At 72.9% G+C, this 110,773-nt stretch carries 109 protein-coding genes (3 of these 109 only partly in view); 59 read left to right on the plus strand and 50 right to left on the minus strand.

Annotated features, from left to right (window positions below; all coding sequences use genetic code 11):
* On the plus strand, positions 1-428 hold the end of the coding sequence (locus ACFYYB_RS35825; RefSeq protein WP_389441416.1) for an ATP-binding cassette domain-containing protein. It extends 553 nt beyond the left edge of the window; the window shows 428 of its 981 coding nt (coding positions 554-981); its start codon lies beyond the left edge, outside the window; it ends in the stop codon at positions 426-428.
* Positions 425-1,210 (plus strand): ABC transporter permease, encoded by a 786-nt coding sequence (locus ACFYYB_RS35830; RefSeq protein WP_389441420.1) that lies wholly within the window; start codon positions 425-427, stop codon positions 1,208-1,210. Before ACFYYB_RS35825 ends, ACFYYB_RS35830 begins: the two co-directional genes overlap by 4 nt.
* Before the next feature lie 118 nt (positions 1,211-1,328).
* Here the strand turns inward: ACFYYB_RS35830 and ACFYYB_RS35835 are convergent, their stop codons facing one another.
* Positions 1,329-2,162: an NAD(P)H-binding protein gene (locus tag ACFYYB_RS35835; protein ID WP_389441423.1), complete on the minus strand. Its 834-nt coding sequence runs from the start codon at positions 2,160-2,162 to the stop codon at positions 1,329-1,331.
* A 256-nt stretch (positions 2,163-2,418) separates the two neighbouring features.
* On the opposite strand from ACFYYB_RS35835, the gene ACFYYB_RS35840 reads away from it, so the two are divergent.
* From ACFYYB_RS35840 to ACFYYB_RS35860, 5 genes are all read left to right on the plus strand, one after another.
* Entirely contained in the window at positions 2,419-2,829 is a 411-nt protein-coding gene (locus tag ACFYYB_RS35840) for a VOC family protein (RefSeq protein WP_389441426.1), read from the plus strand.
* 25 nt (positions 2,830-2,854) lie between these two features.
* Entirely contained in the window at positions 2,855-3,340 is a 486-nt protein-coding gene (locus ACFYYB_RS35845; protein WP_389441430.1) for a helix-turn-helix transcriptional regulator, read from the plus strand.
* Between the two features lie 79 nt (positions 3,341-3,419).
* Positions 3,420-3,833 carry a VOC family protein gene (locus ACFYYB_RS35850; protein ID WP_327309969.1) on the plus strand — a complete coding sequence of 138 codons (414 nt, stop codon included), beginning with the start codon at positions 3,420-3,422 and terminating at the stop codon, positions 3,831-3,833.
* A 125-nt stretch (positions 3,834-3,958) separates the two neighbouring features.
* The gene (locus ACFYYB_RS35855) at positions 3,959-4,393 is read left to right on the plus strand and encodes a YdeI/OmpD-associated family protein (protein ID WP_389441434.1); all 435 of its coding nucleotides are present in this window, start codon (positions 3,959-3,961) and stop codon (positions 4,391-4,393) included.
* A gap of 31 nt (positions 4,394-4,424) precedes the next feature.
* Positions 4,425-5,066, plus strand: coding sequence for a DUF4097 family beta strand repeat-containing protein (locus ACFYYB_RS35860; RefSeq protein ID WP_389441828.1), 642 nt, complete (start codon positions 4,425-4,427; stop codon positions 5,064-5,066).
* Between the two features lie 84 nt (positions 5,067-5,150).
* Here the strand turns inward: ACFYYB_RS35860 and hisC are convergent, their stop codons facing one another.
* The 3 genes from hisC to gap all read right to left on the minus strand — a co-directional run bounded on the left by hisC (position 5,151) and on the right by gap (position 8,410).
* Complete coding sequence (gene hisC / locus ACFYYB_RS35865) at positions 5,151-6,242, minus strand: histidinol-phosphate transaminase (protein ID WP_389441436.1); 1,092 nt, start codon at positions 6,240-6,242, stop codon at positions 5,151-5,153.
* 165 nt (positions 6,243-6,407) lie between these two features.
* On the minus strand, positions 6,408-7,322 hold the full coding sequence (locus tag ACFYYB_RS35870; RefSeq protein ID WP_389441438.1) for a pyridoxamine 5'-phosphate oxidase family protein: 915 nt from the start codon (positions 7,320-7,322) through the stop codon (positions 6,408-6,410).
* Positions 7,323-7,402: 80 nt separating this feature from the next.
* Positions 7,403-8,410 (minus strand): type I glyceraldehyde-3-phosphate dehydrogenase, encoded by a 1,008-nt coding sequence (gene gap, locus ACFYYB_RS35875; protein ID WP_389441440.1) that lies wholly within the window; start codon positions 8,408-8,410, stop codon positions 7,403-7,405.
* 266 nt (positions 8,411-8,676) lie between these two features.
* Between gap and ACFYYB_RS35880 the strand changes: the two genes are divergently transcribed.
* From ACFYYB_RS35880 to ACFYYB_RS35930, 11 genes are all read left to right on the plus strand, one after another.
* Positions 8,677-9,645, plus strand: a complete 969-nt coding sequence (locus ACFYYB_RS35880) for a helix-turn-helix domain-containing protein (RefSeq protein ID WP_389441442.1) — start codon at positions 8,677-8,679, stop codon at positions 9,643-9,645.
* A 136-nt stretch (positions 9,646-9,781) separates the two neighbouring features.
* Complete coding sequence (locus ACFYYB_RS35885; protein ID WP_389441445.1) at positions 9,782-10,606, plus strand: class I SAM-dependent methyltransferase; 825 nt, start codon at positions 9,782-9,784, stop codon at positions 10,604-10,606.
* Positions 10,603-12,276: an AMP-binding protein gene (locus tag ACFYYB_RS35890; protein ID WP_389441447.1), complete on the plus strand. Its 1,674-nt coding sequence runs from the start codon at positions 10,603-10,605 to the stop codon at positions 12,274-12,276. Before ACFYYB_RS35885 ends, ACFYYB_RS35890 begins: the two co-directional genes overlap by 4 nt.
* 72 nt (positions 12,277-12,348) lie before the next feature.
* On the plus strand, positions 12,349-13,017 hold the full coding sequence (locus ACFYYB_RS35895) for a TetR family transcriptional regulator (RefSeq protein ID WP_389441450.1): 669 nt from the start codon (positions 12,349-12,351) through the stop codon (positions 13,015-13,017).
* 158 nt (positions 13,018-13,175) lie between these two features.
* On the plus strand, positions 13,176-13,718 hold the full coding sequence (locus ACFYYB_RS35900; protein ID WP_389441453.1) for a CGNR zinc finger domain-containing protein: 543 nt from the start codon (positions 13,176-13,178) through the stop codon (positions 13,716-13,718).
* Between the two features lie 501 nt (positions 13,719-14,219).
* On the plus strand, positions 14,220-14,732 hold the full coding sequence (locus ACFYYB_RS35905) for a toxin-antitoxin system HicB family antitoxin (RefSeq protein ID WP_389441455.1): 513 nt from the start codon (positions 14,220-14,222) through the stop codon (positions 14,730-14,732).
* Between the two features lie 70 nt (positions 14,733-14,802).
* On the plus strand, positions 14,803-15,648 hold the full coding sequence (locus ACFYYB_RS35910; RefSeq protein ID WP_389441458.1) for a DUF4097 domain-containing protein: 846 nt from the start codon (positions 14,803-14,805) through the stop codon (positions 15,646-15,648).
* A 59-nt stretch (positions 15,649-15,707) separates the two neighbouring features.
* Positions 15,708-16,685, plus strand: a complete 978-nt coding sequence (locus tag ACFYYB_RS35915) for an ATP-binding cassette domain-containing protein (protein ID WP_389441461.1) — start codon at positions 15,708-15,710, stop codon at positions 16,683-16,685.
* Positions 16,682-17,473, plus strand: a complete 792-nt coding sequence (locus ACFYYB_RS35920) for an ABC transporter permease (RefSeq protein ID WP_389441464.1) — start codon at positions 16,682-16,684, stop codon at positions 17,471-17,473. The genes ACFYYB_RS35915 and ACFYYB_RS35920 overlap by 4 nt, the downstream gene beginning before the upstream one ends.
* A gap of 81 nt (positions 17,474-17,554) precedes the next feature.
* Positions 17,555-18,391, plus strand: a complete 837-nt coding sequence (locus ACFYYB_RS35925) for an alpha/beta fold hydrolase (protein ID WP_389441467.1) — start codon at positions 17,555-17,557, stop codon at positions 18,389-18,391.
* Complete coding sequence (locus ACFYYB_RS35930; RefSeq protein WP_389441469.1) at positions 18,384-18,947, plus strand: TetR/AcrR family transcriptional regulator; 564 nt, start codon at positions 18,384-18,386, stop codon at positions 18,945-18,947. Before ACFYYB_RS35925 ends, ACFYYB_RS35930 begins: the two co-directional genes overlap by 8 nt.
* Positions 18,948-18,975: 28 nt before the next feature.
* Here ACFYYB_RS35930 and ACFYYB_RS35935 read toward each other — a convergent pair whose 3' ends face one another.
* Together ACFYYB_RS35935 and ACFYYB_RS35940 are read right to left on the minus strand one after the other, a co-directional pair.
* Positions 18,976-19,467, minus strand: a complete 492-nt coding sequence (locus ACFYYB_RS35935; protein WP_389441472.1) for a hypothetical protein — start codon at positions 19,465-19,467, stop codon at positions 18,976-18,978.
* Positions 19,468-19,492: 25 nt separating this feature from the next.
* Positions 19,493-19,960 (minus strand): MarR family winged helix-turn-helix transcriptional regulator, encoded by a 468-nt coding sequence (locus ACFYYB_RS35940; RefSeq protein WP_389441475.1) that lies wholly within the window; start codon positions 19,958-19,960, stop codon positions 19,493-19,495.
* Between the two features lie 167 nt (positions 19,961-20,127).
* Here ACFYYB_RS35940 and ACFYYB_RS35945 point away from each other — a divergent pair, with 167 nt between their 5' ends.
* The 3 genes from ACFYYB_RS35945 to ACFYYB_RS35955 all read left to right on the plus strand — a co-directional run bounded on the left by ACFYYB_RS35945 (position 20,128) and on the right by ACFYYB_RS35955 (position 22,915).
* Positions 20,128-21,621, plus strand: coding sequence for an MFS transporter (locus ACFYYB_RS35945; protein WP_389441477.1), 1,494 nt, complete (start codon positions 20,128-20,130; stop codon positions 21,619-21,621).
* A gap of 85 nt (positions 21,622-21,706) precedes the next feature.
* The gene (locus ACFYYB_RS35950; RefSeq protein WP_389441479.1) at positions 21,707-22,159 is read left to right on the plus strand and encodes a DUF6069 family protein; all 453 of its coding nucleotides are present in this window, start codon (positions 21,707-21,709) and stop codon (positions 22,157-22,159) included.
* Between the two features lie 570 nt (positions 22,160-22,729).
* Positions 22,730-22,915: a hypothetical protein gene (locus tag ACFYYB_RS35955; RefSeq protein ID WP_389441482.1), complete on the plus strand. Its 186-nt coding sequence runs from the start codon at positions 22,730-22,732 to the stop codon at positions 22,913-22,915.
* Positions 22,916-22,930: 15 nt separating this feature from the next.
* Here the strand turns inward: ACFYYB_RS35955 and ACFYYB_RS35960 are convergent, their stop codons facing one another.
* Entirely contained in the window at positions 22,931-23,971 is a 1,041-nt protein-coding gene (locus ACFYYB_RS35960; protein ID WP_389441485.1) for a helix-turn-helix transcriptional regulator, read from the minus strand.
* A 65-nt stretch (positions 23,972-24,036) separates the two neighbouring features.
* Positions 24,037-25,809 (minus strand): trypsin-like peptidase domain-containing protein, encoded by a 1,773-nt coding sequence (locus ACFYYB_RS35965; RefSeq protein ID WP_389441487.1) that lies wholly within the window; start codon positions 25,807-25,809, stop codon positions 24,037-24,039.
* 273 nt (positions 25,810-26,082) lie between these two features.
* On the opposite strand from ACFYYB_RS35965, the gene ACFYYB_RS35970 reads away from it, so the two are divergent.
* Positions 26,083-26,886 (plus strand): aminoglycoside N(3)-acetyltransferase, encoded by an 804-nt coding sequence (locus ACFYYB_RS35970; RefSeq protein WP_389441490.1) that lies wholly within the window; start codon positions 26,083-26,085, stop codon positions 26,884-26,886.
* 30 nt (positions 26,887-26,916) lie between these two features.
* Here ACFYYB_RS35970 and ACFYYB_RS35975 read toward each other — a convergent pair whose 3' ends face one another.
* Entirely contained in the window at positions 26,917-27,579 is a 663-nt protein-coding gene (locus ACFYYB_RS35975; protein ID WP_389441492.1) for a GNAT family N-acetyltransferase, read from the minus strand.
* A gap of 159 nt (positions 27,580-27,738) precedes the next feature.
* On the opposite strand from ACFYYB_RS35975, the gene ACFYYB_RS35980 reads away from it, so the two are divergent.
* From ACFYYB_RS35980 to fabI, 5 genes are all read left to right on the plus strand, one after another.
* The gene (locus tag ACFYYB_RS35980; RefSeq protein ID WP_389441496.1) at positions 27,739-28,542 is read left to right on the plus strand and encodes an alpha/beta fold hydrolase; all 804 of its coding nucleotides are present in this window, start codon (positions 27,739-27,741) and stop codon (positions 28,540-28,542) included.
* A 152-nt stretch (positions 28,543-28,694) separates the two neighbouring features.
* Positions 28,695-30,926 carry a molybdopterin-dependent oxidoreductase gene (locus ACFYYB_RS35985; RefSeq protein WP_389441830.1) on the plus strand — a complete coding sequence of 744 codons (2,232 nt, stop codon included), beginning with the start codon at positions 28,695-28,697 and terminating at the stop codon, positions 30,924-30,926.
* Between the two features lie 124 nt (positions 30,927-31,050).
* Positions 31,051-31,575, plus strand: a complete 525-nt coding sequence (locus ACFYYB_RS35990; RefSeq protein WP_389441499.1) for an SgcJ/EcaC family oxidoreductase — start codon at positions 31,051-31,053, stop codon at positions 31,573-31,575.
* A gap of 48 nt (positions 31,576-31,623) precedes the next feature.
* Entirely contained in the window at positions 31,624-32,328 is a 705-nt protein-coding gene (fabG, locus tag ACFYYB_RS35995) for a 3-oxoacyl-ACP reductase FabG (RefSeq protein ID WP_274553570.1), read from the plus strand.
* Between the two features lie 4 nt (positions 32,329-32,332).
* Complete coding sequence (fabI, locus tag ACFYYB_RS36000) at positions 32,333-33,136, plus strand: enoyl-ACP reductase FabI (protein WP_389441503.1); 804 nt, start codon at positions 32,333-32,335, stop codon at positions 33,134-33,136.
* Between the two features lie 89 nt (positions 33,137-33,225).
* On the opposite strand, the gene ACFYYB_RS36005 is transcribed toward fabI, so the two are convergent.
* The 13 genes from ACFYYB_RS36005 to ACFYYB_RS36065 all read right to left on the minus strand — a co-directional run bounded on the left by ACFYYB_RS36005 (position 33,226) and on the right by ACFYYB_RS36065 (position 43,698).
* The gene (locus tag ACFYYB_RS36005) at positions 33,226-34,014 is read right to left on the minus strand and encodes an MBL fold metallo-hydrolase (protein ID WP_389441506.1); all 789 of its coding nucleotides are present in this window, start codon (positions 34,012-34,014) and stop codon (positions 33,226-33,228) included.
* 66 nt (positions 34,015-34,080) lie between these two features.
* Complete coding sequence (locus ACFYYB_RS36010) at positions 34,081-34,731, minus strand: 4'-phosphopantetheinyl transferase family protein (RefSeq protein WP_389441508.1); 651 nt, start codon at positions 34,729-34,731, stop codon at positions 34,081-34,083.
* Between the two features lie 35 nt (positions 34,732-34,766).
* Positions 34,767-35,648, minus strand: a complete 882-nt coding sequence (locus ACFYYB_RS36015) for an aminoacyl--tRNA ligase-related protein (RefSeq protein ID WP_389441511.1) — start codon at positions 35,646-35,648, stop codon at positions 34,767-34,769.
* Positions 35,635-35,880, minus strand: coding sequence for an acyl carrier protein (locus tag ACFYYB_RS36020; protein ID WP_389441514.1), 246 nt, complete (start codon positions 35,878-35,880; stop codon positions 35,635-35,637). The genes ACFYYB_RS36015 and ACFYYB_RS36020 overlap by 14 nt, the downstream gene beginning before the upstream one ends.
* Positions 35,877-36,767, minus strand: coding sequence for a diiron oxygenase (locus ACFYYB_RS36025; protein ID WP_389441517.1), 891 nt, complete (start codon positions 36,765-36,767; stop codon positions 35,877-35,879). Before ACFYYB_RS36025 ends, ACFYYB_RS36020 begins: the two co-directional genes overlap by 4 nt.
* A complete protein-coding gene (locus ACFYYB_RS36030; RefSeq protein WP_389441520.1) occupies positions 36,764-37,876 on the minus strand; it encodes a hypothetical protein in 1,113 nt (370 codons plus the stop codon). The genes ACFYYB_RS36025 and ACFYYB_RS36030 overlap by 4 nt, the downstream gene beginning before the upstream one ends.
* Positions 37,873-39,525 (minus strand): AMP-binding protein, encoded by a 1,653-nt coding sequence (locus ACFYYB_RS36035; protein WP_389441522.1) that lies wholly within the window; start codon positions 39,523-39,525, stop codon positions 37,873-37,875. Before ACFYYB_RS36035 ends, ACFYYB_RS36030 begins: the two co-directional genes overlap by 4 nt.
* Positions 39,522-40,091 (minus strand): L-2-amino-thiazoline-4-carboxylic acid hydrolase, encoded by a 570-nt coding sequence (locus tag ACFYYB_RS36040; RefSeq protein WP_389441525.1) that lies wholly within the window; start codon positions 40,089-40,091, stop codon positions 39,522-39,524. Before ACFYYB_RS36040 ends, ACFYYB_RS36035 begins: the two co-directional genes overlap by 4 nt.
* Before the next feature lie 77 nt (positions 40,092-40,168).
* Positions 40,169-41,434 carry a beta-ketoacyl-[acyl-carrier-protein] synthase family protein gene (locus ACFYYB_RS36045; protein WP_389441528.1) on the minus strand — a complete coding sequence of 422 codons (1,266 nt, stop codon included), beginning with the start codon at positions 41,432-41,434 and terminating at the stop codon, positions 40,169-40,171.
* Positions 41,431-42,030 carry a hypothetical protein gene (locus ACFYYB_RS36050; protein ID WP_389441531.1) on the minus strand — a complete coding sequence of 200 codons (600 nt, stop codon included), beginning with the start codon at positions 42,028-42,030 and terminating at the stop codon, positions 41,431-41,433. Before ACFYYB_RS36050 ends, ACFYYB_RS36045 begins: the two co-directional genes overlap by 4 nt.
* Positions 42,027-43,175 (minus strand): beta-ketoacyl-[acyl-carrier-protein] synthase family protein, encoded by a 1,149-nt coding sequence (locus ACFYYB_RS36055; protein ID WP_389441533.1) that lies wholly within the window; start codon positions 43,173-43,175, stop codon positions 42,027-42,029. Before ACFYYB_RS36055 ends, ACFYYB_RS36050 begins: the two co-directional genes overlap by 4 nt.
* A complete protein-coding gene (locus ACFYYB_RS36060; RefSeq protein ID WP_389441535.1) occupies positions 43,172-43,429 on the minus strand; it encodes an acyl carrier protein in 258 nt (85 codons plus the stop codon). The genes ACFYYB_RS36055 and ACFYYB_RS36060 overlap by 4 nt, the downstream gene beginning before the upstream one ends.
* A complete protein-coding gene (locus ACFYYB_RS36065) occupies positions 43,426-43,698 on the minus strand; it encodes an acyl carrier protein (RefSeq protein ID WP_389441537.1) in 273 nt (90 codons plus the stop codon). Before ACFYYB_RS36065 ends, ACFYYB_RS36060 begins: the two co-directional genes overlap by 4 nt.
* 75 nt (positions 43,699-43,773) lie before the next feature.
* Here ACFYYB_RS36065 and ACFYYB_RS36070 point away from each other — a divergent pair, with 75 nt between their 5' ends.
* Entirely contained in the window at positions 43,774-44,421 is a 648-nt protein-coding gene (locus ACFYYB_RS36070) for a 4'-phosphopantetheinyl transferase family protein (RefSeq protein WP_389441539.1), read from the plus strand.
* A 29-nt stretch (positions 44,422-44,450) separates the two neighbouring features.
* On the opposite strand, the gene ACFYYB_RS36075 is transcribed toward ACFYYB_RS36070, so the two are convergent.
* Positions 44,451-45,890, minus strand: a complete 1,440-nt coding sequence (locus tag ACFYYB_RS36075; protein ID WP_389441541.1) for a class I adenylate-forming enzyme family protein — start codon at positions 45,888-45,890, stop codon at positions 44,451-44,453.
* 457 nt (positions 45,891-46,347) lie between these two features.
* Here ACFYYB_RS36075 and pabB point away from each other — a divergent pair, with 457 nt between their 5' ends.
* Complete coding sequence (gene pabB, locus ACFYYB_RS36080) at positions 46,348-48,516, plus strand: aminodeoxychorismate synthase component I (protein WP_389441544.1); 2,169 nt, start codon at positions 46,348-46,350, stop codon at positions 48,514-48,516.
* On the plus strand, positions 48,513-49,370 hold the full coding sequence (locus ACFYYB_RS36085; RefSeq protein ID WP_389441547.1) for an aminotransferase class IV: 858 nt from the start codon (positions 48,513-48,515) through the stop codon (positions 49,368-49,370). The genes pabB and ACFYYB_RS36085 overlap by 4 nt, the downstream gene beginning before the upstream one ends.
* A 46-nt stretch (positions 49,371-49,416) precedes the next feature.
* Here ACFYYB_RS36085 and ACFYYB_RS36090 read toward each other — a convergent pair whose 3' ends face one another.
* A complete protein-coding gene (locus ACFYYB_RS36090; protein ID WP_389441550.1) occupies positions 49,417-49,887 on the minus strand; it encodes a DUF2871 domain-containing protein in 471 nt (156 codons plus the stop codon).
* Between the two features lie 287 nt (positions 49,888-50,174).
* Between ACFYYB_RS36090 and ACFYYB_RS36095 the strand changes: the two genes are divergently transcribed.
* Positions 50,175-51,392 carry an NAD(P)/FAD-dependent oxidoreductase gene (locus ACFYYB_RS36095; RefSeq protein WP_389441553.1) on the plus strand — a complete coding sequence of 406 codons (1,218 nt, stop codon included), beginning with the start codon at positions 50,175-50,177 and terminating at the stop codon, positions 51,390-51,392.
* Positions 51,393-51,425: 33 nt separating this feature from the next.
* Here the strand turns inward: ACFYYB_RS36095 and ACFYYB_RS36100 are convergent, their stop codons facing one another.
* A complete protein-coding gene (locus ACFYYB_RS36100) occupies positions 51,426-51,902 on the minus strand; it encodes a phospholipase (RefSeq protein ID WP_389441555.1) in 477 nt (158 codons plus the stop codon).
* Positions 51,903-52,197: 295 nt separating this feature from the next.
* Here ACFYYB_RS36100 and ACFYYB_RS36105 point away from each other — a divergent pair, with 295 nt between their 5' ends.
* Positions 52,198-52,746: a hypothetical protein gene (locus ACFYYB_RS36105; protein ID WP_389441557.1), complete on the plus strand. Its 549-nt coding sequence runs from the start codon at positions 52,198-52,200 to the stop codon at positions 52,744-52,746.
* Positions 52,747-52,859: 113 nt separating this feature from the next.
* Here the strand turns inward: ACFYYB_RS36105 and ACFYYB_RS36110 are convergent, their stop codons facing one another.
* Positions 52,860-53,978 (minus strand): FG-GAP repeat protein, encoded by a 1,119-nt coding sequence (locus ACFYYB_RS36110; protein WP_389441559.1) that lies wholly within the window; start codon positions 53,976-53,978, stop codon positions 52,860-52,862.
* A 262-nt stretch (positions 53,979-54,240) separates the two neighbouring features.
* Here ACFYYB_RS36110 and ACFYYB_RS36115 point away from each other — a divergent pair, with 262 nt between their 5' ends.
* Complete coding sequence (locus ACFYYB_RS36115) at positions 54,241-55,116, plus strand: hypothetical protein (RefSeq protein WP_389441561.1); 876 nt, start codon at positions 54,241-54,243, stop codon at positions 55,114-55,116.
* A gap of 114 nt (positions 55,117-55,230) precedes the next feature.
* Here ACFYYB_RS36115 and ACFYYB_RS36120 read toward each other — a convergent pair whose 3' ends face one another.
* The 3 genes from ACFYYB_RS36120 to ACFYYB_RS36130 all read right to left on the minus strand — a co-directional run bounded on the left by ACFYYB_RS36120 (position 55,231) and on the right by ACFYYB_RS36130 (position 59,072).
* Positions 55,231-56,148: an FG-GAP repeat domain-containing protein gene (locus ACFYYB_RS36120; RefSeq protein WP_389441563.1), complete on the minus strand. Its 918-nt coding sequence runs from the start codon at positions 56,146-56,148 to the stop codon at positions 55,231-55,233.
* A gap of 134 nt (positions 56,149-56,282) precedes the next feature.
* On the minus strand, positions 56,283-58,475 hold the full coding sequence (locus ACFYYB_RS36125; RefSeq protein WP_389441565.1) for an FG-GAP repeat domain-containing protein: 2,193 nt from the start codon (positions 58,473-58,475) through the stop codon (positions 56,283-56,285).
* Positions 58,476-58,634: 159 nt separating this feature from the next.
* Entirely contained in the window at positions 58,635-59,072 is a 438-nt protein-coding gene (locus ACFYYB_RS36130; RefSeq protein ID WP_389441568.1) for a winged helix-turn-helix transcriptional regulator, read from the minus strand.
* A gap of 217 nt (positions 59,073-59,289) precedes the next feature.
* Here ACFYYB_RS36130 and ACFYYB_RS36135 point away from each other — a divergent pair, with 217 nt between their 5' ends.
* Positions 59,290-60,726: an MFS transporter gene (locus tag ACFYYB_RS36135; protein WP_389441833.1), complete on the plus strand. Its 1,437-nt coding sequence runs from the start codon at positions 59,290-59,292 to the stop codon at positions 60,724-60,726.
* Positions 60,727-61,319: 593 nt separating this feature from the next.
* A complete protein-coding gene (locus ACFYYB_RS36140; RefSeq protein WP_389441570.1) occupies positions 61,320-62,933 on the plus strand; it encodes an FAD-dependent monooxygenase in 1,614 nt (537 codons plus the stop codon).
* Here ACFYYB_RS36140 and ACFYYB_RS36145 read toward each other — a convergent pair.
* Positions 62,876-63,547 (minus strand): ScbR family autoregulator-binding transcription factor, encoded by a 672-nt coding sequence (locus tag ACFYYB_RS36145; protein WP_389441573.1) that lies wholly within the window; start codon positions 63,545-63,547, stop codon positions 62,876-62,878. The two genes, ACFYYB_RS36140 and ACFYYB_RS36145, sit on opposite strands and share 58 nt — an antisense overlap.
* A gap of 130 nt (positions 63,548-63,677) precedes the next feature.
* On the opposite strand from ACFYYB_RS36145, the gene ACFYYB_RS36150 reads away from it, so the two are divergent.
* Entirely contained in the window at positions 63,678-64,523 is an 846-nt protein-coding gene (locus ACFYYB_RS36150; RefSeq protein ID WP_389441576.1) for an NAD(P)H-binding protein, read from the plus strand.
* Positions 64,524-64,532: 9 nt separating this feature from the next.
* Here the strand turns inward: ACFYYB_RS36150 and ACFYYB_RS36155 are convergent, their stop codons facing one another.
* On the minus strand, positions 64,533-65,534 hold the full coding sequence (locus tag ACFYYB_RS36155) for a ScbA/BarX family gamma-butyrolactone biosynthesis protein (RefSeq protein ID WP_389441579.1): 1,002 nt from the start codon (positions 65,532-65,534) through the stop codon (positions 64,533-64,535).
* 555 nt (positions 65,535-66,089) lie between these two features.
* On the opposite strand from ACFYYB_RS36155, the gene ACFYYB_RS36160 reads away from it, so the two are divergent.
* The 10 genes from ACFYYB_RS36160 to ACFYYB_RS36205 all read left to right on the plus strand — a co-directional run bounded on the left by ACFYYB_RS36160 (position 66,090) and on the right by ACFYYB_RS36205 (position 77,305).
* A complete protein-coding gene (locus tag ACFYYB_RS36160; protein ID WP_389441582.1) occupies positions 66,090-66,716 on the plus strand; it encodes a ScbR family autoregulator-binding transcription factor in 627 nt (208 codons plus the stop codon).
* 514 nt (positions 66,717-67,230) lie between these two features.
* Complete coding sequence (locus ACFYYB_RS36165) at positions 67,231-68,343, plus strand: bifunctional DNA primase/polymerase (RefSeq protein ID WP_389441584.1); 1,113 nt, start codon at positions 67,231-67,233, stop codon at positions 68,341-68,343.
* Positions 68,340-69,872 carry a phage/plasmid primase, P4 family gene (locus tag ACFYYB_RS36170; RefSeq protein WP_389441586.1) on the plus strand — a complete coding sequence of 511 codons (1,533 nt, stop codon included), beginning with the start codon at positions 68,340-68,342 and terminating at the stop codon, positions 69,870-69,872. The genes ACFYYB_RS36165 and ACFYYB_RS36170 overlap by 4 nt, the downstream gene beginning before the upstream one ends.
* Positions 69,869-70,258 carry a DUF6009 family protein gene (locus ACFYYB_RS36175; RefSeq protein WP_389441589.1) on the plus strand — a complete coding sequence of 130 codons (390 nt, stop codon included), beginning with the start codon at positions 69,869-69,871 and terminating at the stop codon, positions 70,256-70,258. Before ACFYYB_RS36170 ends, ACFYYB_RS36175 begins: the two co-directional genes overlap by 4 nt.
* A gap of 357 nt (positions 70,259-70,615) precedes the next feature.
* The gene (locus ACFYYB_RS36180) at positions 70,616-71,458 is read left to right on the plus strand and encodes a BTAD domain-containing putative transcriptional regulator (protein WP_389441591.1); all 843 of its coding nucleotides are present in this window, start codon (positions 70,616-70,618) and stop codon (positions 71,456-71,458) included.
* Positions 71,459-71,550: 92 nt separating this feature from the next.
* On the plus strand, positions 71,551-72,255 hold the full coding sequence (locus ACFYYB_RS36185; protein ID WP_389441594.1) for a ScbR family autoregulator-binding transcription factor: 705 nt from the start codon (positions 71,551-71,553) through the stop codon (positions 72,253-72,255).
* A gap of 33 nt (positions 72,256-72,288) precedes the next feature.
* Positions 72,289-73,191: a phosphopantetheine-binding protein gene (locus tag ACFYYB_RS36190; RefSeq protein WP_389441596.1), complete on the plus strand. Its 903-nt coding sequence runs from the start codon at positions 72,289-72,291 to the stop codon at positions 73,189-73,191.
* A 33-nt stretch (positions 73,192-73,224) separates the two neighbouring features.
* On the plus strand, positions 73,225-75,222 hold the full coding sequence (locus tag ACFYYB_RS36195; protein WP_389441599.1) for a polyketide synthase: 1,998 nt from the start codon (positions 73,225-73,227) through the stop codon (positions 75,220-75,222).
* Positions 75,219-76,040 (plus strand): 4'-phosphopantetheinyl transferase family protein, encoded by an 822-nt coding sequence (locus ACFYYB_RS36200; RefSeq protein WP_389441601.1) that lies wholly within the window; start codon positions 75,219-75,221, stop codon positions 76,038-76,040. Before ACFYYB_RS36195 ends, ACFYYB_RS36200 begins: the two co-directional genes overlap by 4 nt.
* 338 nt (positions 76,041-76,378) lie before the next feature.
* Positions 76,379-77,305, plus strand: coding sequence for an MBL fold metallo-hydrolase (locus ACFYYB_RS36205; protein ID WP_389441603.1), 927 nt, complete (start codon positions 76,379-76,381; stop codon positions 77,303-77,305).
* 67 nt (positions 77,306-77,372) lie between these two features.
* On the opposite strand, the gene ACFYYB_RS36210 is transcribed toward ACFYYB_RS36205, so the two are convergent.
* The gene (locus ACFYYB_RS36210) at positions 77,373-78,395 is read right to left on the minus strand and encodes a BTAD domain-containing putative transcriptional regulator (protein ID WP_389441605.1); all 1,023 of its coding nucleotides are present in this window, start codon (positions 78,393-78,395) and stop codon (positions 77,373-77,375) included.
* A gap of 245 nt (positions 78,396-78,640) precedes the next feature.
* On the opposite strand from ACFYYB_RS36210, the gene ACFYYB_RS36215 reads away from it, so the two are divergent.
* From ACFYYB_RS36215 to ACFYYB_RS36240, 6 genes are all read left to right on the plus strand, one after another.
* On the plus strand, positions 78,641-79,462 hold the full coding sequence (locus ACFYYB_RS36215) for a BTAD domain-containing putative transcriptional regulator (protein ID WP_389441608.1): 822 nt from the start codon (positions 78,641-78,643) through the stop codon (positions 79,460-79,462).
* 162 nt (positions 79,463-79,624) lie between these two features.
* Positions 79,625-80,395 (plus strand): thioesterase II family protein, encoded by a 771-nt coding sequence (locus tag ACFYYB_RS36220; RefSeq protein ID WP_389441611.1) that lies wholly within the window; start codon positions 79,625-79,627, stop codon positions 80,393-80,395.
* On the plus strand, positions 80,392-81,657 hold the full coding sequence (locus ACFYYB_RS36225; protein WP_389441614.1) for a beta-ketoacyl-[acyl-carrier-protein] synthase family protein: 1,266 nt from the start codon (positions 80,392-80,394) through the stop codon (positions 81,655-81,657). Before ACFYYB_RS36220 ends, ACFYYB_RS36225 begins: the two co-directional genes overlap by 4 nt.
* Complete coding sequence (locus tag ACFYYB_RS36230) at positions 81,654-82,925, plus strand: ketosynthase chain-length factor (RefSeq protein WP_389441617.1); 1,272 nt, start codon at positions 81,654-81,656, stop codon at positions 82,923-82,925. Before ACFYYB_RS36225 ends, ACFYYB_RS36230 begins: the two co-directional genes overlap by 4 nt.
* A gap of 66 nt (positions 82,926-82,991) precedes the next feature.
* The gene (locus tag ACFYYB_RS36235; protein ID WP_389441620.1) at positions 82,992-83,258 is read left to right on the plus strand and encodes an acyl carrier protein; all 267 of its coding nucleotides are present in this window, start codon (positions 82,992-82,994) and stop codon (positions 83,256-83,258) included.
* Between the two features lie 4 nt (positions 83,259-83,262).
* Positions 83,263-84,519, plus strand: a complete 1,257-nt coding sequence (locus ACFYYB_RS36240; RefSeq protein ID WP_389441624.1) for an FAD-dependent monooxygenase — start codon at positions 83,263-83,265, stop codon at positions 84,517-84,519.
* A gap of 67 nt (positions 84,520-84,586) precedes the next feature.
* Here the strand turns inward: ACFYYB_RS36240 and ACFYYB_RS36245 are convergent, their stop codons facing one another.
* Positions 84,587-85,051, minus strand: a complete 465-nt coding sequence (locus ACFYYB_RS36245) for a nuclear transport factor 2 family protein (protein ID WP_389441627.1) — start codon at positions 85,049-85,051, stop codon at positions 84,587-84,589.
* Positions 85,052-85,208: 157 nt separating this feature from the next.
* Here ACFYYB_RS36245 and ACFYYB_RS36250 point away from each other — a divergent pair, with 157 nt between their 5' ends.
* From ACFYYB_RS36250 to ACFYYB_RS36275, 6 genes are all read left to right on the plus strand, one after another.
* Positions 85,209-86,804: a class I adenylate-forming enzyme family protein gene (locus ACFYYB_RS36250; protein WP_389441630.1), complete on the plus strand. Its 1,596-nt coding sequence runs from the start codon at positions 85,209-85,211 to the stop codon at positions 86,802-86,804.
* Between the two features lie 59 nt (positions 86,805-86,863).
* On the plus strand, positions 86,864-88,681 hold the full coding sequence (locus ACFYYB_RS36255; protein ID WP_389441633.1) for an FAD-dependent oxidoreductase: 1,818 nt from the start codon (positions 86,864-86,866) through the stop codon (positions 88,679-88,681).
* Positions 88,678-89,487, plus strand: a complete 810-nt coding sequence (locus ACFYYB_RS36260; protein WP_389441636.1) for an SDR family NAD(P)-dependent oxidoreductase — start codon at positions 88,678-88,680, stop codon at positions 89,485-89,487. Before ACFYYB_RS36255 ends, ACFYYB_RS36260 begins: the two co-directional genes overlap by 4 nt.
* Positions 89,487-90,446, plus strand: a complete 960-nt coding sequence (locus ACFYYB_RS36265) for an aromatase/cyclase (RefSeq protein WP_389441639.1) — start codon at positions 89,487-89,489, stop codon at positions 90,444-90,446. The genes ACFYYB_RS36260 and ACFYYB_RS36265 overlap by 1 nt, the downstream gene beginning before the upstream one ends.
* A 76-nt stretch (positions 90,447-90,522) precedes the next feature.
* Positions 90,523-91,479 (plus strand): aromatase/cyclase, encoded by a 957-nt coding sequence (locus ACFYYB_RS36270; RefSeq protein ID WP_389441641.1) that lies wholly within the window; start codon positions 90,523-90,525, stop codon positions 91,477-91,479.
* A 150-nt stretch (positions 91,480-91,629) separates the two neighbouring features.
* Positions 91,630-93,774: a condensation domain-containing protein gene (locus ACFYYB_RS36275; RefSeq protein ID WP_389441643.1), complete on the plus strand. Its 2,145-nt coding sequence runs from the start codon at positions 91,630-91,632 to the stop codon at positions 93,772-93,774.
* A 73-nt stretch (positions 93,775-93,847) separates the two neighbouring features.
* Here the strand turns inward: ACFYYB_RS36275 and ACFYYB_RS36280 are convergent, their stop codons facing one another.
* The 11 genes from ACFYYB_RS36280 to ACFYYB_RS36330 form a co-directional block, all read right to left on the minus strand.
* On the minus strand, positions 93,848-95,110 hold the full coding sequence (locus ACFYYB_RS36280) for an MFS transporter (protein ID WP_389441645.1): 1,263 nt from the start codon (positions 95,108-95,110) through the stop codon (positions 93,848-93,850).
* Positions 95,111-95,159: 49 nt separating this feature from the next.
* Positions 95,160-96,446 (minus strand): M16 family metallopeptidase, encoded by a 1,287-nt coding sequence (locus tag ACFYYB_RS36285; protein WP_389441648.1) that lies wholly within the window; start codon positions 96,444-96,446, stop codon positions 95,160-95,162.
* Positions 96,443-97,753, minus strand: coding sequence for a M16 family metallopeptidase (locus ACFYYB_RS36290; RefSeq protein WP_389441651.1), 1,311 nt, complete (start codon positions 97,751-97,753; stop codon positions 96,443-96,445). The genes ACFYYB_RS36285 and ACFYYB_RS36290 overlap by 4 nt, the downstream gene beginning before the upstream one ends.
* Positions 97,741-98,307, minus strand: a complete 567-nt coding sequence (locus ACFYYB_RS36295) for a GNAT family N-acetyltransferase (RefSeq protein WP_389441653.1) — start codon at positions 98,305-98,307, stop codon at positions 97,741-97,743. Before ACFYYB_RS36295 ends, ACFYYB_RS36290 begins: the two co-directional genes overlap by 13 nt.
* Positions 98,297-99,235 (minus strand): aminoglycoside N(3)-acetyltransferase, encoded by a 939-nt coding sequence (locus ACFYYB_RS36300; RefSeq protein ID WP_389441655.1) that lies wholly within the window; start codon positions 99,233-99,235, stop codon positions 98,297-98,299. The genes ACFYYB_RS36295 and ACFYYB_RS36300 overlap by 11 nt, the downstream gene beginning before the upstream one ends.
* Positions 99,222-101,195 (minus strand): alpha/beta hydrolase family protein, encoded by a 1,974-nt coding sequence (locus ACFYYB_RS36305; protein ID WP_389441658.1) that lies wholly within the window; start codon positions 101,193-101,195, stop codon positions 99,222-99,224. Before ACFYYB_RS36305 ends, ACFYYB_RS36300 begins: the two co-directional genes overlap by 14 nt.
* The gene (locus ACFYYB_RS36310) at positions 101,192-102,478 is read right to left on the minus strand and encodes a TfuA-like protein (RefSeq protein WP_389441661.1); all 1,287 of its coding nucleotides are present in this window, start codon (positions 102,476-102,478) and stop codon (positions 101,192-101,194) included. The genes ACFYYB_RS36305 and ACFYYB_RS36310 overlap by 4 nt, the downstream gene beginning before the upstream one ends.
* The gene (locus ACFYYB_RS36315) at positions 102,475-103,668 is read right to left on the minus strand and encodes a YcaO-like family protein (RefSeq protein ID WP_389441665.1); all 1,194 of its coding nucleotides are present in this window, start codon (positions 103,666-103,668) and stop codon (positions 102,475-102,477) included. Before ACFYYB_RS36315 ends, ACFYYB_RS36310 begins: the two co-directional genes overlap by 4 nt.
* Positions 103,665-104,594, minus strand: a complete 930-nt coding sequence (locus ACFYYB_RS36320; RefSeq protein WP_389441668.1) for a JmjC domain-containing protein — start codon at positions 104,592-104,594, stop codon at positions 103,665-103,667. The genes ACFYYB_RS36315 and ACFYYB_RS36320 overlap by 4 nt, the downstream gene beginning before the upstream one ends.
* Entirely contained in the window at positions 104,594-105,457 is an 864-nt protein-coding gene (locus ACFYYB_RS36325) for a JmjC domain-containing protein (RefSeq protein ID WP_389441671.1), read from the minus strand. Before ACFYYB_RS36325 ends, ACFYYB_RS36320 begins: the two co-directional genes overlap by 1 nt.
* Positions 105,458-105,554: 97 nt before the next feature.
* Positions 105,555-105,728, minus strand: coding sequence for a hypothetical protein (locus ACFYYB_RS36330; protein WP_389441673.1), 174 nt, complete (start codon positions 105,726-105,728; stop codon positions 105,555-105,557).
* Positions 105,729-105,856: 128 nt separating this feature from the next.
* On the opposite strand from ACFYYB_RS36330, the gene ACFYYB_RS36335 reads away from it, so the two are divergent.
* Positions 105,857-106,681, plus strand: a complete 825-nt coding sequence (locus ACFYYB_RS36335) for a metallophosphoesterase family protein (protein ID WP_389441675.1) — start codon at positions 105,857-105,859, stop codon at positions 106,679-106,681.
* Between the two features lie 84 nt (positions 106,682-106,765).
* On the opposite strand, the gene mftE is transcribed toward ACFYYB_RS36335, so the two are convergent.
* On the minus strand, positions 106,766-107,455 hold the full coding sequence (gene mftE / locus ACFYYB_RS36340) for a mycofactocin biosynthesis peptidyl-dipeptidase MftE (protein ID WP_389441677.1): 690 nt from the start codon (positions 107,453-107,455) through the stop codon (positions 106,766-106,768).
* The gene (mftF, locus tag ACFYYB_RS36345; protein ID WP_389441681.1) at positions 107,452-108,825 is read right to left on the minus strand and encodes a mycofactocin biosynthesis glycosyltransferase MftF; all 1,374 of its coding nucleotides are present in this window, start codon (positions 108,823-108,825) and stop codon (positions 107,452-107,454) included. The genes mftE and mftF overlap by 4 nt, the downstream gene beginning before the upstream one ends.
* Positions 108,822-109,586, minus strand: a complete 765-nt coding sequence (locus ACFYYB_RS36350; protein WP_389441684.1) for a mycofactocin-coupled SDR family oxidoreductase — start codon at positions 109,584-109,586, stop codon at positions 108,822-108,824. The genes mftF and ACFYYB_RS36350 overlap by 4 nt, the downstream gene beginning before the upstream one ends.
* Before the next feature lie 10 nt (positions 109,587-109,596).
* Positions 109,597-110,463, minus strand: a complete 867-nt coding sequence (locus tag ACFYYB_RS36355) for a mycofactocin-associated electron transfer flavoprotein beta subunit (RefSeq protein WP_389441686.1) — start codon at positions 110,461-110,463, stop codon at positions 109,597-109,599.
* Positions 110,460-110,773 carry the 3' portion of a ferredoxin family protein gene (locus ACFYYB_RS36360; protein ID WP_389441689.1) on the minus strand. Its footprint extends 1 nt past the window's final position, so 314 of the gene's 315 nt are visible here — the last part of the coding sequence; its start codon straddles the right edge of the window (only 2 of its three bases are visible, at positions 110,772-110,773); its stop codon occupies positions 110,460-110,462. Before ACFYYB_RS36360 ends, ACFYYB_RS36355 begins: the two co-directional genes overlap by 4 nt.
* Positions 110,771-110,773 carry the 3' end of an FAD-dependent oxidoreductase gene (locus ACFYYB_RS36365; RefSeq protein WP_389441691.1) on the minus strand. 1,308 nt of this gene lie beyond the right edge of the window, so only the last 3 of its 1,311 coding nucleotides appear in the window; its start codon lies beyond the right edge, outside the window; its stop codon occupies positions 110,771-110,773. The genes ACFYYB_RS36360 and ACFYYB_RS36365 overlap by 4 nt, the downstream gene beginning before the upstream one ends.

Consider the following 110,773-nt stretch of genomic DNA (forward strand, 5'->3'; position numbering starts at 1 on the left):
TCACGGGTGGTGTCACCGTCTTCCTCACCACCCAGTACCTGGAGGAGGCGGACGAGCTCGCGGACCGCATCGCGGTGCTGAACGACGGCCGGATCGCCGCCGAAGGCACGGCGGAAGAGCTGAAGCGGATGATCCCGGGCGGCCATGTGCGTCTGCGGTTCTCGGACCCGCACGCCTACCGGTCCGCGTCCGCCGTGCTCGGTGAGGTCGCTTTGGATGACGAGGCGCTGGCGCTGCAGATTCCCAGCGACGGCAGTCAGCGCGCGCTGCGCTCGATCCTCGACCGGCTGGACTCGGCCGGCGTGGAGGCGGACGAGCTGACCGTGCACACCCCGGATCTCGATGACGTGTTCTTCGCCCTGACCGGCACCGACCCCCGCCCCGCCCAGTCCGCCGTCCCCGCCCAGTCCAAGGAGAACGTCCGATGAGTTCCCTGTCCCTCGCCGTCCGCGACTCGTCGACGATGCTGCGCCGCAACCTCCTGCACGCCCGCCGCTACCCGTCCCTGACCCTGAACCTGCTGCTCACGCCGATCATGCTCCTGCTGCTGTTCGTCTACATCTTCGGAGATGTGATGAGCGCCGGCATCGGTGGCGGCAGCCGCGCCGACTACATCGCCTACCTCGTCCCCGGCCTGCTCCTGATGACCATCGGCTCGACCACGATCGGCACGGCGGTGTCCGTCTCCACCGACATGAGCGAGGGGATCATGGCCCGGTTCCGGACGATGGCGATCCATCGCGGGTCAGTGCTCATCGGGCACGTCATCGGCAGTGTGCTGCAGTCGATCGCGAGCGTGGTCCTGGTCGGAGCCGTGGGTGTGGCCATCGGCTTCCGTTCTACGGACGCGACGGCCCTGGAGTGGCTGGCGGCCTTCGGGCTCCTGGTCCTGTTCGCCCTGGCGCTCACCTGGATCGCCGTCGGCATGGGGCTGATCAGTCCGAACGCCGAGGCGGCCAGCAACAACGCGATGCCGATGATCCTGCTGCCGCTCCTCTCCAGCGCGTTCGTTCCGGTCGAGGGGATGCCGGGCTGGTTCCGGCCGATCGCCGAGTACCAGCCCTTCACTCCGGCCATCGAAACCCTGCGCGGCCTGCTCCTGGGCACCGAGATCGGCAACAACGGGTGGCTCGCCGTCGCCTGGTGCCTGGGCCTCGCCGTGCTCGGCTACTTCTGGTCGGCCGCGAAGTTCACCAGTGACCCGAAGTAGCGGCCGAGGCAGCACAGGCCCCCTCCCGCACCCCGCTCCGCCCCGAGGCGGCGCACCCCGACCACACGTCGGAGTGCGCCGCCTCGTTCGTACGCGCCCGGGGCGCCGTCGGCGCGGTTCAGAAGGCGGCCGCGTGGTCGAGGACCCATGTGCGGTAGCTGCGCGCCGGGCGGCCGGTGACCTTCTCGATGTCGGTGGTGGTCGGCGCGATCCGGCCGACCGCCTCCGACCAGACCTTGAGGATCCCGTCGAGGACCGGGCCCGGGACGTGGGCGCTCATCGCCTGCCGCACGGTCTCCGCGGGCAGCTCGGCGTACGCGATCGGCCGGCCGATCGCCTCGCCGATGATCCGGGCCTGGTCGGCGTGGGTCAGCGACTCGGGTCCGGTCAGCTCGTAGACGCGGCCCCCGTGCCCGTCCCCGGTCAGGGCCGCGACGGCTACGGCGGCGATGTCGGCCTCGTGCACCGGTGCGGAGGCCGCCCCGGCGTAGGCACCGCGCACCACGTCGCCGGACTTGGTCTGCCCGGCCCACATCAGGGTGTTGGCGGCGAACGCGTCCGGGCGCAGGAAGGTCCACTCCAGGCCGGAGGCGCGCAGGGCCTGCTCGACCTCCGCGTGATAGGCGGCGATCGGCCCGTCCTGGACCTCGGCGTCGTCGTCGACCGCGCCGGAGGACAGCAGCACCACCTTGCGCACCCCGGTCCGCTCGGCGGCGGTGACGAAGCCGGGCCCGCTGCCCGGCGCCGCGAACAGGAACACCGTGTCCACCCCGGACAGCGCCGCCTCCAGCGTCGCGGCGTCGGACAGGTCGCCCGCGACGACCTCGGCCTCGGCCGGCCACACCGAGCGCCGCGGATCGCGGGTCAGCGCCCGGACGCCGTGGCCGTCCTCGATCAGCAGGTCCAGCACCTGGCGGCCGACGTTCCCGGTGGCTCCGGTGACGAGGATCATGAGCGTCTCCCTTGGGTTTCGTGGTGCGGCCGCGGTGGCCCGTTCGGGGGGCCCGGTGCGGGGCCGGGTGCGGGGCCCGTTCGGGGCCTGTTCGGGGTGGCAAGACAGACTCTAGGAGCCCTTGAGGACAGCTTCTGTCCTCAACCGGCCGTGATCGTAGGGGAGTTCTCGCGCGCCTGCCCGCGAACGCCCGGGATGTCCGGACCGATCAGGAATCGAGAAGCGCGGTTCGGGGAGCCGTCCTAGCCTGCTCACCATGGACATCACCATTCACACGACGTCGCTTCCGCACGACGACCCGGACGCGTCGCTCGCCTTCTACCGCGACGTCCTCGGCTTCGAGGTCCGCAGCGATGCCGGGCAGGGCAGGATGCGCTGGATCACGGTCGGCCCGCCCGGTCAGCCGGGCACGTCGATCCTGCTGGCGCCGCCGGCCTCCGATCCCGGCATCACCGAGGACGAGCGCCGCACCATCACCGAGATGATGGCCAAGGGCACCTACGGCTGGATCCTGCTGGCCACCCCGGACCTCGACGCCACCTTCGAGAAGGCGCAGGCCGGAGACACCGAGGTCGTCCAAGAGCCGACCGAGCAGCCGTACGGAGTCCGCGACTGCGCGTTCCGCGACCCCGCGGGCAACCTGGTCCGCATCCAGGAACTGCGCTGAGCCGACGAAGGGCAGGGGGTTCTCCATGTGCAAGCCCGAATGGCGGCGTGCACGCGTCCAGGCGCAGCGCCTGGACGATCTCGCGCGGCTGCGCCGCGTCCGGGACCGGATCGACAGGGAGTACGCGCAGCCGCTGAACGTGGAAGCGCTCGCCCACGACGTGAACATGTCCGCCGGGCACCTGAGCCGGCAGTTCCGGGCCGCGTACGGGGAGTCGCCGTACGCGTACCTGATGACGCGTCGCATCGAGCGGGCGACGGCGCTGCTGCGGCGGGGGGACCTCAGCGTCACCGAGGTCTGCTTCGCGGTCGGCTGCGCCTCGCTGGGAACGTTCACCACCCGCTTCACCGAGCTGGTGGGCATGCCCCCGGGGGCCTTCCGGCGCCAGGCGGCGGCCGACGACGCGGGGCCGGCGATCACGGTGGAGGGGATGCCGGCGTGCGTGGCGAAGCAGGTCTCCAGACCGGTCAGGAATCGAGAAGCCACGGCCGCACCTCAGGCCCTAGCGTGATGGTCACAGCAACCGCAGCAGCCGCAGCAGTCGTAACCAGCGCATCCAGCGCATCCGTTCACAGTGCGAGGAGCAGGACATGAAGGCGCACGTCAGCTCGATCCTTCTTGGTGTCCGGGACATGGACCGGGCCAAGCAGTTCTACACCGAGGGACTCGGCTGGAAGATCCAGAGCGACTTCGGCATCTCGGTGTTCTTCGAGTCGGACGGCGCCTCGCCGGTCGGCTTCTACAGCCGCGAAGGCCTGGCCCAGCAGGTGGGCACGGACCAGGAGGGCAGCGGCTTCAGCGGGCTGGTCCTGACGTACGTGGTCCGCAGCGAGACGCGGGTCGACGAGATCATGGCGGAGGCCTCGAAGGCCGGCGCCACGGTCCTCAAGCCGGCCGGCGCCCTGCCGTGGGGCGGGTACGGCGGCACCTTCGCCGACCCGGACGGCTACGTCTGGAGCCTCGGCTACAGCGACCAGGGCACCGACCAGCCCTACGCGGAGTAGCCGCGACCTGTGTCCGACAGCCGTCCGGGACGGCGGGGAATCGTTCCCCCGCCGTCCCGGACGGCTGTGGCCCGGGTGCGGGAACCAGCAGGACGAAGAGACGAAGAGACGAAGAGGAGAAGGTCTTGAAGTTCCAGTCCGTCGTCGAGCCGCCCGAGCCCATGCGGGGCCTCGAAGTTCCGTCCGAGGTGGTGGCGGCGCTCGCCGGGGGCGCGCGGCCGCCGGTGACGATCACGATCAACGGGCATTCCTGGCAGAGCCGGGTCGCCCTCCTGCGCGGCCGCCACTTGATCGGCCTCAGCCATGCCAACCGGGATGCCGCGGGTGTCGAGATCGGCGAGGAGGTCGAGGTGGAGCTGGAGCTCGACACCGAGCCGCGCGTCGTCGTCGAGCCCGATGACTTCGCCCGGGCTCTGGACGAGGACCCGGCCGCCCGCGCCGCGTACGACAACCTGACGTACAGCCGCAAGCGCGAGCACGTGCGCGCCATCGAGAGCGCGAAGAAGCCCGAGACGCGCCTGGGGCGCATCGAGAAGGCCATCGCCACCCTGCGCGGCTGACACCCCGCGGAAGTTCGCCACCACCGCCCCGATCTCCGCCGTTCTGGACGTTCCCGCGGGCAGCATCCGGTTCATCGCCGCGGACCGTGCGGACACCGTGGTCGAGGTCCGGCCCGCGGATGCTTCGAAGGGCCGTGATGTGAAGGCGGCCGAGCGGACGCTGGTCGAGTTCGCCGACGGGGTCCTGCGGATCGCGGCACCGGTCGAGAGGCAGTTTCTGGGTGCGTCCGGTTCGGTTGAGGTGACCGTGCAGCTGCCTGCCGGCTCCCGCGTTGAGGCGAAGGCTGCCGGGGCCGAGCTGCGGGGTGTGGGACGTCTTGGTGAGGTGGTTTTCGAGGCGGCGCAGGGTTCGGTCAAGCTCGATGAGGCGGCGAGTGCCCGTCTGACGCTCGCGGCCGGTGATGTTTCGGTCGGCCGTCTGGGTGGCTCCGCCCGGATCAGTACGCAGAAGGGCGATCTGAGCATCGTCGAGGCCGTGGGCGGCACGGTCGAACTGCACACCGAGTACGGAGACATCTCGGTCGGCGCAGGCCGCGGGGTCAGCGCCACTCTCGATGCCGGCACTGCCCTCGGCCGGATCCACAACGCCCTTCGCAACACCGAGGGCGCTGCCGCGGCCCTCGACATCCACGCGACCACCGCCTACGGCGACATCGCCGCCCGCAGCCTCTGACCATCGCCTACCTGCGGGTGGTCCCAACGCCGCACGCCCGAAAGCCTCGGTGGCTGAGGCGACCGGGGCCTGTGCGGGGCGGGGTTAGCGGTTCCAGTGGGAGGCGGTTTTCAGGAGGCGGTCGTTTGCCGTTGGGGTGCCGATCGTGATGCGGACGCCCTCTTCGGCGAAGGGGCGGACCATGAGGCCGGCCGCCTCGCAGGCGTCCGCGAAGTAGGACGTGCGGGAGCCCAGGCGCAGCCAGACGAAGTTGGCGTGGCTTTCGGGGACCTCGTAGCCCTCCGCGCGGAGGGCGGCGCTGACGCGGTCGCGTTCCGCGACCAGGTCGGTCACGCGTTCGCGGAGTTCCTCGGTGGCGCGCAGCGAGGCCAGGGCGGCGGCCTGGGCGGGGCCGCTCACGCCGAGGGGGACGGAGCAGGCGCGCAGGGCGGCCGTGACCCGGGGGTGGGCCACCGCGTAGCCGACGCGGAGCGCGGCCAGACCGTAGGCCTTGGAGAAGGTGCGCAGGACGGCCACGTTGGGGCGGTCGCGGTAGAGGTCGATGCCGTCCGGGATGTCCTCGGCGGCGTCGACGAACTCGCGGTAGGCCTCGTCGATGACGATGAGGATGTGCGGGGGTACGCGGTCCAGGAAGCGTTCCAGTTCGGCGCGGCGCACGGCGGTGCCGGTCGGGTTGTTCGGGTTGCAGACGAAGATCAGGCGGGTGCGGTCGGTGACCGCGTCGGCCAGGGCGTCCAGGTCGTGGGTCTCGTCGCGCAGCGGGACCTGGACGGAGGTGGCCCCGGCGGCCCACGCCAGCAGCGGGTACGCCTCGAACGAGCGCCAGGCGAAGACGACCTCGTCGCCCGGGCCCGCGGCGGCGGCGACCAGGTGCTGGGTGATGCCGACCGAGCCGGTGCCCAGCACCAGGTGGTCGGCGGGTACGGCGAGGCGGTCGGAGAGTTCCGCGATGAGCTCGGCCGCGGTGGGGTCGGGGTAGCGGTTGAGGCGGCCCAGCCAGGTCTCGACCGCGGCGATCACCGAGGGGAGCGGCGGGTACGGGTTCTCGTTCGAGGAGAGCTTGTCGACGAACTCGTCGCGTGCCGCGCGGCCCGGCACGTACGCGGGGAGCGTCGAGACGTCGGCCCGGAGCCTGGGGGAGGGCGTGGGGGTCGGGTGCGGATCGGCATCGGGCATGGCGCAATCCTTCGATGGGGAGGCCGTGGACGGGGAGGTTGCCGGGCCGCGAGGGTGCCGGGCGGGAGTACAGCACCGTCCGGCCGCGCCGACGGGGGAGGGCGGCACGGCCGGACGGTGACCAGGGGAGACCGGGCGAGGGGGACGGCGCGGGGCTGAGGGGGATCAGGCCCGCGCCGCTGCCGGCGGGTTGTAGGGCGAGGGACCGCCGAACGCCCAGCGCAGCCGGGTCGCCCCGTCGATCTGCACCACGCGCTCGATGTCGAACTCGCACATCCGCAGGGCTCCGGGCACGTCCGCCCGGTCCCCCTCGGCCCAGTTGATCCGCGCCTTGCCCGTCAGTTGCAGGGTGTGGCCGGACTCCCAGTCCAGGAAGAGCAGTCCGCAGTTCTCGTTGAGCTGCAGATTGCCCAGGGTCATGTAGAAGGAATTGCCGAAGTAGTCGGGCCATACGAGCCTGCGCGGTCCCGCCACGGTGACGAAACCGGGATCGCCGCCCCGGTGCGAGGAGTCCGCGCCGTAGCCGTCGGCCTGGCTGGCGATGAAGAAGGTGTCCGCGCCGCGGATCCACTTCTCCTGTTCGGGCGTCAGCTCGTCGCCGTCCCGGGTCTCCCGGGGCGCCGAGGCCGGCCCGTCCGCGACCGGGACCCGTACCTGGAGGTACTTGGGGCAGTTGCCCAGCACCTGCTCGGTGCGGATCTGCAGGGAATCCCCCTCGCGCCGCGCCACGCCGTTGATCCGGATCCGGGTCGTGGTGTGCGGTTCGAGGGCGAGCAGCCCGATGTCGGCCGTCTCCGCGAAGGCTTCGGCGAGCGGATCGCCCGGCACGGGCAGGGAGGACAGAGTGATCGTGCGCCGGCTCGTGGGCAGGGCGAAGCCGGGGTCGCCCGTGACCAGCGAGGACCACATGGCGCCCGTGGCGTCGGCGCCGCCCAGGAAGAGCATGCGCTGGCGCATCAGGTACTGGTCGAACCCGGGCTGGATCACGTCGTCGAACATCGGCGAGCCCCAGCCGGGACCGCCTTCGCCGGCCTGCTTCTGGACGGCCTGTTCACCCTCGTGATGGGGGGTCTTGATCACGGGAATCGGGAACCTCCGGTCGGGACGGGCGCCTCGGCCGACGGGTCGCCGTCGGCGGGCGCCCGTCTACGGGGCGCCGGTCAGCGGGCGCCGATCAGCAGGGCGGTGTCCACGACACGGTTGGAGAAGCCCCACTCGTTGTCGTACCAGCCGACGATCTTGACCTGGCGGCCGTCGCCGATCACCTTGGTCAGGCCCGAGTCGAAGATGCACGACGCGGGGTCGGTGACGATGTCGCTGGAGACGATCGGCTCGTCGGTGTAGGTGAGGATGCCCGCGAGCGGGCCCTCGGCGGCCTTCGCGAAGATCTCGTTGACCTCCTCGACCGTCGTCGCGCGGCCGACGCGGACGGTGAGGTCGGTGGCCGAGCCCGTCGGGATCGGCACGCGCAGCGCGTAGCCGTCGAGCTTGCCCTTGAGCTGGGGGAGGACCAGGCCGATCGCCTTGGCGGCGCCGGTGGTGGTCGGCACGGTGTTCGTCGCCGCCGAGCGGGCGCGGCGCAGATCGCTGTGCGGACCGTCCTGGAGGTTCTGGTCCGCGGTGTAGGCGTGGACCGTGGTCATCAGGCCGTGCTCGATGCCGAGCGCGTCGTCGATGACCTTGGCCAGCGGGGCCAGGCAGTTGGTCGTGCACGAGGCGTTGGAGACGATGTCGTGCACGGCCGGGTCGTAGAGGTCGTCGTTGATGCCGAAGGCGATCGTCAGGTCCTCGTTCTTCGAGGGCGCGCTGATGATGACCTTGCGGGCACCGGCCTCCAGGTGGGCGCGGGCCTTGTGCGCGTCGGTGAAGACGCCGGTGGACTCGATGACCACGTCCACCTCCAGCTCGCCCCACGGGAGCTTGGCGGGGTCGCGCTCGGCGGTCACGCGGATGGTGCGCCCGTCGATGACGAGGTTGCCCTCGACCGCGCGGACTTCGTGGCCGAGCTTGCCGAGGGTGCTGTCGTACTTGAGCAGGTGGGCCAGCGTCTTGGCGTCGGTGAGGTCGTTGACGGCGACCACCTCCAGGCCGGTGCCCCGCTGAAGGGCGGCGCGGAAGAAACTGCGGCCGATGCGGCCGAATCCGTTGATGCCGACCTTGATCGTCACGTGATACCCCTCGTTCGGAAACTACATCCATGACCGCACGTGAAGCCGCGTTGTCCGGCCAGTCCTCATCCTTGACTGTACCGGCCGACCTGTCTTCTGGCTTGCGTAAATGCGCCTGTTCATGGCCTGTTCACGCCTGAACGTCGAAGTGTAGCTCCGCGCATTGGAACATCTGATGCTACTCGAGTACGTGCATGCAGGTATGTTTTTATGGGCCTGCCTGTCACGATGACACGACGCTTCCCGGAGCGAGGAGAACGATGGACATGCTGCCCCTTCGCGGGCCGAGCACATCCGTGCCGGACCGCAGTCCACCGCTCGCCGCGCTCACCGCACCCCCCGCGCCCGCCGCGGGTACGGCGGCGCGGGTCATCCGGGCACACGGCGAGTCCGTGTACGGGACCACGGTCCGGCGCGAGTTCGGAGACGTCACCATCTCCCTCGTCACCGGGGAGGCCCACGAGGCCGTCCGCCCCGGCCGCCACATCCGCCCGGACCCCTCCGAGTCCCTGCGGGTGTTCCGGGCGCTGGCCGGCGAGATCCACGTCCACCAGGACGGCCGCCGGGGCCAGGCGAGCGGCCCGCAGATCATCTGCTGCGACACCAGCCGGCCGTACCGCCTCCTGCTGCCCCGGCCCTTCCACCTGGTCGAGGTCCAACTGCCGCACCGGCACCTCGGCATGTCGGCCGCCGACACCGCGAAGCTCACCGCCACCGGCTGGTGCGGGCGGATGGGCGCGGGCGCCCTGCTCTCCCAGCTGCTCGCCGGCCTCCACGACCACGGCACCGAGATCCATTCCGCCGTGGACCGGGTCGGCGCCACCGTGGCGGGCCTGACCGCGGCCGTCCTCGCCGACCGGCTGCGCCACGTCGCCGCCGAGGACGAGGTGGCCCGGCACGACCTGATGCTGGGCATCCAGGGGTTCATCCGCGCACGGCTCTCCGACCCCGACCTCACCCCGCAGGCGGTCGCCGAGCACCACAACATCTCGCTGCGCTACCTCCAGCGGATCTTCCAGGAGCACGGGACCAGCCCCGCCCGGTGGATCCGGGACGAACGCCTCGCCCGCTGCCGGTCCGAGCTGCGCGACCCGCGGCTCGAGCACCTGCCCGTCGGGGTGATCGGCGAACGGTCCGGCCTCTACCAGGCCTCGCACTTCAGCCGGCTCTTCCGCGACCGGTACGGGCTCACCCCGCGCGGCTACCGGACCATGCGCGAGGCCGTGCCCACGTAGTACCGACACCGGCCGGTAGCGCGCACCGACGAGCACCGCGCACCGACCGGTGGCGCGCACCGACCGGTGGCGCGCACCGACGAGCACCGAGTCCCGCCGAGCACCGACGACCGACGAGCACTGACATCCGAGGAGGATGACGGATTTGACCGGCACGAGCTTCGAATTCCCCGGTGAGTACTACGAGATCATGCGGAAGGACTTCCGCAACCTCGACGCCGAGACGGAGTTCCTCGCGTCCCTGCTCCCCGAGGCGGGCACCGTACTCGACCTGGGCTGCGGCACCGGCTCCAACCTGCGCGCCCTGCGCGAGCGCGGCCACCGCGGGACCGGCGTCGACCAGAGCGCCGCGTTCCTGGAGTACGCCCGCGCCGCCGGCGACGAGGGCATCTCCTACGTGGAGGCCCGCGCCGAGGAGCACCGCACCGACGAGCGCTACGACCTCGTGTACAGCCTCTTCATGACGCTGAACTACCTGGAGCGGGCACAGCTCCCGGCCGTCCTGCGCTCCGTCCGCGAGCTGCTGAACCCCGGCGGGCAGGTCGTCCTGGAGTTCGGCCACCTGCTGAACTTCGTCGACTCCTTCCAGCCCAACAGCGTCGGCCACCACCGCCGCGACGGGGTCCTCATCACCCGCCTCGCCCGCCAGTTCATCAACGCGCACGCCGCGAACTGGCGCAACGAGGAGACCCTGCTGGTCCGCACCGCGGACGGCACGGTCGCCATGTACGACAACTTCTTCGACCAGGCCGTCCTGACCGGGCCCGAGGTGCGCGAACTGCTGGCCGCGGCGGGACTGACCATCACGGCCGAGTACGGCGGTTTCCGCAAGGAGCCCGCGCCCTTCCACGGCCGGGGCCCGCTCGTCATCGTGGCCACCGCGACCCCCGTCGACACCGCGTCGCACACCGGGTCCGACACCGCGTCGGACACCGCTCAGCAAGAGGAGAACCAGGCATGACCGGCACCGGCATATCCCTGCTCGACGGCGGGCCCGCCCCCGAAACCGGCGTCGCGCACCTCGGCGCCGCCCTCGTCCGCGCCGTCGGTGAGAGCGAGGCCGACGGACGCGGGGTGACCTACATCCGTGCCGACGGCACCGAGGTCCACCAGAGCTACGGCGAGCTGCTCGACGACGCCTCGCGCGTCCTGGCCGGTCTGCGTGCCGCCGGAGCCGTCGCGGGCGAGAAGATCATCCTGCAGTCGGCCGACGACGCCGACCTCCTCGCCGGCTTCTGGGGCTGTGTCCTCGGCGGCTTCCTGCCGCTGCCCGTCAGCGCCGACGCGGTCAACGGCCCCGGCCTGCTGGAGCGCGTCTGGGCCGGGTACGGCCGCCCCCGCGTCCTGACCGGAACCGGCCAGGAGATCGCGCCCGCCGTCACCGCCGACTCCGCCTGGACCACGGCCCACCTGGGCGACGTGGCGAGCCTGCGCACCGCCCACGAGCCGGACCTCGCCTGGCACGAGCCGGACGGCGCGGACCCGGCCGTGCTGCTGCTCACCTCCGGCAGCACCGGCGTGCCCAAGGCCGTCAGCCTGACCCACCGCAACATCCTCACGCGCAGCGCGGCCACCTCCCGCGTGAACAAGCTCGACGCGGACACGCGCACCTTCAACTGGATGCCGCTGGACCACATCGGCGGGCTGATCATGTTCCACGCGCGCGACGTCTTCCTCGGCGCGGCCCAGGTCCACGCCAAGATCCAGTGGGTCCTGGAGGACCCGCTGCGCTGGCTCGACGCCGTCTCCGCCCACCGGGCCGACACCACCTGGGCGCCCAACTTCGCCTTCGTGCTCGTCAACGACCAGGCCGACCGCTTCGAGGGCCGCGGCTGGGACCTGAGCCCGCTGCGCTACATCATGAACGGCGGCGAGGCCGTCCGCTCCGGCGTCGTCCGCCGCTTCCTGGACCTGCTGGCCCCCTACGGTCTGCCCGCCACCGCGATGTTCCCCGGCTGGGGCATGTCCGAGACCACCGCCGGCGTGGCCGACTGCCAGTTCACCGAGGCCGCCGCCGGCGACGACCGCTACGTGCCCGTCGGCCGCCCGCAGCCCGGTACCCGCATCCGGGTCGTCGACGAGCACGGCGCCCTCGTGCCGTGGGGCGTCACCGGCCGGCTCCAGGTCACCGGTTCGACCATCACCTCCGGGTACTACGACAACCCCGTGCAGAACCGGCAGTCCTTCACGGACGACGGCTGGTTCAAGACCGGCGACCTGGCGTACGTGGAGAACGGGATCCTCACCGTCACGGGCCGCACCGACGACGTCATCCAGCTCGGGGAGATCGCCTACCACGGTCACGAGATCGAGGCCGCCGTGGAGGAACTCGACTTCATCGAGCCCTCGTACACCGTCGCCTCGCTCGTCACCGCCGAGCCCGGCGGCGCCGAGGAGCTCGCGGTCTTCTTCAGCCCGCGCGCCGGCGCCCTCACGGGGGAGCAGGGCGAACGGATCCGCGAGCGGGTCCGCGAACGGCTGGGCGTCGACGTACCGCACCTGCTGCCCGTCGACCGGTCCGAGATCCCGAAGACCGGCATCGGCAAGCTCCGCCGTGCCCAGCTCCGCAAGAGCTTCGAGGACGGCCTGGCCTCCGTTCCGGCCTCCGTCCCGGCCGGCAGCGCGGCCTGACCGTACGGATGGTGCTGCCGGGGCGGGCAGCACCATCCGTACGTCTCCATCCCCTACGCACGAGGAGCGCCCATGGCGCAGCAGGAGCGAGCCGAGCGAACACGACGGGCTCTGATCGACGGCGCCGCCAAGGCCATTGACCTCTACGGCTACGAAGGGGCCTCGCTCGCGGTGATCTGCACCGCCGCGGGAGTGACCAAGGGCGCCTTGATGTACCACTTCCCCGCCAAGGACGACCTGGTCAGAGCGGTGCGTACCGAAGCCCGGCAAACAATCGTCGGCGCGCTGGGCGCCGTGCCGCACCGCGGGATGCGGCCCTTGCAGGCGGCCGTCGACATGACGCACGCCGTCGCGGGGCGGCTCGGGCACGACCCCGTCGTACGGGCGGGCGCGCGGCTGACCCGGGAGTTCGTGCACTACCCCGACGGCAGCGTTTCCTGGACCGATGCCGTCCGCGAGGAGCTGGCCGACGCGCTGACCGGCGCGGTCGATCCCTGGGAGACGGCCGCGCAACTCGTGCACTCCCTGGTCGGGATGGACGTGTGCCTGCGCGCGGAGGAGCGCCGCCCGGGCCGTTCCTGCGGGCCCTTGCGCGGGCACCTGACCCGGCTGTGGCAGCTGATCCTGCCGGGGATCCTCGCGGCGCCGCAGGCCGTGGAGCTGTACCGGGCGGAGGGCTCCTCGCCGTACTGCGCCTTCGCGGCCGCGCCCGAGCCCGTGTACACCGGGGCGCGGGCATGAGCGGGGACCGTGGGGCCTCGATGGGGGCCTCCGTGGGGGCCTCCGTGGGAGGCTCGGCGGGGGCCTCGGTCGGGGTGGCGAGGGCCGGGGGTGGTGGCGTGGGTGGTGGTGTGGGTGGTGCCGGGGGTGGGATGGGGGGTGGGGTCGATCCGCGTCCGTTGACCGGGGAGCCGCTCAGTCTGGACCTCCTCAACACCCACTGGCACGACCGGTACGGCCGCTACGACCTGCTGGACTCCACCTCCGGGCTCGCGTGCTGGCTGGCCGGGTCCCGAGTGGCCGCGGCGTACGCCGGAGGCGAGCTGCGTGCCGACCGGACCACCCTGAGCGCCGCCCGGGCCGCCCGCTCCGCGCTGGCCGGTGTGGCCGGGCGCGCCGATGCGGGGCCGGGGGCGCTCGACGCCTTCAACCGGCTGCTCGACGCGGGCCGGATCCGCCGGCTGCTCACGGCCGCCGGGCCCGTGGAGCGGCTGGAGGCGCCCGACTCGGGGCGTCTGCTCGGGTACCTCGTGGCGGCGGACTACCTCCGGTTGCTCAGCACCGCGGGGGACCGGATGCGGAGTTGTGCCAACCCGACGTGTGGGCTGCGGTTCCACGACGTCAGTCGTAACGGCACCCGGCGGTGGTGCACTAGCACGGGGTGCGGGAACCGTGCGAAGGCGGCTCGCCACTATGCGCGGCGGACGGCGTCGGCGTCCTGAGGGTGCGGCGGTGATTCCGGGGGCCGGCCCCGGGCCCCCGCTCCTCAAACGCCGGAGGGGCTGGGGGTGGCCCGGGTGCGGCCCGCTGCGGGTGGGGTCGGTGCCGGGGGCGGGGTGGGGTGTTGGCCTGGACTGCATGATTTAGGCGCCCTGTCCCCTGCCTTGACAGGGGGCAGCGTGCTCTCGCGCCACAAATCACGTTTTACGTCCAGGCCAACACCCCACCCCGCCCCCGTCCCCGACCGTGGCGCCCATGTCCCGACCCCGGCCGGGGGATCTTCAGCCCCGGCCGGGTTTTTCTTTTGGCTGGGGTTCGTCTCTCAGGGCGCCCGCGCCATCGGGGGCGAGTTCTGAGTCGGGGTGGTGTCGGGGTGATGTCGTTGTGGCGCTTGGTGGTGTCAGTGCTGTGAGCAGGTGTTTTGTTTGTTGTGGGGTTGAGGTGTGGGGGAGTGGTGCCACATTGGCTCGACATGGCGCCATTGCTGTGCCATGCTGTGCGACATGGACCTCACGCCCTACGTCACCACCCTCCGTCAAGAGCTCGCCGTGGCCGCCGAGGCCGGCGGCGACGAAGCCCGCAAGCTGGCCGAGCGGCTTACCGCTCCGCTGGAGTCCGCGACCCGGCTGACGCTGCTCAATGTGCTCTCCGCAGCGATGGACGAGATCACCCGTGAACTCGCCCCCGGCTCGGTCGACGTACGGCTGCGGGGGCTCGACCCCGAGTTCGTGGTGACGGTGCCCGCCGGCGAGAGTCATGCCCCCGCGCAGCCCACCAGTGAACCGCTCGCGCCGCAGGCACCCGCCGACGGCGACGAGGGCGGCACCGCACGCGTCAACCTGCGCCTGCCGGCCCACCTCAAGGCCCGCGCCGAGGAGGCCGCGAGCCGCGAGGGGCTGTCGGTCAACGCCTGGCTGGTGCGCGCCGTGTCGGCCGCGGTCGACGGTGGCGCGAGGCCCCGTACGGCCGAGAAGTCCCAGAGCGTGGGACAGAGCTTCACCGGCTGGGTCCGCTAGCCGCATCAGTTCGCCCCCACCACGTCCCACCAGCGGGGACGCCCGGAAGACCCAAGAGGACGGGACAGCCATGCCTTCTTTCGACACCTCCGAAGCGATCTCGGTCACCGCACACGTGGAGGCCGGCTCCATCCAGTTCACCGCGGGCGACCGCCTCGACACCGTCGTAGCGGTGCAGCCCCGGGACCCGAAGCGCGACAAGGACGTACGGACCGCCGAGCAGACCGAGGTCACGTTCGCGGGCGGCGTGCTGACCGTCAGGACGCCCAAGTCCAACCCGTTCGGCAAGCCCGGCATCGTCGACGTGACGGTCGAACTGCCCACCGGTTCGCACGTCGACACGACCGGCGCCTGGACCCAGGTGGTCGGCGAGGGCCGGCTCGGCGAGGTCCGGGTGAAGACCTCGTCCGGCGACGTGCGCCTCGACACGACCGGCCCGCTCAAGCTGACCGCGTCGCACGGATCGATCACCGTGGACCGCGCCGAGGGCGCGACCGAGATCACCACCAGCTCCGGCAGCCTGCGCCTCGGCTTCGTCGACGGCTCCGCCGTCCTGAAGAACTCGCACGGCACCACGACCGTCGGCGCAGCCATCGGCGAGCTGCGGGTGAGCGGTGCCAACGGTGACATCGAGATCCGGCGGGCCGAGGACTCGGTCACCGCCAAGACCGCCCACGGCACCCTGCGGGTGGGTGAAGTCGCCCGCGGCACCGTGGAGCTGGAGACCTCCTACGGGGCCATCGAGGTCGGTGTCCGCGAGGGTACGGCCGCCTGGCTCGATGTCAGTTCGGGCTCCGGCCAGGTCCGCAACACGCTCACCGCGTCCGGGAGCCCGGAGGGGAGCACGGACACGGTCAAGGTCCGCGCCCGGACGAAGTACGGCAACATCGACATTCGTCGCGCGATCGCCGGCTGACCCTTTCGTAGTCGCGCGCGCTCTCCCCCCAACACTTCAGCCTTCGAATGGAGGGCTTCATGCCTTCTTCTGTCATGCCCACATCAAAAAACGCCCCGGCCGCCGTTTCCACGGTCGGTCTGCGCAAGTCCTACGGCGACAAGACCGTCCTCGACGGCATCGATCTGAGCATCCCGGCCGGTTCTGTGTTCGCGCTGCTCGGGCCCAACGGCGCGGGCAAGACCACCGTCGTGAACATCCTGTCCACGCTCATCGCCGCCGACGGCGGACAGGCCCAGGTCGCGGGCCACGACATCGCGGCCTCCCCGGGCGGGGTGCGCGCCGCGATCGGTGTGACGGGGCAGTTCTCCGCGGTCGACGGGCTGATCACGGGTGAGGAGAACATGCTGCTCATGGCGGACCTGCACCACCTGCCGAAGGCGGAGGGGCGGCGGGTCGCCGCCGAGCTGCTGGAGCGGTTCGACCTGACGGAGGCGGCCAAGAAGCCGGCTTCGACGTACTCGGGTGGGATGAAGCGCCGCTTGGACATCGCGATGACGTTGGTGGGTGATCCGCGGATCATCTTCCTCGACGAGCCGACCACCGGGCTCGACCCGCGTTCCCGGCACACCATGTGGCAGATCATCCGCGAGCTGGTCTCCGGTGGAGTGACCGTCTTCCTCACGACGCAGTACTTGGAGGAGGCGGATCAGCTGGCGGATCGGATCGCGGTGCTGAACGGCGGCCGGATCGCCGCCGAGGGCACTGCCGAGGAATTGAAGCGGCTGATCCCCGGTGGGCACGTACGGCTGAGGTTCTCCGACCCGGCCGGGTACCGGAACGCCGCCGTCGTACTCGGCGAGGTCACCCGGGACGACGAGGCGCTGGCGCTGCAGATTCCCAGTGACGGCAGTCAGCGCGCGCTGCGCTCGATCCTCGACCGGCTGGACTCGGCCGGCCTCGAGGCGGACGAGCTGACCGTCCACACCCCCGACCTCGACGACGTGTTCTTCGCCCTGACCGCCTCCACCCACCAGACCAAGGAAGACGTCCGATGAGCTCTCTCTCCTTCGCCGTCCGCGACTCGGCCACCATGCTGCGCCGCAACCTCCTGCACGTGCGGCGCTACCCGTCCCTGACGCTGAACCTGCTGCTCACCCCGGTGATGCTGCTCCTGCTCTTCGTCTACATCTTCGGCGACGTGATGAGCGCCGGCCTCGGGGACGGCGGCGGGGGCCGGAGCGAGTACCTCGCCTATCTCGTCCCCGGCATCCTGATGCTGACCATCGGCGGCACCACGATCGGCAGCGCGGTGTCCGTGGCCATGGACATGACCGAGGGCATCGTCGCCCGCTTCCGTACGATGCCCATCCACCGCGGGTCCGTGCTCATCGGGCACGTCGTCGGCAGCGTGATCCAGTGCGTGATGAGCGTCGTCCTCGTCGGGGCCGTCGCGGTGGCCATCGGCTTCCGGTCCGTGGACGCCACCGCCGTGGAATGGCTCCTGGCGCTGGGGCTGCTGGCGCTCGTCTCCCTGGCGCTCACCTGGATCGCGGTCGGGATGGGGCTCACCAGTCCGAACGCCGAGGCGGCCAGCAACAACGCGCTGCCGCTGATGATCCTGCCGCTGCTGTCGAGCGCGTTCGTGCCGGTCGACGCGATGCCGGGCTGGTTCCAGCCGGTCGCCGAGTACCAGCCGTTCACCCCGGCGATCGAGACCCTGCGCGGCCTGCTGCTCGGCACCGAGATCGGCAACAACGGGTGGATCGCGGTTGTTTGGTGCCTGGGGCTGGCCGTGCTCGGTTACCTGTGGTCCAAGTCCCTGTTCCAGCGCGACCCGAAGTAGGGGGTGGGGGGTTGCCCTTCGCGGCTAATGGCGTTAGCTTATAGGGGACAGGGATTAGCCACGGCTTCCGGGGGACAGGTCATGACGGAGTTTCTGAGCATCGACGGCGGACGGCTCGCGTACGAGGTCACGGGCGAGGGCCCGCTGGTCGTGCTCGCCCACGGCATGGGCGACAACCGCGCGGCCTACCGCGAGACCGCGGCCCTGCTCGTCGCCGCCGGCTACCGCGTCGCCTCCACCGACCTGCGCGGGCACGGGGAATCGAGCACCGGCTGGGCCTCGTACACCCGTACCGACGTGGCGGGCGACCTGCTCGCCCTGATCCGGCACCTGGGCGGACCGGCCGTCATCGTCGGCCACTCCTTCAGCGGCGGCGCCGCCACCATCGCGGCGGCGCAGGAGCCCGGGCTGGTCGACGCCATCGTCGAGATCAGCCCGTTCACCAAGGCACAGAAGATCGACTTCGGGGCTCTGGCCTCCAACGCCCGCTACCGCAAGGGCATGCTCCTGCTGCTCGGCACCGGCATCCTGCGCAGCCGCGGCGTGTGGAAGCGCTACCTCGAGCACGCCTACCCGGGCGCCCGTCCGGCCGGCCACGCCGCCCACGTCGCCGCGGTCGACGCCGACCTGGGCCGGCCGGGCCGGATCGGCGTCGTCGCGGCGATGGGGATGTCCGCGCCCACCGACGCGGGCGCCCGCCTCGGTGACGTCCGCTGCCCCGCGCTGATCGTCGAGGGCACCCTCGACTGCGACTGGGCCGACCCGGCCGCCGAGGGCGCGGCCATCGTCGCCGGACTTCCCGCGGGGCGCGGCAGCCTCGTGATGATCGAGGGCGCGGGCCACTACGCCCACGCGCAGTTCCCCGCCGAGACCGCCGCGGCCATCGTGTCCTTCCTGAAGCAGGCCGCCCGTGCCTAGGGCCTCGCTCTCGGCCGACGCGGTGGTCGACGTGGCGCTGGGCCTCGTCGACGCGGAGGGGCCGGCGGGCCTGACCCTGTCGGCGGTGGCGGGGCGGGCGGGCGTGGCGACGCCCTCGCTGTACAAGCACGTACGCAACCTCGCCGAGCTCCGCGACCTCCTGACGGCTCGGATCATGAACGAGATGGCGGACGAGATCGGGGTGGCGGTCATCGGCCACTCCGCCGACGAGGCGATCCGCGCGTTCATGACGGCCTGGCGCGGTTACGCCCTGCGTCACCCCCACCGGTACGCGGCCCTGCCGCACCACCCCGAACCGCGGACGGCCGAAGCCGGGGAACGCCTGCTCACCGTCCTCTTCGCCACCCTGCGCGGCTACGGCCTGGAGGACTCCGCGGCCGTCCACGCGGCCCGCTGCCTGCGTGCCGCCGCCCACGGCTTCGTCTCCCTGGAAACCGGAGGCGGCTTCGCCCTCCCCGAAGCCCTGGACGAGAGCTACGCCCTCCTGACGCACATGGTCGTCACGGGCCTGAACACACCCCGCGCCCCGCACTGACCGGGGTCCCGGCCGCCGGGTGGGCGGATCACCAGAGCGTGCCGAAGAACCGTGTCCACCAGGTGGGCCGCGCCGCGAAGGGCTCCAGCGCGCTGGGGCCCTCGTAGTCGCTCTCCAGGAGTTCCTCGGGGACGCTCACGTAGCCGAGTTCGGCCAGGGCCCGTTCCACGGTGGCGAGGTCGGCGGGGTCCAGCGCTCCGTCCTCCCGGGCGTCGTCCGTGCCGAAGTAGGCCCCCGGATTGTCTGCGCAGACCTCGGCGAGGGAGCCGAACTTGCTCACGCAGACCACGATCCGGGTTCCGCGGACCGTCGCGTCCGCGGGCACGCGGACGCGCCCGTACTCGCTGGAGTCCTGGGTGTCCCGCTCGGACTCGCACGGGGCCCCGAAGTCCGCTTCGAGCCGGCGCACCAGTCCACTGAACGCGAGGCCGGTCGCGGCGCGGTCGTAGCGCAGCGGCCTTCCCAGCCGTTCGGGGTCGTCGAGTGCGCGCAGGAGGTCCAGCAGTTCCGTCTCGCTCATGGCCATCCCGTCATCCTGGAGGGGCTCAGGAGGCGGAGCGGCGGCGGGGTGGCTGTGCGGACTCCACGAATTTCGCGAGGCGGCCCTCCACCAGGAGGGTCAGGGCCTCCGTGAACGGTTTCCGCAGCTCCTCGGGGAGGGCGGAGAGGACGCTCTCGTGCGTGCTCTCGACGACCTCGTCCGACTGGGCGAGTAGGGCCCGGCCCTTGTCGGTGACCGCGATGATCCTCGCCCGCCGGTCCACCGGGGAGGGCATGCGGACCGCGAGGCCCTCCTTCTCCAGCTTGTCGGTGATCACGACCATCGTGGTCTTGTCGAGGCCTACCGCGTCCGCGATCTGACTCTGCGTGAACTCGCCCTCCAGCGCCCGGTGCAGCACGCAGTGGGCGCGCGGCGTCGCCCCTACTTCGGCGAGGTTCGCGGTCATCTCGGTCGCCAGCGAGTGGCCGGCCCAGTTGAGCAGGAAGCTGAGGTCCGCGGTGGGCGTCGTCATGGGCCGAGTGTAACCAATCTGCTTCCGCACCAGAACATTTCGGATCAGAAGTGTCCGGACTGTTCAGTTCCGAAAATTAAAATCCTGTACTCAATAATAAAGAACGGAACTATGCAGTACGGTCCTACTACGTCCTGCCCAGCGCCGTGAGTCCAGGAGGCGAACCCATGTCCGTGCCCCTCGTCGAGTCCCCCAGAGCGCGCTGGCTGGCGTTCTCGGTGCTCTGCTCCATGCAGCTGATGATCGTGATCGACATCAGCGTCGTGACCGTGGCGCTGAGCTCCATCCAGCGCGATCTGGGGTTCGACCGGGCCCGCCTGGCCTGGGTCACCAACGCCTACACCGTGGGCTTCGGCGGCCTGCTGCTCCTCTCGGGCCGGCTCGGTGACCTCATCGGCCGCAAGCGGCTGTTCATCGGCGGCGTCAGCCTCTTCACCCTCGCCTCGGCGGCCTGCGGCCTGTCCGGGACGCAGGAGATGCTGATCGCGATGCGGTTCCTCCAGGGCGCAGGCGCGGCCATGGCCTACGCCGTCGTCATGGGCATCGTCTTCACGCTCTTCCGGGACGACCCCCGCCACCTGGGCAAGGCCATGGGCGCGATGGGCTTCGCCGCCGCGGGCGGCGCCTCCCTCGGCATCCTGATCAGCGGTCTGCTCACCCATGGGGCCGGCTGGCACTGGGTCTTCTACGTCAACCTCCCGATCGGCGCGGCCGCGGTGCTGCTCGCCGCACGGCTGATCCCCGACGACAAGGGCCCCGGCCTCGGCGCGGGCGTCGACCTCCTGGGCGCGGCGCTGGTCACCACGGGCATGATGCTGGGCGTCTACGCCCTCGCCACCGGCTCCGGGAACGGCTGGGGCTCCGCCCGCACCCTCGGGTTCGGCCTCGGCGCGATCGTGCTGCTCGCCGGGTTCGTCGCACGCCAGGCCACCGCCCGGGTGCCGCTGCTGCCGCTGTCCCTCTTCCGCTCCCGCGCACTGTCGGGTGCCAATCTGATCCACCTGCTGCTGGTCGCGGCCACGATCTCCTTCAACATCCTGATCGCGCTGTACCTCCAGCAGGTCGCCGGCTACTCGGTACTGGTCACCAGCGTCGCCTTCGTACCGCTCGCCCTCGTCGGGGGCCTCTCCTCGCTCGCGCTGTCCCAGCGGCTGACCACGCGCTTCGGCGCCCGGGGCGTCCTGCTCCCGAGCCTGCTGGGAGTGGCGGCGGCCCTCCTGCTGGCCGCACGCGTCCCCGAGAACCCCGCCTACGTGCTGGACCTGCTGCCCGTGATGCTGGTCCTCGGCTTCTCCGGCGGTCTGGCCATGCCCGCGGTGATGACGTTGTCGATGTCCGTACGGGACCCGCGGGACGCGGGCGCCGCCTCCGGGCTCTCCGGCACCTCCGGCATGATCGGCGACTCCCTCGGCATCGCCGCCATGACCGCGATCGCCGCCTCCTCCACCGGCAGGGCCCTCGCCGACGGCGAGAGCGCCGCCTCCGCGGCCACCGGCGGCTTCCAGCTCGCCTTCGGCATCGCCGCCGGCCTGGTCCTCGCGGCCGCCGCGGTCGCCCGGTTCGTGCTGCCGACGACCCGGCCGGTGTCGCCGGGCGGCGGCGGCCCCGTGGAGACGCCCCGGCGCGCGCCCGAAGCCGCGGCCTCCCCCGTGGCCTCCTGATCGCTCGTACTGACCACTCGTACGTCCTTCCCGTACGTCCTTCCCGTCCGTCCTCGTCTCCCTTTCACCTGCCCAAGGAGCTCCCATGACCACGAACACCCGCCTCGCCGACACCTCCTCCGCCGACACCTCCTCCGCCCACTCCACCTGGCGTCCGCGGCTCCTGGCGGTCGTGGGGGCCGTGGCCGCCTCCGCCGTCGTCTTCCTCGCCGGCAAGGCCGGCGGTGTCGCCCTCGCCGTGGACCAGAACGACGGCAAGGGGCCGGTCGACCTCGCCCTCGGCAGCTTCCTCGGCTCCGCCGCGGGCGCCGCCCTGCTCGGCTGGGGCCTGCTGGCCCTGCTGGAGAAGTCCGCCCCGGCCGCGGCCCGGAAGATCTGGACCGCCGTCGCTTCCGTGGTGCTCCTCGCCTCGCTGGCCCTGCCGTTCGGCGTCGAGGCCACCGGTGGGACGAAGATCCTCCTGGCGCTGACGCACCTGGCCGTCGGCCTCGTGGTCGTCTCCGGCCTGCGCCGCGAGGCCGTCCCGGCCCGGGGTTGATGGGGGCGCGCCCCGCGCCGCCACCGCCACCGCCCCGACCGGTGACTTCTTTCGGCCATGTCCGTGGCCATCGAGCGGCTCGTCGGCTCCGCTGCCGGAAACGGCGTGAGGGTCCGCCGATACCGGCCGTACACCCGCGCCGGACCCGTCCAGAAGAAGCCGCGCAATCAAGGAACTGGAAGATCGGTCCGAGGCCTGGGGGCCGAAGAAATGCTGCTCGGCGGTGGGAGTTTGGGCGCCACTGCTCGAACTTTCCCGTGTTCCCCGGTTTCGGCGGGCGAAGTTTCCGACGAGTGCGCCGTGATGCCCACCGGAGGGCTTCATTCGGAGCCGTGCGCGGCGGGAACCACGGAAGCTCCGCTTCCTCTCCGGCCAGGAGGGCCCGGGGTGAGGGCACCGCCGCCCGGGCGTCGGCCGGCTCCGGTCAGGCGGACCGGGCGCGCAGCATGCTGCGCGATGGAATGCCGGAAGCTGCGCCCGCGGCCGGGCCGGGTGGCCGGGTCCCGCTGCCAGAGTGGAAGGGGCATCACCGCCTCCGAGCCCTCCGAGCCCTTTGAAGGAGCCACCGTCATGGCCCAGTCCCAGTTCCAGTCCCGGACTCAGAAGAACCCGCTCGGCGTTACCACCGCTGTGCTGATCGCCCTCCTGGCCTCGTCCACCGTGCTGTTCGACGGCACCGCGCGCTACGTGGTCATGGGGGTGCTGGCCGTCGGGGTGCTGTCCTGCGCCCGCGCGCTCCGGCGGTCCCGTACGTGACCGGGGCCGCCGCGCTCAGATCCAGCCGCGCTCCCGCGCGAGCAGCGCGGCGTGGAACCGGTTCGACGCGTCGAGCCGGTGCATCAGCGCCGCCACGTACTTGCGGTACGTCCGCACGGAGATGCCCACGTCCCGGGCCCCGTTCTCGTCCTTGTCGGCCGTGCACAGCGACTCCAGGATCCGGCGCTCCAGTGCGGTCGGGCGTTCGCCCTCCGCCGCCGGCCCCTCCTCGTCCACCTCGGCCGGTATGTCCTGCGCCTGTTCCCACATCCGGTCGAAGAGGGACACCAGGGTGGCCACCAGGCCCGGTTCGCGGGTCAGGAGCGCGCCCCGCTTGCTGTCGGAGGGGTCGAGCGGGGTCAGCGCCGCCGCCCGGTCGAAGAGGAGGACGCGTTCCAGGCCGAGCCGGGACACCCGTACCGCCGCGCCCTTCGCGGTCATCTCCCGCAGGTAGGCCATCGTGGGCGGATCGTCCAGCGCGGCCGCCCCGAACAGGCTGCGCATCCGGATCCCGCGCCGCAGGATGCGGGCGTCGAGGGGCCTGGAGGTCTCGATGATCTCGGGCCGCATCACCCCCGTGGGCCAGGTGGTCATGGACTCCGACCGGGTGAAGAAGGTCAGCTCGTCGATGGCCGCCCGTACTTGGTCGATGCCCGTCAGCCGTTCCACGGGAGGCCGGTCGGCGCACGCGATCGCGTCCGAGGTCGTGGCCGCGTCCCGTTCCGCGAGCAGCGAGGCCACGATCGCGTCCGCCGCCGCCTTGGTCTCCAGCTCCTGCCGGATCCGCGCGAGCCGCGCGTCGATCAGGTGCTGCACCGCCTTGGCGGGACTGACCGGGCGCAGCAGCCCGTCGGCCATCGCGGCGAGACCGAGGGTCGTGGCCCGCTGCCGCAGGGCCCGTACCGTCTCCTCGTCCGGCTCGGGGTGCCGTACGAACGGTCCGGGATCGGCGCCGCCGCTCCGGAGCAGGAGTCGGTAGAAGCGTTCGTCCTCCGGGCCGATGCCGAGGAACGCCAGATCCGGCTCCCCGTCCCCCGTGCCTCCCGTGTCCCCCATGGATTCCCCCCGCGCCGTGGCCGGTCGGCACCCGGCCTGGATCTACCTGTCGCCCCAGGTCAAGGCTACGGGGCCCGCGGCGGGACGAGCATGTGTTCGGGACCGAGGCCGCTCGCGCGGGTGTCCTCGTACGAGGTGGTCTCGCCGTCGCTCCAGCGGACGAGGAGGTCGTCGGTGAGGCCGTCGCCGGTGTGGCGGCCGGCGGTCATGAGGACGCTGTGGGTCCAGGTGCGGTCCGGACCGCGCAGGCGGCGTTCGCCGCCGAGGCCGCGGGTGCCGATGCCCGGGTGGATGCCGAGCGCGCCGTTGGACCAGCGGACCATCAGGTCCCACGTGCGGTTGCCGGAGAACTGTCCGGCGGCGAGCAGTGCCGCGCCCTTCCAGGCGGGGCCGGGGCCCTTGAGCCGGTGCTCCCGGCCGAAGGTGCCGGCGCCCACGGCGGTGTGGAGGGAGACTTCGCCGTCGGACCAGCGGACCACGAGGTCGGTGACGTAGTGGGAGGCGTTGAAGCGTCCGGCGGTGATCTGGGCGGCGTGCTTCCAGACGGATCCGGCCGGGGCCATCGCGGTGCCGCGGCCCAGCCCGCGGGAGCCGACGTCGCCGTACAGGGTCATCCGGCCGTCCTTCCGGCGGACCAGCAGGTCGAACCGGTCCGAGCCGGTGAAGTCGCCCGCGGTGACGGCGGCGACGTCCTTCCAGCCCGCGTTCGGTGCCATGAGCCGGCGCTCCGGGAGGAAGCCGCCCCGGCCGTCTCCGGGGAAGAGGGTCACCTCGCCGTCCGTCCACACCACGAGCAGGCCGTCGCGGCCGCTGCCGGTGAAATCACCGGAGGCCATGGCCCTGGCATGGGTCCACAACTCGCCGGAGCCGGGCAGCGGGTGGCCGGCGGAGGAGCCCCGGTAGGGGGGCCGGGAGAGGGCGGCGGGGTCGCGGCCGGCGGCGGCGTCCTCGTACAGGTCCCGGGCCTCCTTGCCGTACAGCGGGGCGTACGTCACCCAGGAGTCGTTGCCGCCGCCGTGGTAGCCGCCGGTGTTGCCGATGACCTTGCCGGTGCGGCGCGCGGGGTCGTAGTCCTTGATCCAGGGACCGCCGGACACGCCGCCGTAGAAGCCCTTGCACACCATCCGCAGCTGCCGGAAGCCGCTCAGCCGCGTGGTGGGCACCTCGCACCGGACGGCCTGGTGCGCCTTGTTCACGCGCGAGGCGGACGGGTAGCCGACCACGGTGACCTCGTGGTCGTACGTGCTGACGGGCGTGAAGGTCAGGGCCCCGGTGAGGTTCTCCACGCGCCCCTTCGCGTTCGGCCCGACCAGGACGAAGGCGAAGTCCAGGTCGGACACGGCGGCGCTGCCGTGCGACCGGTAGCGGGGGTCCGTGTAGACGCCCCCGGCCCTGACCGGGAAGACGCCGAACGGCTGGGCGGCGGCGGTCTTTCCGTGGCGGTAGCGCGGTACGAACACGGCGCGGCTCGCCGGGTGCCGCATGCCGGCCGCGCAGTGCGCCGCCGTGAGCACCATATTCCGGCCGGCGCTGCGGACGACGCTGCCGGTGCAGGAGGTGTCGGACGTGCCGACCGCGGTCTGCCGGTAGAAGAAGGTGCCGACCATCGGCATGCCGTCGAAGTGGACGCCGGTCGGAATGCCGGAGGGTGCGCGGGCACTGACCGCGGCCCGGCTCCGGACGGCGTCGACGGGCACGGCCGCGGCCATGCGCCCGGCCGTCCAGTACGCCTCCGCCTCCGCCTCCGCGGAGCCGGCACCGCCGGGCCCGGCGCCCGGTACGGCCGCGAGCACGCAGGCGGCGGAGAGGGCGGAGAGGGTGAACCATCCGGATCCCAAAGAACCTGCCCGCCTTCTGCGTGAGGTCGACCCCGTCCGAGCACGGAACGCCGAGCCGGCCGGCGGCCGTCGACGGACAAGAACGAGACCACACGGGCACGCCGGGGACACGGACCGGCGCGTTCGCCGCGCCGCCGCTGCTCCGGATGCCCGCGACGGGAGGCACTCTCCACGGGAGGCACTCTCGACGACGGAAGTGCGACCGGCGTCCGGGAAACGGGTGGTGCGGGGGCGGCAGGACCCCGACACTGACCCCTTGTGTCCACCGTGTCGATGAACCCTCAGGCCGGGCCCCTCTGTACGCGCGATTCGCTCGCGGCCGAGCTGGGTGCGCTCGGCTTGCGCCCCGGCGAGACCCTCCTCGTGCACTCCTCCCTCAGCTCCCTCGGCTGGGTCTGCGGCGGGGCCGCCACGGTGGTCACGGCGCTCCTCGACGTCCTCGGGGACGCGGGGACCCTGGTGGTGCCGACGCACTCCGGCGACAACTCCGATCCGGCGCACTGGGAGAACCCGCCGGTGCCCGAGGCGTGGTGGGCGGACATCCGCGCCTCGATGCCGCCCTTCGACGCACGCACCACGCCCACCCGCGGCATGGGCGCCGTCCCGGAGTCCGTCCGCACCTGGCCGGGCGCCCTGCGCAGCGGCCATCCGCAGACGTCCTTCGCCGCGCTGGGCCCGCGTGCCGCGACGATCACGGACGGCCATGCGCCGGATTGCCGGCTCGGCGAGCGCAGTCCGCTCGCCCGGCTGGAGGAAGCCGGGGCGCGGATCCTGCTCCTGGGCGCGGGCTTCGACTGCTGTACGGCCTTCCACCTGGCCGAGTACCGGGTGCCGGCGCCGCGGGTCGACAACTCCTTCGCCCTCATGACCGCACAGGGCCGCTGCTGGACGACGGTCCGCGACACATCGGTCTCCTCGGACGATTTCGACGCGCTGGGTGCGGACTTCGAGAAGGACCGCCCGGTGGTACGGGGCGCGGTGGGCGGCGCGGAGGTCCGGTTGTTCGGCCTGGGCGACGCCGTCGCCTACGCCGAGGGCTGGCTGCCGGGCAACCGGGCGTCGGCGGCCAGGGCCTGACGCCGGGAGGGGGGCCGGACCGCGGCGGAGTCAGACCGTGGCGGGGGAGTCCGTCCCGGGCCGCCGGAGACCGGCGTGGCGGGCGAGGCGGTTTTCCAGGTGTGCGCGGCAGGCGGGCCATTCCGCCCTGGTGACCGAGTAGAGCGCGGAGTCGCGGAGCAGGCCGTCCTCGCCCGGGGCCCATGAGCGGGACCAGTTGCGCAGGACGCCCTCGAAGTGGGCGCCGACGCCCTCGATCGCGGCGCGCGAACGGGCGTTGCGGGCGTCCGTCTTCAGGTCGAGCCGGGCCACGCCCCAGGTCTCGAACGCGTGCCGGAACAGCAGGTACTTGGCCTCGGTGTTGATCCCCGAGCCCTGGGCCGGGGCCGCGAGCCAGGTGAAGCCGACCTCGACCGCGCACAGGCCCTCCCCGGTCGTCGGCCAGGGCCGGGGGTCCCAGTAGGCGGTGGCGCCGACCGCCCGCCCGGAGGACCGGTCCACCTGCGCGTATGGGGCGAGTTTCCCCGCGGCACGGCGGGCGAGCTGGGCGTCGATGTACTCCCCGACCCGGTCCGCGGTGGGCACCCACGTGAACCCGTAGGGGCTGCGGTCCACTTCTGCCGCCACGGCCAGGTCCGCCGCGTGGCGGTGCTCCAGCGGCTCCAGCCGGACGAGCGTGCCGTCCAGCACTGGTCCGTCGAGTACGAAGGTCATGGCCGCAGCGTTGCAGAGCCGTACCGCCGTGTCGCGCGAATTCGGCGCGGTGGAGAGCGGATCCATACAAGCGTCTTGAACATTTGTCTTAGACGGTTGTATATTTCTGGCACGGGGTCACACCGGCACCCGGATCCGGACCGCTCAGGGGGAACCGCCATGACGAACACCGCCGCCGCCCAGCCCACCCGCGCCACCCTGACCATCGACGGACGAGCCCTGTCCTACCTGGACTTCGGCGGCGCCGGCCGCCCCCTCCTCGCCCTGCACGGCCACCTCTCGGAGGGCGCCTCCTTCGCGGCCCTGGCCGCCGCACTCGGGCCCGAGTGGCGGGTCATCGCGCCCGACCAGCGCGGTCACGGGGACTCCGACCGCGCCGCGGAGTACACCCGCGCCGGCTACCTCGCCGACCTGGTCGCCCTCCTCGCCCACCTCGGGATCGACCGGACCGTCGTCCTCGGCCACTCCCTCGGCGGGATCAACGGCTACCACCTGGCCGCCGCGCACCCGGAGCTGGTCACGGCCCTCGTCGACATCGACGCCCCCGCCGAACTCCCCGACCACGGCGTCAGCCCCCTGGGCTTCGTACGGAACTTCCCCTACACCGCGGCGACCCGCGAGGAGCTCCTCGCGGGCTGCGGCCCCCTCGCCCCCGCCCTGGCCCCGGCCCTGCGCCCGCTGCCCGGCGGAGCCGGCTGGCGGCTGCCGTTCCACCCGCAGGACACCATCGACTCCGAGAACCTCGTCCACGGGGACCACTGGAAGCAGTGGCTCGCGACCGACTGCCCCGCGCTGCTGGTCCACGGCCTGCGCAGCCAGGTCGTCTCCGCCGAACTGGCCCGGGAGATGACCGCCCGGCGCCCAGGGACGGTGTCCCGCGCCCTGGACACCGACCACTTCGTGCAGCTGGGGGACCCCGAGGGCTTCGCGGCCGCCGTACGGGAGTTCCTCGCCGGGCTCTGACGGGCCGCGCCCTCCCGCCGCCGGGCTCTGACGGGCCCGCACCCCTCCCGCCGCCGGGCCGTCGGCCTCCACGGGCGATAGAACGCGGGACAGCCCGGACCCCCGTGGCTACACTGCGCGCAATTGATCAAGTGGTGTGGGGGCGACCGGTGTTGGAGCGAACGGCTACACGGGTGTGCCCGTTGTGCGAGGCGACCTGCGGGCTGAGCATCACCCTGTCGGACGAGGTCGTCACCCGGGTCAAGGGCAACCGCGAGGACGTCTTCAGCAAGGGCTACCTCTGCCCGAAGGGCGCCTCCCTGGGCCGGTTCGACAGCGACCCCGACCGGCTGACCGCCCCCTTGGTGCGCCGCCCCGACGGCGGGTTCGAGGAGGTGGGATGGGCCGAGGCCTTCGCCGCCGTCGAGCGCGGCATGCGGGGGGTGACGGAGCGGCACGGCAAGGACGCGGTGGCCCTCTACATGGGGAACCCGGTCATCCACACGCTGGCCCTGCCGCTCTACATGCTGGTGCTGCGCGAGCGGCTCGGCACCCGGAACATCTACTCCTCCACCACCCTCGACACCATGCCCAAGAGCGTGGCCTGCGGCTGGATGTACGGGGACCCGCTCGCCTTCCCGCTGCCGGACATCGACCGCACCGACCACCTGCTGGTCCTGGGCGCCAACCCGATGGAGTCCAACGGCAGCCTCTGGACCGTCGCCGACCTGCCGGGCCGCCTCAAGGCGCTGCGGGCGCGCGGCGGACGCCTCGTCGTCGTCGACCCGCGCCGCACCCGCACCGCGGACCTCGCCGACGCACACGTCCCGATCCGCCCGGGCACCGACGCCCTGCTGCTGCTCGGCATCGCGCACACCCTGTTCGACGAGGGCCTGGCGACGGACCCCGGCCCCGGCTTCGCCGGCTTCGACGAGCTGGCCGTCCAGGTGAAGGGATTCGCCGCCGAGGACGTCGCGGACGCCTGCGGGGTCCCCGCCGGGACCATCCGTACGCTCGCGCGCGAGCTGGCCGCGGCGCCCACGGCCGCCGTGTACGGGCGACTGGGCACCTGCACCACGGAGTTCGGCACCCTCACCAGCTGGCTGGTGGACGTGGTCAACATCATCACCGGGAACTTCGACCGCCCCGGCGGAGTGCTCTTCGGGGAGGCCCCGCACGCCACCCGCCGCCCCGCCGAGCCCTTCCGCACCGGACGCTGGCACAGCAGGGTCCGCGGACTGCCCGAAACCAACGGCGAGCTGCCCACCGCGACGCTCGCGGACGAGATCGAGACGCCGGGTGAGGGTCAGGTACGGGCCCTGCTGTGCATAGCCGGGAACCTGGTCCTCGCCTCCCCGCAGGGCGAGCGGCTGGACCGGGCCCTGCCCGGCCTGGACTTCATGGTCTGCGTCGACCCCTACCTGAACGAGACCACCCGCCACGCGTCCGTCATCCTGCCGCCGCCCAGCGCCCTGGAATCACCGCACTACGACGTGGTCCTGGCCGGCCGCTCCGTCCGCCGCAACGCCCGCTTCTCCCCGCCCGTACGGGCCCTGGCGCCCGGGCGCCCCAGCGAGGCGGAGATCCTGGCCCGGCTGGTCCTCATCGCCTCGGGCAAGAGCGCGGCCGGGGACCCCGGCCGCGTGGACGAGGCGCTGACCGACCTGACCCTGAGGGCCGCCTCCGGCCGCCCCGGAGCTCCCCTGCACGGGCGCGAACCGGCCGTGCTCAAGCGGGAACTGACCGGGGACGACGCCCTGGAGCGGCGGCTCGACCTGATGCTGCGGCTGGGACCCGCCGGCGACCTGTTCGGCAAGCGTCCCGGTGGCCTGAACCTGGCCCTGCTCAAGGCGACCCCGAACGGCATCGACCTCGGGCCGCTGCGGCCCCGCCGCGAGGAGGTCGTCATGACCGCCTCCGGCCTGGTGGAACTGTGCCCGCCGGCCGTCACCGGGGACCTGCCCCGGCTCGAGGCGCGGATGCGGGAGCTGGACGGCGGCGGGTTCGTGCTCATCTCCCGCCGTCAGCTGAAGTCCGTCAACAGCTGGTCGCACAACATCGCCGCCCTGTCCGGCGGGACCAACCGCTGCGCCCTGGAGATCAGCACGGGGGACGCGGAGCGCCTGGGCGTCACCGCCGGCGACCTGGTCCGGGTCCGGGGCCGGGCCGGTGAGGTGGTGGTACCGGCGGAGCCCACCGACCGGCTGCGCGCGGGCGTGCTGAGCCTCCCGTACGGCTGGGGGCACGGGCGCGGGGGCAGCCGGCTCGCCCACGCGGCCACCCAGCCGGGCGTGAGCATGAACGCGCTCACCGACGGCTCGGTCGTCGACCCGCTCTCCGGCACGGCCGTCTTCAACGGGGTGCCCGTCCGCGTGGAGAAGGCCGAACGGGAAACGGAAAGCTGAATTCCGAAGGGGTCCGCATTCTGCGTCATTTGAATTCCTGATGCTCCCGAGGGAAAACTTTTCAGACATCCCGAGCATCCCTAGACTGGCCGAGAACTTCCGATCGTCAGTCAATGGAGATTCCGTGAGCCTTGCCCGTCGCATTGCGATTCCCGCCGTTTCCCTGATGCTGCTCGCCGGAGTGGCCACCGCGGCGAACGCCGTCGAAGAACCCGTGCAGGATTCCCTGTTCGGCCCGGTGTGTTCTCCGACGCAGACCGCCATCACCGATGTCCCGCACCGGCTTTTCGCCGCCTGGAACAACGGGGACGCCGCAGGAGTCGCCGCCCAGTTCACGACGGACGGCCACATGATTCCGAGCAACGGTGCCTACCTCACCAGCCGGACCGCGATCCAGTCCTTCTACCAGGGGGCCTTCGCCGGTCCCCTCGCCGGCACCCGGATGATCGGCAAGCCGCTCACCGTGCGCTGCCTGTCCAGCTCCACGGCCGTGATCGACGGGCTCGGCGGGCTGCTCAAGCCCGGTGACACCTACACCGAGCCGGAGCAGGTGCCGATCGGCCAGCGCCTCATCGTCTCCTGGACGGCCGTCCGCGTCGGCAACACCTACTACATGAAGGAATTCCAGAGCACCCTCATTCAGGGCTGATCACCGAGCCGGCTGCCGCGAGGAAATCGAGAGGAACGGAGAGTTTCGTTGCCACGCACGGTGCTGGTCACGGGCGGAAACAGGGGAATCGGGCTCGCCATTGCCGAGGAATTCCTCGGGCGTGGTGACCGGGTTGCCGTCACCTATCGCAGCGAACCGCCGGACGGTAAGTTCCTCGCCGTTCGCTGTGATGTGTCCGACCCGGAACAGATCGACGCCGCATTCACTGCGGTCGAGGCCGAACTCGGCCCGGTGGAGATTCTCGTATCCAACGCCGGTATCACCGAGGACCGGCCCATGCTGCGGATGCAGGAAGAGCAATTCTCCCGGGTCATCGACACCAATCTCACCGGCGGCTGGCGCTGCGCCCGGCGGGCCCTGCCCAAAATGCTGCGCGGCCGGTGGGGGCGGATCGTCTTCGTGTCCTCCGTCGCCGGACTGCGCGGGAACCAGGGGCAGGTCAACTACGCCGCCAGCAAGGCCGGCATGGTCGGCATGGCGCGCTCGCTCGCCCGCGAGGTCGCGACGTCCGGCATCACCGTGAACGTGGTGGCGCCCGGCCTGATCGAGACCGACATGACCGCCGCCCTGTCCGGAACCCGCAAGAGCACGCACCTGGCGGAGATCCCGGCGGGACGGGCGGGACGGCCCGAGGACGTGGCCGACACCGTGGCCTGGCTCACGGGGGAGCGGGCCGGCTACGTCACGGGCGCGGTCGTGCCCGTGGACGGCGGCCTGGGAATGGGGCACTGATCCCATGACCACCGTCCTTCCCGAGCCCACCGCGCCTCCCGCCACCGGCGGCCTGCTCGCCGGCAAGCGGATCGTGATCACCGGAGTGATCACCGAACGGTCGATCGCGTTCGCGGCCGCCCGGATCGCCCAGGAACAGGGCGCCCGGATCGTCCTCACCGGCTACGGCCGGCTGTCCCTGGTCGAACTGGTCTCCCGTCGGCTGCCCGAGAAGCCGCCGGTCGTGGAACTGGACGTGACCGACCCCGGGCACCTCGCCCGCCTCCCGGAGCTGGTCGGCGAGCACCTCGGCGGCGTCGACGGAGTACTGCACTCCATCGCCTTCGCCCCGCCGAGCTGCCTCGGCGGATTCCTCACCGCGCCCTGGGAGGACGTGGCCACCGCCGTCCACACCTCCGCCTACTCCTACGTCTCCCTCGCCAAGGCGCTGCTCCCGCTCATGGGCCGCGGCGGCTCGGTGGTCGGGCTGACCTTCGACGCCACGAAGGCCTGGTCGGGCTACGACTGGATGGGCGTGGCCAAGGCCTCCCTGGAGTCCGCCAACCGCTACCTCGCGCGGGAGGCGGGGCCGCTCGGCGTCAGGTCGAACCTGGTGGCGGCCGGCCCCCTGCGGACCACGGCGGGGAAGGCCATCCCGGGCCTGGCCCGCACCCAGGACGACTGGGCGGCGAAGGCACCGCTGGGCTGGAACATCACCGAGACGGAGTCCACGGCCCGGGCCTGCGCCGCGCTGCTCTCCGACTGGTTCCCGGCGACCACGGGCGAGATCGTCCACGTCGACGGGGGACACCACGCGATGGGCGCCTGACCGCCTGACCGCAGGACCGTAGGACGAAAGGGGTGGTGCCCCGGGCCGCACGCGAAGCCCGGGGCACCACCCCTTCCCCGACCCGTGGGTCAGAGCGCGAAGCTGCTGCCCGCCACGGGAACCACCAGGCGCTCCGCCGCTCCCGCCTTCTCGAAGGCGGCGCTGACGGTGTCCTGACCCTCCGTGAAGTGCTGCCAGCCGTCCTGGTGCACCGCGAGCACCTTGCGGGCACCCAGCAGCTCCGCGACCTCCACCGCCTGCTCCGAGGTCAGCGAGAGCAGCGTCGGGCCGAACGGGGCGAGCTGCGCCGCGCCCACGTGCAGCACCGCCAGGTCGACGCCGGCCCCGCCGAGCCGCTCCGCGAGGGCCTTCACCGGCTCCAGGGAGACGTTGTCGCCGCTGACGTACACGGTCGGCAGCCCCTCGCCGCTCAGCAGGAAGCCGGTGACGGCGCCGAGCATCGGCTCGGTCCCGGCCGGACCGTGCTGCGCCGGGACCGCGGTGACCACGAGGCGGCCGCCGTCCGGTCGCTCCAGTACGTGCTCGGCCCACGGCGCCAGCCCGGTGCCGCCGACGCGCTCCGCGGACTGTTCGGTGGTGAGGACGAGGGCGACCTCCTTGAGGAAGGCGCGCCCGGCCCCGTCGAGGTTGTCGGGGTGCTGGTCGTGCGACAGCAGGACGGCCGCGACCGGGCCCAGCTGGTCGGGGGCAAGCGCCGGGTCGGCCAGCTTGTGCAGGGCGACCGGGCCCAGCTCGTAGGAGGAACCGGCGGTGTCGAAGGTCGGGTCCGTCACGAACCGCAGCCCGCCCAGGTCGATGACCGTGGTGGGGCCGCCCACCACGGTGACGGCGAGCTGTGCGGCGGTGTTCTCAGTCATGGAACTGCTCCTCGGAAAGTGCGACTCGAACGGTGGGATGGAAAAAGAGAGGAAGGGACGGACCGGTCAGCCGGGTTCGACGACCACCAGGCCCCCGGTGAATCCGCCCGGCAGCCGCAGCGGGTGCCAGCGGTGACCGACGTCCTGGTCCGGAGCCCCGGCCAGGGCGCGGACCCCGGTGCCCACGGCCTTCACGTACGCCTCCCGCCTGGTCCAGAGGTCCAGCCACAACAGGTCCCCGGCCCGGCCGGAGGCCCGGGCCAGGCGGTCGCGTTCGGAGGGGGAGAACAGTCGACGGGCCAGTTCGCCGGCCCGGGGGACCGTACGTACCTCCTCGACGTCCACACCGATACGGGTCCGGGGCGCGAGCCCGCTGCCCACCGCGACGGCGACCACGCCCGCGGCGTGCGCGATGCTCACGTCCACCCCCGGGGCGCCCGTCACCCAGGGCCGGCCGGCCCGGTCCACGGCGAGGCCCACCCGGGCGGGCGGCCGCCCGAGCATCCGCCCCAGCACGCCGCGCAGCACGAACCGGGCCAGCACGAACTCGGCCCGGCCCAGCGGATCGGAGACGGCCTCGTACCGGGAGCGCTCGTGCGGGGCCAGCGCGGCGGCCGCCAGCTCCGCCACCGCGCCGGCCGGCAGACCGCGCCCGTCGGCCCACCAGGCGCGGACGACACCGGGGCCCGCGGCGACCGGCTCCGCCACGGCGGCCACGACCGCCGGCCGTGCCCCCTCCGATCCGCTCCGGGTCACGGCCGCCCGGCCGCCAGGACCCGGTCGGCCAGCTCGTCCTCGGTCAAGCCGAAGTGCGAGGTCAGGGCGCTGATCCAGCGCTCCAGGCCGAAGGCCACGCAACCGGTGAAGGCGGGCTCGCCGTCCGCGGTGCGGATCTCGCAGCGCTCGCCGAAGAAGTTGCGGTGGAAGTTGAGCGAGCCGATGGCCAGCGAGCCGTCGAAGACGAACTCCTCCTTCACCGGGAAGAGCTGGGCCATGAGCGCGCGTCCCGCGCTCGCGTCGAAGAACGGGTCCGTGGCGGCCTCGATCTCGATCGGCAGCCCGAGCTCCGTCAGGTAGCCCGTGATCTTCTTCCGGAACAGCTCCAGGTGGGCCAGGACCTCGTCCTTGGTGCCGACGCACACGATCTCGCGCATGCTGAAGCCCAGCAGCCGGCGCAGCGCGTCGTAGTGCGTCTCGCGGCGGAAGCAGGTGGCGACGGTGGTCACCTTGTGGGGACCGTCGCTCAGGGTGCGGCCCGTCAGATCGAGGTAGACGTTGTAACAGGCCGCCGAAGGCAGCGCGTACGAGGCCTCCGTGAGGTGCCCGGCCGGCAGCGAGGGCTCCCGCGACCCGCCCGTGGCGTACTCCGGAGCGGCCTCCTCCGTGAGGGCCGCTCCCAGGATCGCCAGCTGCGGGAAGTTCTGGAAGTAGTCAAGCCGGTGCAGGTCCTCGACCCGCATCAGGGGCGGGTACTGCACCGCGTCGGCGCCGACCTCGGCCGCCCAGCCGGTGAACACCCCTTCGAGCGCGGCCCGCAGCCTCAGCGCACCCGGCCCGAGGGTGGCGAGACCGCCCCGCGTCGAGGGGGTGCGGCCGGCCTCCGGACCTGTGCTCACCGAGCTACCGGGACTCATGAAAGAACCTCTTCCTGATCGAGTTGATCGTACGAAAATCGGACGGGGTGACGTGCTCCATCAAGATCTCTTCACCGGTCTGTTCTTCCAGTACGTAGAGGAAGTTGACGAAACCGAGGGAGTCGAGGATGCGGTTCTCGACCAGGTCGAGGTCCGGGTCGATCGAGGTCAGCTCGGGCCGCTTGGTCAGCAGGTACTGGAGCACGGCGTCGAAGCCGGTCGCGGTGCTCATGAGCGCGGCAGAACGTCGTCGGTGAAGATGCCCTCGTTCACGAGGAAGCTCATCGAGCGCTTGAGCATCTTGCGCTCCAGCTCGTGGAAGGCCGGATCGGCCAGCACCTCGGTGCGCACCCGGTAGGGGTTCGGGATGCCCGCGTCCTTGAAGGCCGCCGGGTTCACCAGGCCGTCCACGGACTTGCGCAGGTACCGCTTGAGGTACAGCTCCAGCTCGGCCAGCTCCTCCGCGCTCAGCTTCTCCCGCAGCTGACGGTGCAGGTGCGAGACGATCTGCCGGCCGAAGGCCACGTGCCGGGACTCGTCCTGGTGGTGGATCGCGTTGATCTTGCGGATCGTGGGGTGCAGCCGGTCGTCGTCGCCCATCCGCTTGTTGAAGAAGTCCACGACCTCTTCGAAGAGCAGGAGCCGCGCGAAGACCAGGAAGTGGGCGGACTCGCCCTCGGACTTCATCTCCAGCTGGACGCCCTTGTCCGGGTAGACCTTGCCGCCGTACAGCAGGCAGAACCGGGCGAAGAACCACATGTGCGCGTTCTCCTCGCCGATCATGTGGTGGAAGTACTCCGAGGAGAGGGCGAAGTCCTTCGTGTGGATCCGCGCGATGATCTCGGTGATCAGCTCACGGATGCCGTCGACGTTCAGGCTGTAGAAGTTGACGCTCTCCCACTTGCTGATCGCCCACTTCTGCTCCTCGGTGAACGACTCGGCCACCTTGGTCCCGTGGATGGACAGCAGCTCCGGGGTCATCCAGTACTGGTCCTCGGGCAGCGAGTCCGGCCAGTCGAACATCGTGTACGGGTCGTAGTGGTCGCGCTCGGACATCGACACGAGGCGGTCGAGTATGGACTGCAGCTGCTCGTCGGCCTGCAGTACGGGCGTGCTCATCGGATCTGGTTCCTCTCTCGGTTGCCCGAGCCGTTGGCGGCCCCGGCCGTCTCGCGCGGAGCGGGCTGCTCCGCCGAGAGCTGGATGTCGGTCTGGTGGCGCGGATGGGCGAACTCGCCGCCGCGGCGGTACCCGTTCACCGGTTCGTCCGCGTGGTGTTCCGTGGGCAGCAGCCGGTTCAGCAGCGAGCCGGTGAAGGCCTCCGCGATGTCCGGGTGCGGGGTCTCGGCGTGGTGGTCGGCCAGGATGACGAAGGCCGGGTCCACGTTCTTGACCAGGCCGTCCTCGTCCACGACCTCCAGCCAGGAATGGGCGAGGTCGAGCATCCCCATGATCCAGCCGCGCCGGGTGCGCGCCTCGAAACCGGCCTCCCGGCACCGCTCGGCCAGCTCCAGGCAGACCGAGATGCAGGGGGCGTAGCCCTGGGACAGCACCTCGTCCTTGCGCCACTGGAGTTCCTCGGGCATCCGGCCCCAGCGGAACCGGTCCGGGCCGTACGAGGTCACGATCGCGCGCAGCCGATCCGAGACGATCCCGCGCCGCTCCCCGGAGGTCACCAGCACCCCGGAGGCGGTGAGCCCGGACGTGCCGCTCGCGGTGATGTCCTTCTCCCCGAGCGCGGCCCCCTCGGGCCCGATCGACAGGGACTCCGTCCAGCCGCCGCTCAGCTCCGGGTGGGGCGTGGCCAGGTTCCAGTCGGTCCGCTCCGGTTCCCCCTGGCCGTGGGCGGCCGGCGGGGTCAGCGCGACGGAGTAGTTCCAGCGCTGGGGCCGGAAGAGCGACTGCGGATCGGCGTGCATCCAGCGCAGGGCGTAGCGCATCGTCTTCTCCGGTACGGAGGTTCCCGAGCCGGAGTAGAGCGCGAGGTTCACCAGGTCGAAGCGGTCGAAGCGCTCCGCCCCCGGGGTCCCGCCGTGCGGCAGCCCGGCGCGCAGCAGCGCGTCGAGGATCTCCGGCCCGCACTGGAGCAGTTCGAGCGCGGCGTCCCGCTCCACCCACTCGTCGCGCAGCTCCGGCGGGATCACCAGCAGGTCGCGGAGGGAGTCGAGCCAGCCCTCCGGGCCCCGCGGCGACGCGGGGCGGGTCCACGGCTTGGCCGCGATGTTCATCCGTTGCTCCCGGAGGACGTCAGGTTGGTCGCGTTCATCGCGTTCATCGCGTTCGTCGTGTTCGTCGGGCTCGGGGGCGCGAAGCGGGTGCGCAGCGCCGCCTTGTCGGGCTTGCCGTACGAGGCCGTGGGGATGTCCGTGACGAACTCGAACCGCCCGGGCACGTGCGCCGCGCCCAGGGCCTCGCGCACCGAGGTGGTCAGCTCCTCCACGAGGCCGGGCCGGTCCTCCTGCACGGGCACGCACACGGCGACCAGGGCCTCGCCCGTGCGCGGGTCGGGCACGCCGATGACGGCGGCGCGCCGGATGCCCGGATGGGCCGTCAGGACGTTCTCGACGGCCTGCGGATAGCAGTTGGTGCCGTTCACGATGACCAGGTCCTTCGCCCGCCCGGTGAGGTACAGGTAGCCGTCCTCGTCGATCACCCCGAGGTCGCCGGTGCTCAGCCAGCCGTCCCGCAGCACCTCGCCGCTCAGGTCCGGCCGCTGCCAGTAGCCGGCCATCACGGTGGGCCCGGACACCTCGACCGCGCCTTCCGTACGGGGCCCCAGCGCGCGGCCGTCCCCGCCCGTGACCCGGAGGGACACCCCGGGCACCGCGCGGCCCACCGAGCCGAACAGCTCGGGCCGGGACGCGGCGGCCGCCGCGTGGTCCTCGGGACCCAGGCTGGTGATCGCGATGGCCTCGGTCAGGGCGTAGCTCTGCCGCAGCCGGGGGCCGAGGCCGCGGACCGCCTGGGCCAGCCGGTGCGGGGTCACGGGCGCGCTGCCGTAGCTGACGGCCGCGAGCCCGGAGAGGTCGGTGTCCGCGAGGCCGGGGTGGTCCAGCAGCCGGTACAGGTACGGCGGGTAGAGGTACGTGGTGACCGGCCGGCCCTCGGCGGAGGCCTCGGCGATCCGCACCAGCAGCACGTCCGCGTCGAACTCGTCGAACAGCTCCACGCTCACGTGGTGGCGCAGCAGGCCGCAGGCGATCGCGCCCGCGGCGTGCGCCATCGGGGTCATCGCCAGGAACCGCAGCCCCGGCGGCGGCGCCGCTCCCGCCCAGGCTCCGGCGGCCGCGGTCAGCGCGCCGAAGGTGTACACGACGCCCTTGGGCAGGCCGGTGGTGCCGCCCGTGTACAGCACCCGGGCGACGTCGTCCTCCCGGGCCTCCACCGGCAGGGGGGCGTCCGACCGGAGGGCGGCCTCGGCGAGCAGGTCGGTCACCTCCGGGTCCGGGCCGGGGCCGAGGCCGAACAGCAGCTTCACCCCGGCGGCGCGGGCGAGGTCGGCCATCCGGTGCCCCGGCAGGATCGGCCCGGCGCAGGCGAGGATCACGGCCGCGGGCTCGGCGTCGCGCAGAATGTGCTCGGCGACCTGCTCGCCGCCGGCCGCGTACACCGGGGTGTAGCTGATGCCGAGCAGGTGCGCGGCCAGGCCCACCGCCGACATCTCGATCGGGTTGGCGGCCAGCAGGACGAGGCGGTCCCCGCGTCCCAGGCCCGCGTCCCGCAGGACCCGGGCCGTCCGGTAGGCCAGCGAGAGCAGCTCGGCGAAGGTCATGGACCGCTCGCCGTGGATCAGCGCGACGCGCTCGCCGCGGGCGGCGAACTGCTCGATGGCGCTGGTGACGTACGCGGCGGGGGCGCCGGGGTCGGGCGTGGTCACGGGGTCTCCTTCCCGGGGGTGGTGGTGCTGCCGGCAGGTGCGGTGGCGCCGGGCGCGGTGCTCGTACGGAAGCGGCAGGCGGAGCCGCCGGTGCGCAGGCACTCCACTCGGTGGTCGCTGACCTCGGTCTTCAGCCCCTCGAACCAGCCCGCCCGCATCTGCGGGCACGGGCACTCGTAGCCCTCCAGCGTCCCGGCGCGCGCGAGCATCTCGAGGGCGAAGTTGCGGGTCACCGCCGTCTCGAAGGACTCCTCGCCGGTGACCTTGTTGGAGGCCTCCACGGCGTCCCCGGTCATCAGCTCCGAGATGCCGGTCAGCGCGCCGGCCAGCTCGGCGGCGGACAGCCCCGGGCCCAGCCCCTCCTCCCGTGCGTAGGCGGAGGCGATCCGGCGGGTGACGAACTGCATCGCCTCCGCGTTTACCTCGTTCGCCGCGTCCTGGCCGAACCGCCGCGCGACCCCCTGGTACCAGCGGGCGTCGTGCAGCCACCAGAACTGGCGCAGCAGGTCGGCGGAGGGCTCGCCGGGGCCGGCCGGTCCGGGCGCCTGGGGGGCGGAACTGGTCACGGTGTCCTCGTCCTTCGGTCGGGAGGGGGTTCGGCTGGTGCGGTGGTTCCGGTGTGGGGGAGCGGGTGACGGGCGGGTCAGACCGCCTCCGGGGCCCGGCCGAGCACGAGGCTCACGTTGTGGCCGCCGAAGGCGAAGGAGTTGGACACCGCCGCCTCGGGCGCCGCCGCGCGGGGCGCGCCGCGGACGTGGTCGAGCGCGCACTCCGGGTCCGGCCGGTCGAGGTTGGCCGTCGCCGGGAGGCTCCGGTGGTGCAGGGCGAGTACGGTCGCCGCCGCCTCCACCGCGCCCGCGGCGCCCAGGAGATGGCCGATGGCGCCCTTGACCGAGCTGACCGGGGGCCCGTCCTCGCCGAACACCGTGCGGATGGCCCGCGCCTCGGCCACGTCGCCCGCCTTGGTGGCGGTGCCGTGGGCGTTGACGTAGCCGATGTCCCGGGGCGCCAGCCCCGCGTCCGCCAGCGCGAGCCGCATGGCGTCCGCGGCGCCCGCGCCGTCGGGCCGGGGCGAGGTCGGGTGGTGGGCGTCGCTGGTCGCGCCCCAGCCCAGTACCCGCCCGTGGGCGTGCGCCGAGCGGGCGCGGGCGTGGGTGGCCCGCTCCAGGACGAGGATTCCGGCGCCCTCGGCCAGCACGAAACCGCTCCGGTCCAGGTCGAACGGGCGGCTGGCCGCCGCCGGATCGCCCGTCCCGGCGCGGGCCAGCGCGCGGGCGTTGCCGAAGGACGTGGCCACGGAGGGGGCGAGCGCGGTGTCGGTGCCCCCGCAGATCACCACGTCCGCGGTGCCCTCGCGGATCAGCCGCAGCCCCTCGGCCACCGACATCGCCCCCGCCGCGCAGGCCGTGGCGATGGAGCTGCTGAGGCCGCGCACGCCGTGGCGCATCGCGATGCGGGCCGCCGCCATGTTGGGCAGCATGCCGGGAAGCAGGTACGGGCTGACCGCGGCCCGGCCCCGGGAGGCGCGGGCCACGGCCTGCTCCTCGTAGGTCGCGAGCCCGCCGGCGCCGGTGGAGACCACGACCGCCACCCGGTCCGCCGCCACGTCCCGGCCCACCGTCAGCTTGGCGTCGCCGAGGGCCTCGTCGGCGGCGGCCAGCGCCATGAGCACGAAGCGGTCGACCGAGCGCGCCTCGGCGCGCGGCAGCAGGTCCAGGGCGGAGATCTCGGGGGCGACCCCGGCCACGTCGGCGCCGGTCGCGGCCCACACCTCGCCCTCCAGCCGGCGCAGACCCGAGCGTCCGGCCGCGAGCCCGTCCACGAAGGCCGGTACGCCGATCCCCAGCGGGGTGACCAGCCCGATCCCGGTGACCCAGACGTCGTACCGCTCCCGGAGCCCGCTCCTCATGACGCCTCCCGGGCGTCCGGCGCGGGCCGGACGAGCAGGGCGCGGGCGCTCGCGGGCGCCCCGTCCGCGCCCGCCTGCTCCACGAGCAGCAGCAGGGCCTCGTCGGCGTCGCCCCCGGCGACCAGGAAGCGGGTGACGTCCAGGGCCTCGCCCAGCGGATCGGCGGTCGCCGCGTCGGGGCTGAAGCAGATCACCGGACCGGCGAGCCCCCAGCGCTTGGCGATGTGGCCGACCACCGCGTTGGGCACGGACTGGAAGAACAGCAGGGGCGCCGCGGGCCGGCCGGCGTCCACGGCGACGGCGGTCGCCGTGTGGGTCTCCAGGTCGCCGCCCCGGGAGGCCAGCACGATCGCGGTGCGCCCGGCCCGTCGTACGAGCTCCCGGGTGCCGGGACCGGCAGGCTCCGCGCCGGGAGCTCCGTGGACCTGCTCCAGGCAGCGGTCGGCGGCCGCCGAGGCCATCGGGCTGAAGGAGGAGACGGCGAAACCGGCGAGCGGTACGGGCAGTTCGGGGTCGCCCGGGGCGGGCCAGACGCCCGCGGCGAGGACCTCCACGGCTGCCGCGGGGCAAGGCGAGAGGGTCGGGGAAAGGGTCATGGCGCGCTCACCACCAATGCGGTGTTGGCCCCGCCGAAAGCGGCGTTCAGGCTGAGGACGTGCCGGGGGGACGCCCGGCGGGGCGAGCCGAGGACCAGGTCCAGGCGGCATGCGTCGTCGGGCCCCGAATAGCCCGCGTTCACGGGGAGTTCCCCGCTGCGCAGGACCAGCAGGGTGACGGCGAGTTCGAGCATTCCGGACGCCTCCAGGGAGTGTCCGTGGAGGGACTTCGTGGAGCTCACCGGGATGCCGTCGACGGCCTCCCCGAGGGCGAGCCGCAGGGCCGCGCTTTCGGAGGAGTCGTTGGCGGGCGTGCCCGTGCCGTGGGCGTTGACGTACCCGATGTCAGCGGGCGCCAGCCCGGCCCGGTCCAGCGCGGCGCCGATGGCCCGTGCCATGCCCAGCCCCTCGGGGTGCGGTCGGCACACGTGGTGGGCGTCGCCGGCCAGGCCCCAGCCGGACAGGACGGCCAGCGGCCGGGCGCCGCGCGCGGCGGCGGCCCGCGCGGACTCCAGTACCACCGCGCCGACCCCGTCACCGAGCAGCAGGCCCTTGCGACCCGAGCTGAAGGAGCGCAGGACGCCGTCCGGGGAGAGCGCCCGCCCGGCGGAGAACAGCGCGAAGTTGTCCTCGTCCACCAGGTAGCCCGCGGAGACGACCACGCGGTCCTCGCGGCCGGTGCGGATCCGAACGGCCGCTTCGCAGACCGCCGTACTCGCGGCCACACAGGCGTTCGTGTAGGTCCGGGCCGCGCCCAGCAGACCGCAGGCCCGCGCCAGGGCGGCCGCCGTGTCCGAGATCGCCGACTTGCCCTGCACGGCCAGCGGCCCGCGGGCCACCGCCGGATCGGCGTGCCGGCCCAGCAGCAGCGGAGCCTGGGCCCGCTCCGCCGGCGAGAGACCGGCCTGCTCGCAGGCCTCGTCCACGACTCGGCGCAGTTCCTCGTCCAGGTCGGGCGAGCCCGGCAGGGCGGCGGCGACGCCCGTGCGGTAGCGGTCCGTGGCGAAGCGCCCGAGCGGCCCGAACGCCGCCCGGGAGGCGGCCAGTCCCCGCCCGAGGGCCTCTTCGCCGCGGCCGAAGGCGCTGGTGACGCCGAGCCCGGTGATGACGACCGTCCGGTCGGCCGCCGGGTCCGCCGCGGTCACGAACCGCTCCCGCCCGCCGCGGGGGCCGCCAGGGCGCCGGCCAGCACCGCGACGGCGCCGTCGACCGTGTCCATGGCCTCCAGCTCCTCGTCGAGGTCGATCCGGATGCCGTAACGCTCCTCGACCACGTGCACGAGCCAGGCCAGTTGCAGGGAATCGATGCGCTCTCCCACGTCGCCCGGGGCGCACTCGTCGTGCTGGGCCAGCAGGGCGATCACCTCCGGGCGGCCGGGGGCGGGGGACCGGCCGCTCACGCCGAGCCGGCCTGGGCCGTGACCTGGGTCCGGCGCTGCTCGACCTGGGCGACGAACTCGCCGAGGGTCAGGGTCTGCAGGGCCTCGACGTCCTCGTCGCTGAACTTGACCCCGTACTCCTCCTCGACCTGCATGACGAGTTCGGCGGTGGTGAGCGACTCCAGCTCCAGGCCGTCGTCGCCGATCGGGGTGGCGTCCGTGACCCCGGCCGTGTCGAGGTTCATGGTTTCGAGGGTGTTCACTACGAAGGCGCGCACAGGGGTGCTCATCAACCGGCTCCTTGTATCAGTGTTCGTATGGGTGTTCAGGACGTGTCTGGGCACCGGGGACGAGTGGGGGTGTCGGTGTCCGGTGTAGAGGTGTGGCTCGCGGTCCCGGTCGGTGACCAGCGCAAGCACGCGCGCGTGCTGCTGCGGCGGGCCGCGGCGGCGGTCCTGGGCGTCGGGCCCGAGGGCCTGGCCGTGGCCAGGGAACCGGGCGGTCGGCCGTACGTGGTGTCACGGCCCTGCGCCGCGGACCGCGGACAGCGGCCGCCGGTACGGGTGAACGTGAGCGTGAGCCACACCCGCGGCCTGACCGCCGTCGCGGTCTGCACCGGCGGGGACGTGGGCGTGGATGTGGAACCGGCCCGCGAGCTCCCGGCGGTGGCCCTCGCCCGGCGGTGGTTCGGCGAGGAGGACGTCCGCTGGATCGAGGGCCACGTACCCGCCCTGCGGGCCCGCGCCCTGCTGTGGGTCTGGACGCACAAGGAGGCACTGGGCAAGGTGCTCGGCACCGGGCTGGCCGGCGGGGGCCGGCTGCGGCCGGTTCCGCTGCCCGCCTCCGGCCTGCCGCCGGAGCCCGCCGGGCGTCCGGTGACCCTGCGGGAGATCTTCCCGGGAGCGGGCCTGACCAGCGCCGTTCCCGACGGCCCCGAGGGCTACGTCCTGTGCGTGGCCGGCGGCCCGGGCACCGAGGGCGCCGCGGTGTCGGTCACCCGCGTGGAGGGCTGAAGTCCCGTGCCCGCGCCGCTCCACCGGGCTCACACCTGTTCCAGAGCGGTGGCGGCCCGCAGCGCGGCCGGGTCCCGTACCGGCTTGCCGGTGGTCGTCCGGGGCAGGGCGGCCAGTGGATGGATGCGGCGCGGGAGCTTGAAGGCGGCCACCCGTTCGGCGAGCAGGGCCTCCACGGCCCGCGCAGTGACCCCCTCGCCGAGGACCGCGTAGGCCTCGATGGCCCCGTCGTGGACCACCACCGCCTCCCGCACGCCGGGCAGTTCGGACAGGGTCCACTCGAGCTCCGTGAGATCGACCTTGAGCCCGCCGACCGACACCTGGGAGTCCAGCCGACCCACGACGGCGAGCAGCCCGGTCCGCGGGTCGAGCGTCGCGGCGTCGCGGGTGCGCAGCCAGCCGTCCGCCCAGCGGTCCGGACCGGCCGGACCGAGGTACGGGCTGACGGGCCGCCGTACGAGGAGTTCGCCGTCCACGACCTTCGCCTCGATGCCCGGAGCCGTACGCCCCGTGGCCGGCCGGGAGGACCCGGACAGGTCGGCCGCGAGGACGCCCGTCTCCGTCATCCCGTACACCTCGCCCAGCGGTACGCGGTACCGCGCGGCGAAGGCCTCCGCGACCCCGGGCCGCACCGGTTCGCCGGCGGAGACGGCCCGGACGAGGTGCGGCAGCGGCGGGGGAGCGGACACCGAGGCCAGCAGCTGCGCGTGGAACGGCACGCCCGTGATCACGGTCGGCGCGGTCCGCGCGGCCACGGCGGCGAGGATGCCGTCGGCGCTCATCCGCTCCGGCAGCACGATCTCCACGCCCGCGTGCAGGCTGTGCAGGATTCCCGCCATCAACCCCATCGCGTGGATCAGGGAGTTGAGGACCACGATGCGGTCGCCCCGCCGGGGCATGCCGGGGATCAGGGTGTAGCGGTGGACCTCGGCGGCGAGGTCCGCGGCCGTGCGCCCGATCACCTTGGCGGGGCCGGTGGAACCCGAGCTGAGCTGGACGAGCGCGTGCCCGCTCGCGGCCGGGCGGCCCCCGGGGTACGGCTCGGCCACGGCGTCGACCGCGTGGAAGCCGCGCAGGACGCCGAGGCGCACCGGTCCGGCCGGCCGGACCAGGAACTGAGGGGCCGTCCGGCGCAGTGCCCGGTCGCTCTCGTGGGCGGTCAGCCGGTGGTCGAGGAGGATCACCTGGGCCCCGGTCCGCCAGGCGGCCACCAGATGGGTGAGCAGCGCGAGCGAGGGGGGCAGCTGGAGCGCGACCGATCCGCCGCGGCGCAGTCCGGCCTCCGTCAGCTCCGCGTGGCGGGCCCCGACCTCGCGGCGGAAACCGGCGCGATCCAGCCGTTCGCCGATGTGCACGGCCGGCTCGGCGTCGTCGTGGCCGGCGTGCAGGAGCAGCTCGTCGACCCAGTTTCCGTCGTGCTGTAGCGGATCGTCCGTCCCGGGCCCGGGGCCCCCGAAATCGCTGATCACGAACAAACATCTCCCCGTCGCACTGCCCCGTTGTGCTGCTGATTCGCCCTGACTGGCTCAGCAGTTCCGCATAATAGAAAGGACCCCTCGGGGACTGTCAAGCGTCATATGCAAAGCGCGACAGCGGTATTGCGGAATTGCGAATTCCTACTCCCCGGTTGCCTTGTGAGGCCGGGTTCGCGGGGCGGAAAATGTTTGACTGAACAGGGACTCCCTGTAGGGTCTGCCCGTGTTGAACGGGGAGATCATGCATTCCCCGATTTCCCTGGCAGGGAATCGGGATCTCAGGGTCGGGTTCCATTGACCGGCTGTAGCGCCTGTGTGCGGGACCGGTTTATCCGGGAGGCCATCGAGGCGATCTTTCCCGGGCTGCGTAGTCCGTCCGGAATTCAGTCATCAGATCTTTCTATCGGATCCGGCTGTCGAATCCGTCCCTCCATGACCTCGTGAGGTGAGCATGCGCACTCTCCTGGTGGATAATTACGACTCCTTCACCTTCAACCTGTTCCACCTCCTGGCGGAGGCCAACGGGCAGGAGCCCGTCGTCATCCGCAACGACGAGCCGGGGTGGAGAATCAGCCAGCTGGAGGGGTTCGACAACGTCGTCCTGTCTCCCGGACCCGGCACCCCCGAACGCCCCGAGGACTTCGGCGTCTGCACCGAGATCGTCCGCGCGGCCGACCGCCCGGTCCTCGGCGTGTGCCTCGGCCACCAGGGCATAGCCCACCTCGGCGGCGGCTCCGTCCGGCGGGCCCCCGAGCCCCGGCACGGACGGGTCTCCCCCGTGGAGCACTCCGGGACGGACCTCTTCGCCGGGATCCCCTCGCCCTTCGACGTCGTGCGCTACCACTCCCTCACCGTCGAAGACCTGCCCGAGGAGGTCTTCGAGGCCACCGCGTGGGCGCCGGGCGGCCTCCTCATGGGCCTGCGCCACCGCGAACGCCCGCTGTGGGGCGTGCAGTTCCACCCGGAATCCATCAGCAGCGAGCACGGACTGCTGATGATGCGCAACTTCCGCGAGCTCACGGCCCGCTGGCAGGAGGAGCACCCCGCCGCGCGGCCGCTCGCACCCGCAGCGCCCGAGGCCGCCCCCGCCCGCCCCGCCCCCGGCCGGCACCTGCGCGTCCTCACCGAGCGGCTGCCCACCGCATGGGACCCCGAGATCGTCTTCGACGAGGTGCTGCGCGGCGGGAACCACGCCTTCTGGCTCGACAGCAGCCGCAGCGACGGCGCCACGGGACGCTTCTCGATCATGGGGGACGCCTCGGGCGACCTGGCCCGCGTGGCCACGGCCGACGTCGCGGCCGGCACGGTCACCGTCGTGTCCGAGCGGGACGGCGTCCGCAGCGCGCAGGTCGAGCGGAGCCCCTTCTTCGACTGGATCGACGAGGACCTGAAGTCCCTGCGGGTGGACCTGCCGGACCGGGCCGAGAACCCCTGCAACTTCGCCCTCGGCTGGGTCGGGTACCTCGGGTACGAACTCAAGGCGCAGTGCGGCGCGGGCCCGGTCGTGCACCGCTCGGAGCAGCCCGACGCCACGATGGTGTTCGCCGCCCGCGCCCTGGCCTTCGACCACCTGACCGGCACCACGCACCTGCTCGCCCTGGCCCCCGCCGACCCCGGTGCGGACGATGCCGAGGCGCTCGCCCTCGACGCCTCCGCCCGCGCCTGGCTGCACACCACCGCCGAGCGGCTGCGCGCCCTCGCCGGCAAGGCGGCGGACGCCGACGTGCCCGCGCAGCCCGTGGACGCCGGCGACCTGAGCCTGCGCCACGACCGGGACGCCTACCTGGACCGCATCCGGCGCAGCCAGGAGGACATCGCCGCGGGCGAGACCTACGAGGTCTGTCTCACCAACGAGCTGCGCAGCGAGGCGAAGGTGGACCCCTGGGAGGGGTACCGCTTCCTGCGCCGCACCAGCCCGGCGCCGTTCGCCTCGCTGCTCCTCTTCGGGGACCTGGCCGTCCTCAGCACCTCGCCGGAGCGGTTCCTGCGCGTCACCGCCGAGGGACTGGCCGAGTCCAAGCCGATCAAGGGCACCCGGCCGCGCGGCGCCACCGCGCGGGAGGACGAGGCGCTGATCGCCGATCTGCGGACCAACGAGAAGGACCGCTCCGAGAACCTGATGATCGTCGACCTGGTCCGCAACGACCTCGGCCGGTGCGCGGAGGTCGGCTCGGTGCACGTGCCCAAGCTGTTCGACGTGGAGACCTTCGCCACGGTGCACCAGCTCGTCAGCACCGTACGGGCCACCCTGCGCCCCGGAGTGAGCGCCGTGGAGTGCGTACGCACCGCGTTCCCGGGCGGTTCCATGACGGGCGCACCCAAGATCCGCACCATGCAGATCATCGACGAACTGGAGGAGGGCCCGCGCGGGGTGTACTCCGGCGCGATCGGCTACTTCTCCCTGTGCGGCGGCGCCGACCTCAGCATCGTCATCCGTACCGCCGTCGTGACCGAGGAGGGCATCCGCTACGGCGTCGGGGGCGCCATCGTCGCGCTCTCCGACCCGGCGGACGAGTACGAGGAGACCATCACCAAGACCACCCCGCTGCTCCGCCTCCTCGGCAGGGGCTTCCCCGGCCGCGACGGGGCGGCGTCCACCGAGCCCGCGGCGTCCCGTTGACCGCGCCGACCGGGCAGACCGGGCCGGTCCGGGCCGCCGACCGGCTCTTCGCGCTCACCCCGGACGGGGCCCTGCGCGAGGTTCCCGCGACGGACGCTCCCGGCACGCTCCTCGCCGCGGACTCCTGGCTCGTCGCCGACGGCCGGGTCCGCGCCCTGGCCCGGCACCGCCGCCGCTTCACCGCGACCTGCGCCGAGGCCGGCGGCCTGCCCGGCGCGCTCCTCGACACCTTCTGGACCGGCATGGCCGCCCTGCTGCCCCGGGGGCCCGGCCACTGGTTCCCCCGCGTCGAGCTGGAGACCGCGACCGCCGACGCGACCCCGGACACGGTCCTGCCCGGCGGCCACCGGCTGCTGTACCGGCTGCGCCCCGCGCCCGCGCTCTCCACGACGGCCAGGGTCTGGGGGCTGGCCGTACGCGACCCGCGCCGGACGCCCCGTCACAAGGGGCCGGACCTGGGCGCCCTGGCCGCCGTCCGCTCCCGGGCCACGGCGGCGGAGGCCGACGAGGCGCTCCTGGTCACCGCGGACGGGGTGGTGCTCGAAGCGGCCAACTCCTCGCTCCTGTGGTGGGAGGAGGACGTCCTGTGCCATCCGCCCGCCGAGCTCCCCGTTCTCCCCGGGGTCACCGCCGCGCTGCTGCTGGAGCGGGCGGCGCGCACGGGCGTGACCGTACGGCCCGCCCGGCGCCGGCTGTCCGCGCTGGCCGGACGCGAGGTCTGGGTGGCCAACGCCCTCCACGGGCTGCGCCCCGTCACCGCCTGGACCGGCAGCTCCCTCCCGGCCGGCGCCCCGCTGCACGCGGCCGCGTGGCAGAGCTGGCTGGACGGGCAGCGGACCCCGCTCCGGTCCTGAGCCCGCTCGCGGCTCGATCGGCGGCCCGCACCCCGTAAGAAGGCCGTCAGATCGAGCTGTTCACCGGCTCGGTCGGCTCGGTCTGCTCGGTGCTCTCGGTCCGCGCGGCGCTCTCGTGTTCCTTGAGCCGGTTGCCGAGCAGGATGAAGAACAGGACGAGCCCCACCGTCAGGATGATGTGGCCCAAGCCTCCCACCAGGGAGAACAGTTCGGGAACCTCATGGCCGAGCACGGTCTGGGTGCCCCGGTAGAGCATGCTGAGGCAAGTGATCGAGAGGCCGGCGTTGTAGAACCAGAAGAAATAGGTGAACTGCTTCGTCCCGGAGAGTCCGAATACCTTGTCGAGGCCGAGGACGATCAGGAACACCAGCATGCCCAGCGCGAGCAAGTGGGTGTGCAGGACGCCGAGCTGGGTCTCGCCCTCGAAATCGTTGATCTTGGTCAGCTCGCGGTAATACAACCCGGAGAGCACTCCGACGATCATGTAAACATGCGCCGCGACATACGACTTACGCATCTCCGTGCCCGCTCCCTGATGATCCGATCCCGCCCCTGACGGTGGTCATTGAAGCATCTCGCGTAACCCGTTCGGCGGAATGGGAGGGGCCTGATTGTTCCGCCCCGGGCGAGCGGCAGCGCCGCCGGCAGCGTCCGCATGGGGCCCCCGCGAGGCCCACGGGCCGGCCGGTTCGCCGGCGGGCCCCGACCGCGAGATGTGGCGCGGGTCACACGGGCGGACCTGTCACACGGGCCGGGGCGCCGGTGTCTTGTGCCCAGAACCCCTTGAAGCGACGGAGACACAAGATGAACCGGAACACGAACGCGAACACCGAAGTGGTCGTCATCGGCGGCGGATACGCGGGCGTCATGGCCGCGAACCGTCTGACGCAGCGCGGCGACGTGACGGTGACGCTGGTCAATCCGCGTGCGGACTTCGTTCACCGGGTCCGCCTGCACCAGCTGGTGGGCGGGTCGGACGCCGCGGTCATCGCCTACCGGGACGTCCTGGCCGAAGGGGTCGCCCTGGTCGTCGACGCGGTGGCACGGATCGACGCCGAAGACCGCAGCCTCGTACTGCACTCGGGCGCCACGCTCGGCTACGACTACCTGGTCTACGCGGTGGGCAGCGCCGGCGCCGACCCGGGCGTCCCCGGAGCGGCCGAGTACGCGTACCCGATCGCGACGCTGGAGGACGCGCAGCGGCTGCGCCCCGCCCTGGACGCCGCGCCGTCGACTGCCGCGGTGACGGTGGTGGGGGCCGGCCCGACGGGCATCGAGACGGCGGCCGAACTGGCCGAGCAGGGCCGCACCGTGACCCTGGTCTGCGGCGGGGTCCTCGGCCCGTACCTGCACGCCCGCGGCCGCCGCTCGGTCGCCGCACGGCTCGCTCGCCTCGGGGTGAGCGTCGTCGACGGCCCCGGCAGCAAGGTGACGGCGGTGACCCGCGACGCCGTGCGGCTCGCGGACGGCCGGGAGCTGCCCGGTGCGGTGACCGTCTGGACCGCCGGCTTCAGCGTGCCGGACCTGGCCGTACGCAGCGGTCTGACCACGGACCTGATGGGCCGCCTCCTCACGGACGAGACGCTGACCAGCGTGGACGACGTACGCATCGTCGCGGCGGGCGACTCGGCGGCCCCCTCGGGCGTGCCGCTGCGGATGAGCTGCCAGGCCGCGATGCCGATGGGCGCACGCGCCGCCGACACCGTCCTGAGCCGGATCGCGGACGAGGCGCCGGCGACCCTGAACCGGCCGTTCGCCGCGCAGTGCATCAGCCTGGGCCGGAACGCGGGCATCTTCCAGTTCGCCAACCGGGCGGACGTCGCCGTCTGGTTCAACATCGACGGCCGTCCGGGCGCGAAGCTCAAGGAACTGGTCTGCAAGGTCATCCCCAAGCACCTGGCGGACGAGGCGGGCAAGCCCGGTTCGTACGGCCTGCACCTCAAGTCGGGCGGCGCGGCGCGCCTGCGCGAGCTGGAGACCCGGCACGCCGGGGCGCCGGCCACCGCCGACCGGGCCGCCTAGGCCGTCGCTTGCGGATCCTGCCGATCCTGCCGGTCAGGCGACGGCGCCGCCGTCCACGGCGGCGCTGTTCCCGAAGGCCTTGACGGCCTGGTAGTAGGTCCAGGCCGTCGAGTCGCACGAGGCCTTCGAGACGCCCGAGTACCGGGAGCACACGCGCTTGAGGTCGGAGTAGAGGGAGTCGTCGAGCCGCGACTTGTTCGCGCTGAACGTGCCGGCCGCCTTGTAGTTGCGGTAGCCGAAGTCGTGGCGGGCGCACGCGGTCTGGAAGGGGAAGCCGAACGGGTTGTCAGGGGAGGTCGAGCAGTAGTCGGTCGACCAGTTGAACCCGTAGGCCGACCAGGCGCCCTGGTTGCCGCGGGCCGACAGCCAGGAGTTGTAGCTCGACGCGCTGGTCTGCGTCCAACCGCTCAGGACCTGCGCCTTGTCGGCGGGGGCGGCGGAGGCGGGGGTGGCCAGCGCGATGAGGGCGGCGGCGGAAGCGGCTATCACGGTCATGAGTCGACGGCGCATCAGAGTCCTCCGGGGAGAAGGGCGCCGGGGACGTCCCGGCGCCGACGCGGCCCAGAGTCGCGGGGCGCGATATCGCGGAGCTAGGACGCAGCTATACGGAGCCTCTTCGCACCCATGTCCCCGGTGGCGACGGCAACACCCCCCCCATGTGCCCGCGGTGACGGGTGGTGACGGTGGGGCAGGTCAACCCTCGTGTTGAAAATGCAACGGTCCGGGACTTCCACGCATGTGCCCGGGTTTGGCACCATGATCAACGTCCCGCAGAGGCAGGACGTTGATTCTGGGGGGAATCCCGATGTCCCGCATGCACCTTTTCGCCGCGCCCGTTCTGGCCGCCGGCCTGGCCTTCGTCGCCGCGCCGAGCGCCAGCGCCGCCACCACCGCCACCATCAGCAAGGCCGAGTACGACCTGATCAAGCTCGGCACCACCACGTCCAACATGCACAGCATCGCCGACAGCGGCGCCTGCAAGCTCAAGAGCAGTGACAGCTCCGGCGGCATCTCCTACCGGCACTACGAGTGCAAGGGCAACAAGCCCTACAGCAGCGCCTCGTTCGACTTCGTGAACGGCAAGCTGGAGATCAAGGGCCAGGTCTACCTGGACGGCGTCGAGTCCAACGGCAAGATGACCAAGACCAAGTACGGCAAGATCAAGGTCGGCAGCACCATCACCCAGATGCACGAGATCGCCGGCAAGGGCACCTGCGTGCGCGTCGCCCAGTCCCTGTCCCGCACGGACAGCATCTCGATCTACGACTGCGAGCAGGCCAGCACCTTCGGCGTCGCGAGCTTCCTCTTCGAGAACGGCAAGCTCACCACCCGCAACCAGGCCGGCCTCCGCTGACGCGACACGCCGTGAACTGACACGAGGGGGTGGTGGCGCAGCGGCGCCACCACCCCCTCAGGCGTACCCGCCGCTCCGCCAACGCGCCGCCCCGGCGGTGCGATGACGCGACGTCAGTCGGATATCGCGGCGCCGTACCAGTCCTGGCCCTGGGGGGCGCCGAAGGAGGTGCCGGTGAAGCTGATGGAGCCGGTGCCGGTGATGCCGCCGGGCGTCCCCTTCAGGACCCAGGCCCGCCCGGCGTAGTCGTTGTCCCGGTACGCGCCGATGGTCGTGACACCACTGGCGCTGCCCCGAAGAATCGTCACGGCGCCCGCCTGCTTGGTGGCCGTGGTGTCGGCGCCGGTCTCTCCATCGACCCCGATGTCCGCGTACCCGTCCCCATCGGTGTCACCCACGGCGACGTCCCAGCCGAACCTGTCGGATTCCTCGCCCGCGCCCGGAACCCCGGGCGTGTCCTGGGTGAACCTCCTGGGCTTGAGCGTGGCGCTCACCCCCTGCGGGCCGCCGTAGGCGACGGCGACGGTCCCGCCGAGCCCGCCGGGCACGCGGTCGGTGAGGGCCATGCCGGCGACGAAGTCGCCGTAGCCGTCGTGGTTCAGGTCGCCGAGGGCGACATCGTTGGCGGAGATCTCACCGAAGGGCTGCCCGGCGTAGGCCAGACCGGCCTTGCAGCCCGGGAAGAGGGCGATCGTCTTCTTCGAGGCACGGCCCTCCACCGCGGCCGTACTGCCCCGCACCACCACGTCGGCCTTGCCGTCGTGGTTGATGTCCGCCACGCCGGACTGCTCCACGGCCGGAGTCAGGGGATGGGGGCCGCGCACCCGGGTACCGCCGGACAGACCGCTCTTGCCGCCCCACACGATCGTCACGTGCGGATACCCCTGCGCGTTGACGACCTGATCCGCGAACCCGTCGCCGTGCAGGTCTCCGGAGCCGCCCAGCAGGGTGCCGAAGGCCTCCCTGGTCAACGGGTCCCCGGCGACATTGGCCCGGCTGACCACCTTGCCCCCGCTCGTGGTCAGACCACGGGCCGACCCGTTCAGCGTGGTCATGTACCCCGCCGACTGAACCCCGTTCACCTTCGCCTGCGCGGCGCCGATCACCGCGTCGGGATAGCCGTCGCCGTTGAAGTCGCCCGGCAGCGCGCCCCCGGGGGCCGCCACGGGCTGCGCGAAGTCCGGTCCACTGGACACGGCGGCACACAGGGCCGCCGCCACTGCAAAACGCATACGCATACGCATACGCATGAACTTCCTCCGTCGGGGGCGTTCCCGCCCGCAGCAGCAAGACTCACCTCCCCGCGGCATGGTTGTACGGCGGACGACTCGGGGCGGCCTGTCACACGCCTGTGACGCGGACCGGACCGTTCCACCCACACAAGATCACTAGTTTTCTGTCTGCAGCCAGCAGCCCGAACTCGACGGCCTCCACCGGAAGAGACCACGGCATACGGCTCTCCTTACATCCACAGCACCGCTTCAAGGAGTCGTCATGCGCACCGCCCTCCGCGCCACCACCGCCGCCCTCGCCCTCTTCGGCGCGGTGATCGCCGTCCCCGCCACGGCGTTCGCGGCCTCTTCCCCGGCCGAGCAGGGTTCGCCCGCGCGCACCGAGGTGATCGCCGAGAACTGCGTCAAGACCAAGGTGATCCCGTCCGTGTTCGCGGGCCTGACGGTCAAGCTGACCAACAGCGCCCACACCGGCGCCAAGGCGCAGCTGCGCGACGAGAGCGGCAAGGTGCTGGGCACGGTCGACCAGTCCAAGCCGCTGGACCTCTCCGCGGGCCTGCGGATCGACGGCGTACTGTCCACCGCGCCGGTCTTCAAGCACCGCACCCAGGGCGGTGACACGCCGTGGACCGCCGTCGCGTTCCCGAAGCTGCCCAAGGACTGCAACACCGCCGGCAGCCTCTACTCCACGACGAAGTACGGCGGCGTGACGGTCAAGACGTACAAGGCCGGCCCGCAGGTCTTCAGCTCGTACATCATCGAGAACGGCAAGCGCGTGGGCTTCCTGCACCCGATGGGCAACGCCTACCAGGACGTCCGCAAGGTCGGCGAGCGCTACATCAGCCTCACCGTCGACGGCGGGATCCACAGCTGGACCGGCGCCACCACCACCTCCCCGAAGCTCGGCGTCTACAAGCTCGCGGGCACCGAGAAGGTCCGCCTGGTCAAGAAGGACGGCCTGTACGGCGTACAGCTGACCTCGCACGGCAGCTGGACCAACTGGACCTACTTCGCCAAGGGCAAGTCCGTGATCCTCCAGGACAACAACACCATCGTCGTCCTGAACGCGAACGGCACCCTCTCCAACTTCATCTACGGCTTCGCCCACCAGACCGCGCCGGTCTGGAAGAACGCCTGATCCCCCGCCCCACCGAACAGACCCGCACCACCCCGAAGGGGGCCGCCCCGGCAGACACGCTGCCGGGGCGGCCCCCTTCAGGGCGTGCCCACTGCCGATGGTCCGTCCCAGCCCCTAGAGGATGTTGTAGACCTGGAAGCCGCTGCCGATCTTCACCGGCTTCTGGAACGGCGCCGAGGCGCTGCCCGTGCCCGAGTACCGGTACAGCTCGCCGGTCGACTTCCGTGCGACGAGGTCGCTCTTGCCGTCCCCGTCCAGGTCACCGATCGACACGAGGCGGTTGTAGGTGTTCCAGCCCGCACCGATCTTCGTGCGAGCGGCGAAGGGCGCCGCGTAGTTGCCGGTGCCCTTGTACAGCCACAGCACGCCGGAGGTGTCCCGGGCGACGATGTCGGCCTTGCCGTCACCGGTCAGGTCGCCCTGTCCGGCGATCTGGGAGTACTGGCCCCAGCCGGCGCCGATCTTGGTCCGGGACGTGAGCGACCCGTTCGGGTAGGCCAGGTACTCCCACAGCACGCCCGCCTTGTCGACACCCAGCAGGTCGGCTGACGCGCCCCCGCCGAGCTGACCCGGCGACAGGAGCTTCCCGGCGTAGATGTGGTAGCCGGTCCCGACCTGCTTCTCGTGGTAGTCGTCCGCGCTGTCGACCCAGGCGTAGGACAGCCGGCCGCTCTTCTCGGCGACCCAGGTCCCGTCGCTGAAACCGTCCTTGTCGTTGTCCACGTCGATGAAGTCGGACAACCCCGAATAGTCGTTGGGCACGTTCAGCGCGGGCGCGAAGCCGCCCTTGCCGTTCGGGCCGAACACGTCCAGCTGCGCGTTCTTCTTGTTCACCCCGAGCAGCGGGAAGGTGGGCGTCTCCACCGTCACGGCGGCACGCTTCGCCGGCGCCTGCTGCTGGACCTGCTTGGCCTTCCGTACCGCCTCGGCCGCGGCCGGGTCCCCGGCGGCGAACGCCGAACCCGCCATGACGCCCATCGCGACCGCGAGTGCGGTTGCCGCGACCAGCCCGCGACGTCCAACTGAATTCATGCAATTCCCCCTGCTCAGTGCGGGGCGGCGGGATGTCCCACCGCGCCCGAAGATCCACATTCTCATGGCCCTCCGACAGCCCTCCGCTTCCGGTCCCACGGGGACCGGGCCAGGGCGTCCGAGAAGTTCAAGCGTCAGACGACGTGATGTCCCGCGTCGCCGACGTAGGGCAGCGAGGCCGACTGCCTCGCCCGCAGCGGAGCCCGCCACGAGCCGGTGCCGCCGTAGAGGTATCCGCCGGTCGGCCCGAGCGCGACCAGGTCGGGGCGGCCGTCGCGGTCTCCGTCGCCGATGGCGACGAGGTGCTGGTACTGCCCCCAGCCGGCGCCGATCCGCGTCGGCGCCGTGAACGTGCCGTCGCCCTTGCCCAGGTACAGCCACAGGACCCCGGCCTTGTCCCGGGCCAGCAGGTCGCCCGCCGAGCCGCCCGCGATGTTCCCGACGGCCGTCAGGTCGTTGAAGTTCTGCCAGCCGCCGCCGATCTTCGTACGGGGGGCGAAGGGGGCGGTGGCCGAGCCGGTGCCCTTGTAGTACCAGAGCACGCCGGCCTTGTCGGTGGCGAGCAGGTCGGGCCGCCCGTCCCCGTTCAGGTCGCTGCCCGCGGCGATCCGCTCGTACGTGTTCCAGCCGGCGCCGACCTTCGTGCGCGCCGCGAACCCGCCCCGGCCGTTGCCCTGGTAGAGCCACAGCACGCCGGTCTTGTCGCGGGCCACGAGGTCGCCGACCGCCGTCCCGCCGATGTTCCCCGTCGCCTCGATCCGGTCGTAGACGTTCCAGCCCGAGCCGATCAGCCGGCGCGACTGGGCCGTCAGCTGGCCGTACTCCTTGTAGTACGCGGTGTCGCTCAGCCACAGCCGGCCGGCGGAGTCCCGGTCGAGCACGTCCGCGCTGCCGTTGTCGTCGAAGTCGTGCGGCACGGTCTTGCGGGCGACCTGGAAGGTGCCCGACGCGGAGGTGGACGGACCGATGCCGTTGATCGGAGCCGCGGTCATCTCCCAGGTGTACGCGCCGTTGTACGCGCTGGTGGAGTCCGTCCCGATCGTGCCGTCCCAGGCGAACGTCACCGTGCGGCTCTCCGGGTGGGTGACGCCGAACTCCCGGGTCTTTCCGGTCCGGACGTGCCGCAGGGTGAGCTTCACGTCCACGCTGCTGCGGGAGAGCTGCCAGCTGAGATTCGCCTTCCCGCCGTTCCGGTCGAGGTCGACGACGGCGGGGACGTCGTTGCCCTCGATGACGACACGGGTCGGCTCGCCGGTGCTCGCCGTCATGTCGACGACCGGGGCCGCGCCGCCCGCGCCGGGCGTGAGCTTGTACAGACCCTCGCCCTGGGCGAGGGTGCCGCCCCGTACGTACAGGGCGTCGGGGGAAGCGGCGAGCGAGGTGAGGTGGTCGAGCAGCTTCACCGTCTTCTTCGTCGCCGGGTCGTAGGCGCTCAGGGCGTACAGCGGATTGCTGTCACCGTTGGCGATGCCGCCCGCCTCGCCGTACACCACCCAGCCGCCGACCAGGCCGATCTGCAGGTTGCTCGTCCACGCCTTCGGGACCGGGACCTGCTGGACCGCCCCCGACGACCGGTCCAGCAGGAACAGCGCCGGACTGTCCGTCCCGCCGAGCTCCGTCTCCGTCCAGGCGACGTGCGTCTGAGAGACGGCCAGGGCGCCCTCGGAAGCCCGCGTGGTCCGCGTGCGGATCCCGCTGACGGCGCCGGTGGCAAGGTCGACCAGCCCCCACTTCGCGGCCGTACCGACCCTGAACGTCACCAGGGCATGCTCCGGGGTTCCGGGAGCGACGCCGACGCCGACCGCACCCTCCGGCAGCCCGGTGACGGGCACCGTGCCGCCCTCCGTGGCGTGCCGGTGCATCTGCACCGTGCTTCCGTCACCGGTCAGGGTGAACAGGGCGTTGCCCGCCGACCCGAGGTACGTGGCAGTGTCGCTCTCCCCCATCGGGAGGCGCAGCTCGGCCTTCGTCGACAGGTTCTCCGACACCACGGAGGAGCTGGTGTAGGTGACCAGATAGTCCGCGGTCCGCGAGGAGCGCAGCTTGGTCGCGTCCTGAAGCCACTTCGAGGACCCGTCGGAGTACCGGGTCCACCGGTTGTCACCCCAGGCGTCCTTCGGCCGCGACACGAACCCGGTCAGCCCGGCCCCCGTCACCACCGACCCCTTGAGGAACGGCACCGGGGCGGCCGAGGCGGCCACCCCGCCGACCGCGTACGCGGCTCCCGTGTCACCGGCGACGGGCGCGACCACGCCGAGCGTGACGGCAAGGACGGTGGTGGTGGCGGCCAACAGCACCGGACGCCGGGTCGATCGGGCTTGGAGCACTGACGGTTCTCCCTCAGAGACGCAAACGAAGCGAGCGCACCAGGCGCTACAGAAGGAGGACCCACGACCCTGGACAACGGTTGTACGGGACTCGAAAAAAAATCGGCCCGCCCGCCCCGTGACACGGGGCGGGCGGGCCGGTACCTCGGATCGCCGGAGTCAGGAGGCCGTTTCCAAGGCGTCCAGCCGGCCGTCGTACTCGGACCGGGCCTTGGAGATCTCCTCCTGGTGGGCTTCGGTCCAGTCGACCAGCGCCCGGATCGTGGTGTGCAGGGTCGCTCCGAGCGGAGTGAGTTCATAGTCCACGCGCGGCGGAACGACCGGGTGCACCGTCCGCTTCACCAGGCCGTCCCGTTCGAGCTGGCGCAGCGTCACCGTCAGCATGCGCTGGCTGATGCCCTCGATGCGTCGGCGTAGTTCGGAGAAGCGCAGGGTCTGGCGCTCCAGGTGCGCTATGGCGAGCAGCGACCACTTGTCGGCGACACGGTCGAGGATCTGCCGCACCTCGCACCCTTCGCGGGCGTCCCACTGGTGGATGTCGTAGTCCTGGTCGGTACCCGTGCAGTGACTCGGTGACTTTAAAGTGCCTTCTTCCATAGCCCCCAACGGTGCCGCATGCTGCCAGTGGTTACAAGTGGGAACCGAATTGCTTCTTTGCAAGCCGTCCGAGACGGCCGGGTTCTTAACCGGACTTCAAGGGAACGCCACGCGCCCGTCACAACAATGCGGATGGTTCCCTCTCGTTATTCCTTCGCGTTCAAGGAGAAATTCTGTGTCCACACTGCAATCGCCGTCAGGCAGCGGCACCGACCGCATGAGCGGGCGCGCGTGGGGCGTGCTGTTCGTGCTGTGTGGCGCGATCTTCCTCGAAGGCATCGACGTGGCCATGCTCAACGTGGCCCTGCCTTCGATCCGCGAGGACCTGGACATGTCCACCGGCATGCTCCAGTGGGTGATGAGCGCCTACGTGCTCGGCTACGGCGGCTTCATGCTGCTGGGCGGCCGGGCCGCCGACCTCTTCGGGCGCCGCCAGATGTTCGTCTTCTGGCTCGTGGTCTTCCTGCTCTTCTCCGGCCTGGGCGGTTTCGCCACCGAAGGCTGGATGCTGATCGTCGCCCGCTTCGTCACCGGTGTGGCCGCCGCCTTCATGACCCCGGCGGGTCTGTCCATCATCACCACCGGCTTTGCCGAGGGCCCGCAGCGCAACAAGGCCCTGCTCGTCTACTCCGGCACCGCGGCCGGCGGCTTCTCCATCGGCCTGGTCGTCGGCGGTCTGCTGGCCGCCGTCAACTGGCGCTGGGTCTTCTTCGCGCCGGTCGTCCTCTCGCTCCTCATCCTCATCGCCGCGCTCGCGCTCATCCCCAAGTCGGCGCGCCCGGACCGTACGGGCCAGGGCGTCGACCTGGCGGGCGCGATCACCGTCACCGGCGGCATCCTGCTCCTCGTCTTCGGCGTCGAGCGCGCCACCCACGCCTCCGCGGCCGTGACGGCCGCCACGATCGGGGCCGGCCTGGTCCTCTTCCTCGCCTTCCTCGCCATCGAGCGGAAGTCGGCCTCGCCCCTGGTGCGCCTGGGCATCTTCCGCAGCGGCTCGCTGGTCCGCGCGAACCTGGCCGGCATGCTCTTCGCCGCGGGCTTCTTCGGCTTCCAGTTCATCGCGGTGCTCTACCTGCAGGAGCTGCGCGGCTGGTCGACCCTGCAGACCAGTTTCGCCCTCATCGTCATCGGTGTGGACGCGATCCTCTCTCCCACCCTCACTCCCAAGCTCGTGGCCAGGTTCGGCAACGCCCGGGTGATCTTCGGCGGTCTGCTCCTCGCGGCCCTGTCCTACGCCCTGTTCCTGCCGATCGGCGCGGACTGGACGTACCTGGCGATGTTCCCGAGCCTGATCATCCTGGGCCTGGCCTTCTCCCTCGCCTACGGACCGCTCACCATCGTGGCCACCGACGGCTTCGCCGAGGAGGAGCAGGGCGTCGCCGGCGGTCTGCTGTACACGTCCTTCCAGTTCGGTGCCGCGCTCGGCCTGTCCTCGGTCGCCGCCGTCAACATCGGCGCCACGGACGGTACGTCCCCGGCCGCCCTCCTCGACGGCTACCAGGCCGCCCTGGTCGTGCCGCTGGTCGCCGCCCTCGTCGCCGCCTTCATCAGCGCCTTCGGCCTGCGCGGCCGGGCCGGGGCGGACGATGCCGACTCCGCCTCCGTCCCCGTCGAGGCGTCCGCTCCGGTGGCCCTCGTCGAGGCGTCGAGGTAGTTCTCGCGGCTGCGAACCAGCCGGCACGCACGGACGGCATTGCCCTGGCCTCCCCCTCCCGGTGGCCGGGGCAATGGCATTTCGTGTGCGTTCCCATTGCGCGGTAACCGGCTGCTCAACACTTTGTCGGGAGCGCCGGATTATCTGCACGTGACCCCTCCCCGGGAGGGAATGGGAATATCCGCCGGCGCAAAGGAAGACACGCACCGTGGAGTTGCCGCGGCGCAATGAATCGCGGCCCGCCGGGGCCCGCCGGGGCCCGCCGGGGCCCGCCGGGAGGCCCGGCGCCTGCGGCTTCCGTCGTCACGCCGCCCGAGAACCCGGCTCCGGGGCTGAGACCCGACCGCTGTCGTGGAAGGCCGCCGGTGTCATCGCCCTCGCGCGGGTTCGCCTGCCGCGGGAGACCTCGGGGGCGCCGTAGAGGTGGCCCGCCGACCGTTCGCGGACCCGGTCGCCGGTCCCGGAACGGCCCTCCACGGCGGCCCCCTCCCCCGTCCGGAGGTGGCCATGACAAAAGACAGAACGACCCCTGACAAAAAACAGCCTGCCCGGTATATTTTCGAGCGACACTGAGGCCGAGGGGGAGGCACGCTGTGCAGGAAGTTCGTCGTGCGCAAACGCAAGTGGTGGTGGTCGGCGGGGGGCCGGCCGGCATGCTCGTCGCGGCCGAACTGGCCGGCTACGGAGTCGACACCGTGCTCCTCGAATCGCAGGCCGGTGTTTCCGAGCAGCCCAAGGCGACCACGCTGCACGCCCGGGCGGTGCAATGCCTCGCGCGGCGCGGTCACCTGCCGGGGCGGGTGTCCGGCCACACGGCGGACGCGGTCGGCAGCCCCTTCCACTTCGCCGGCATGCCCGGACTGGTCATCAAGGCGCCCGAGACCGAGCCGGAGGCGATCCTGAAGTGCCCCCAGGCCGAGCTCGAGTGGTCCTTCGAGGAGCGGGCCCGGGCGGCGGGCGCGCGGATCCTGCGCGGGTACCGGGTCATCGGGGTCCACCAGGATCAGGACGGTGTGCGGGTGACGGCCGAGGGGCCACAGGGCCCGCTCACCTGCGAGGCCGCGTACGTGGTGGGGGCGGACGGAGCGCGCAGCACCGTGCGGGAGCAGGCCGGCATCGACTCCGAGACGCATCCGGCCACGGTGTCCGCACTGATGGGTGCCGTCACGCTCGCGGAACCCGACGCGCTGGCCGACGGCTGGCACCGCACCCCGCGCGGCTGGATCGTGGCCAAGCGCGACCCGGCGGGCCTGACGCACATCCGGACCCTCAACTGCGCGGGCGCCCACTTCGACCGGCACGTGCCGCTCACGCTGGAGGAGCTGCGCCGGGAGGTGTCCTGGATCGCCGGACGCGACATCGCGATGGAAGGGGCCCCCTGGCTCGCCAGGTTCAGCGACTTCGCGCGGCTGGCCCGGACCTTCCGTGCGGGACGGGTCTTCCTGGTGGGCGACGCGGCGCACGTGCACTTCCCGATCGGAGGCCAGGGTCTGAGCACCGGGGTGCTGGACGCGCTCAACCTGAGCTGGAAGCTGGCGCTCGCGGTGCACGGGACCGCGAGCGCGGGCCTGCTCGAGACCTACGATCCGGAGCGTCGGCCGGTCGCCCAGCGGGTCATCGACAACACGCGGGCCCAGCTCGCCCTGATGCGGCCCGGCGGTGAACTTGACGCACTACGCGGGGTGTTCGCCGGAATTCTGGCGGCGGATCGCGAGCACGGGGGGCTCGGCGGCATGATCAGCGCACAGGACACGGTGCTCCCGGAGCACACCGGGTGTCCTTCCCGCGGTGCGGGAACGCTGCTGCGGAACGTGCTGCTCGAAACGGAGAGGGGCGAGAGGGACGTGATCGGGCTACTCCAGGAAGGCAGACCCTTGCTGCTGCTCTTCGGCGAGAAGGGCAGCGGCTACCAGGGGCATGCACGGGACTGGGAAGGGATCCTGCGCGTGGTGCACGCGCGGCCCACGCCCGAGGTGCCGTACGACGCGGTGCTGGTGCGGCCCGACGGCTACATCGCCTGGACGGCGGGTGGCGACGAGCCGGCCCGCGAGCGGGCCGAAGCCTTGACCATCGTCCTGTCGGCGTACTTCGTCCGGGGCACCCGGAGCGCGGCGCCCCGGGCGAAGCAGGCAAGGGCGCGGCCGGCCGCTCAGCCGACGGTTTCGATGGCTTCCTGCTCCTCGACCGCCTTCAGAGCCTCGGCGTAGACCGTGGCACCCCGATTCTCGGAGAGGTCGAGCGAGGCGAGGACGGACGGCACCACGACGCTGGGCAGCACATGCCGCATCAGTGCGGAAACCCGGCCCACGAGGTCCTGGTATTCGCAGATGGCCTGGGACATGGACTGGATGCCGGCGAACGAACCCACGATGACGTCGGCCGTCTCGGCCGGCACGACGTGTGGCAGCAACTCGCCCTGGGCCTGCGCCTTCTGCAGCAGCTCGAGGCCGACCTCGCTCCAGCGCACGAACGGGCCGCTGCGGTCGAGGCCCAGCGCCAGCTGGTCCATCGACAGCCGTACGCCGGCTCGGACCATGGGGTTGGTCTGCAGGCGGTGGGCGTGCAGCATCACCGCGTCCACGATCTCCTGCACCTTGGAGGCGCGCTCCGGAACGATGAGCCGCTGGTCCTGTTCGGCGAGCACGCCCTGGGCCAGTTCTTCCTTCGACTGGAAGTGGAAGTACAGAGCGCCCTTGGTCACCCTGGCCTCGCTGAGGATCTGGGAGATCGTGGCCGCGGGGTATCCGTACTGCTCGAAGATCTTGGCCGCCGCCAGAAGGATGTTCTGACGTGTGCGGATGGCTCGGATTTGCTCAGCCACTGTGCCTCCTCCCTCCTCAGGATGTCTCGCGTGGGTGGGCCGTAAAAAACCGCCCAGTTCGTATCTTACAGCGAGTAACTGTACTTGCCCGCTAGGGGCAGCGGAATGATTCCGTCAGGAAGGAAAGATCGTGATCCTTGTCACGGGCGCAACCGGGACGATCGGACGGGAAGTGGTCCGCCTCCTCCCCGCCGACCTGGCCGTTCGCATCATGGCCAGAGATCCCGCGCGGGTCAGGGGGGCGTCCACGACGGCCGAGATCGTCCACGGAGACTTCGAGGATCCGCAGTCGCTGGCCGCCGCCCTACGCGGGGTGAGCACCGTCTTCCTGGTGACCAACCGGATCTGGGAGGACGATGCGCGCTTCATCCGCACCGCGCGTTCGGCCGGGGTGCGTCGCGTGGTGAAGCTCTCCGCCGCGGCCGTCGAGGACTGCCGGGCCGATGACCTGATCACCCGGTGGCAGCGTGTGAACGAGGATCTGCTGTGCGGGTCCGGGATGGAGTGGACCCTGATACGGCCCCGCTCGTTCATGTCCAACGCCCTCTCCTGGGCGACGTCCGTCCGCTCGGGCGGCGTGGTGCGGGCCCTGCACGGGTCGTCTGCCAATTCCTGTGTCGATCCGCTCGACATAGCCGAGGTGGCGGTACGCACCCTCACCGAAGAAGGGCATGCCGGCAGCACCCATACGCTCACGGGGCCGGAGCCGATCACCGCCGTCGAGCAGACGGCGCAGCTCGCCGAGCTGCTCGGCCGTCCGCTGCGGTTCGAGGAACTGGGGCCGGACCAGGCGCGCACCGCACTGCGCGGACGCTACCCGCAGGCCGTCGCCGACGCGTTGGTGGAGAGTGCGGAGCGCCAGCGCGAGGGCGCGAAGGCCCGGGTGGAGGCGACGGTGCCCGCTCTGCTCGGACGGCCGGCGGGAACCTTCCTCGGGTGGGCCAGGGGCCACCTCGATGCCTTCGCGGCCGGGTGACACCGCTGCTCAACAGCCGTGCTCCCCTGCGGTGACGGTGGCGCTGAAGACGTCCGCGTCGTGCTGGCGCGCGGTCACCAGGACGTTCTGGCCACCGTTGAGCGCCCTCTCGGGCAGGACGCGGGCCTCGACCATGCAGGGGGAGTCGAGCTCCACGTACCGCTTGAACTCGCTGTCGATGCCGAGGGGGAGGTAGGAGGACCGGCCCAGCGCGGCTGCCGTGGCCTGGCGGGCCGCCTCGAGCAGCACCATCCCGGGGACGTGGTCGACCGCGTGCTCGAAGAGCACCGGGTGGCGCGTGTCGGTCCTCAGCTGCCAGCGGGCGGGCTCGGCGGTCGGGGAGAGCACGACGTCCATCGGGGACATGCGTCCCACGCTGTCCGGGGCGGCCGGGCTGATGAGGGGGCGCTGGTGCCAGTCGCCGTCGAGCGTGTGGTTCCCGCGCACGCGCCGGTAGACCCCGGGAGACATGCAGGAGAAGGAACCGGATCCCGTCGCCACTACGTTCCCGTCGCGCCGGAACACCGCATCGATGCGCAGACCTGACAGGTTCCGGCCGCGCCGGTTGATCTCCGTGCAGGTGACGTCGATGCTCAGTGCAGTGGGTTCGAACCCCATCCGCAGGTGCTCCGGTCTTACGTCGATGCCTATGTTCCACACGATGAACTGATGGCCGAAGGGTATGCCGAACTCGGCGTGCCCCAGCAGGAGGCCGATCTGGCGGAGCGTCTCACAGCCGATCAGCGGATCGTGGTAGCCGCCCGCCACGGGGGTGAAGAAGCTGTGGCCGCGGGGCCACTGTGCGGTCATGACGAAGTGGGTGTCGTCCACCCGGTCCCAGTCGGTGAGCAGGACTTCGGAGACTGCCGCGCGATGGACTAATTCCTTGGGGACCGTGGTGGTCAGTGTCGTGGGGTGGAAGCCGCCGGGCTTGATCGTGGAAGCCGCGAAGCCTCTCCGTGTGCCCCGGTTGAACGTTGTTCGCTCAACTTGGAACGTGCTCGCAGACATTGCTTCTCCTGGGCCTGTGATGCGAGATGCGGCTGGTTGCCGCTGGCCGGAAAGATACATACCACCCGGTTTAATTTCTAGTAAAACTGGCCCGTAACTCCAGAATTTGGGGGAGGCATTTATTCCGATTCACCCCTTCCCTCTGGTGGGGTGGGGTGTGCCGGGCCTCCGTGGGGTGGTGGCGGTGCCGCGTGGTCCGGGTGGGTCGAGCGGGATACGAGCAGGTCTTGAGCGGGGCTGTAGAGGGTATCCGCAGGCCACCGGGCGGTCTCTGGTCCGACCTGGTCGTTGCTCCGCCCTAGGGGTGTGTGTAATATCTAGGCAAAACCGCATGGACGGTTTGTATTGGATCGGGGCCGCGCCTTGGGGGGGGCCTTTCGTGACGCTGAGGGGCGCCCAGTGCCGCGACCTGGTGGATCCCGGTGAGCTCCGGTGACCCCTCCCGGTCGCGGCAGTAGGCGCCGCCAGGACCAGTTCTCTCGCGAAGCTCCGCGCCAAGCACTCGGGCCTGCCCTTCGGCAGGCGCGGCAACTCCCTGCAGTAACGGAGCAGTCGATGGTCAAACAGGCACGCGCGGCGCGCACGCGGGAAGCCCTGGTCAGGTCCGCAGCCGAGATCTTCGACCGGGACGGCTTCTCGGTGGCGTCCCTCACCGCGATCAGTTCGCTGGCCGGCGTGAGCAACGGGGCGCTCCACTTCCACTTCGCCAGCAAGGCGGCCTTGGCGGACGCCGTCGAGGAGGAGGCGCTGACCCGGCTGCTGGGTGTCGCCGACGCGGAGCTCCCGCCGGGGGCGAGCCGCGTGCAGTTCCTGGTCGACGTCACCTTCGGGCTCACCCGCGCCCTGAGCTCCGACGTGGTGCTGCGCGCCGGCTTCGGGCTGAGCGGCGAGGCGTGCCGCCACCGGCGGGTCGACCTGTACGGGCGCTGGTACGAGTGGGTCGAAGAGGCGGTGCGGCAGGCCGAAGCGGCGGGCGAGTTGCGTCCGGAGGTCTCGGCCCAGGGGGTGGTGACCTCCGTGGTGGCCGCGACCGTGGGGTTCGAGACGCTCGGCGCCCGCGATGCGTCATGGCTCTCGGGAGCCGCGGTGAACCGCTTCTGGAGCCTGCTGTTTCCGGCTCTCGTGCCGGCGGACCTTCTTGCGGACCTCGAGGCCGGGGGAACCGGGTCGCTGTCTCGGTAAAGCCCCTGCGACGCCGCCCCGGCCACCTGCATCCGCAGGGGGCCGGGGCTTCTTCTGTCACGTCACTAGAGCCCCGATCCAGGCGGACTCGAACGGCCCGGAAGCGGCGGGCGCGGGGCAGCGACCGAACGGGAGCGACCGAACACGCGCTGGGTTCCGGCAATGGCCCGGTAAAGACGCAGGTCAGAGAGGTGTGGTGCCAGGGACAGCGACTGAAGCGACTCAAGGTTCAGGTATATGGAGACATTCGTGTGTGTGCGTGTGGGCGTCATATAAGGGGGACTTGGGTCGCTTCAGTCGCTGTTTCGTCTTGCACAGGGCTGTGACCTGGTGTTCTGTGAGCCACTCGGCGAGCGACTGAATGAATTCGGTAGCTGCCCGCACGGTCGCTCGGTCGCTGGGGCTCCTCCTGGAGACGTGCATCCGTTCCGGCTCATGGGCCTCTCGCCCCTCAGGCCTTTCGCTAGTGTGTTTTTGGGCGTTGAGTCGCTTCAGTCGCTGATGGGGGAAGTTGATGGCAGCTGAGCTGCGGGTTTCGCGCAGCGACCCACGGCAGTTCGCCAGAGCTGCTCCGGTCGCATCGCGTCCTGTGACCACGGCCCTGTGGTGTGCGCGTCAGGGGTGGCCGGTTCACCCTCTTGCCCCGGGCCGCAAGACGCCGGTGGGCAACTGCGACGAGTGCCGCGTCCCGGGACACGACCGGGGAGCGTGCGACTGCCTCCGGGCGGGCCGTTGGTGCCATGGATTCCATGCGGCCACGCTCGACCCGGAGCGGATCGAGCAGTGGTGGGGTGCCCGCCCCGACCTCGGGGTCGGCGTCGCGACGGGCCCCGCGGACCTGGTCGTCATCGACATCGACGCACACGCGCGCGAACTCCCCGACCGGGAACGTCTGCTGCCCGGTGTCGGGATCCCGACCGCGGTCGACCTGACCGGGCTGGCCAACGGCTTTCACACGCTGGGCGTGCTGGCGGCCCTGCGCGGCGCCGCCGACCCGGCGGACGACGAGTCGACCCTGCGCGTGCGCACGCCTTCCGGAGGCCTGCACGTGTGGTACCGCAACGCGGGCAGCCACAGATGGCAGTGCTCGGCGGGATCGGGCGGCGGCCGGGCCCTGGCCTGGCAGGTCGATGTACGGGCGCACGGCGGGTACATCGTGGCTCCGGGGACCGTGACCCCGACGGGCGTCTACCGTCCCGTGGGAGCCACGCGGGTGCCCGCGCCGCTGCCGGCCTGGCTCGCCCGGGAGCTGGAGCGCACCGGGCACCTGCCCGCCGCACCGGTGCCCGGGATCCGGCCGGTGCCGCCCCGGGCCCGGCAGGCCGTCATCGCCGCGGGCGGGGGACGCGGGGCTTCGGACCGGGTCCTGGCGGGAGTGCTCGCCGAGGTCGCCGCATGCGCCGTCGTACCCGAAGGAGCCGCGTTCTCGGAGAAGTTGAACCGGGCCGCCTACACCGCGGGCGGACTGGTCGCCGCGGGGCACGTGAGCGAGGCCGAGGCACTGCGGGTCCTGGAGGACGCGGCCGCGCGGGCCCGTCCCGGGCAGGAGCGCCGCTGCCGCGCCGTCATCCGCGGCGGGCTCGGTGCGGGTCTGGCGCGCCCGCTGTCCCTCGGCGGTCGCGCGTGAGCGCGGACGGCGAGAGCGTGCTGTCCGGCTTCGACGTCCGGGCCGTTGCCGCGCAGATCCTCGCGCAGTCCGTTCCGGGGCCCCGGCAGAGCGGCGAATCCGCCGCGCGGGACGGGGCGGCCGCCTCGGCTTCGGACGGCGAGGCGACGGCGGACGGACTGCTGCCCGACACGCTCACCGACCGCGGCAACGCCAAGCTGTTCGTCAAGCTGTACCGCAACGACTACCGGCACGTCCCCGGGATCGGCTGGTTCCGCTGGGACGGCACCCGCTGGCAGGTCGACGAGGACGACACCGTGATGTGGTCCGCGGGCGATCTGGCGGAGTCCATCGCCACCACCGACCTGCGCGGCGTCCACACCCCCGCAGCGCTGCAGCAGCACCGCCGCCGCACGCTCAGCACCAGCGGGATGAACGCGATGCTCACCCAGGCGAAGTCCGCCCCGGGCATGGTGCTCAACGCGGCGCTGCTGGACGCCGACCCGTACGCGCTGTGCACGCCGGGCGGAGTCGTGGACCTGCGGACCGGGCACATCCGCCCCGCCGAACCCACGAAGGACTTCCACTCCCGGTGCACCTCGGCGGCGCCGCGGCCGATGCCCACGCCCCGCTGGAACCGCTTCCTGGCCGACACCTTCGGCGAGGGGCCGGAGGGCGTGGAGATGATCGACTTCCTGCAGCTGCTGCTCGGATACTCCGTCACCGGGGATGTCGGCGCCCAGGTCATGCCCTTCCTGTTCGGCTCGGGCAAGAACGGCAAGTCCGTACTCCTGGACGTTCTGATGAAGCTGCTCGGGGACTACGCCGACGCGGCGCCCCCCGGGTTCCTCATGTCACGGCCGTACGAGGGGCACCCGACCGACCTCGCCGAGCTGCACGGCCGCCGGGTGATCGTGTGCAGCGAGGTGAAGCCGGGCGACCGCTTCGACGAGGCCCGCGTCAAACTGCTCACCGGCGGCGACCGCATCAAGGCGCGCCGGATGCGGCAGGACTTCTTCAGCTTCGAGCCGACGCACAAGATGTGGCTGCTGGGCAACCACCGGCCCGAGGTCGGCACCGGTGGCTTCGCGTTCTGGCGGCGCATGCGGCTGATCCCGTTCGAGCGGGTCGTCTCCGACGACCGCAAGATCGACAACCTGGCGGACGTCCTCGTCACCCAGGAAGGTCCGGGCATCCTCAACTGGCTCATCGAGGGAGCCCGTCGCTACCTCGGCGGCGACCGGGACCTCACGGGCCCCGAGCGGGTCCGCATCGCGACCACGGCGTACGCGGAGACCGAGGACCACACCGGGCGCTTCATCGGCGAGACCTGCCGCCTCGAGGCCGATCTGCGGGCGGAGCAAGCGCAGCTCTACGCGGCCTACAGGAGCTGGTGCCAGACTGAGGGAGCCCCGGCGATCTCTTCGCGGGCCTTCGCGGCACGCGTTCGCGAGGTGGTGGGACTGGCCTCGCCGAAGGAAATGATCCTGTCCAACCAGCGCAAGTACTACCCGGGCATCGGCCTGCTCGCGGACGAGGAGACAGCATGAGCGCCCTCATCGCAGCGGACGAGATCATCCACGAAGTGGACCTCGTCTGGCTCGAGGACATCAGCCGGCTCGACTACGTCCGCCAGAGCCTGGACCGGTTGCCGACGCGGCGCGGCAGGCCCGCGTACCACCGCGACGGCCGGATGGTCGGGTACGCCCTGCTGGGGCCGAAGGCCAAGCCGTCGCGCTCCTCCGGTACGTTCCGGCGGCGGGTGTTCTGGCTGCTTCCGCACGACCGGGACACGGCACCCGACGGTCTGTACGCGACGGGAGCGCCTGCGGAGGCCGTGGACGCACGGACCCTGGCGCCGGGCAGCAAGGGGTACAAGACCGAGCGGTCGGAAGGCGGCCCCATGTCCTCGGAGAGGCGCGAGCTGCTGCCGTAACTCCCGCCGGGCGCTGCCCGCTTCGGTCGTTCGAGCCCCGGTCCTTCGTGCGTGCGCGCGGAGGACCGGGGCTTCTGCGTGTCATCGGCCGGTCGCCCGGCCGACCGAGGCCGCCCCAAGAGAGACTCGTTGGTCTGTTTTTGGCAAATCTAGGGCTGCCCTGGAGGGGAGTGAGAGCGGTCGTGGGGGTGGGTCCGGTCCTCGTGCCGATTGGTAAATGCCCAGCTCAGAGGCGGTGAATGGGGGTCGCTCGGAGGGCTTGGGAAGGTAAAAACGGCACGGTCGGTTTTGCGTTGACAAACCGCCGGACCTGTTTTTTACTGACGAAGGCTCATCCACGGACAGGGGAGTACAGCTGTGGACATCGAAGTACTGGGCACACTGGCGGTGCGGGAGCACGGAGTCTCCCTGACGCCCACCGCCCCCAAGCCGCGACAGGTGCTGGCGCTGCTGGCACTCCACGCCGATCAGGTCGTGCCGGTGTCGGCCCTGATCGAGGAACTGTGGGCGGGAGCACCGCCGCGCAGCGCCCGCACCACGCTGCAGACCTACGTGCTGCAGCTGCGGGCCCTCATCGCGACCGCTCTGGAACAGGGCGCGTCCGAAGGCGACGAGGTCCCCGCGGGCCGGCGCACCGCCAAGGAGGTGCTCGTCACGCTGCCCGGCGGATACCTGCTCAGCAGCGGTGAAGGCACCAGCGACGTCCGCGAGTTCGACCGGCTGGCCGGGATGGGCTACCGGGCCATGGACACGGGTGACTTCCCGGTCGCGGCCCGACTGCTGCGCGAGGCGCTGGCCCTGTGGTCGGGGCCGGCCTTCGCCGACGTACAGGGCGGGATCCAGCTCGACATGGAGATCCGGCGGCTGGAGGAGACCCGGCTGTGCGCCCTCGACCAGCGCATCGAGGCCGATCTGCGGATCGGGCGGCACCGCGAGCTGGTCGCCGAACTGACCGTGCTCGTCTCGCGGTACCGCACGCACGAGAACCTGCACGGCCAGTTCATGCTGGCCCTGCACCGCTCCGGCCGCCGGGGCGAGGCCCTCGACGTCTACCAGCGGCTGCGCGCCACCCTCGTACGCGAGCTCGGACTCGAGCCGTCGGCCGCCCTGCGCCGGCTGCAGCGCTCGATCCTCATGGCCAGCCCCGAGGGCCCGGTGGTGGCGGAGCCCATCGGCGATCGACTCGCACGCGTGGGCTGAGATAGATGGCCGTACGCGATACCAGGAATGCGGCCGCGACCGGCTCGCCGGGCCGCACGCGCGCCCGGACGACGAGGCGAGGAGGCGGCGCGATGCAGGACAGGTCGGAGCGGACCCACAGGAAGCTCGTGCACGCGGGGGCCGAACTGTTCCACCGCAGTGGTTACGCGAACGCCACGCTCGGCGAGATCGCCACGTTCGCCGGGGTGACCAAGGGGGCCCTGTACTTCCACTTCGCCTCCAAGGAAGAACTGGCGGAGGCGGTCCAGCTGCGCGGCCGCGAGCTCCTGCACGCATCGGTGCGCGAACTGCGCGCATCCGGAAGCTCTCCGCTCCAGACCCTGGTCGACACGACGCACTGGCTCGCCCTCAACCTGCGCGAGGAACCGGCGATCCCGGCCAGCTTCCGCATCACCAAGGAATGCGCGGGACTGTCCACACTCGCCACCGACTTCCACCGGATCTGGCTCACGGAGGTCTGCGGGCTGCTGCGCCAGGCCCGGGACGCGGGCGAACTCCGCGCCGAGGGCCGCTGGGAGAGCATCGAATCCCTGGTCGCCGCGGCGGCCTGCGGCATCGAGGCGCTCGCCGCCACGGGCATGCCGTACGCCGAGCTGCAGCGCCGGGTGTCCGGGCTGTGGTCGCTGCTGCTGCCGAGCCTGGTGCCCGAGGGCGCGGAGAAGAACTTCCGAGTCGGGATGGCGGGTACCGATCCCGCGCCCCGCCTCGTGGGTGACGCCCTGGACGACCCCGCGGACGGCCGGTCCCGGCCGGTGTTCTCGGGCAGCACAGCGTGATCCCGTGCCACCGACGGCTTGGAGGAGCCTGCGATGACGAATGAACATCCTGCGGACGTACTGACGGACCTCATCGGGGTGCTCGGCGACGTCCTGCGGGTCAAGCCGGAGAAGATCGACCCCGAGCAGACCTTCCAGTCCATGGGGCTCGACTCCCTGCTGGTCGTGGAGTTCGTGGCCGTGGTCAACACCCGCTACGGGCTGCGGGTGCTGGCGACCGACCTGTACGACTTCCCGACGCCGGCCTCCTTCGCGCGCGAGGTCGCGCGGGCGGCGAGCAGCGCGGCCGCCACCGTCTCCGCACCGGCCACCCTCTCCGCACCGGCGCCCGTCTCCGCACCGGCGCCCGCCGCCGCTGTCGCCCCCGTGCCCGCCGCCGCCGTCCCGGTGTCGGCCGCGGGCCTCGAGCCGCAGGTCGCCGCGCCCGTCCGGCAGGTGCCGACGGCCGCCGCGGCGACCCGGATCGCGGAGGTACTGCGGGAACAGCTCGCGGGGATCCTGTGCTGCGACCCCTGGGACATCAACACCACCGCCGCGTTCAACGTGCTGGGTGTGGACTCCATCGTGGGCGCGGAGTTCATCGCGGCCGTCAACAGCGCCTTCGGTCTCCAGGAGCGGTCGGTGCTGCTCTACGAGCACCCCAACCTCGCCGCGATGGCCGCGTACATCGCGGCGCGCACCGGGGCGGCCGCGCAGGACTTCGCCCCTGCCCCGGCGGCCGTCGGGCTCCGCGCTCCCCAGGCACCGGAGCCGGCGTTCCGGCCGGCCGCCGGGCCGGTCCCCTCCGCTCCCGCCCCCATGACCGTCCTCACCGCCACCCCCGCGCCTGCCGTACGGCAGCTCCGGGGCGGCGATCTCGACGTCCTGCTGGACGCGATCCGCGACGACCGGCTCACCGTCGACGAGGCACTCGTGCTGCTCGCCCGACGCGGCTGAAGCCGTTTTCACCCTGAGAAGGAGCGCGTCCAGATGGACGAGAAGGAAGTCCTGACCCGGTTCAAGAACGGCCATCTGGACCGGGCCCAGGTGGCCGCGCTGCTGACCGGCGCCGCCGGTGCCGCCACCGGCTCGGGTCCCGTCGTCTTCCGGCTGCCGGACGTCTGGCCCGAGCCGGACGCCGAAGACCCGTCCCACGCCGCGGCACACCCGGCCGCCGGCCCCGGGGCGGATTTCGCGCCGCTCAGCAGCGCCGCGCCGCTCACCACCGCCGTGCCCCTGACCACGGCCGGGCCGCTCACCACCGCCGTGCCCCTCGCCCCCGCCGGGCCGCTCGCCGAGCCGGTCGCGGTGGTCGGTATGGCAGGGCGCTATCCGGGCGCGCCCGACCTCGCCGCCTTCTGGCGGCAGGCGCGCGGCGGGCACGACAGCGCCTCCGCGCCGCCCCCCGGACGACCCGGTGACGAGCGGGGCCACTACCTGGAACGCGTACAGGACTTCGACCCGGAGTTCTTCGGGATCGACGCGCACGAAGCCGCCCTGATGGACCCCCAGGAGCGGTTGTTCCTCGAAACCGCGTGGGAAGCCCTCGAGGACGCCGGCCACACCGGCGGCCGCCTGGACGCCCTGACCGCCGCCGACGGGACGCCGCGCAGCGTCGGGGTGTTCACCGGCGCCGGGACCGGCGACTACGCGCTGCTCGCCGCCCGCACGTGGCGGCGCGAGCGGCCCCGGCCGATGCCCCGCGGCGGCCAGTGGAGCCTGCCCAACCGGCTCTCGGCCCTGCTCGGCCTCACCGGCCCCAGCCAGTCGGTCGACACCGCGGAATCCTCCGTGCTCGTCGCGCTCCACCTCGCCGCCGCCGCCCTGCACCGCGGCGAATGCGCCGCCGCGCTCGTCGGCGGCGTCCGGCTGCTGCTGCACCCCTCCAGCCGCCACCCCGGAGCGGGCGAAGGCGTCGGCGCGTTCCTGCTCAAGCCCCTGGCACGGGCCCTGGCCGACGGGGACGCCGTCCACTGCGTGGTCCGCGGCAGCGCGGTCGGCCACACCGCACCCGACCCCACGGCGCCCGGACCCGGCCGCAGGTCCCGGGCCGCTGCCGGGCGTACGGAAGCCGCCGCGCGAGCCGTCAGCTTCCCGGGCGGGGCTTGCGCCGCGCCCGGTACCCGGTTGCCCGGCCCGGCCCGGCCCGACGCGGCGGACGTCCCGGCGTCGCGGGTGCTGCGCACGGCACTGCGCGCCGCCGGTGTGGACGCGTCGGCCGCCACCGTCCGCGAGGACGCCGGATCCGTACGCGCGCTCGTCGGCGACGCGGGCGCCGCGACCGGGGCGGCCGTCCTGACCCGGGCCGTCCTCCAACTGCGCCACCGGGTCCTGGCGCCCGGGTCCGGGCGCGCCGAGGCGCAGCCCTGGGAGAGCGCGCCGAGCGGGGAGAGCGCGCCGCGCCGGATCTGCGTCGGCATGCGCGGCTCCGGCGGCGCGGACGCGCACGTGGTCCTGGAGGAGTACCTGCCCGGCGCGACGGTGCGGGGCCCGGACGGGGAGCCCGCCGCCGGCGAGCTGTTCGTGCTCTCCGCCCCCACCCCCGCCCACCTGACCGCCACCGCCCGGCGGTTCGCCGAACTGCTCGGCGGACCCGGCCCGGTGCCCCCGCTCGACGGGGTCGCCCGCGCCCTGCGCACGGGCCGGGCCGCGATGGACTGCCGGTTCGCGGCGGTCGTCGGCGACACCGGCGAACTGGTCCGGGCCCTGGAGCGGTTCGTACGGGACGGGGCGCCCTGCGCCGATCTGCGGGACGGCGGAGCCGACCCGCACGGGCTGGGCGAAGTCCCGGAGACCGACGGGTACCTCGCCGCGCTCTGGCGGGCCGGGCACCTGCACCAACTGCGAGGCCTGTGGCTGTCCGGGCTGGACGTCGACTGGGCGGCGCTGGAGCCGTCCCACGGGGGCGCCGCCGTCGCGGCGCAGCTGCCCGCATCCGCGTTCCTGCGCGTTCCGCTGTGGCTGGGCGGCGAAGAGGAGTCGGCATGACCACGGTGTCTCTCCACCCGGCGGGGCCGGGGGAACACGAGCCGCCCCCGGTCAACCTGTGGTTCTGCCCCAACGAGGACCTCGCGCCCGGGATCGCGGCGACCCTGGCCTCGTACTGGCTGGACGAGAACGAGCAGGAGGTGGCGGGCCGTTTCCTCTTCGAACGCGACCGCCGCCAGTACCTCGTCGCCCACGCGCTGGTGCGCCGGGTACTGGCGCTGGAGACCGGAATACCCGAGGCCGAGGCGATCATCTGGCGTTCCTCGCGCGGGCGGCCGTTCCTCCAGACGCCCGCCGGCGGCCTGCCGCGCGGCGCCGGCGCGCTGGACTTCAACCTCTCGCACGCCAACACCTACAACCTGATGGGTGTCTCCCGGGGCCTGCGCATCGGGGTCGACGTCGAGCGGCTGGACCGCGGTGAGCGCGGACTGGAGAACATCATCGCGACGTTCTCCGCCGAGGAGCAGGAATGGATCGCCAGCGCCGCCCCCGGGCGGCCGCGCGACCGGCGCGTTCTGCGGCTGTGGACGCTGAAGGAGGCGTACTCGAAGGCCCGCGGGCTGGGACTCGGCCTGCCGTTCGACTCCTTCGCGTTCACCTTGGCCGAGGACCGGGGCGTCCTCTCCTTCCGGCCGCCCGCCGACGACTCGGCGGCGCGCTGGCGGTTCCTGGAGGTCGAGCCGGTGCCCGAGGTACTGGCGGCGGTGGCGGTCGAGGTCGAGGACTCGCGGCCGCCGGCCGTCCATCTGCACCACGGATTCCCGTGGGGGCGCGCCGCGCCGCGCCGCCTGGTCCTGCCGGAGACCGCCGGAGTCTGACCGCCCCACCGGCGGGTGGCCGCGCTCCGGTCGCCCGCCGAACTCTTGATTCCGGCCTGAACTCGACCATGCGCACCCGCGAAAAAGCCTGGCGGCGTTCCGGTCGGACGATTTTGAGAACAGGCCGATCGGAAGACCGCTCGAAATCCGATCGAGGGTGCGGAAGAAATAGACCAGGGTCCGGTTATCGTGTTCGGCCGAAATCCGGATATCAGTGGGAAGCAGCGGGAAATCGGCCGTGGCCACGGTGCGGATCCGGAGAATTCAGATCGGTCTGCGTAGTCACATGGTCAAGGGGCCCGTACGGGGGCGCCCGCCGTGAACAGAAAGGGGTCTCCGTGCACGCCACGACCGCCACAAGGCCGGCCGGCGCCACCGTCACCGAGGTCGCCGAGGGAGTCCACGCGTACGTCCAGCCCGAAGGCGGCTGGTGCCTGAACAACGCGGGCATCCTCACCGACGGCGGCCACAGCGCGCTCGTCGACACCGCCGCCACCGAGAGCCGGGCCCGGCAGCTGCGCCGGGCCGCGCTGAACCTGGCGCCGCTGCCGCCGCGCGCCCTCGTCAACACGCACTTCCACGGCGACCACACCTACGGCAACTTCGTCTTCCCCGAGGCCCTGACCATCGGCCACGAGCGGACCCGCGCCATGGTCCAGGCGGCAGGGCTGCACATGGCCGGGCTGTGGCCCGACGTCTGCTGGGGCGACATCGAGATCACCCCGCCCGAACTGACCTTCCGGGACCGCACGACGCTCCACGTGGGCGCCATCCGGGCCGAGCTCGTCCACATCGGCCCGGCAGCCCACACCACCGACGACACGATCGTCTGGCTGCCCGACCGGAGCGTGCTGTTCACCGGCGACCTCGTGATGAACGGGGTCACGCCCTTCTGCGTCATGGGGTCCGTGGCGGGCTCCCTGCGCGCGCTGGACCAGCTGCGCGCCCTGGGCGCCACCACGGTCGTCCCCGGTCACGGGCCGGTCGGCGGCCCGGAGCTCCTCGACGCCACCGAGACCTACCTGCGCTGGATCCAGCGCCTGGCCAAGGAGGGCGTCGGGGCCGGCGCGACCCCGCTCGAGCTGGCCCGTGCCACCGACTTGGGCCCCTACGCCGAGCTGCTGGACACCGAGCGCCTGCTGCCCAACCTCCATCGCGGATACGCCGAGGAACAGGGGCTGCCCGAGGGGTCACCGCTGGACGTCGGGGCCCTGTTCCAGGAGATGACCGCCTACCACGGCCGCCCCCCGGAGTGCCTCGCCTGAGCCGACGCGCCGAAACCCCCTGCCGCAAGCACCCGGCAGGGGGTCCTTTCGTACGGGCGCGCGAGCGTCAGAGGAGCTGCCCGCCCGATGCCGCGACGGCGGCCGGGGCCAGCAGGTTGAAACGCCGGATCAGTTCCTCCTGCTCCCGGCTGAGCGAGGTGATCCGGTCGCCGAGACGGGCGATCTCACGGCCGAGTTCGAGCAGGTCAGCGTCCGGGGTCGGTGGGGCGGTCGCGGCGCCCGGAACGGGCGGCGCGGGCCGCGGCACCGCGAGGGACGGAGCGTGGCGCAGGATCGCCTCCATCCGCTCGCGCAGGGCAGGGCCCGGCTCCACGCCGAGCTCGTCCACCAGCCTCCGGCGGGCCCGCTCGTACACGCCCAGCGCCTCCGTCTGCCGACCGCACCGGTACAGGGCCAGCATCTGGAGGTCGTAGAGCCGCTCGCGCACCGGGTGGCCGGCCGTCAGCCGCTCCAGCTCCCGCGTGACCTCGGAGTGCCGCCCGCTGCGCAGGTACGCGTCGTACAGCGTCTCCAGGGTGGTCAGCCGCAGCTCCTCCAGGCGGTCCGCCTCCACCGTGCAGACGGGCCCCTGCACGCTGCCTTGCAGCGCCGGGCCGCGCCACAGGGCGAGCGCTCCGCTCAGCAGTTCCGCCGCGTGCCCGGGGTCGGCGCCGAGCGCCGCCCGGCCCTCGGCGGACAGGCGGTGGAAGCGTTGGGCGTCGGTGGTGGCCCGGCCCAGCCGCAGCAGGTAGCCCATCGAGCGGGTGGCGATCCACTCGTGGCCGCCCGCGTCCGGAGCCCCGCTCTGCAACAGGCGGCGCAGCCGGGCCACATGGGCGTGCAGCGCGTTGGCCGCGCTCACCGGCGGCCGGTCGCCCCACAACTCGTGGATGAGCCGCTCCGCGGACAGCACGTGGCCCGCCTGGACCACCAGGGCGCCGAGCAGCGCCCGCTGCTTGGCGCCGGAGGGCACGAGGTGGGCTCCCGTACGCCGGTCGAACACCTCCACCGGGCCCAGGACGCGGAAGTCCACCCCGGTGTCGTCCTCGGAGCCCCGGGCGCGTGGTGCGCCGGGTACGTCGAAATCCATGGTGCCTCCTCCCGGCGATCTGGCGGGATCTATGGAAAGACACGAAGACCGGCGGGGCAAAAGAATTATGTGCCGGTTTTAATCCCCTGAGCGGAATCTACCATCTTGCTTTCCGCCTGTAAGCAGGTGGGATGGAGGGCTGCTCGACACCTGCTCAAGAATTCGGGGACGCCGCACCGCACCCGCTACCGTTCCGAGTCGAAGGCTGAAAATCGATGGGAACTCGACGAAATACGGAGGAGACCGTGAAGATTCAGGTTCTGGGTCCGTTGAGTGCCGAGGTCAACGGGGGCTCGATTGTTCCGACGGCCGGCAAGCCGCGCCAGATCCTGGCGCTGCTCGCGCTCTATCCGGGGCGGGTGATGCCCGTACAGACCCTCATGGAGGAGATCTGGGGCACCGAGCTTCCGCAGAGCGCGCTCACGACGCTGCAGACGTACATCCTGCAACTGCGCAGGAGACTGGGCACGGCCATGGGCCCCGGGGTACCGGGCAGCGCCAAGGACGTGCTCGCGACCCGGCACGGCGGCTACCTGCTGCAGATTCCGCCGGACGCGGTCGACGTCCACGAGTACGAGACGCTCGTGGCGGGCGGACAGCAGGCATTCGAAGAGGGGGACGACGGGCGTGCGGCCGACCTGCTGCGCAAGGCGCTCGAATTGTGGAACGGACCCGCACTGGTCGACGTACGGGTGGGACCGATCCTGGAGATCGAGGTCATGCGCCTCGAGGAGAGCAGGCTCGTGACCGTCGAGCGGCGCATCGACGCGGACCTGCGCCTGGGCCGGCACGTCGAGGTCATCGCCGAGCTGACCGAGCTGATCGCCCGGCACCCGCAGCACGAGGGCCTGCACTCACAGGCCATGGTCGCGCTGTACCGGTCCGGCCGCCAGGCCACGGCTCTGGACGTCTACCGCAGGCTGCGCAACCGCCTGATAGACGAGCTCGGGGTGGAGCCCTCCCCGCAGTTGCAGCGCCTGCACCAGGCCATGCTGACGGTGGATCCGGCGCTGGACGTGATGGCGGGCCCGCGCCGCGGATCGACGTTCGACCGGTACGCGGCCTAGGCGTAGTGACCCGCAGGGGGAGCCGCCGCCGGCTCCCCCCTCTCCCGGCCCGCCACCGCCGCACCGCATCGCCTCCTGGACCCGTACACACCGATTCGAGCCGGTCTCGAGCGGGGTCGGTGAGGGTCGAGGCCTACGCGGCGCGGTTCCCGGGAGGTGGCGATGGGCGACGGACAGGCCGTACGGCTGCATTGCTTCGCACATGCGGGGGCCGGAGTGTCCTCGTTCTACCGGTGGGACAAGGCCGTCGGGAGCGGGGTGAAGACCACGTCCTGGCTGCTGCCCGGACGCGACGAGCGGCGTCGGGAGCCCCGGCTGACCGGCCGTGACGAGCTCCTGGCCGACCTGGCGCCCCTCTTCGAGCGGATCGCCGACGAGCCCGGCACCCCCTACATCCTCTACGGGCACAGCCTCGGCGCGACGGTCGCCCTCACGGTCACCCACGCCCTGCAGGAGTACGGGCTGCCGCTGCCCGCACTGCTGGCCGTCGGGGCCAGCCCGCCGCCGGACGCCCCGGCCGCCCTCGCGAACTGTGCCGAGCTGCCGGACGCGGAACTGCTGCGCGTCCTGGACCGGTTCGACGCACTGCCGCCCGGCGTGCGGCCCGGAGACGTGTGGTTCCGGTCGGTCGTCCCCGTGCTCCGCGCCGATCTGAAGCTCGCCCGCAATCTGCGGGCCGCCGCCACCGCGCCGACCGCGCCCGGCCCCGCGCCGGTACCACTGCTCGCGGTCACCGGCAGCAAGGACCCCCTCGTCGGCGCCGAGGCCGCCGAGGGCTGGAACCGCTGGACCACCGGACCGTTCGTCCGGCGGACCGTGCCCGGCGGCCACTTCTTCGTCCGGGGCGGCGAACTGCCCCGGATGCTCGGCCGGGCCGCCCGCATCGTGCTCCGCGGCCACAGCGACCAGACAGGACAGGGGGAAGGGCGATGAGACGAGTCGTCATCACGGGCATCGGGGTCGTGGCCCCGGGCCGCCCGGGCACCAAGGAATTCTGGTCGCTGCTGACCGATGGCCGTACGGCCACCCGCGCCATCACGCTCTTCGACGCGACCGGCTTCCGCTCCCGGATCGCCGCCGAGGCGGACTTCGACCCGCAGGAATCCGGACTCACCGCCGAGCAGTCCGGGCGGCTGGACCGCGCCACCCAGTTCGCCGTCGTCAGCGCCCGAGAGGCCCTCGAGGACAGCGGTCTGGCAGGCCTCCACGACGCCGCACGCACCGGGGTCACCCTCGGCAGCGCGCTGGGCTGCACCACCGGCCTCGACGCCGCGTACGGGGTCGTCAGCGAGCAGGGCACCCGTACGCTCGTCGACCACACCAAGGCCGCGCCCCACCTGTACGACTACTTCGTCCCCAGCTCGATGGCGGCCGAGGTGGCCCGTACGGTCGGAGCCCAAGGGCCCGTGGCGCTCGTGTCCACCGGCTGCACCTCCGGTCTCGACGCGATCGGGCACGCCGTCGATCTGGTCCGCGAGGGCAGCGCCGACGTGATGGTCACCGGCGCGGCCGAGGCGCCCATCACGCCGATCACCGTCGCCTGCTTCGACGCCATCCGCGCCACCTCCACCCGCAACGACGAGCCGGAGACCGCCTCCCGGCCTTTCGACCGCACCCGCAACGGGTTCGTCCTGGGGGAGGGCTCGGCCGTCCTCGTCATCGAGGAGTACGAGCACGCCCGCACCCGCGGCGCGCACATCTACGCCGAGATCTCCGGCTTCGCCTCGCGCAGCAACGCGTACCACATGACCGGACTGCGGCCCGACGGAGTCGAGATGGCAGCCGCCATCACGGCAGCGCTCGACGAGGCGCGGCTGCTGCCCGGGCACATCGACTACATCAACGCGCACGGCTCCGGCACGAAGCAGAACGACAAGCACGAGACCGAGGCGTTCAAGCGCAGCCTGGGACAACGGGCGTACGAGGTCCCCGTCAGCTCCATCAAGTCGATGATCGGGCACTCGCTCGGCGCGATCGGGGCCCTCGAAGTGGCCGCCTGCGCCCTCGCCATCGAGCACGACACGGTCCCGCCGACGGCGAACCTGCACGAGCCCGACCCGGCCTGCGACCTCGACTACACCCCCCTGACCGCCCGCCGGCAGCGCACCGACGCGGTCCTGACCGTCGGCAGCGGCTTCGGCGGGTTCCAGAGCGCGATGATCCTGACCAGCCCGAGCCTGAAGGCGGACCGATGAACACCGCAGTCGCCGTCCCCGCCCCGGCCCGGACCGCCTCCGTCGCCTCGCGCACGGCGGCCCCCGTCGTCACCGGCATCGGCGTGGCCGCCCCCAACGGGCTCGGCACCGAGGCCTGGTGGTCCGCCGTCCTGCGCGGAGAATCGGGCATCCGGCCGGTCACCCGGTTCGACGCGAGCGGCTACCCGGCGAAGCTGGCCGGGGAGGTGCCCGGATTCGTCGACGCCGACCACGTCTCCAGCCGGCTGATGCCGCAGACCGACCGCGTCACCCGGCTCTCGCTCGCCGCGGCGAAGGAGGCGCTCGACGACGCCGGGGCCGACCCCGCCCAGTTGCCCGACCACGCCGCGGGCGTGGTCACCGCCAACTCCTTCGGTGGCTTCGAATTCGGCCAGCAGGAGCTCCAGGCGCTGTGGAGCAAGGGCGGCCAGCACGTCTCGGCGTACCAGTCCTTCGCCTGGTTCTACGCCGTCAACAGCGGCCAGATATCCATCCGGCACGGCCTGCGGGGAGCCTCCGGGGTGATCGTCTCCGAGCAGGCCGGCGGCCTCGACGCGATGGCCCACGCCCGGCGCCAGATCCGCAAGGGCGCCGAACTCGTCGTCACCGGCGGCATCGACTCCGCGCTGTGCTCCTGGGGCTGGGCCGCCTACCTGGCCGGCGGGGGGCTCACCGACCGGGAGGACCCGGCCCGCGCCTACCTGCCGTTCTCCGAGGACGCGAGCGGCTACGTCGCGGGAGAGGGCGGCGCGCTGCTCGTCCTGGAAGGGGCCGAGGAGGCGCGCCGGCGCGGCGCCCGCGTCTACGGCAGCCTCGCCGGGCACGCCGCCACCTTCGACGCCGACGGGACCTCCCGGCTCCGCGAGGCCGCGGAGCTCGCGCTCGCCGACGCGGGCGTACACCCCGACGAGGTCGATGTCGTCTTCGCCGACGCGGCCGGCGAGCGCGGCGCCGACCGCGCCGAAGCGGAGGCGATCACCGCACTGTTCGGCCCGCGCGGGGTGCCCGTCACCGCGCCCAAGTCGATGACCGGGCGGCTCGCCGCCGGAGGCGCGGCCCTCGACGTGGCCGCCGCCCTGCTCACCCTGCGCGACCAGCTGATCCCGCCGACCACCGGGACGGAGCTCCCGGCCGACGACTGCCCGCTCGACCTGGTCACCGGAGCGGCCAGCCCCGCGCTGGGGCTGCCGCTGCGGACCGCGCTCGTACTGGCCCGCGGCCGCGGCGGCTTCAACTCCGCCGTCGTGGTCCGCGCCCCCGGCGCCTGACCCGCACCGCGCCCACCCGCACTTCCACTTCACCCACCGCACACCGACGCAGAACTGAGGGAGACCATGGACCGGCTGGAACTCGAGGACCTGAAGCGCATCCTGCGCGAGTGCGCGGGCGAGGACGAGGGCGTCGACCTCGACGGTGACGTCATGGACCTGAACTGGTTCGAGCTGGGCTACGACTCGCTCGCCGTCCTGCAGACCACCGGGTACATCGAGCGCGAGTACGACGTCCTCCTCGACGAGGAGGCCCTCGACGACTCCGACACCCCCCGCCGTTACCTCGCCATGGTCAACGAGGTACTGGCAGCGGCCCGGGCCGCGGTCTGATCCGGTGGGCGAAGCGCTCGACACCGACGTCTGCGTCATCGGCGCCGGCCCCGCCGGGCTCGCGCTGACCCTCATGCTGCTGCGTTCCGGCATCCGCGTGGCCCTCGTCGAGCGTTCCACCGGATTCCGCCGTGACTTCCACGGCGAGCTCCTGCAGCCCGGAGGTCAGCGGATCCTCGACGAGCTCGGCATTCTCGCCGGAGCCGCGGCGCGCGGAGCCGCGAGCCTGCGGGGCTTCCAGGTCCTGGAGCGCGAGCAGGTGCTGCTCGACATCGACTACGGGCGCCTGCCCGCCCCGTACGACCACCTGCTCGCGCTCCCGCAGCCTCATGTGCTGCGGGAACTCCTGGCCGCCTGCCGGAGGCTGCCCGGCTTCACCCCTCTCGAAGGGCACCGGATCGCCGCGCTCCTGGAGAAGCGTCCCGGCAGCCCCTGCCAGGGAGCCGTGGTGCACGGCCCCGACCGGGTGCCGGTCACGGTGCGGGCCGCGGTGGTCGTCGGCGCCGACGGCCGCTTCTCCAAGACCCGTGCGCTCGCAGGCATCGACGCGGGGCGCTGCGCGTCCTTCGCCCACGACGTGGTGTGGTTCTCGCTGCGCGCACCCCACCGGGCCACCGGGCACGTACGGGTGCACCGCGGGCCGGCCAGCGCCGTCATGGTCCACGACACCCACCCCGACCGGTTCAGAGTGGTCTGGACGATGCCGCAGGGCAGGGCCCGCGCCACCGGGCGCGGGATCGAGGACTTCGCGCGGGAACTGGCCGCGATCATGCCGCAGTTCGCCGATCTGCTGCACGAGCAGCTCACCTCCATGGCCGACCTGACCGTGCTCGACGTGTTCGCCTCGCACGCCCGGGAGTGGGTACGCGACGGACTCGTGCTCCTGGGCGACAGCGCGCACACGCACGGGCCCATCGGTGCCCAGGGCATCGACCTGGCCCTGCAGGACGCCGCCGCGCTGCACCCCGTCCTCGTCGCCGCGCTGCACGCGCGGGAGCCCACCGCGCAGCGGCTCGCGGCCTATCGGGACCGGCGGGCGCCCGCGGCGTCCGCCGTGCACCGGACGCAGGTCGCGCAGACCCGCGCGATGTTCGGAGGGGGGCCGCCGGCCGCCGCGTTGCTACGGGCCCGGGCGGCGGGGATCGTCACCCGCACCCCGATCGGTACGAAGATCACCCGGAGGGTCGCGCACGGGCACGACCCGGCCCGGGTCCGCACCGATCTGTTCACCGTCCTGCCCGGCCACCGGTCGCGTCCCTGAGCGGCCCGCTCGGGTCTCCACCCCGCCGCGAGCGGCCGTGGAGCGGGGCCGCGGCCCGGCCGGACCGTCAGTCGAGGTCGTCGCGCGTCACCAGCCGGTGGGCGACCTGCCAGCCGCCGGACGAGTGGACCAGTACGTCTTCCATCACGCAGACCCGGTGCACCTTCGACTCTCCGCCGCGCGGGGTCAGGTACACCAGGGCGTAGCTCCGGGTGTGCAGCGAGCCGTCCGGCTGCGGCTGCACGTCGAGCATGCCGAGCCAGTGCCGCACCCGCTCACCGCCGGTGGCCTGCAGTTCCGCGTTGCGCCGGACGTTCGAGGCGAGCGCCGCGCGGCCGACCACCGGCGCGGGCAGCGTCGGCACGTCGAACACGGCGTCCTCGGTGAACGTCCGCGCCCACGGCTCGGCCTCGAAGGAGTCGAAGAGCTGCATCTGCCGGGAGTAGAACTGCTGCACCTGTGCGTACAGCAGGCCGGACTCCTGTCCCTGGGGCGGGCCGGGGGACACCTCGGCGGCGATCGTCGCGGTCATGGCGGGACTCCGTTCCATTGGTTCCCCACAGCATCTGCGGCGCAGATCGAGCGCTCTTCGAAGACTCCTCAAGCGCGGCTGCCCAGGCTGGGCCGACAGGGTCTAGGGGTGGCGCCGCAGCCGCGGCCGCCCCTTCGGGAGCCAGGAGGACAGCACCATGCCGAGATTCGTCTACCCGGAACTCCCGCTGGACGGCCTGCTGCGCCGGGCGGCGGTCCGCGATCCCGCGGGCCGGGCCGTCCGGACCGCGACCGGGAACGGCATCGCGACCACGGTGACCTTCGCGGAACTGGACAGCCAGGCCGACCGCTTCGCCTCCTACCTGGAGCACGCCTGTGGCCGTCGAAGCGCGCGGATCGGCGTCGCCAACGTTCTCGATCCCGTGTTCGCCGCCGCCTACTACGGGACCGTGCGCAGCGGCAACACGGTGGTGCTCGTCAACCCGCTGATCAAGGAGACGGGCCTGGTCCACATCTTTCGGACGGCCGCCGTGGAAGTGGCGTTCGTGCCGGCCGCCACGGCCGAGCTCCTGATCAAACTGGGCGACCGGCTGCCGGACCTGCGGCGCGTCGTCGTGACGGACGCGCCCGACGGGATCGTCCCCGGCGACGCCCTGCCGCTGGCCGCGGCCTTGGACTCGGCACCGGAGCGGACGGCCCTGCCCGGGGTCGTCGACCTCGACGGCGACGTGTGCATCCAGTTCACCACGGGTACGACGGGCCGCCCCAAGGGCGTCCGGCTCACCCACCGCAACCTGGTGGCGAACGCGGCCCAGACCGCCGCCGCGCACGGCCTCGGCAGCGACTCGGTCACCGTCAACCACCTGCCGCTCTACCACGTCATGCACCTCAACTCGGGGGTGTACGCGGGCGCCTGCCAGGTGCTGTGCACCGACCCCGACCCGGTTGCCTCCCTCGCCGTCGCCGCGCGGGCGGAGGCCACCCACTACTACGGGCTGCCCGCCCGCCTGCACGTGCTGGCCCGGGACGGGCGGCTCACCGACGACTTCCCGGCCGGGCGCCGCCTCACCGCCGTGCTGTCCGGCGGCACCGCCCTGTCCCCGGCCGCCGCCCGCACCCTGAGCGTGAGCCTGGGCGTGCCCGTCATCCAGGGGTACGGGCTGGCCGAACTCTCCCCGCTCTCCCACTGCCAGGACCCGCACCTTCCCCGGAGCGGCTCCGTGGGCCCCGCCGTACCGGGCACCGAATTCCGCGTCGTCCACATCGGCACGCGCACACCGCTCGACGTCTACGCGACCGGCGAGGTCCAGGTCCGCGGGCCGCAGGTGATGGCCGGATACCTCGACGACGACACGCCCTCGCCCATCGACGGGGACGGCTGGTTCTCCACCGGAGACGTCGGCTACCGCAACGAGGACGGCGAACTGTTCCTGGCGGACCGCCTCGACGACGTCTTCAAACACGACAACGAACTCGTCTCGCCCAGCGCCGTCGAACGGGTCGTCGGGGCCGACCCGCGCGTCGCCGAGTGCATCGTGGCGGGCTGGCCCGACCCGGTGCACGGTGAGGTCGTGTGGACGGGCATCGTGCTGCGCGACCCGACCGCACCCGGCCTCCTCGACGTCATCGACTCCGTCGTGGAGCGCGCCAACGCGAGCCTGAACTGGTTCGAGCAGATCCGCCGCGTCGAAGTGATCGACGCCGTGCCGCGCAACCACGTCGGCAAGCCCGACCGGCGCACCCTGCGCAGCGGCCTGCGCGGCCGCGCGGCGGCGGAGGCCGCGGCGGGGTGACCCCGTACGGCCCGCACGGCCCGCGCACTTCATCCCGTACGACCAGAGGAGCGACCACTGTGGCGATCAACGCCGACACATTCCCCACCGCCGGGTCCCCGCGGGTGCTCGTGGTGGGGGCGGGTCCCGTGGGCCTGACCGCCGCCCACGAACTGGCCCGCCGAGGACTGCGCGTACGCGTCGTCGACGGCGCCCCCGGCCCGGCCCCCACCAGCCGCGCGGTGGCCGTTCACCCGCGCACGCTGGAGACCTTCGACCAGATGGGCGTCGTGGACGGGGTGCTCGCCCGGGGACGCAAGAACAGGGCCTTCACGATGTTCGCGCGCGGCCGCCGCCTGGTTCGGCTCGAGGCGGACTACCGTTCGATGCCCACCCGGTTCCCGTACACCGTCATCATCGGGCAGACCGAGACGGAGGAAGTGCTCCGCGACGCCCTGGCCCGGCTCGGCGTCACCATCGAATGGGGGGTCCGGCTGACCTCCCTCGAGCAGGACCGGCACACCGTACGCGCCCGCCTCGAGCACGCCGACGGTGCCACCGAGGAGTACGAGGTGCCCTGGCTGGTCGGCTGCGACGGCGGCCACAGCACGGTGCGCAAGCAGCTCGGGATCCCGCTGCTCGGCGAGTCCAGCGAGACCTGGGCGCTCGCCGACGCGGCCGTGTCCATCGACCTGCCGCCCGACACCATCTACTGGGTCCACACCGGCAGCCAGGCGCTGATGATGGTCCCGTACCAGCGCGACGGCTACTGGCGGCTGCTCGACACCGCCCCCGCGGGGTCGCAGGGTGCTCGCGACACCGCGGAGCGCTTCTCGGAGAAGCTCAGCGCCGGGCTCGGCCGTCCCGTGCGGGTCGGCGAACCCGACTGGACCTCCGTCTTCACCTTCCAGCAGCGCATGGTGCCGCGCATGCACGACCGACGCTGCTTCGTGGCGGGCGATGCCGCCCACGTGCACAGCCCCGCCTCCGGACAGGGCATGAACACCGGTATCCAGGAGGCCTACAACCTCGCGTGGAAGCTCGCCATGGCCGCCCGGGGGCAGGCGGGCCGGGAACTGCTCGCCACGTACGGGCAGGAGCGCGTCCCGATCGGCAAGCAGCTGCTGGGCTCGACCCGCAAGGCCACGTCCCTTGTCCAGTTCAAGAACGCCCTCGCCGGCGTGGGGCTGCCCGTCGCCTTCACCTTCGTACGCAACATCGGTCCGCTGCGCCGGGCCGTCCAGCGCAAGGTGCTCGGCGGCATGTCCGGGCTGCTGCTGTCGTATCCCGAGAGCCCGCTGACCACGGCCGACCCGTTGATGACGGTGCCCGCCGGCTCGCGCGCCGCCGCCGCGGCCGGCCTGCACCCCGACGACCCCGGCTCGGAGGCGCTGCGCGACGAACTGCGCGACGTCCGCTGGTCCCTGGTGTGGACACCGGGCGGGCCGGGCGAGGCAGGACGTGTCGCGGCGGCCGCTGCCGCGGTGCACGACTCGTGGCTGTCGGTGCGGACCGTGCACGGCGACACCGGCACCGGAGGCGGCCCCGGGCCGCTGGCCGACCCCAACGGGCTGCTGCGGCGTTCGCTGGGCCTCTGGCCGGGCGGCTGGGTGCTGATCAGGCCCGACGGCTACATCGCCGCGGGCGGCCCGGAGCTGACCCGGCGCGGGCTCGCGCGGGCCCTGGCCCCGCTGGGCTCGGCCGCCACGTTGCCGGACGTGGTCCGAGACGCGGTCCGGACCGTACGGGCGTACCCGCCGCTGGTGCTGGCGGCGGCCGCGGCCGCCGCCGCCGGAGCCATCGGCTCCGTGCCGGTCCTCGACCCGTCTTCCACCGGATCTCCAGAGCCCGGCGACACGGTCGAGATCTCACCGAGGGTTCTGGAGGGACAACGATGACCACACCGTCAGCGCCGCCGTCGACGGCGCCGCAGAAGCCGGTCGCCCTGGTCACCGGCGGCACGAGCGGCATCGGCCTGGCGATCGTACGGGACCTGGGCAGGCGCGGGCACCGGGTGTTCCTGTGTGCGCGGACCGCGCACACCGTCAAGGAGACCGTCGAGGAGCTGCGCGCCGAGGGCCTGGACGTCGCGGGCATCGCCGCCGACATCCGCTCCCGCGAAGCGGTGACGGAGCTGGTGGCCGCCGCCGTCGCCGAGTTCGGCCCGATCTCCGTCCTGGTCAACAACGCCGGCCGCAGCGGAGGCGGTCCGACCGCCGACATCACCGACGAGCTCTGGTACGACGTCATCGACACCAACCTGAACAGCGTCTTCCTGCTGACCCGGGAGGTGCTCAAGCACGGCGGCCTGGCCGGGGCCTCCTACGGCCGGATCATCAACATCGCCTCCACGGCGGGCAAGCAGGGTGTCCTGCTGGGCGCCCCGTACTCGGCGTCCAAGCACGCCGTCGTCGGCTTCACCAAGGCCCTCGGCAAGGAGCTGGCCCCGGCCGGGATCACGGTCAACGCGGTGTGCCCCGGCTACGTGGAGACCCCGATGGCGCAGCGCGTGCGGGCCGGCTACGCGGCGGCCTGGGACACCACGACCGAGGACGTGCAGGAGCAGTTCGAGGCGAAGATCCCGCTGGGGCGCTACGCGACCCCGGAGGAGGTGGCGGCCATGGTCGGCTACCTGACCACGGATCTCGCCGCCTCCGTCACCGCACAGGCGCTGAACGTCTGCGGCGGACTGGGCAACTTCTGATGGCGGCCGAGCGAGTGCACCGTACCGTGCACGACACCGAGGTGGCCGCCCCCGCGGGCGTGGTCTACGGGCTGATCGCCGACGCTGTCCAGTGGCCGCTGTACTTCCCTCCCAACGTTCACGTGGAGCGCCTGGCGTTCGACGGCGTCCAGGAGCGGCTGCGGATGTGGGCGACGGCGAACGGCCAGGTCAAGTCCTGGACCTCGCGCCGCGTGCTCGACGCGTCCGCACGGCGCATCGAGTTCCGCCAAGAGATCCCCGCGGCCCCGCTGTCGGCGATGACCGGCACCTGGATCGTCGAGCCGCTCGGCGCCGAACGCTGCCGGCTGACGCTGCTGCACGACTTCTCGGTCGAGGGCGACCGGGAGCAGGACGTCGAGTGGGTGGAGCGCGCCACCGACACCAACAGCCGTGCGGAGCTGGCGAACCTGGCGAAGCTGGGCGAGCACTGGGGCAAGCTCGACGAACTCGTGATGTCCTTCGAGGACACCGTCCGCGTGGACGCCCCGCCGGAGCTGGTCTACGCGTTCCTGGAGCGGGCCGACCAGTGGCCGGAGCTGCTGCCGCACGTCTCGCGGCTGGAGCTCACCGAGCCCGGGGACCTGCCCGGCGTCCAGGTCATGGCCATGGACACGCTCACCGCCGACGGGTCCGCCCACACCACCGAATCGGTGCGGGTGTGCTTCCCGGCGGCCGGCCGCATCGCCTACAAGCAGACCCGCACCCCGGCGCTGATGGCGGCCCACACCGGCGTGTGGACGGTCACCGGCGGCGCGTACGGCTCGACGGTCACCTCGCAGCACGGCGTCGTCCTGCGCGAGGAGGCCGTCACCCGGGTGCTGGGCCCCTCCGCCGATCTCGCGGCGGCCCGCCGGTACGTACGCGAAGCGCTGGGGCGCAACAGCACGGCGACCATGACGTACGCCAAGCAGCACGCGGAATCGGCGCTCGCGCGCTGAGACTCCAGGCGCTCTCGAGCGGGACTCCGGCGATCGCGGACAGACTCTGGACCACGTGTGAGTGAGGAGTGTGGCGATGCCTGTGCAGCAAGTACACCGGACGTCCTATGCGGTGGACGTGAACGCGCCCGCTGGCGTGGTCTACGGGCTGATCGCGGACACGACGCAGTGGCCGCTCTTCATCCCGCCGAGCATCCACGTCGAGCGGCTCGACTTCGACGGCTCCCAGGACCGGTTCCACATGTGGGTCACCGCGAACGGGAGGGTCAAATCGTGGCTGTCGCGCCGCACCCTGGACACGCCCCGGCTGCGGATCGACTTCCGCCAGGAAGTTCCCGCCGACCCCGTCGTGGCGATGGGCGGCAGCTGGATCGTGGAACCGCGGGGCACCGACCGCTCGCGGCTGACCCTGCTCCACGACTTCGCGGTCGCCGGCGACCGGTCCGCTGACGTCGACTGGACCAAGGAGGCCACCGACACCAACAGCCGTGCCGAGCTGGCGCGGCTGAAGGAAGCCGCGGAGCGCTGGACCCGGCTCGACGGCCTGCTGCTGTCCTTCGAGGACTCCGTGCGCGTCAACGGACCGGCCGATCTGGTCTACCAGTTCCTCTACGGGGTCGCCGACTGGCCGGAGCGCGTGCCCCACGTCTCCCGCGTCGCCGTCACCGAGGACGAGCCCGGCGTCCAGCTGCTGAGCATGGACACCGTGACCTCCGACGGAGCCGTGCACACCACGGAATCCGTGCGGGTGTGCTTCCCGCACGCGGGCCGCATCGTCTACAAGCAGACCGTGACCCCGGCCCTGATGGCCGCGCACACCGGCGAGTGGTCGCTGATCCCGGACGAAACCGGGGTCACCGCGATCTCCCAGCACAGCGTGCTGCTGCGGGAGGAGGCCGTCGAGCGGGTCCTGGGCCCCGGCGCCGACCTCGACCGGGCCAGGACGTACGTGCGCGAGGCCCTCGGCCGCAACAGCACCGCCACCCTCAACCTCGCCAAGCGGTACGCGGAGACCGCCATCCGCACCCTGTAGGCGCGCGGCCCCCCACGGCGCGTGGCGACGCTCCGGCGGGACTCCGGCGGCGTGTCAGCGGCATATCAGCGAAATGTGGGCTTCGCGCGCATACTCCACCCTCCTGACGTGTGACGCCGCCCGGTGTGACGCCGAGACGAGGGGGAGCCGATGAGCGTTGCCATGACCGTGGTCATCGCGCCCGGCTCCGCACCGGCGCTGGACCTGCGCGGTCCCCTCGATCAGGACGTCCTCGCGGCGGCCCTCGCCGCGCTGCCCTCGGGCACACCCACCCTGCGCCGCCACACGGCGACGCACCACACCCTGCACCTGTCCCCGCGCCACTCCCCGGCCGGCGCGGTGGCGGATCTGCTGACCGCCCCCGGAGCCCGGCCGCGAAAGACGCCCGCGCGGCCCGAGGCCTTGCGGACCGCGTGGGAGAGCGCGGCCCCGGAGGAAGCGGCCGGGCGGAACGCACCCGACCCCTTCGACCCTCCGGCCGGCGCGGCCGCGCGTCCGGCGGCCGGACACCCCGCGAGCGCGCGCCAGCGCGAGGTGCTGCTCGAGGTCCTGACCGGCAGGCCCGGCGCGGGCCTGCACGTCGAGCAGCTGCACTGGCGCTGGTACGGGCCGCTGGACACCCGGCGGTTCCACGCCGCCTGGCAGGCCGTCTTCGCGCAGGAGCCCGTGCTGCGGGCGGCGTTCACCGACCGCGCCCGCACGGACGGCCCCGGAACCGCCCCACGGGTCGTCGTGCACCCGCAGGCCTCACCGGAGCTCGTCCGCCACCACCACGGATCCGTCGACTGGCACTCCCTGCTGGTGAGCGAGCGGCTGCGCGCCTTCGACCTGCACCGTCCCGGGCTGCTGCGCGTCGCGCTGCTGGACGAATCGGCGGGGTCCACCGGGCCGACCCGCATCGCCCTGACCTTCCACCACGCCATGCTCGACGGCTGGAGCGTGCGCCTGCTGCTGCGCGCCTTCTACCGTGCCTATCTGGCCGAGGGGCGTCCCACCGGCGGCGAGCGCCGCCCCGATCTGCGCGACCATCTGCGCTGGCTGGCCGACCAAGACCTCACCCCGCCCCGCGCGTTCTGGTCCGTCGCCGCGCCCCCGGCCGGCTCCCTCACCCTGCCCGGCCCGGCCGGGCCGACCGCGGGAGCCAGGACCCGCCGGGGCCACGGGATCGCGCGCCAGCGGCTGACCCCCTCCGAGGCCGCCCGGTTGCGCGACTGGGCCGCCGGGCTCGGCGTCACCGAGAGCACGGCGCTGCACGCGGCCTGGGCCCTGCTGCTGTACCGGGCCGGCGGTTCGTGCCGGGCGCCCGCGCCCGTCGCGTTCGCCATGGCCGTCTCCGGTCGCGGGATCGCCCTGGAGGGCGCCGCCGGCCTCCCCGCCCCCCTGCGCAACGCGCTGCCCGTTCACGTCGACGTGGACCCCGAAGCCCCGATGGAGCGTCTGCTGGCCGAACTGCGCGACCGGGCCCTGGGCGCGGCCGCGTACGAATGGGTCTCGGAGGGCCAGGTCCACCGGTGGAGCGGGCGGGACCTCCCCGACGACCTCACGGACTCGCTCGTCGCCTTCGAGGCCCCGCAGGGCCCGCCGCCCGACCCGGACGGCCGGGACCCGCTGTGGAGCGAACTCGACGCCGAGGGCGTCCGGGTGGACCTCCCGCAGGCCGTGGGCCCGTACACGCCCAAGCCCATCGCCATCAGCGCGTGCCACGACGCCGAGGGCGCCCTGCTGCTCACGGCGGTCAACGACCGGACCCGGATCGCGGACCCCGAAGCGGCCGAGGCACTGGCCCGGACCGCGCGGCTGCTGCGCGAGGTCCTGGTGTCCGTCGACGGCACGACCACCGTCGGGGAGGTCGTGCGGACCGTGATCGGCCTGCCGGTGCCCCGGCCGGTGGCGGCCGCCCCGGTCCCGCCCGGCGGCGGGCTGCGCGAGCTGCGCGCGGCCGCGCGGCCCGGCGCCGGCGTGATCCTGCTCGTACCGCCGCCGGCCGCGCCCGAGACCTGCTACGACGCCCTCGCACGGGCCTATCCGGGCCCGGAGGCGCTCACCACGGTCACCGCCCCGGTCGACACCGGGGTCTGCCTGGCCGCGGTGCGCACCGCGCTCGCGGCCGGTGAGCCGCTGCTGCTCGGCTGCTTCTCCGGAGGCGGGAGCGTCGCCTACGAGGTGGCGCAGTGCATCGCCGCCCACGGCTGGCTGCCGCCGCTCGTGGCCATCGCGGGCACGGCGGACGGGAGCTCCGCCTCGGTGCGCGACCTCGCGCGCACCCTGGCGGCCGCGGCCGGGCAGCCCGGCTGAGCACGGGCCCCCGACACCGCCGGGGGGCGGCGGCGTGGGCTCGTACGAGGCCGGGCCGCCGGGCCGTACGGCGTCAGGCGGCGACGGCGGCGGTGTCCGTGGCGGTGTCGGTGGCGGTGTCCTTGGCGGTGGTGCGGCGGGCGCTGCGGACCGCGGGTCCGATGGCGGCCGTACCGGCCAGGAAGACCAGGCCCATCGCCAGCCAGCCGACCGAGTCGTGGGTGGTCACCAGGAAGGAGACCACACCCGGACCGACCGTCGCCTGGACGACGACGTGCAGGTGGAACGCGCCCAGGTACTCGCCGCGAGCCTCGTCGGGGGCCAGCCCGAAACCGAGCCCGAAGCCGCTCGCGGACTGCCACAGTTCGGCGGCCGTGAAGAGCAGGACCGCCACGACGGCGATCGCGCCGGTGCCCCACGAACCGGTGAAGCCGCCCACGGCCAGGGCCCCGCAGGCCGCCACGGAGATCACGCCGGCCTTGCGGGCGGCGCCGACCGCGCCGTCGAGGGTGTCGGCGCCCCGGGCCGCGGCGACCTGACACAGCACCACCAGCACGGTGTTCGCGACGAGGACGAGCGGGACGACGCCGCGCGGCAGGTCGGTGTTCTTGACGATCCACAGGGGGATGCCGACCAGCAGGACCGCACTGTGCAGCGCCAGGAGGCTGGACGCGCCGATCACGGCCAGGAAGGGCTTGTCGCGCAGCACGCGGAACCTGCCGCTGGCGCCGCCCGCGCTCGGCCGGACCTCTGACTTCGGCAGCCGCAGCACCAGCGCCGCGGCGAGCAGGAACGTGAGGCCGTTGCCGAGCGGCAGCAGTTCCAGCGCCGTGCCGCCCAGGCCGATCAGGCCGGCGGCGGACAGGGCGCCGAAGGAGAAGCCGACGTTGAACAGGGAGCGCAGCGCGGCCCGGGCCGTCACCCGCTGCTCCTCGGGGACCAAGTCCATGATGAGCGCACCGAAGGCGGGACCGCAGCCGAACTCCAGGGCGCCCACCGTGATCACCACGGGATAGAAGGACCAGGCCGAGTCGACGAGCGGGTAGAGGGCGTAGACGGCCCCCAGCAGGACGAGCAGCACCGTCAGCAGCTGCCTGGCGCCCATCCGGTCGGCGACCCGGCCCAGCAGCACGCTGGAGAGGAAGCCGCTGAACCCGGCCAGCGACAGCCCCAGGCCGACCACGGCGGCGGGCAGGCCCGTGACGACGACGAAGTACACCGCCGAGCCGGCCATGAAGAGGCCGCCGCCCAGGCTGTCCACGAAGTGCAGGGCGCCGAGCGTCCTGGCCGGTCCCCTCAGCGAGGAGAAGTTGTTCCGGATGAATGACTTCAGCACGATGTTCCCATCGTCGTTCCCATCGTCGTTCCCATCGTCGTTCCCTTCGTCAGGAAGAGGGGGCAGGGGCGGGGACGGCCGGAGAGACCAGCACGCCGACGAGCCCGGGCGCGCGCAGATGGGTTTCGGCCGCGCGTGCCACGTCCTGTACGGACAGGGCCCGTACCCGCGCCTCGTAGCCTCCGAGCCACTGCGCGGGCAGGCCGCTCGCGAGCGTCCCGGCGAACACGGAGGCCAGGCCGGAGCGCGACGAGCAGGCCATCGCCATGGAACCCACCGTGAAGTTCTGGGCGTTGCGCAGGTCCTCGGCGGTGAAGGAGCCGCTCGCCAGCCGGTCCATCTCCGCCTCGATCAGATCGAGGGCGCGCGCGGTGCCGTCCGGACGCACGTCGGCCTCCAGGGTGAAGGCCGCCGTCTCGCCGAGCGGGTCGAGGACCGCGCGCGGCGCGTACGCCAGCCCCTCGCGCTCGCGCAGGATCAGCGTCAGCCTGCTCCCGAAGTAGCCGCCGAGCATCAGCACGGCCAGTTGCAGGGCCGGATAGTCGCAGTGGGTGCGGCCCGGGACGTGACCGCCCAGGCGGATCAAGGTCTGCGGGACCCCGGGGGACAGGACGGTCGCGGGGGCGGCCGCGGGGTGCGGTCCCGGCCGGACCGGTGGACGCGGCGCCGCGTCCGGTGCGGCCGGGAGCAGGCGCTCTGCCGCCGTCAGCAACGCGGCGGCCGGCTCCCGGCCCACCGCCACCGCACGGCGTGCGGCCGCGGGCGCGCTCGCCAGCAGGCCGGCCAGCCGCTCGCCGGTGACCTCGTGGGCCTCGGCGGCGGAGGCGGTACGGCCGAACGGATGCGCGCCGTAGACCGCTGCCAGGAAACGGGCGCGGGCGACCAGCGGAGCGTGCCCGCTCGCCTTCGCCAGCCGTGCGGAGACCCGCGCGGCGGCCTGCCGCACCCGCCCCTCGTCGAACAGCGCGTCCGAGCCGAGACAGTCGCCGATCCGCGCGCAGACGTCCGCGAAGTCGTCGGTGAACGTACGGGCGGAGACCACGACACGGTCGCCGCGCGCCTCGGCCCGGACCACGGCCAGCGAGCCCGCGGCCGACTCCAGGGCGTCCCGCAGCGCCTCGGCCGCCACCTCCACCTCGGTGGCGTGCAGGTGCGCCCCCTCGCCCGTGCCCGGGACGAGCGGCAGCAGCAGCCGTGCCTCGGCGAGGTCCCCGGTGCCGGTCCGGTCGATGCCGATCACGGCACCGCGGTCCAGTGCGGTGGTGCGGTACGCGGGTGCGGTGAACCGGGGCTCCGCCGGGGGTGCGGGGGTCGCCGACCACGTCGGGGGCGTCATGACCGGTCTCCCGCCGCCGCGAGGATGCGCGGGCCTGTCGTCGTCTCTTCCCCGGCCACCACGGGCAGGCTGGTGATCCGGGCCGCCGGGGCGCTCGCGTACCGCGCGGCGAGCCGGGCCACCTCGGCGGTGGGCAGGGCACGGATCCGCGCGGGGAGCCCGGCCAGGTACGCCGGATCGCCGTGTACCGCCGCGCCGACGCTCAGCCAGGAAGCCTGGCCCGCCACCGAGTCGAGCTCCGCGTGCAGGTGCAGCGGCAGCTGGCGGCGCAGTACCGTCAGGGCCTCCTCGACTTCCGCGGAGCCCGCGGCGATCCGGGCGAACAGCGTGCGCAGGCAGCCCTCGGCCTCGTCCGGCGAAACCCCCACCGGGTGCGGGAACTCCACCGCGAGCAGCGAGGAACGCGCCACGTCGAAGGGGTTGCCGGTGCGGTTGACCCGGGCCCGGAAGGCCCCCCACGGCCGCGCCCGGCCGTGGCAGTCGCACGCCTCGCCCATGACCTCCAGCACCTCGCTGAGCAGCACGGTCGCCAGGTGCCCTACCGGATCGGTGCCCGGCTCGGGGATCCGGAAGCCGCATGCGGTCCGGCCGGCGGGGGCTATCCGGTCCGCGCGCAGCCCGAACCGCGGGCTCGCCAGCGGACCCTCGGCGGCGGGCTCGCGCTGCCGGGTCCCGCGGGCGGGGACCGGCCCGAGGACCCGCTCCACCAGCTCCCGCGCCCGGTGGGGGTCGAAGTCCCCGACGAGCGTCAGGTGGATGTTGCCGGGAGCGTACGAGCGGTCGAAGAAGGCCTGCAGTTCCGCCGGTCCCAGCGACTCCAGCGCCGTGATGTCGCCATAGCCGTTGTGCCGGTTCTCCCAGGAGTCGTGCAGCAGTCGGGGCAGGTCGAAGAGGACCATGCCGCCGTGCGGGCGCTGGAGGACGTTGCGGCGTATCTCGGCCTGGACCACGGCGATCTGCGCACGGACGTGCCCGGCGCTCAGGTCCGGCTCGGTCAGCCGGTCGCGCTCGATGCGCAGCCCCAGTTCCAGCCCGTCGGCGGGCAGGATCTGGGTGTACTGGGTGTAGTCGTTCGAGGTCCTGGCGTTCATCGTGCCGCCGATGGACGTCACGGCGGCGGCCAGCGGACCACTGCGCGAGGATCCCTGGGCGAGCGCGTGCTCGAGCAGGTGGGCGGCGCCCGCGACGGGTTCGTTGCGAAAGCCGGTTCCCACGTGCAGGCAGGTGGCGACCACCTGGCTGCCCGGAAGCGGCTGGAGCAGTACGCGCAGGCCGTTGGCCAGCCGTACGGTGGTCAGGCCTGCCATGGCTCCTCCTCGGCGAGATCGGATGTGTCCCGGAACGGCCCGTCGCCGCGCAGGGCGGAGAACAGCACCTGGTCGTGCCAGCGCCCGGCGCGCCACTGGGCGGCGCGCAGCACGCCCTCGCGTACGAAACCGGCCTTCTCCAGTGCCCGTTGTTCCGCGAGGTTGTGCAGGTCCGTCCAGGCCTGGACGCGCTCGGCGCGGGTGTGGTCGAACAGGTAGCGCGCCAGCAGGTGCTGCGCCCCGGTGCCGGTGCCCTTGCCCCGGGCGGCCGGCAGCAGCCCGATCGCGATCGTCCAGCAGGCGGAGGTCCGGGCCCGGCCCCAGGCGGAGGCGAACCATTCGACGCGGCCCGCGGTCTGCCCGTCGACGGTCACGGTCAGGGTCCCGTCGTCGGGGCCGAGCAGGCCGTCTTCGGCGAAGCGCCGGCGCAGCCGGTGGGTCGGGGTGAAGCCGAACCACTGGAAGGACCCGGTGCCCTCCTCGGTCGCGAACTCCGTCTCGAACAGGTCGAGATCGGCCGCCGTGACCGGGCGGAGCGATATGTCAGACGTCATGGCGCACGACTCCTTCGGGGAGCGGGCCGTCGGCGTCCACGACCGAGCGCCAACCCGGCGGAGCGACGGCCCGCCGCAGGTCACGGTGGGCGGGCAGCCACCGCGTGGCGAACCGGACCAGGGCCCGCAACGGCACCGCACGGCACACCGCGGCGCCGACGACCGTACTGGCCATGGGGTTGCCGGAGGCCTCGTACGCCTCGCCCAGCGCGTCGAAGTCGCCCTCCCAGACCAGGATCTCCGGGACCTCGCGCCAGCGCGTCCCCGCCGGACCGGCATCGGGGCCGGCCTCCGGAAGCGCCCACAGGCCGGATCGCCGGCCCGGGTACGGCGCGTCGTACTCGGCGAGGTGGAGCGCCGTGCACTTGTTCCACGGCGTGCCGAGCATCAGCACGGTGGCGTCGAGGTCCCACAGCCGCCCGAGCGGGCTCTGCGCGGACAGCCGGTACGCGTCCGGATGGCTGCGTACGATCTCGTCGGCCCGCGGCCCCTCGGCCACGAACGACACGTGCGGGTGGCCGGAGCGCCTGGCCCCGGGCAGCGAGCGCAGCAGCTCCGGCAGTACGCCCATGGTCCGGGAGACCGGGGTGCCCTGCCTGTCGAAGACCGGCATGGCCGCGGCCGCGCCGGCCAGGTCCGTGCCGGCCAGGTCGGGGGAGCGCCACGTCGAGGGATGACACAGCTGCGGGGTGAAGGCGGGCATGACCAGGGTGCCGTCCGGACCCACCGCGTCCCGCAGCGCCCACTGGACCGACTGCGCGCCGCCCACCACGAAGCCGAAGCTGCGCAGCGACGTATGCACGATGACGACGCCGGAGCCGGAGCCGGAGCCCGCGGCCTTGGGGCCGAGCCCCAGGGCGGCGAGGCCGCCGGCGATCTGCCCGCGGGTCACCAGCCGCCGCGGCGGAGCTGCCTCATACCCGGGCATCGAACCCCCTCATCGCCAGCTCCGCGAAGCGCTCGGCGAGCTCGCCGGTCAGCTCCTCCGGAGCCGTCTGCGAGCGCTCGCCCGCGAGTTCCGCCGCGCATGCGGCGAGCACCCAGCGGTACCAGGCCCGGATGTTGCGCGGCCGGCTCAGCCCGTGCGCCTCGGAGCGGAAGAACGCCACCTCGCAGCGGACCCCCTCACGGACCAGCGCGCGATGGGCGCGCAAGGTCTCCGTCGGGGGCACCAGCCCGTCCTGCAACCCGTGGGAGAGCAGCACGCGGGTGCCGGCGCCCACCGAGTGCGCGGGCAGGCTGTGCTCCCGAAAGTGCCCGCCCCGCGCCGTCGGGTCGCCGTGGTCGCGTACCCACTGCCAGCCCACGTCGCTGGTCTGCGCCACCTGGGCGAGGTCGAGCGGTGACGCGTGCGCGACCACCAGGGCGGGCTGCTGCGCCGCGGCCGTCACGAGCGAGAGGTAGCCGCCGAAGCTGCCGCCCATCAGGGCGAGCGGGGTGTCCGACAGGCCCGCCAGGGCCCGCAACTGCGCCACCTGGGCGACCGCCGCCGGGGCGACCTTCGTACGCCAGTTCCGCCAGCCGGACCGCGCGGCGGGCACGTACCCGAGCGAGAGCGGGGGCTCCACCAGGATCACGGCGTAGCCGTCCGCCACGAACGGCCAGGGGTTCCACCGCCAGGACCACTCGGTCCAGCTCTTGAACGGGCCTCCGTGGAAGAAGACGACGGTGCCGCGCACCGGCCCCCGGTGGGGCATGCAGAGCCAGGAGGCGAGCGTGCCGTCGATGCCGGGCACCACCTGCGGGTGGTACGACAGCGTCCCGGGCAGCGCCGGCAGCCGGCTGGCCTCGACGCGCCGGCTGTGCCCGGACATCAGGTCGATGACGTCGATGGCGGGCGGTGCGTCCAGGGCCGACACGAGCACGGCGGCGCGGCCGTCGCAGACCCGCACGCTCTCCACCGAAGCGGCCGTCGGTACGTCGGACCAGGCGGCGCGGTCGAGTTCGTACGCGAAGAGGCGGCGGCGCGGCCCCGTCTCGGCGGTGCACAGCAGGCGGCCGGGGCCGTCCCAGCCGACCGGGCGCTGCCAGGTGTCCGGCGGTGAGTCGAGCACCGTCAGCTCCAGCGAGCCGGAACGCACCAGGCAGGCGGTCTGGGAGGGCGGGAGGTCGTCGCCGGGCACCACCGTGCCGAGATAGGCCACGTACTGTCCGTCCGGTTCCTGCACCGGATAGCAGAGGTCGATCCCGTCGAAGAGCAGCTCGCGCATCGGGCCGCCGCCCGCGCCCACCGGCACCGCCCGCAGGCCGAACCGCCGGGTGCCGTCCTGGAGGTGGTGGCAGACGCCCACCAGCAGGGTGGCGGAGCCCGCCCAGGCCACCTCGCCGGTCAGCGAGGCACCGAGCGGCGCCGTCACCGGGATGCGGCGCGCCGGGGCGGACCCGTCGACCGCGAGCAGCCAGATCTCGACCTCTCCCTCGGGCCGGCGGGCACTGCCGAGGGAGGCCTCGGGTCCTTCGGACCAGACGGCGTCGGATCCGGCGAGCAGCTCGTCCGGATGGGCGCCGAGGGCGCGCGCCGTGCGGACCACGCACGCCAGTTCACCGGTGCCGGGCCGGGGTACCAGCGCGCACACGTCGCCCGTGACGTGGTGCAGGATCCGTTCGGGGCCGCCCGTGACGGACCGTACGGCGACGACCTGCCGGCCGCCGTGACGCACGTAGGCGAAGCCGCCGGGGACCGCTGCCGCCTCGGTGGCGTGCGGAACCGACCAGCTCGCCCGGCAGGTGCCGGAGGCGGTGCGCTCGTAGCAGACCAGGCTCTGCACCAGGGATCCGGCGCCGTCCGGCACATCGGCACTCAGCAGCAGCCCGTCGCCGGTGAACGCGGCGAGGGACTTCGGCCGCGGCTCGGCGCCCAGCGCCTCGACGAATGCGGTGGAGGTCATGAGGCCACCGCCGCGTCGGCCAGGCGGCCCACGAGGGCCAGGTCGAACGCGCCGGCGAACCGGGCGGCTTCCGCCTCGTCGCGGAACCCCCGCTCCAGTACGCACAGCCGGTACTCCTCCGGCCGGTGCGCCTGCCACAGGCCGCGCAGCAGCTCGTGGCAGCGGCCCGCGGGTACCGGAGGTGTCCCCGCCGGTGCGAGCAGCCGCTCGCACCACTGTTCCAGCTCGGCGAGGGAGCCCCCGGCGAGGGCCTCGGCGGGCAGGCCGGCATAGGTGAGCCGACCCGGGCGCAGCCGGAAGGTACGGGCCAGCAGCCGCTCCTCGGGGCTCCAGGCGACGGTGGCCGCCGTCGGCCGGGCGAGCCGGGCGGCGGCCCGGGTGGCGGGAGCGAACCCGGCCTCGCCCAGCAGGGCCGGCGCGGATCCGCCGTGGCGTCCGGTCGATTCCGCGGCGACCCGCAGGGCGTAGGCGCGGTGGCGGTCGGGAAAGTCGGCGGCGAACAACTGGAGGCAGGCGAGCGCGAGGCGGGAGCCGATCGGCGAACCGGGCCGCAGCGGCCTGTGGTCGAACTCCCACTCGGCTCCGTACGAGCTCTGCCACACGGCTCCCGCCAGCGTGGGGTCGGCGGCGTGCGCCGCGCCGCTGCCGCGCTCGGCCGCGAGCACGTCCAGGGCGGCCAGGGCGTCCCGGGTCTTCACGTCGCCGTGGCGGTCGATGTGCCGGAGCACGGACCGCATCTCGTCGCGGAAGCCCTCCGCGTGGTGTTCCAGCGCCCGCTCGGAACGTTCGGTGAAGTGCAGGCGCCCGGCGACGCGTTCGATCAGCGCCCCCTCCTCCGCACCGATCGCACCGGCCGCCAGCAGCTCGGACACCGCCGTGCGCACGGAGACCATCGCCACCGTCAGGCGACGGCCGCCGTCCTCCTCACCGGCGTGCAGCACACCGACGTCGGCATCGGCGACGAGGTGCCCGGCGCGGGCGGCCGCGTACACGTGCCCCAGGCCGCGCATGCCGAAGTCGGCCAGCTCGGCGGCGCGCAGCGCTCCGAGGCTGGCCGCGCCCGTGACGCGTACCCCCCGAGCCAGCTGCGCGAGGATCTCCTTGTGCCGGATGGGAGCGAAGTGCTGGTAGACGCCGTCCACGATGAGCACCTCGTCCCCCGCCCGCAGGTCCAGGGCGAAGAGGTCGCCGTGCCGGACCGGCGGCAGGTAGGCGAAACCGTTGTCGGGGCGGACCGACGGCGGCAGCGTCGGGCCCACGAAGGCGATGCGACGGGGTGTCACGCGGTGCTCCTGCCGGTGAGTTCCTGGGGCCTGGGGTGCTCGAGAGCGAGCCCGAGCCCGGGGGCGAAGACCTGGACCACGGCGGGCCACGGCTGTGAAGCGGGGGTCAGGTCCACGGCGAGCACCGGCAGGCCGGTGCGCTCGTGCACGGCCGCGACCAGGTCGTCCAGTGCGTCGCCCAACGAGCCGGCGGGCGCGGGCGCCGAGGGCATCGCCTCCGAACGCCGCGGCAGCGCGCGCGGGCGCCCCGGGCGGGCCCCCTGGATCCGGAAGGTCCATTCGGGAATGTCGTCGCGGCCGCCGCTGATGACGGAGGCGCGGCTCTGCACCGCTTCCAGCAGGGCGCGTTCCGCCGCGATGGCAGGGTGCGTGTGGCAGCCGGAGCCCCCGAAGACCTGCCACATCTCGGGCTGGGTCAGCCGGCAGGTGTAGGCGAAGGTGCCCGGGAGGGAGGGGATGCGCTCCAGTACGGCCTCGGCGCCCGCCTCGCGGATCCGCGCCAGTACGGGGGAGAGCCGATCGCTCACGCTGTCGGGCTCGGTCAGGACGGGGTCGGCGGGGGTCAGCCGGGCCAGTGCGTCCCGCTCGGCCAGCTCCAGGAGTCCGTGCAGGGCGGCCTCGACGTGGTCGTTGCCGCCGGCCAGGCCGTTGGTGGTGGTGACGAACGTGGCCGGCTGCCACTCCTGCGCGCCCCAGCCGCGCAGCCCGACGGCGGCGGCGGGAACCAGGCCCGGAGCGCCGGAGACCAGGTCCCAGGCCCGGACCCAGTCCAGCCGCGTGCGGTCGTCGGCCAACGAGACGGGATGCAGCGGGAGATCGGCGACGCCGTAGCCGGGTGCCACCTCCTTGGCGCCGCCGCGGGCCACGACGGCCGGACGGGCCTGCTCGGCGGCGGCGACTTCCAGGGACTCCATCACGGCCGAGATCCGGCCGCTGCCGTGGTCCAGGCCCTTGCCCGCGCTGGCCACCAGGGTCGCCGCGGCGGGCCGGATCGCGGTCCACACGGGGATCCCGATGGTGTCGAGGCCGGTCAGGTCGGCGACGCGGGTGATGCCGCGGTCGGCGAGCAGCGGGGCCAGCCGCGCCCAGGTGTCGGCCGTACGCGTGGACCGCAGCGTGCCTTCGGTGACGGCTGCAGGGCCCCCGCCGGTCAGCCAGGGCGCACGGCGCGAGCCCTGCAGCCGGGTCACCGGTGCTCCCTGCGCAGGGTGACCGCGGAGTCGAGGACGGCCTTCTCGTCCGCCTCGGCCAGGTGGGCGATCAGGGCCTCGCGCAGCAGCCGGGTGCGCTCCGGCAGCGGGTGCCGGTGGTGGGTCTCCTCGAACGCCGCGAAGCGCGGGTCGGCCATGAACGACGCCAGCAGCACGTTCGCGAGGTTCTCGGCGGTCGGCTCCTCCACGGTGATCGCGATGTGGATCGAGTTGCCCTCGCGGGCCGTCGCGAAGTGCGGGGTGCCGTGCGGCATGTAGAGGACGTCGCCCGGACGCAGGGTGACCTCGACCCGGTGCTCGTCCTCGATCGGCCCCTCGTGGATGGTCGAGTCGCTGGTCGAGCCGGGGTGGATGCGCCCGAACGTCCAGTCCTTGACGCCCTGCACCTGCAGGACGAAGACGTGCGCGCCGTCGTAGTGGGCCCGCATGGCCGTCTTGCCGGGCGGGCTCAGGAAGACGAAGGACTCCAGGCCGCCGCGGAAGTGCCGCTGCATGCCCTGGACGAGCTCGCGGATGCGTGGGTGCCAGTGCTCGGGCTGGTTGAACTTGAAGGTGCCGCCGGCCGCGAAGTCCGCGTAGATCTGTTCCGGGCGGATGTAGCCGGCCAGATCGTGCCCGACCACCGTGCGCTGGGTGGACATGTCGCTGATGGCGGTGCGTACGCCCTCGTTGAACACGGTGAAGTACGGGCGGGACAGCAGGCCGCAGTCGACCTCGTCCCAGATCTCCTGCTCGGAGATCAGTCCGGTCAGGTCGGTCGGGGCACGCAGCACCACGGGCTGGTTGGCCCAGTGGTCGCGGAAGAAGGCCGCGGGGTCGCCCACCAGGTGGTCCAGCAGGGTCGGCACGCCGTCGGCCGCCGGGGCCGCCGCGGCCGTCTCGGGAGCGTGGGTTGTCACGGTCATCAGCCGATCGCCTTCCGCATCGTGTCCACTGCCGTCTGTGCCCATGCGCCGCTGTCGAGCTTCTCCGCCTGCTCCAGCAGGGCCGCGCGAACCTGTGCCGTCCGCGCTTCCAGACCGCGCTGGTGGAAGTGGTGCACGAGTTCCTCCTCGTCATCGAGGAAGCGCTTGAGGAACGCCTCGACGAGGTCCTCGGGGGTCGGCTCGGTGAGGGTGAAGGTCAGGTGCAGCGAGGAGCCGTCCCGCGCGACCGCGTCGTGCGGCCAGCCGTGCGGCAGGTAGAGCACGTCGCCCGGCTCGAGCGTGAACACATGGGTCGGCCGCGAGCTGTCCACGTCGAGTCCCGCGCCCGCGCCGACCTGCTCGGGCTCGGCGTACAGGTGCCACTCCTTGCGGCCCTCGAGCTGGATGACGATCACATGGGCCGCGTCGCGGTGCGGCAGCATTCCGCGCGAGTCCTCGGGGGTCCAGAAGACGTACGAGTTGACGGCGGCGGTGAGGAACTCCTCGAGCCCCCGGGACACCTCGCGGGTGGGCCGGTGCCAGTCGCCGAGCTGGTTCAGCTTGAGGGTCGCGCCGCGCTCCATGTGGCGGCGGACCGCGGCGGGGTTGGGGTACCCGTCCCGCTTCTGACCGATCACGTCGCGCACCGTGGTGTACGAGGTCACGGGCGGCACCTCGCCGTGCTTGAGCAGAGTGAAGTAGGGCCACCTCAGCAGGCTGGCGTCGAGCCATCTCCCGATGTCGGCGGAACCGAGGAGCTCCGAGGTGTCGACGGCGTTCCGCACGATGCGGTGCGAGACGCCCCAGGCGTCTGTGAGAAGCCGGTCGCGGAGCGTTGCGGTCAAGGACGCGGCTGCGGTCATGCGGTGATGCCAACCTTTCGGGCTCGGGCTCGGGATCAGAGGAGCCCGGGAGCAAAAGCTCCCGGGCAGCCTTCCACCTGCGGGTACTGCCGTCCGGTCAGGCCTCGTTGATCTGGCTCATGACCATCATCGGAGCGTCGTAGGCCTCGTCGTTGGAGAGGACGGCGGCCTTGGCCGGGTCGATGACACCCTCGCCGGCGAGACGGGACTCGGTGGGGGCGGCGACCAGGTCGGTGTCGTTCAGGGACTGGAGAACGTCGCGAAGCGCCATGGGGGACCTCCTTGGTTACCACTGCCGTTCAGTGGTGACGTTTAACAGAATGTTCATGTCAACTTGAGAAGTGGTCCTGTCTGAATGGACATGTGCTCGGGGCGCCGGGGGCGCGCTAGGTTGAGCGGATGAGCCTGCTCGCGATCAGCGACCTGCACGTGGGTCACCCCGAGAACCGCAAGATCGTCGAGGGCCTGCGCCCGGTGTCCGACGACGACTGGCTGCTCGTCGCCGGGGACGTCGCCGAGACGAGCGAGCTGATCGAGTGGGGGCTGGCCACCCTGAGCAGGAACTTCTCCACCGTGGTGTGGGCGCCGGGCAACCACGAACTGTGGACCCCGCGCGAGGACGTGGTCCAGCTGCGCGGCGAGGAGCGCTACCGGCATCTCGTGGAGCTGTGCCGCGGACTGGGGGTGCTGACCCCGGAGGACCCGTACCCCGTGTGGCAGGGAACCGGCGGCCCGGTGGTCGTCGCACCGCTCTTCGTGGGGTACGACTACAGCTTTCGCGTCCCGGCCGCCCGGAACACCGAGGAGTCCCTCGCCCTCGCCCACGAGAAGGGCGTGGTGTGCACGGACGAGTTCCTGCTGCACCCGGACCCCTATCCCAGCCGGCAGGCCTGGTGCAGGGCGCGCGTCACCGAGACGGAACGCCGGCTGGCGGCCTGTGATCCCGCCCTGCCCACGGTGCTGGTCAACCATTACCCGCTGGTCCGCGAGCCGACCAGGATCCTGCACCATCCGGAGTTCGCCCAGTGGTGCGGGACCGAGCTCACCGCCGACTGGCACCTGCGCTTCCGCGCGGCGGCGGTCGTCTACGGACACCTGCACATCCCGCGCTCCACCGTCCACGACGGCGTCCCCTTCGAGGAGGTCTCGGTCGGCTACCCGCGCGAATGGCGCCGCCCGGGCCACCCGCGCGACGTGCCGCGGCAGATCCTGCCCCGCGGATGACCAGGGCGCGCGGCGGCCGGGCGTGCGACGGCCCGGCGTGCGACGGCCCGGCGCGCAACGGCCCGGCGTGACCCGGAAGACGGCCTACCCGCGGTGTCCGGACCGCCAGGCGTCGAAGGACGTGAGCAGGGAATCCGTCCAGCGGGTGAGCACGGCCGCGCCCTCCCGCGCCGTGGCGCCCACCGGGTTGCCGAGGACGCCGTTCGGGGAGACGGCGCGCACGCCCGACTCCATCAGGGCGGGCAGGACCTCCGCGAGCGGCCGTACGTCTCCCGGCACGGCGTCCGGCATCCGGACGGCCCCTGGGCGCAGGGCGAGCATCACCGAGGTCTCGAGCCGGCCGGCGTGACTGTCCCGCGGGTCCCCGGACGGAGACCAGGCCAGTACGTTGCGGCCCTCACTACTCAGCAGGGCCACCGCGGCCCGCAGGGGTACGGCGTTGCCACCGTGCCCGCTGACCAGCACCACCCCGCCGAACGCGTCGGCCGACCGGACGAGTTCCACCAGCAGCAGCTCGACGGCCGCCCGGCCGATGGAGAGGGTGCCGGGGAAACCGGCGTGCTCCCCGCTGGACCCGTACGGCACGGCAGGCGCCAGCACCACGTCCGGGCGCCGGCGCTCGAGCGACTCGGCGAGCGCGGCCGCGATCTCGGTGTCCACCGTGAACGGCAGGTGCGGACCGTGCTGTTCGGTCGACCCGAGCGGCACCACCAGCACCCGGGGGGCGCCGGGTGCGGCCAACTGCGGCCACGCCGCGCTGTCCAGGCGGCTCATATCAGTGTCCCCGCCCTCCGGTCGGTGGAGCGGCGGGCGCCGTGCCCGGCCAGGTCGGGCCGCAGCGGCCCGGTCGTACGCCCGCGCAGGGCGCCCCACCAGACCCCGGCCCCGTACGCCAGGTCGTCGGCGGTGCGCAGCGCCGTCCAGCGCACCGGATCCAGATCCGGGCGGACCCGGTACCAGCTGACGAGGTGCCGGGCGCAGGCCGCGGCCAGCAGCATCCGGCCGCGGGGATGGGCGGCCAGAACGGGCCACCAGACGCGGCCGGCGACCTCGGCGAGCTGGCCGCCCGCACCGGCATGGCCGCGCATCGCCAGGGAGAGGGAGACCCCCGCGGGAACCCCCGAGGGGGACAGCTTGCGGGGGAGCAGGGCCGCCGTACCGGCCGCCACGGCCAGGCCGGCCAGCGGCCGGCCCGCGAGGACGGCAGCCCAGGACAGCGCGCTCCAAGGGGACATGCGCACCGGGGCGACGGCGGCGCCGTGCCGCAGCGACAGCGGCGCGGCCGAGGTTCCGTAGCCGAAGCGCTGCCGCGCCCAGGCACCCCAGGTGGACCGCGGGGCGTGGTGGACGACCGACTCGGGGACGTAGCGGACCTCACCGCCCTCCGCGATGCGCCACACCAGGTCGACGTCCTCGCCGAAACGCATCTCCTCGGCGAACCCCCCGTGCGTCCCGAGGACGCGGGTGCGCACGACCAGGGCCGCCGACGGGACGAAGGGGACCCGGGTGCCCGGGCGGACCGCGGAGGGGAGGGGACCGAGGTCCAGCGGGGAGCGGTGTTCCTCGTAGCGCTCCCGTACGGAAGGGCCCGGGGCGCTGCGCACGCGCGGGGCCGCGGCGTGCACGTCCGGGTCCTCGAACTGCCGCAGCAGCGGCTCCAGCCAGCCGGGCTCCGGGCGGACGTCCGCGTCGAGGAAGGCCACCAGCTCCGTCGAGGCCAGGCGCCAGCCGGAGTTGCGGGCCGCCGCCGGACCCCGCGCCGTGGCGTGGCGTACGGCGGCCCCGTCGAGCGGGACGGCCGAGCCGTCGTCCACCACCACGACGCGGCCCACCGGGCCGATGGCGGGCAGGAGTTCCCGCAGCGCCCGCGCGTGGTCGCGGACGGGTACGACCACCGTGACGTCCGCGGGCGTGAGGCGGCTGTCCGCGGGGTGCGGATGCGCCAGCCCGGCCCGCACCAGACGGGCGGCCAGCCGCCGGTGCGCCGGACGGTCCCCGACGGGGGAGCCGGCCAGCCAGCCGTCCGCGAGCCGTCCCCCGGCCGCGGTCAGGCGCAGCACCCGGCAGGGCGATCCGCCGAGCAGGACCCTGCCGCCGGCCAGCCGGAGCAGCCCCGGGTCGGGACTCAGAACGTACGCGCTCATGCGGTGAAGCCCCCGTCCGCGTGGACGACCGTGCCGGTGACGGCGGAAGACTGCTCGCTGCACAGCCAGCACACGGCGGCAGCGACCTCCGCCGGATCGAGCAGCCGGTCCACCAGCTGGTGGACGGCGAACTCCTCGACGTCCGGCAGACCGTAGAGGGCCGCGCTCGCGTCGAGCATGGCGGTACGGGTGGATCCGGGGGAGACGGCCGTGGCGGTGACGCCCGTCCCCCGCAGGTCCGTGGCCAGGCCGCGGACCAGTCCCACCACGCCGTGCTTGGCCGCGTTGTACGCCGCCAGGTGCCACAGGCCGCGGTGGGCCGCCGCCGAAGCCAGCGCCACGAACCGGCCCGAGCGCGGCTCCGGCCGGCGCAGCAGCGCGGGAACGGCGGCCCGCGCCAGGTTCGCGACACCGCGCAGGCCGGTCTCGAACAGGGCGTCCCACTCGTCGTCCGGCGTCTCCCACAGCGGGCGCCCGCCCGCGATGACCGCGGCCGCGGCCACCGCCGCGTCCAGCGCCCCGAACCGCTCTTCCGCGGTGGCCACCGCCGCCCGCAGGGCGTCGAGGTCGCGGACGTCGGCGACGACGTCGACGACCCGGCCCGGCCACCGCGCGGCGAGCTCCGCCAGTTCCTGCCTGCCGCCCAGGGGATACGGCACACCCGGCAGGTCCGCGCACCGGTCGGTGGCGACCACCTGCCAGCCCGCGTCGGCCAACTGCTCCACCACCGCGGCGCCGATCCCCCGTGCGGCGCCCGTCACCAGCGCGACCCTAGGCACCGGCTTCGCTGCCCGCCGCGTCGAGATAGGCGTGTTCGCGCAGGTAGCCGAGGAGTTCGTCGACCGCGGCCGCCGGGCTCGGCGGGGTGACGAGCCGGGGCGGAGTGCGCTGCTCCAGGGCCCCGGTCAGGGCCAGCAGCCGCTCGCGGGGGTCGGCGGCGCCGGGCGCCGGGCACACCGTCGGCCGGGGCCGGTACGGACGCACGGCGCCGGTACGCACCCGGCCCCGCGCCCCCGGGCCCTCGGCCCGCACGGCCGGGACGGCGGCGGACTGCGCGGCCAGCACGGCGGGCAGCGGGGCCCGCCGCAGCGTCGCACTGCCCCGCTCCACCGAGCAGACCGCGGGCAGCGGCACGTCGAGCCGCTCGCGGCGTCCGCCGTCCAGCCGCCGCACGGCCCGCAGACCCGCTCCGTCGGAGGTGAGTTCGATCAGCCCGGTGGCTTGGGCCGAGCCCAGCAGACCGGCCAGGAGAGCCGGGGTGGCCGCGGTCCCCCAGTCGGCCGAACGCTCCCCGCACACGATGAGGTCCGGGGCGCCGAAGCGGCGGCTCACGGCGTCCAGCAGGGTCCGCGCGGTCGCCTCGGCGTCCTCGTCGGGGCCGGTCACCCGCAAGACCTCCGCCGCCCCGCAGGCCAGCGCCTCGCGCAGCATGGCCTCGGCGGCGGCCGGGCCCACGGTGACGGCGACGCAGCGGCCGCCGTACCGCTCGGCCAGGCGCAGCGCGTGCTCGAGGGCGCTGCGGTCCGCGGCCGCGGCACCGCCCGCGAGCGCGTCGCACTCCACGGCTCCCGTCAGCGGATGGACCCGGGTCCGCCCGGCGTCCCAGCGCAGCGCGGCGACGACCAGCATGGCGCTCATCCCTTCCGGAAGACGACGCCGTGGCCGCCTTCGGGGTAGTTCCAGGTGATGGCGCCGTCGGCATCGCAGACGAGGTAGCAGGTGCCGCACTCGAAGCACTGCTCGTGGTTGAAGACGAGGCCGCCGTCGGCGGTGGGCACGAAGAGCTTCGCCGGGCACACGTGCAGGCAGGCCCGGGTGGTGCAGCCGCGGCAGACGTCGGTGTCGACCGTGATGTGCGCGTTCGGCGAGACCCGGAACTCGACGGTGTCCATCCGGTCCTCGAACGCCGTCCCGTACTGCTCCGCGGTGGCTTTGCCGGTTCCGGTCA

The sequence above is a fragment of the Streptomyces sp. NPDC002886 genome (genome assembly GCF_042888445.1).
Taxonomy (GTDB): domain Bacteria; phylum Actinomycetota; class Actinomycetes; order Streptomycetales; family Streptomycetaceae; genus Streptomyces.

Bases quoted from the DNA above. Each gene is read 5' to 3' on its own strand.
- ACFYYB_RS36250 (WP_389441630.1), top strand. From the start codon at position 85,209: ATGCCGAGATTCGTCTACCCGGAACTCCCGCTGGACGGCCTGCTGCGC.
- ACFYYB_RS36335 (WP_389441675.1), top strand. From the start codon at position 105,857: ATGAGCCTGCTCGCGATCAGCGACCTGCACGTGGGTCACCCCGAGAAC.
- ACFYYB_RS36025 (WP_389441517.1), bottom strand. From the start codon at position 36,767: ATGAGCACGCCCGTACTGCAGGCCGACGAGCAGCTGCAGTCCATACTC.
- ACFYYB_RS35840 (WP_389441426.1), top strand. From the start codon at position 2,419: ATGGACATCACCATTCACACGACGTCGCTTCCGCACGACGACCCGGAC.
- ACFYYB_RS36245 (WP_389441627.1), bottom strand. From the start codon at position 85,051: ATGACCGCGACGATCGCCGCCGAGGTGTCCCCCGGCCCGCCCCAGGGA.
- ACFYYB_RS35830 (WP_389441420.1), top strand. From the start codon at position 425: ATGAGTTCCCTGTCCCTCGCCGTCCGCGACTCGTCGACGATGCTGCGC.
- ACFYYB_RS36065 (WP_389441537.1), bottom strand. From the start codon at position 43,698: ATGAGCACCCCTGTGCGCGCCTTCGTAGTGAACACCCTCGAAACCATG.
- ACFYYB_RS36165 (WP_389441584.1), top strand. From the start codon at position 67,231: ATGGCAGCTGAGCTGCGGGTTTCGCGCAGCGACCCACGGCAGTTCGCC.
- ACFYYB_RS35835 (WP_389441423.1), bottom strand. From the start codon at position 2,162: ATGATCCTCGTCACCGGAGCCACCGGGAACGTCGGCCGCCAGGTGCTG.
- ACFYYB_RS36130 (WP_389441568.1), bottom strand. From the start codon at position 59,072: ATGGAAGAAGGCACTTTAAAGTCACCGAGTCACTGCACGGGTACCGAC.
- ACFYYB_RS36120 (WP_389441563.1), bottom strand. From the start codon at position 56,148: ATGAATTCAGTTGGACGTCGCGGGCTGGTCGCGGCAACCGCACTCGCG.
- ACFYYB_RS36030 (WP_389441520.1), bottom strand. From the start codon at position 37,876: ATGAACATCGCGGCCAAGCCGTGGACCCGCCCCGCGTCGCCGCGGGGC.
- ACFYYB_RS36290 (WP_389441651.1), bottom strand. From the start codon at position 97,753: ATGGCAGGCCTGACCACCGTACGGCTGGCCAACGGCCTGCGCGTACTG.
- ACFYYB_RS35955 (WP_389441482.1), top strand. From the start codon at position 22,730: ATGGCCCAGTCCCAGTTCCAGTCCCGGACTCAGAAGAACCCGCTCGGC.
- fabI (WP_389441503.1), top strand. From the start codon at position 32,333: ATGACCACCGTCCTTCCCGAGCCCACCGCGCCTCCCGCCACCGGCGGC.
- ACFYYB_RS36105 (WP_389441557.1), top strand. From the start codon at position 52,198: ATGTCCCGCATGCACCTTTTCGCCGCGCCCGTTCTGGCCGCCGGCCTG.
- ACFYYB_RS36175 (WP_389441589.1), top strand. From the start codon at position 69,869: ATGAGCGCCCTCATCGCAGCGGACGAGATCATCCACGAAGTGGACCTC.
- ACFYYB_RS35915 (WP_389441461.1), top strand. From the start codon at position 15,708: ATGCCTTCTTCTGTCATGCCCACATCAAAAAACGCCCCGGCCGCCGTT.
- ACFYYB_RS36320 (WP_389441668.1), bottom strand. From the start codon at position 104,594: ATGACCGTGACAACCCACGCTCCCGAGACGGCCGCGGCGGCCCCGGCG.
- ACFYYB_RS36230 (WP_389441617.1), top strand. From the start codon at position 81,654: ATGAACACCGCAGTCGCCGTCCCCGCCCCGGCCCGGACCGCCTCCGTC.
- ACFYYB_RS36020 (WP_389441514.1), bottom strand. From the start codon at position 35,880: ATGAGCACCGCGACCGGCTTCGACGCCGTGCTCCAGTACCTGCTGACC.
- mftE (WP_389441677.1), bottom strand. From the start codon at position 107,455: ATGAGCCGCCTGGACAGCGCGGCGTGGCCGCAGTTGGCCGCACCCGGC.
- ACFYYB_RS36260 (WP_389441636.1), top strand. From the start codon at position 88,678: ATGACCACACCGTCAGCGCCGCCGTCGACGGCGCCGCAGAAGCCGGTC.
- ACFYYB_RS36330 (WP_389441673.1), bottom strand. From the start codon at position 105,728: ATGGCGCTTCGCGACGTTCTCCAGTCCCTGAACGACACCGACCTGGTC.
- ACFYYB_RS36265 (WP_389441639.1), top strand. From the start codon at position 89,487: ATGGCGGCCGAGCGAGTGCACCGTACCGTGCACGACACCGAGGTGGCC.
- ACFYYB_RS35895 (WP_389441450.1), top strand. From the start codon at position 12,349: ATGGCGCAGCAGGAGCGAGCCGAGCGAACACGACGGGCTCTGATCGAC.
- ACFYYB_RS36200 (WP_389441601.1), top strand. From the start codon at position 75,219: ATGACCACGGTGTCTCTCCACCCGGCGGGGCCGGGGGAACACGAGCCG.
- ACFYYB_RS36235 (WP_389441620.1), top strand. From the start codon at position 82,992: ATGGACCGGCTGGAACTCGAGGACCTGAAGCGCATCCTGCGCGAGTGC.
- ACFYYB_RS36305 (WP_389441658.1), bottom strand. From the start codon at position 101,195: ATGACCTCCACCGCATTCGTCGAGGCGCTGGGCGCCGAGCCGCGGCCG.
- ACFYYB_RS36015 (WP_389441511.1), bottom strand. From the start codon at position 35,648: ATGAGTCCCGGTAGCTCGGTGAGCACAGGTCCGGAGGCCGGCCGCACC.
- ACFYYB_RS36045 (WP_389441528.1), bottom strand. From the start codon at position 41,434: ATGAGGAGCGGGCTCCGGGAGCGGTACGACGTCTGGGTCACCGGGATC.
- ACFYYB_RS36160 (WP_389441582.1), top strand. From the start codon at position 66,090: ATGGTCAAACAGGCACGCGCGGCGCGCACGCGGGAAGCCCTGGTCAGG.
- ACFYYB_RS36355 (WP_389441686.1), bottom strand. From the start codon at position 110,463: ATGAGCGCCATGCTGGTCGTCGCCGCGCTGCGCTGGGACGCCGGGCGG.
- ACFYYB_RS36190 (WP_389441596.1), top strand. From the start codon at position 72,289: ATGACGAATGAACATCCTGCGGACGTACTGACGGACCTCATCGGGGTG.
- ACFYYB_RS36115 (WP_389441561.1), top strand. From the start codon at position 54,241: ATGCGCACCGCCCTCCGCGCCACCACCGCCGCCCTCGCCCTCTTCGGC.
- ACFYYB_RS36005 (WP_389441506.1), bottom strand. From the start codon at position 34,014: ATGACTGAGAACACCGCCGCACAGCTCGCCGTCACCGTGGTGGGCGGC.
- ACFYYB_RS35980 (WP_389441496.1), top strand. From the start codon at position 27,739: ATGACGAACACCGCCGCCGCCCAGCCCACCCGCGCCACCCTGACCATC.
- ACFYYB_RS35925 (WP_389441467.1), top strand. From the start codon at position 17,555: ATGACGGAGTTTCTGAGCATCGACGGCGGACGGCTCGCGTACGAGGTC.
- ACFYYB_RS36095 (WP_389441553.1), top strand. From the start codon at position 50,175: ATGAACCGGAACACGAACGCGAACACCGAAGTGGTCGTCATCGGCGGC.
- ACFYYB_RS36155 (WP_389441579.1), bottom strand. From the start codon at position 65,534: ATGTCTGCGAGCACGTTCCAAGTTGAGCGAACAACGTTCAACCGGGGC.
- ACFYYB_RS35850 (WP_327309969.1), top strand. From the start codon at position 3,420: ATGAAGGCGCACGTCAGCTCGATCCTTCTTGGTGTCCGGGACATGGAC.
- hisC (WP_389441436.1), bottom strand. From the start codon at position 6,242: ATGCCCGATGCCGATCCGCACCCGACCCCCACGCCCTCCCCCAGGCTC.
- ACFYYB_RS36275 (WP_389441643.1), top strand. From the start codon at position 91,630: ATGAGCGTTGCCATGACCGTGGTCATCGCGCCCGGCTCCGCACCGGCG.
- ACFYYB_RS35960 (WP_389441485.1), bottom strand. From the start codon at position 23,971: ATGGGGGACACGGGAGGCACGGGGGACGGGGAGCCGGATCTGGCGTTC.
- ACFYYB_RS35905 (WP_389441455.1), top strand. From the start codon at position 14,220: ATGGACCTCACGCCCTACGTCACCACCCTCCGTCAAGAGCTCGCCGTG.
- ACFYYB_RS35910 (WP_389441458.1), top strand. From the start codon at position 14,803: ATGCCTTCTTTCGACACCTCCGAAGCGATCTCGGTCACCGCACACGTG.
- ACFYYB_RS36220 (WP_389441611.1), top strand. From the start codon at position 79,625: ATGGGCGACGGACAGGCCGTACGGCTGCATTGCTTCGCACATGCGGGG.
- ACFYYB_RS35970 (WP_389441490.1), top strand. From the start codon at position 26,083: ATGAACCCTCAGGCCGGGCCCCTCTGTACGCGCGATTCGCTCGCGGCC.
- ACFYYB_RS35880 (WP_389441442.1), top strand. From the start codon at position 8,677: ATGCTGCCCCTTCGCGGGCCGAGCACATCCGTGCCGGACCGCAGTCCA.
- mftF (WP_389441681.1), bottom strand. From the start codon at position 108,825: ATGAGCGCGTACGTTCTGAGTCCCGACCCGGGGCTGCTCCGGCTGGCC.
- ACFYYB_RS35920 (WP_389441464.1), top strand. From the start codon at position 16,682: ATGAGCTCTCTCTCCTTCGCCGTCCGCGACTCGGCCACCATGCTGCGC.
- ACFYYB_RS35935 (WP_389441472.1), bottom strand. From the start codon at position 19,467: ATGAGCGAGACGGAACTGCTGGACCTCCTGCGCGCACTCGACGACCCC.
- ACFYYB_RS36185 (WP_389441594.1), top strand. From the start codon at position 71,551: ATGCAGGACAGGTCGGAGCGGACCCACAGGAAGCTCGTGCACGCGGGG.
- ACFYYB_RS36135 (WP_389441833.1), top strand. From the start codon at position 59,290: ATGAGCGGGCGCGCGTGGGGCGTGCTGTTCGTGCTGTGTGGCGCGATC.
- ACFYYB_RS36270 (WP_389441641.1), top strand. From the start codon at position 90,523: ATGCCTGTGCAGCAAGTACACCGGACGTCCTATGCGGTGGACGTGAAC.
- ACFYYB_RS36090 (WP_389441550.1), bottom strand. From the start codon at position 49,887: ATGCGTAAGTCGTATGTCGCGGCGCATGTTTACATGATCGTCGGAGTG.
- ACFYYB_RS36295 (WP_389441653.1), bottom strand. From the start codon at position 98,307: ATGACGTCTGACATATCGCTCCGCCCGGTCACGGCGGCCGATCTCGAC.
- pabB (WP_389441544.1), top strand. From the start codon at position 46,348: ATGCGCACTCTCCTGGTGGATAATTACGACTCCTTCACCTTCAACCTG.
- ACFYYB_RS36100 (WP_389441555.1), bottom strand. From the start codon at position 51,902: ATGCGCCGTCGACTCATGACCGTGATAGCCGCTTCCGCCGCCGCCCTC.
- ACFYYB_RS36210 (WP_389441605.1), bottom strand. From the start codon at position 78,395: ATGGATTTCGACGTACCCGGCGCACCACGCGCCCGGGGCTCCGAGGAC.
- ACFYYB_RS35940 (WP_389441475.1), bottom strand. From the start codon at position 19,960: ATGACGACGCCCACCGCGGACCTCAGCTTCCTGCTCAACTGGGCCGGC.
- ACFYYB_RS36225 (WP_389441614.1), top strand. From the start codon at position 80,392: ATGAGACGAGTCGTCATCACGGGCATCGGGGTCGTGGCCCCGGGCCGC.
- ACFYYB_RS35950 (WP_389441479.1), top strand. From the start codon at position 21,707: ATGACCACGAACACCCGCCTCGCCGACACCTCCTCCGCCGACACCTCC.
- ACFYYB_RS36285 (WP_389441648.1), bottom strand. From the start codon at position 96,446: ATGACGCCCCCGACGTGGTCGGCGACCCCCGCACCCCCGGCGGAGCCC.
- ACFYYB_RS36300 (WP_389441655.1), bottom strand. From the start codon at position 99,235: ATGCCCGGGTATGAGGCAGCTCCGCCGCGGCGGCTGGTGACCCGCGGG.
- ACFYYB_RS35845 (WP_389441430.1), top strand. From the start codon at position 2,855: ATGTGCAAGCCCGAATGGCGGCGTGCACGCGTCCAGGCGCAGCGCCTG.
- ACFYYB_RS36195 (WP_389441599.1), top strand. From the start codon at position 73,225: ATGGACGAGAAGGAAGTCCTGACCCGGTTCAAGAACGGCCATCTGGAC.
- ACFYYB_RS36050 (WP_389441531.1), bottom strand. From the start codon at position 42,030: ATGACCCTTTCCCCGACCCTCTCGCCTTGCCCCGCGGCAGCCGTGGAG.
- ACFYYB_RS35890 (WP_389441447.1), top strand. From the start codon at position 10,603: ATGACCGGCACCGGCATATCCCTGCTCGACGGCGGGCCCGCCCCCGAA.
- ACFYYB_RS35975 (WP_389441492.1), bottom strand. From the start codon at position 27,579: ATGACCTTCGTACTCGACGGACCAGTGCTGGACGGCACGCTCGTCCGG.
- ACFYYB_RS36325 (WP_389441671.1), bottom strand. From the start codon at position 105,457: ATGACCGCAGCCGCGTCCTTGACCGCAACGCTCCGCGACCGGCTTCTC.
- ACFYYB_RS36110 (WP_389441559.1), bottom strand. From the start codon at position 53,978: ATGCGTTTTGCAGTGGCGGCGGCCCTGTGTGCCGCCGTGTCCAGTGGA.
- ACFYYB_RS35945 (WP_389441477.1), top strand. From the start codon at position 20,128: ATGTCCGTGCCCCTCGTCGAGTCCCCCAGAGCGCGCTGGCTGGCGTTC.
- ACFYYB_RS35885 (WP_389441445.1), top strand. From the start codon at position 9,782: ATGACGGATTTGACCGGCACGAGCTTCGAATTCCCCGGTGAGTACTAC.